We start from the raw sequence: 108,192 nt of genomic DNA, 5'->3' as shown, positions 1-108,192 counted from the left end.
TGTCGTGATCGGCAACCCCCCTTATGTGCGGCAGGAACGGGTTCCCGATGTCCTGCTGACAGAATACCGCTCGCGCTACACAACGATCTACGACCGCGCCGATCTCTACATCCCGTTTATCGAACGGTCGCTGCGGTCGCTGACGAATGGTGGCGTTCTCGGATTCATCTGTGCGGACCGCTGGATGAAGAACCGCTATGGCGGGCCGCTTAGGAACCTCGTTTCCGAGCAGTTCCATCTGAAAGTCTACGTCGATATGGTCGATACGCCGGCCTTTCATTCAGAGGTGATCGCCTATCCGGCCATCACCGTCATTGCGCGTGAGCGCGGCACAAGCACGCGGATCGCCCATCGTCCGCCCGTGGAGGCCAAGGCGTTACACGCGCTTGCGTTGGATCTGACTTCATCGCACCGCCCTGAAAAGGGTAGTGCCGTGCAGTTGATTGACGGTGTGGCGAGCGGCGCGGAGCCGTGGATTCTCGATTCATCCGATCAGATGGCCATCATCCGGCGTCTTGAGGCAACCTTTCCTCTTCTCGAGGATACGGGCTGCAAAGTCGGAATCGGCGTTGCGACCGGAGCGGATAAAGCCTTCATCGGGCTGATGGACGAACTCACTGTCGAAGAGGACCGCAAGCTGCCACTCGCGATGACGAAGGACATTGCGGACGGCACCGTGAAGTGGCGCGGCCTGGGCGTCATTAACCCGTTCGCCGATGATGGCAAGCTTGTCGATCTCGCGCGCTATCCGCTGCTCAAACGCTATCTGGAGTTGCGGAAGGAGCAGATCGCCGGGCGGCATTGCGCGCAGAAAGTGCCTGCCAACTGGTATCGCACCATCGACCGAATCACACCGTCCATTGCCGAAACGCCGAAGCTCCTGATCCCCGACATCAAGGGGCAGGCCCACATCGTTTTTGAGGAAGGCAAGCTCTACCCTCATCACAATCTCTACTACATCACGGCGAGCCAGTGGGACTTGAAGGCGTTGCAAGCCGTCCTCCTTTCGTCCGTGACCCGGCTGTTTATCGCAACATATTCAACCAAGATGCATGGCGGCTTCCTGCGCTTTCAAGCGCAGTATCTGCGCCGCCTGCGTCTGCCGCGCTGGAGCGATGTGCCGCAGGCCCTCAAGACTGCGCTTATCAACGCAGCCGACGTGCGCGACCTCGCGGCCTGCAATGCGGCAACATTTCAACTGTACGGATTGAGCCGCCAGGAAAAGGCGGCGCTCGGCGGAAACGGGGACTAAGTTATGGCGCTTGATCTAGCGGACTATGAAACGAAAGCACGGGATGCTGTTATGGCGTTCTGGGGAAATCGAGAGAAGGCGCGACAGAAGCAAGTCGAAGCTGGGGTCGTCGATCAGGGCGAGCGCGCCAGTGTCACCGGTGGCAAGAACATGGATGGATTCGTCGCGCTGATAAAGGACATCGTGCGCGCCAACGGCCTTGCTCATGCACAACTCCATTTGGAACGTCGCGTCCTCACACTGCCCGGATATTTCCGGCCGACAAAGCTCTGGGACTTACTCGTCATGAATCAAGGTCGTCTCATCGCGGCCTTCGAGTTCAAGAGTCAAGTCGGGCCGTCCTTCGGCAACAACTTCAACAATCGCACTGAAGAAGCCATCGGTACGGCGCATGATTTGTGGACGGCTTTCCGCGAAGGCGCATTCGGGGAACAGACCAAGCCCTTTATCGGCTGGCTGATGCTGCTGGAGGATTGCCCGAAATCTGCTACCCCGGTTCGGGACACGTCGCCGCACTTCCCGGTCTTCCCGGATTTCAGGGATGCGTCCTACGCGCAGCGCTACAACGTCCTTTGCCGAAAGCTAATGCAGGAGCAGCTTTACACGGTGGCGTGCATCCTGACATCACCGCGCGCCGCCGCTACGACCGGCGACTATGCGGAGCTTTCCGAAATGACGGGGCTGCGCACCTTCGTAACGGAGTTCGCCGGACACGTCGCAGCCGAAGCGTCGCGGACCTAAGAGGGATGCGCACCTTGCCTATCGTCCTAAACGCTTTCCCCCTCAAAACTCCCGAACTGGAGCTTGAAGCCCGTCAAGTTCCCTATGACAAGGAGACGCTGGACGGCTTTCGCGCGACGCACGGATCGACCCACTCGTTCCGCCGCCAGGGCGACAATATCCTCATCTTCTCGGGAGACGGCACGTTCCCTGTGTCCGGCACCCAGCAGGCCATCGCGCTCAAGGACAATTTCGGCATCTTCTTTTCGCTAGTGAAGGACGGTCTGACGCGGCACTTTGCGGGTCTAGGCCGCAATCCCTCCGGCTTCAACCCTATCGAACTGGTGAGCGCCAGGCCGGAAGACAATCTTCTGGTTCCGATTCTGGGCGATGCTTACCCCTTCAAGGTCTGCGCTAAGTACGCCATCGACACACGCACCGTTCTGGGCCAGCCGTGCCTCGTCATTGATTGCACAACGCGCCGAGTGGTCAAGGAGAATGGCCTGTTCTTCCTCAATGCCGGGTTCGATCTCACGGGCCGTTACGTGGTCACGCAGCAGGAGGACGGATACAGGAAACTCCTGGGCTCGGTGAAGGCCCGAAAGGGCGACACGCTCTTCATCACGCGGCCTGACGGCGAGGTCGTTCAGGCCGAGGCGAAAGACGTTTATCTGGAGGCCAGCCGCGAGAACTTCGATGCCTACATCCTGCATACGCACGGCACGAAGAAAGACGCCATCGTCGAGGGTATCCGGCAATCCGTCTCCATCTTTAATGGCGGTGAGAATAAGAAAGCGCGCATCGACACGCTCAAGAAGTACATCCAGTCGAAGAGCATCACGCTAATCGACGGCACGCGCATCGAGATCGAAGATTCGCCCGAAATTCAGAAGGACTGCGGGCAGATGCCAAAGCCGGTGTTCGTCTTCAACGACAACGGCGAAGCGGATTGGGCCGAAAAGGGCCTGACCCAGAGCGGCCCTTATACGAAGCGGACCTTCGATAGAAATGATCCCTCGATCTGTGTGATCTGCGCCCAGCATGACAAGGGGCGCGTCGAGCAGTTTGTCCGCAAGCTCCTCAAAGGCATCTCGAACAGCAAGTATTTCAGCAACGGCCTTGAAGGCAAGTTCACGCTCGGAACGAGCCGCGTCGAAGTGTTCGCGACGGCAACCGACAGCGTGGAGGCGTATAAGAACGCCATCGAAACCGCGATCCGGAAGAAGGCGGATGACGGCGGGCGTTGGGACTTGGCGCTCGTTCAGGTCCGGCAGTCCTTCAAGAAGCTCAAGGTCACGGAGAATCCGTACTATCTCGGCAAGAGCCTCTTCTTCCTGCATCAGGTTCCGGTACAGGACTTCACCATCGAGCTTCTATCGCAGTCCGATTACTCGCTCGGCTACTCGCTCAATAATATGGCGCTGGCCTGCTACGCCAAGATGGGCGGCGTTCCGTGGCTGCTCAAATCCTCGCCGACGCTTTCCCATGAACTCGTCATCGGCATCGGCAGCGCGAATATCGGGCAGGAGCGCGGGGCCGATAACCAGCGGATCATGGGCATCACCACAGTCTTCTCCGGCGACGGCAGCTACATCGTCTCTAACACATCGAAGGCGGTCGTGCCGGACGCCTACTGCGATGCGCTGACCTCGGTGCTCGATGAGACCATCGAGAAAATCCAGAAGCGTATGAACTGGCAGAAAGGCGACACGATCCGCCTGATTTTTCACGCGCAGGTCAAGAAGTTCAACAAAGACGAGATCGCAGCCGTGCGCGCCGTGATCGACAAGTACCGCGAATATCAAATCGAATACGCCTTCGTGAAAATCTCGGAAGATCACGGGCTGCATATGTTCGACTCCGCGACGGCGGGCGTGCAGAAGGGGCGGCTCGCTCCCCCGCGCGGAAAGACCTTCAAACTCTCCAAGCATGAGATGCTGGTCTATCTGATCGGCCAGCGAGAGTTGCGGCAGGACACGGACGGGCATCCGCGCGGCGTGATCCTTGATGTTCATAAGGACTCGACTTTCAAGGACATCAAGTATCTGAGCGCGCAGCTCTACAGCTTCGCCTCGCATTCCTGGCGCAGCTATTTCCCAAATCCCATGCCGGTGACGATCAGTTATTCCGACCTTATTGCCCGGAATCTCGGATGGCTCAACCAGCTTCCGGGCTGGAACGACTCGGTAATGATCGGGAAGATCGGGCAATCCCAATGGTTCCTGTAGAAAAAGACAATGTGTACCAGTTGCGTGAGTACCTGCACCGCAAGGTGATTGAGAGCGCGCATGCTGACCCGTTCAAAGTCTACTTTCTGCATTTCCTAGGATTGTCGAAGGACAGCCCACCATCCTTCGACTTTTCGGCGCTCTCCTTGTACCAACGCTGCGCAATTGCGGGCCTCGGTGTTCTGGACGAAACCGTCTCCAGCCCGGATGTCTCGCGCCTGCTCGGGCAGGCCGCAAAGATCGACTCCACTCCGCGCCCATGGGTCTCGGACGTATTCGGAGTCATGGCCGTGAAATGGCTGGCCGGGCGGATGAACGATGCGCGTATCGCCCGCGAGTTCGAGAATTGGATATCCGGTTTCCTTGCGCAGCAGGCGGGCGGCGACCATCTCAATCTCTTCGAGAAAGATATCGCGGCGTATGTCCACAGCGGCGAATCCTCCATCTATGGCAGTGCCTGCGTGCCGCTCTTTCTTCATTACCGGATGATACGGCGGATCGACGATCAGCAGAGCCGCATGGCCCTGATCGGCCGTTTCATGGGCGAGTTCCGGTCTCAGGCGCAAGACAGCGCCTCAACGGCGCTCTTAAGTTTGATGGTTTACGTCTTCGACCAAGTCAATCAGGACGTGGCTGCCGTGCCGCCAAAAGGCTGGAGTCTCGATGACCTCTTGGAGTTTCTGGAGCATATCCCTGTTGGCCTCAAACGATGGACGTGGGAGGATGCAGGCCGGACCAGGGGCGCGGAACCCGTTAAGTGGCTGGTAGAGAACGAATACCACGTCCAGAATCTTCTCTATTTCCTGCTCGGCCCGATCTTCAATGACATCGCAGACGAAGTGAACCTCCAGCCCGTCGGACAGAAGAATCCGCGCATTGATCTCTACCTGCCGTCGCTCCACACGATCATTGAGGTCAAATACCGGAAGGACGTGAAGAAGTCCTTCCAGGCTCTTATCGGCGAGATTGCTGAGGACGCTTCGCTTTATCGCGCCGACGCGAAATACAAGGACGCGCGGATCGTCAGTATCCTGTGGGACTGCACGCGCGCGACACAGGAACATGCCAAATTCAAAGAAGGTGTCTTAAAGATCGACGGGATTGATGGGTGTGTAGTAACTAATGCGCCCTCAACAATGAACTAGCGAAATTCAGGTTCTTGACGACACTGGGTCGCGAGCTTCGACACGTTTGCTTTGGTCTTTGTGAAACGAGTGCAGCAGAATCGCTGCTCCGCTTTTTGAAGTGCAGAAAGGCCCCAGCTTGGCGCGCCGGGGCCATGTTACGGAATCACGCGGCCAGTGCCTCGGCGGGCTCATCCGCCATTGCCTCGGCATCCTCCGGGGCGTCCTGTTCCTGCGTTTCCTGCGGCGCAGCTTCCGGGCCTTCGGCCTTGAAGATGGCGGGCATCCAGCCCGTGCCATCGGCCAGCCGTTCCGCTTCGCTGGCAATGTCGGCCTTCTTGAGCTTCGCCAGCCGGTTGACCTGCTCGGGCGCGTACTCGCCCACGGCATCCAGAATCGCGGCCTTGGAAACGTGCTTGAAGTAGCCTTCTGCGGTCGGCTTCCACCATGCGGCCATGTCGAGGCCCACGGCCTGCGCTAGTTCCTCGCCGCGCTGGTGCGTCGTGGCGCGAGGCGTCACCACGTCTACCGTCGCGGCCACGCACACCGCCAGCAGGCGCACCAGTTCGTCTTGCGACTTCACCACCAGCGCGGCGAACAGTTCGGCGCTGTCCTCCGGCAAGGCTTCACCGGCCACCTGTTGCAGTTCGCGCAGCGCCACGGCGGCGGGCGATTCCGGCCAGTCCGGGGTCATGCCTTCCAGCCGGTCTTGCGCCGTAAGGCGCACGCCCAGCGGCAGGCCATCGCCGTAGGCGTCGGGCTGCAAGACGGTCTGCACCATGCCATGCACCAGCGCGGCCAGCGCGACGTGCGGATGCCGTGCGACTTCGATTTGCAGCGCGGCGGTGCGGTGGGCGCTCAACCGCTGCGCCAGCCGGTCGGACAGGCTCGCGGCCTTGGGCGCGTCGTCGTCCTCGCGCTCGTCGTTGGCGGCTTCGCCTTCGGTGCCGCCGAAACCGCGCCGCAGCTTGTCGAGCGTGCGCAGCGCCTTGGCCTCGGCCTCGCGCAGCAGGCCGCGATGAATGGCGGCCTCGCCGTTGCGGTCGATGGTGACGATGGCACCGGCCACGTCGCGCACCTCGGGCGCATAGCCTTGCAAGGCGTCCTCCGCGTCTTGCAGTTCCCCGATCACCTGATCGCGCCGCTGTTCCAGCTTCTCGGCCTTGGCCTCGTCCTCGGCGTCGCAGGCATCTTCCAGTTCGGCGTCGATCTTTTCGAGGCGGGTTTCCAGCGACGCGATGCGGCGGGCCTCGCGGGTCGTCGGCTCGCGGCGATGGCGCGGGGCGTTCTGGAACGCCTGCCGTTCCTCGTAGGCCAGATGCGGCACGGCCTCCACCCATGCCCAGCCCTCGGCGCGCACGTCCTCGGCCAGCGTTGCAAGCTTGTCGCGCACCAGCGTCTCCAGCACTGCGGTATCGGTGAGGTAGGTTCCGGCATCGCCTTCGGCGAACAGGTCGCGGCGGATGCCGCCGCCTGCCTGCCGGTAGGCGTCCAGCCCGACGAAGCGCACCAGCGCGTGCGCGGCGTCGATTTCGCGCTCGGTCAGGCGCTCTCGCAGCTTGGACGGGCTGCGCTGCCATTCCGGCGCACCATAGAACGCGGCTTCCTGAGCGGCGTGGTCGTCGGTGATGGTCAAGGCCATCAACTGTTCCAGCGTCACGCCACCGGCCCGATAGTCGGCCATCAGGCGCGGCGAGACGTTCGCCAGCTTCAAGCGCCGCTGCACCACCAGCGGGGACACGCCGAAATCGGCGGCAATGTCTTCCACCGGGCGACCTTCCTTGACCAGCGCGGCGAAGGCCGCGAACTGGTCGGCGGGGTGCATGTTCTCGCGCTGCACGTTCTCGGCAAGGCTGACAGTGCGGGCCGAAGCATCGGGCACCAGCAGGCACGGCACTTCGTAGTCGGCGGGGATGCGCTTCTTCTTCGCCAGCAGCTTCAAGGCGGTCAGGCGGCGGTCGCCTGCCACCACCTCGTAAGCCTCGCCATCGGCGGAAAGGATGACGATCAGGTTTTGCAGCAGGCCGATGCGGGCAATGCTCGCGGCCAGTTCGGGGATGGACTGGCGCGGGGTCGTCCGCACGTTGCGCTTGGAACGGCGCGGCAGCAACTGCGAGAGGGGAACCAAGATCAGGTTCTTGGTCGGGTCGGCCACTTCCAGCGGCGCGGCGGCTTCGATGGCGATGGCTTCGGTCTTGAGTACGGCGTTCATGGTGATAACTCCTTGCGGTTGGGATGCAGCAGCGAAAGAAGCGGCAAGGGCTGCTGCCTGCCCCTGCCGCGTGGGGATTCAGGCTTTCAACTGGCGCAGGCCATCAGCCAGCAGCCACAGGGCGCGATTGAGGCGCACGCTTTGGTCGATGCCCTGCACGGGCCGGGTGGTCTGGCGGCGGCCATTCGCGGCGCGGGCGGACAGGCCGCCTTTGGTCAAGTTCTCCTGCGTGCGGTTGAACACGCTCCACAGGTCGCGGCGGTCGTCGTCATGGCGGCGCGGCATCAGGATTTGCGATTCCGTGATGGGCGCGGGCTTGTCCTCGTCGTACTTCAACGCCAGCGCAGCGCGGGCGAACACTTCGGATTCCCCGGCGTCCAGCGTGATGGCGCGCATGGCATCGCGTGATTCCTGCGCCCGGTCGAAGCCGTGCAGGACTTCGTAAGCGCCTTCGATGACGTGCCCGGCTACGTCGCCCTTGTGGGGAACGCGCACGTCGGCCACGGTGTCGCCGCAGACAAGGCCATTGCTGCAAACGAAGCGGAACATCCCGGCCAGCATCTGATAGCTACTGGTGCCGTCATGGGAGTTCAGCAGGATGATTTCGTTGGCCTCGCGGCCGTTGATCTGGCTCGCGTGACGCAGCCGGATCATGTGCTTGGTGTAGTCGCGGCGGTCATCGTGGCGCACGCGGGTTTGCGTCACCATGAAAGGCTCGAAGCCTTCCCCGCGCAGTTCTTGCAGCACGGTGGCGGTGGGGATGTAGCTGTACCGCTCGGAGCGGCTTTCGTGCGGTGCCTCGGCGAAGATGGACGGGGCCACGGTCCGGATTTGGTCATCGGACAAGGGACGTTCCGAACGCAGCACCGGGGAACGGGAAGCGAAGCGGGATGCGAGTTGCATGGCATTTCTCCTGACAAAGAAAAAAGGTTTGCTGTTCACACCGCACACCGGATTCCTAGATTCGGAAGCCCAGCCTTTCGGCTGTTCGGTGCGGTCGGCACGAGGAACCCGGTTGGCCCTGTTGCCACCGTCTTTCCTGAGTTCATCGCCCGCGATGGTCAGGAGCGCGCGAACGGGTGCCGTCAAGGAGGCAAGCGCAGGGTTGGTGCGGCCCGCAGCGCAGCGAGGACACGGCCCTGCGCGCCTTGACGGCACACGGGCGCGGGCTACAGTCGCGGTGAAGGTGATGAAGTCAGGGGAGACGGCTGGACAAGGCAACGGCCATCCCACACGCCGACCGCACGGCAAGCGAAGCGCGCAGGCCCGGATCTAGGAATCCGGGCCGGAGGCGTCAGCCGAGCGGAGCGAGGGAACGATGGAAGCCCGTCAGGGGCGAGACGCCGCAGGCGGCTCGATGCGCTACGCGCACGACAGCGCGACCGGCCATGTTTCTTGGCCGGGGACGCACAGCCTTCAATGCTCGATGCACAAGCTCATGCACCAGTCATCGGGAAGCAGGTTCGACAGCGACTGCTGCGGTCTGGCCGATCCGGCACAGCCGGTTCGGCGGTCTTTGAGGGGCGCCAAGCATCGCGCGGCGGGGATAGCCCGCAGGGCTTTCCCCTGGAGTGCAAGCGCCAGCGCGCAGCGCCGTAGGCGCGGAGATACCGGCATCGGGCGCAGCAAAAAGAAAGGTGCGCCGCTCCCAAAGGAACGACGCACCGAAAGCAGCGCGGCGCGATCAGCTCGCCGCCGGCGCCGTCATCGACTGCAACTGCTCGATCACACCAGGCTCAACGAACACGCAAGCCTGCTCGTCCGCGATCGGCACGTTGAACACCTGCGCGAACACCGTGCGCCGCAGATGGGCCAGCCGGCCCGTCCGGTATGCCTGTTCTGGCTTCATGCGCCCGCTGGCCTGCGAGCCGCTGCGCTGCGGATCGCATTCGACCAGCGCGACAAAGCCATCGTCGGACAGCTTCTGATGCTCGGGGCACAGGCCCCAGCCGGTCGCCGTGTGGCGCTCCATGCTTGCGCGCAGGCGCTTGTCCAGCAGGATGGCGCCGGTATCGAACGCCGTGCCGCAAACGAGGCAAACATGCTGTTCGAGGGAAACGTGTGATTTGTCGTTCATGACGATCTCCGGTTGCACGGGCGGAATTGCCCGGAACCGTCGCCAGCACGGCGCAGCGCAGCAGTCAGGGGTCGCAGACGGCCACGGGCCGCAAGCGTGCTGGCACGCGCCGCCCTTGACGGCGAGAACGCCGTGATACGGTGAAGGGACACAGCAAGACCGCCCCCAACCCGACACCACCACACGTGTTTTGGGCAAGTGCGCAGCACGCGCAGGCCCGCGAGGGCTGGAGTTGCGCCGCCGGGCGCAGCAAAAAAGGGGGCCAAAGCCCCCAAAGGTCAAAGCAGGCCGCGTTCGGCGAATGACGTGGTACGGCTCCCGGCGACGATGATGTGATCCAGCGTGCGAACGTCCACCAGCGCCAGCGCCTGCCGAAGCTGCGCGGTCATCACCTTGTCGGCCGCGCTCGGCTCGGGGTTCCCGCTCGGATGGTTGTGCGAAACGATGACCGCCGCCGCATTGAGCCGCAGCGCCAGCTTGACCACCTCGCGCGGATGCACCTCGGCGGCGTCGATCGTGCCGTGGAACATCTCCACGTAGTCGATCAGCCGATGGCGCGTGTCGAGGAACAACACCGCGAAGACTTCGTGCTCGAAGCCGGCCAGCTTGGCGCGCAGGTAGTCCTTGACCACCACCGGCGAAGTGAACTCGGCACCACGCTGCATCTTCTGTTCGATGACCTGGCGCGCGGCTTCCAGAATCTGGTCGGCGTCTGCCAGCCGATAGCGCCCACGGCCATCGCGCACCATCAGCGGGGTATCGAGAGAGAGGGTCAGTTGCGACATGATCGTGCTCCGGTTGCTCGGGCGGAATTGCCCGGAACCGGCGCCAGCACGGCGCAGCGCAAGCAGTCAGGGGTCACAGACGGCCGCCAGGACGCAAGCGCGCATGGCGCGCGCCGCCCTTGACGGCGAGAACGCCGTGATACGGTGAAGGGAACAGCAAGACCGCCCACACCCGCCCACTGCACAGAGTCGGCTTTTGGGGCAAGCGGTGCGCGCAGGCCCGAGAGGGCCGGAGGCGTCAGGGGGCAAAGCCGAATGGCCGCGATTCGGCACGAAGCGCGGGGCGCAGCCCGCGAACCCGACGGCGGCACGCCGGGACGCCATGAGGTTCTGTTTGCTGGCTCCTTGCACAATGATTCAATAAATGTTGTATTATCGAACCATGAACGAAGATCAAGCTGTTTCCGCCCTTGGCGCCTTGGCCCACACCCAGCGGCTGCGCGTGTTCCGCGCCCTGGTCGTCGCCGGCCCCGAAGGGCTGACGCCCAGCGTCCTCGCCGACCAGCTCGACGTGGCCCGCAACTCCTTGTCCTTCCACTTGAAGGAGCTGGCCCATGCCGGCCTTGTCACCATCGAGCAACAGGGCCGCAACCTGATCTACCGCGCCGACTTCGCGCAGATGAACAGCCTGCTCGGCTATATGACCGAGCACTGCTGCCAGGGCAGCGCCTGCGAAGTCACCGAGTCCTCCTCCGCCTGCAAGTCCTGCTGAAAGGAAATCCCCATGAAACGCTTTCACGTCCACCTCCACGTCGATGACCTGAACCGCAGCATCGGCTTCTACTCCCAACTGTTCGCTGCACAACCCACGCGCATCGAAGGCGACTACGCGAAGTGGATGCTTGAAGACCCGCCGGTCAACTTCGCTGTCTCCACGCGCGGCAGCAAGCCGGGTATCGACCACCTAGGCATCCAGACCGACGATGCCGAGGAACTGGCTGCACTGAAGGCCCGTGCGCAGGCCGCCGACATGACGCTGCTGGACGAAGGCACTACGACCTGCTGCTACGCGCGCAGCGAGAAGCACTGGATCACCGACCCGCAGGGCGTGGCTTGGGAACACTTCCACACGCTGGGCAACATCCCCGTCTTCAACGAAGCACCCCAGCCCGTACCCGGTGCCGCTGCGGCGTGCTGCGCGCCACGCGCTGCGAAATCGACTACTTCCTGCTGCTGACGCGAGGCGCATATGACGACAGAACCTACCTACAACGCCTTGTTCCTCTGCACGGGCAATTCGGCCCGGTCGATCCTCGCCGAAGGCATCCTCAACGCCTTGGGCCAAGGGCGCTTCCGCGCCTATTCGGCGGGCAGTCATCCGAAAGGCGAAGTGCATCCCTTGGCGCTCGCCACGCTGGAGCGCCTGCACCTGCCGGCGACCGGCTACCGCAGCAAGAGCTGGGACGAGTTCGTGGCGCCGGGTGCGCCGGTGTTCGACTTCATCTTCACCGTCTGCGACAACGCCGCTGGCGAGGCTTGCCCGCTGTGGCCGGGTAAGCCGGTATCGGCCCATTGGGGCGTGCCCGGCCCGGCGGCCGTCGAAGGCACGGAGGAACAGCAGCGCAAGGCGTTCACGGACGCCGCGATCACCCTGCGCCGGCGCATCGAGCTGTTCCTGTCGCTGCCCCTGAAAAGCCTTGATGCCATGTCCTTGCAGCGCGAGCTGCGCGACATTGGCCACCAGTGAGGCCCGCGCGATGACCGCAGGAACCGATACCGCCGGCCGCGCGCCGGTGGCGCCCGCCATGAGCGTCTTCGAGCGTTACCTGACCGTGTGGGTGCTGCTGTGCATCGTCGCCGGCATCGCCCTGGGCCAGCTTGCGCCCGGTGTGTTCCAGGCCATCGGCCGCATGGAAGTGGCCCAGGTCAATCTGCCGGTGGGCCTGCTGATCTGGATCATGGTGATTCCGATGCTGCTCAAGGTGGACTTCGGCGCGCTGGGCCAGGTCAGGCAGCATTGGCGCGGCATCGGCGTCACGCTGTTCGTCAATTGGGCGGTCAAGCCGTTCTCGATGGCGCTGCTGGCGTGGATATTCATCCGTCAGGTCTTCGCCGAATGGCTGCCGGCCGACCAGCTCGACAGCTACGTGGCCGGCCTGATCCTGCTGGCCGCCGCGCCCTGCACGGCGATGGTGTTCGTCTGGAGCCGGCTGACTGGCGGCGATCCGGTGTTCACGCTGTCGCAAGTGGCCTTGAACGACACCATCATGGTTTTCGCCTTCGCGCCCATCGTCGGCCTGCTGCTGGGCCTGTCGGCCATCACGGTGCCGTGGGACACGCTGCTGGTGTCGGTGGTGCTCTACATCGTCATCCCGGTCATCATCGCGCAGCTCTGGCGCCGCGCGCTTCTGCGCCGGGGCCAGGCCGCGTTCGATCGGGCCTTGGAGCGCATCGGCCCGCTGTCCATTGCGGCCCTGCTGCTGACGCTGGTGTTGCTGTTCGCCTTCCAGGGCCAGGCCATCCTGCAACAGCCGCTGGTCATCGCCATGTTGGCGGTGCCCATTCTGATCCAGGTGTTCTTTAACTCCGGCTTGGCCTACTGGCTCAACCGCAAGGTGGGCGAGAAGCACAACATCGCCTGTCCTTCTGCGTTGATCGGCGCGAGCAACTTCTTCGAGCTGGCTGTGGCCGCCGCCATCAGCCTATTCGGCTTCCATTCCGGTGCGGCGCTGGCCGCCGTGGTTGGAGTGCTGATCGAGGTGCCGGTGATGCTGCTGGTCGTGCGCGTGGTCAACCGATCGCGCGGCTGGTATGAACGCGAGCAGTCCGCGACGCGATGAAAGCGGCAATGAACCTCGCCGAACAGCTCAATCTTTCCTGTGCATGTCGCACGCTCGATGCAACGCGGCTGCACCAAAGCCTGCCCACGTCGCTGGCCGACAGCCATCCCCACTTGTTTTCGGAAACGGCGGTGTTCATCGACATGCCAACCCGCAACGCCATCGCCCAGGCCGTGGCGACGCTGGAACGTGTCACCTGCCTGCCGGGCTATCGGCAGGCGGTGGTGGAACGCGCGCACGGCACGGACACGCTGGCGCCGGACTTCGGCCCATCTGGCGTGTTCATGGGGTACGACTTCCATTTGGGAGCGGACGGCCCACGTCTCATCGAGATCAACACCAATGCGGGCGGCGCGCTGCTTAGTGCCGCGCTGGCCGGGGCGCAGAACACCTGCTGCGCGGCGATGGAACAGTGGCTGGGCCGCGCCGACCTCGCGCAAGCCTTCATCGACATGTTCCGCGCCGAATGGCGGGCACAGCGGGGTGTGCAGTCCTGGCGCACGGCGGTCGTGGTCGATGACGATCCGCAGCAGCAGTACCTCGCCCCCGAGTTCGAGCTTGTCCGGCGGCTGTTCGAGCATCATGGCGTCCGGGCTATCGTGGCCGACCCGCGCGAACTCCAATGGCGCGACGGTGCCTTGTGGCACCCGGCGCTTCCCGCCGATTTGCCAATCGACATGGTTTACAACCGGCTCACCGACTTCGACTTGTCGGAGTCTTCGCATGCGGCGCTGCGCAGCGCCTATCAGGTGGGCGCGGTGGTGCTGACGCCGCACCCACGAGCGCACGCTATGCACGCAGACAAGCGCAATCTGATCTGGCTGGGGGATGACGTACAGATGGCCCGCTGGGGTGCCGGCGAGGCCGACCGTGCCGTGCTGCGCGCGGTGGTTCCCGCCGCCCAAGCTGTCCTGCCGGCCAATGCGGAAGTCCTCTGGCGCGAGCGGCGTCAATGGTTCTTCAAGCCGATGGCGGGCTACGGGGGCAAGGCCGCCTATCGGGGCGACAAGCTGACGCGCAAGACATGGGAGCACATCACTGCCGGCGGCTTCGTCGCCCAGGCGCTGGTGCCGCCCAGCGAGCGCATGGTCACAGTCGATGATGTGCCGATGCGGCTCAAAGTGGACATGCGGGCCTATGCCTATCGGGGACGTGTCCTGCTGCTGGCGGCACGCACCTATGCCGGCCAGACCACCAACTTGCGGACGCCCGGCGGCGGGTTCGCGCCCGTGCTGGTTTTGCCATTTGGTGATGCGGCGCAAGCGAACGATTCTTCCATCACGGTTCAGAAGATGCTGGCATGAGTGACATCACGATCTACCACAACCCGGATTGCGGCACGTCGCGCAATACGCTGGCGCTGATCCGCGCCAGCGGCATCGCGCCCACGGTCATCGAGTATCTGAAGACGCCGCCCGACCGCGAAACCCTAAAGGCGCTGATCGCACGGATGGGCATGCACGTGCGGGACGTGCTGCGCGTCAAGGGCACGCCTTACAAGGAACTCGGGCTGGATGCCGTCCATTGGAGCGACGACGAATTGATCGACCAGATGCTGGCGCACCCGATCCTCATCAATCGACCCATCGTGGTTTCGCCCCTGGGCGTGCGCCTGTGCCGCCCCTCGGACATGGTGATCGAACTGCTGCCACAGCGGCCGGCGGGCGAGATTCGCAAGGAAGACGGTACGCCGCTGCTGGTGGATACGCCGATCGCGGGCAGTGACACGGGCCTCATCACGGCTTTGCAGGAGGCCGGACTGCCCTCGGACGATCTGACCGAGCCGGGGCGCAGCTTCTTCGCCTATTCCACGGTGACAGGCGAGCGCGTGGGCTATGGCGGCTTCGAGCGCATGGGCCGGGATGTGCTGGTGCGCTCCTTGGTCGTGCTACCGAACGCACGCCAGCGCGGCATTGGAGGCGGCATCGTCGCGCTGCTGCTACGCCGTGCCTTCGACGAAGGCGGGCGCGACGCCTGGCTGCTGACCACGACGGCAGCGCCGTTCTTCGAGCGCGCGGGCTTCAAGCCGGTGGAGCGCACAAGCGCACCTGCTTCGGTGCTGGCGACGCGGCAGGCTGCGAGCTTGTGTCCTGCCAGCGCAGCGTTGCTTAGGCGGCCGATTTATCTGTAGCGCAGGCTGGCGCAGCCCGCGAACCCGACGCCGGCACGCCGGGACGCCTGCTATTGCGGGAGCTTCCTGGGCTGCTTCGCCGCGCGCGACTCCAGCAGGCGCCGTGTGGTTTCCAGCTCCTTCTGCAACAGCTCGGCATCCGGCAGGACGGTGCGGTAGTTCGCCGCCATCACCTTCGTCGGCAAGCCCTCCAAGGCATACCGCGCCAGGGCATGGCCCTTGTCGGCGCACAAGATCAAGCCTACGGGCGGGTTTTCATCGGGATAGGCCCAATGCTCCTTGGCATAGTTGCAATACATATGCATCTGGCCCACGTCCGCATGGGTCAGGCTACCCAGCTTCAAGTCGATGATGACCAGGCAGCGCAGCCGCCGGTGGAAGAACAGCAGATCCACCCGATACCACGTCTGGTCGATGCGCAAGCGCCGCTGCCGCCCGACGAAGGTGAACCCTTCGCCCAGCTCCAGCAGAAAATCCTCCAGCCGCTGGATCAGGGCCGCTTCGAGGTCGGATTCCGAATACTCATCCTTGAGGTTCAGGAACTCCAGCACATACGGGTCTTTGATCGCATCGTCCGGCCTGACGGCATCCTCCGGCCTGGGCGCAGCGCCCTTGACCAGCATCGCCGCCTTGTCCTTCGACAAGGCGGTGCGCTCGTAGAACTGGCTGCCGATCTGCCGGTCAAGCTGACGCACGCTCCAGCCGCCGCGCAGCGCCTCCGCCTCGTAGAACCGGCGGGCGTTCTCGTCCTTGACCGACAGCAGCCGCACGTAGGCCGACCACGGCAGCGTGAACACCTGCGCCAGCTCGCCCAAGGCCAGTTTCCGAGACACTGTCTCGGATTTCTCGGCAGGCAGTCCGTCCCCCGATTTCCGAGACAGTGCCTCGGAAATCACCGGCCGGGGATAGGCGGCGAAGAACCGCCGCATGTTCTCCAGGTTGTCCGGGCTGAACCCGCGCCCGAAGCGCGCAGTCAGGTCGGCGGACAGCCGGGCAATCAACTGTTCGCCGTACCCTGCGCGCCGCTTGCCCTGTTGCTCGGCCTCCACGATGCGGCGGCCAATCTCCCAATAGCTGGCCGTCATCAGCGCATTGACGCTGCGCGCCGCCGCTTGGCGGGCGGCATCGAGCAGTTCCACGATGCCGCCGTGGATGCCGGCGTAGCCGGCAGGCACGGCAGCGCCTTTTACTGCTTTGGGCGTCCGGGCGCTCATGCCGTGGCCTCCTGGGGCTGGCGTTGCCGCGCCTTCGTGATGGTCTGGCGCCGGGTCGCCACCAGCTCGGCCGCCTGGCGCACAGGATCGTCCTCGGTGTGGACATAGCGCATGAACATCGCCACGGTCTTGTGCGCTGTCAGCGCCATGCCGACCTTGAGCGGTACGCCCGAATTGGCAATGTCCGTCGCCGAGCGGTGGCGGATGCCGTGGGTGCCGACCTTCGGCACACCGGCACGGTCAAGGATGCGCCGCCACGCCTGATAGTAGGAGTGGGGGCTTAGCGGCTTCTTGTGATCGAGGATCGCGGGGCAAACGTAGGGCGAATCGCCATAGTGGGGGGCACTCTCCAACAGGCGGCGAGCCTCGGCGCTTAGGGGCTTGGACATATCGCCGGTCTTGCTGTCCGGCCAGACCACCCGGCCGTTGGGCAGGTCGAGCCAATCCCATTGCAACAGCAGGATTTCCGACATGCGCGCCGCGAACTCGAATTGCAGCCGGACGGCCAGCAGGTGGATGGGATGTTCCAAGCCCTCGGCCTCGGCCTTCTCCAGATAGGCGAACAGCTTGGTCATCTGGTCGTCGGTAATGAGCCGGGTCGAACCCTTCTCCGGGTACTTGGGAACGTGGCGGCAGGGATTGGAGCCATCGGGCCGGTAGCCCCACAGCTCGGCCAGGTTGAACATCTTGCGGACGAGCGACAGCACGCGGTTGGCCTGGGTGGGCGACTTCTCCATGCGCTTCATCAGCGCGGTGATGTCGTTGCGCGTGACCTCATGAACCTTCTTGCTGCCGAAGGCCGGGATGACGAAGCTGTCAATCTGGTACTGGTAGCCGGCCTGCGTGCTGGGCTTGTTGTGCGGCTTGGAGTGGTCGTCCATGAACCGGCCGCACAGCTCCTTGACCGTCGGCGCCTTGCGGGCTTCGGCCTTGTCGAGTCCGGGATCGCCTCCGCGCCGGACTTCGGCCAGCCAGTCTTGTGCCAGCGATCGGGCCTGTTCGACCGTCAGCTCGCCGAACTGGCCGATTGCCGGCTTGCGCCGCACGCCGGAGTTCGTGCGGTACTGAACCATGAATACCTTGCGGCCGGTTGGTGTAACCTTGCACAAGAAGCCCGGAACGAGCGTATCCCGGAGTTCCACGTCGCAGGTCTGCGCCTGCGCCGTGTCAACGACGGACTTGGTGAGTTTGATCTTTGCCATGAGGTGCTCCTGAAAGGCCCCGATTCCAGGGGCCGGCTAGGAGCCAGGCGGAGGAGAACCGGGGCGGTTTGCATCGCGCACCGGGATATGATCGAAGGCATTGGTCTGGCGGAAAACCTGCTACAGCAAGCCACATCCAAGTCCAGCGTTAGCCCGGTGCGGATGCCATGCTCTGGCTTAAAATCCGCCGGGGGCAACCCCATGCCGGTTCGATTCCGGCTCCGGGCACCAATGGCTTTGACGACTTGTCCCCAGGCCGATTCTGCTCCGCATTTTTCCACGCGCTCCGCGAGGACCTGCTGCAGCAAGTGGCCTGACCCAGAACGGGAGCCAGGTCAATTCGGCAGCGTCTGCCCCGTGGCACATCCCGGCATCCGCCAGCACGATCGACGCACCGCCGGTCCAGCGCGCGGCGGCTGGAACACGGGACCGCGTGGGCAGGTGGATCTTCTACCGGGCAACCGGTGCCCATGGCAGAATCGTCGCGACGCCTCCTGGCCCCGGCAACAGATGAGGAGATCAAGGATGAAACCGACCCTTCCGACCCGGCTGATGCTGGCCGCAGTACTCGGACTTGCCTGCACCTCCGCGCTCGCACAGTCCTCCTCCACGCGCCACAGGGCGGTTGATGGCAGCATCAACGCGCGCTACAGCGACGGAACCTCCAGCAACAGCCGCCGCGACGTCACCGGTGCCACGCAGACGCGGTTCAGCGATGGCCGCCGGTCCACCTCGCGCGTCGATGTCACGGGCACCACCCGCACCTCCTACAGCGACGGCAGTTCTTCGTCTTCGCGCAAGGATGTCACCGGCCAGATCCGCACCACTTACAGCGATGGCAGCTACTCGACCACGCGCACGGATGTCACCGGCCAGACCCGCACCACGTTCAGCGACGGCAGCTATTCGACGTCGCGCACCGACGTGACCGGCCGCATCCACACCACCAACAGCGGCGGGATGGCCGCCCGCCACCCCGAGCGCGGCGTCGGCAAGCGCTGAGCCCTGTGCTCAGATCGCCCGCGAGTAGCGTGGCTGCTCGTGGGCGACACGCAGATAGGGGTCGAAGCACATCGCCAGCAGGCGAAGCAGCGGCCGCCCCGGTTCGCTGGTGCGTACCACGCCATCGCGGTACTCGGCCAGGCCATCCTGCTGCAGACGCTGCACGGCCCGCAGGTCCTCGGCGAAATAGCTCTCGAAGTCGACGCCATGGCGCCGCGCCAGTGATGCCCCGTCCACCTCGCCCTGGCACATCAGCTGCTGGATCAGTTCAGCGCGCAGCTCGTCGTCGGCGCTGAGCGCCACGCCGCGCCACACCGGCAGCTGTCCCTGGTCCACCGCAGCTTCCCACGACGGCAGATCGCGTGGGTTCTGGCTGTAGGTGGCGCCGATATGACTGATCGCACTCACGCCCAGCCCGAGCAGATCGGTGTCGGCATGGGTGGTGTAGCCCATGAAGTTGCGGTGCAGGTGCCCGGCCCGCTGGGCGCGCGACAGGTCCTCTTCGGGCAGGGCGAAATGGTCCATGCCGATGTACTGGTAGCCGGCCCCGGACAGCCGTTCCACCGCCAGGCCCAGCAGCGCCAGCTTGGCGTCCGGCGACGGCAGCCGGCGCTCGTCGATCTGCCGCTGCGCGCGGAACAGGTGTGGCAGGTGGGCATAGCCGTACACCGCCAGCCGGTCCGGGCGCAGTGCCAGCACCAGCTCCAGGGTGCGGCCGAACCCTTCCAGGCTCTGTCCGGGCAGGCCGTAGATCAGGTCGACGTTGACCGAACGCATGCCGCTGTCGCGGCACGCGCGCAGGATGTCCAGCGTCTGCCGGACGCCCTGCACGCGGTTGATCGATTCCTGCACCTGCGGGTCGAAGTCCTGCACGCCCAGGCTGGCGCGGTTGAAGCCGAGCCTGGCCAGCATCGCCACGTCGCCGGTATCGATGAAGCGCGGGTCCAGCTCGATCGAGAAATCACGCTGCGTGCAGTCACTGAAATCGAAGCGGCGGCGCAGCCCTTCGACCAGCGTGGTCATCGCCTCGGCATCCAGGAAGTTCGGCGTGCCGCCGCCCAGGTGCAGCTGGATCACTTCGCGGCCATCGGCGAACTGCGGTGCCAGCAGGTCGGCCTCGGCCAGCACGCGCGACACGTAGCTGTGGCCACGCCCGCGGTCGCGGGTGATCACCCGGTTGCAGCCACAGTAGAAGCACGGGCTGGAACAGAATGGCACGTGCACGTACAGCGACAGCGCGCGCGCCTGCCGGTTGCTGTCGGCGATCGCCTGGCGCAATGCCGGGGCGCCGAAGCCATCGTGGAAATGCGGCGCGGTGGGATACGAGGTATAGCGCGGCCCGGGCCGGTCATGCCGACGCAGAAGATCCGGATCGAAGGTCCAGGCCAGGCCGCCGGCAGCGGGAGAGAACGTGTCCATGGCGCCAGCATCGCCGCGGGCGCGGCGCACCGCCTTGACCCAGATCAATCGCGGCCGGGAACACCCAGCATCGGCAGGGTCACCTGCGGCCAGCGCAGCATCTGGTAGCGGCGCCAGAAGGTCCCGGCGATCCGCGCGGCCACGTCATCGGCCAGCGCCTGCATCGGCGGATTGTTGCACTCGGCGGTGGTGATCCGGAACAGCACCAGCCAGCGGTCGAACAGATCCTGGTCCAGCTCGATCGCCATGTGCTTGGACATCGGCGACCCCTTGAAACGGCGGGTGCCGCGCAGCATCGCCGACCAGAAGTCGACCAGCTGGTCCAGGTGTTCCGGCCAATGCTGCACGTGGCCCTCGAACACCGGGCCCAGCCGCTCCTCTTCACGCACGCGCGCATAGAAATCGTGAACCAGCCGGGTCACCTCCTCTTCGCTGCACAGCGCTGGCGAGGCGACGGGAAGTTCAGGCGACGGCGTTGCGTTCATCGGGGTACCAGGGACGGGGCTGCAGTGTGCCGCATGCCGCAGGCACGGCTGTTGATCCAGATCAATGTCGGCGCCGGCAGGCGCACCTAGGCTGGCACGCTCGCAGGAAGCATGCCCGGCGGGAAGCTTCGCCAACCCGGGCGAAGTATACGCGCCGCCCTCTACTTCGATCCGGTACTGCATGAACACATCGACTTCCGGCCGCCGCCAGCGGCTGATCCAGCACTGGGGCGCAATCCTGTGGCCCAGCTTCATCGCCGCAGGCCTGGCCAGCGTGGTGTTCTTCGCCTTCATCGACCCGCTGCGCCTGCAGGCCATCAGTTTCCCGGGCACCGGGATCAGCCGCGAGCTGGGATACACCGCCGGCTTCTTCATGTTCTGGGCGGTCACCGCCCTGTCCAGCGCGGTGACCGGCTACCTGCTGCGGCCACTGGGCGGCGAAGACGGTGACGAGTTGCCACTGGGATGAGCACGGCGGCCCGTACCCGAGCGCGCCGCTGGCGCTGGCGCAGCCTCCTCACCGCCGCACTGCTGGTGATCTTCCATGCGTTGCCGTGGCTGCAGTGGGATGGCCGGCAGGCGTTGCTGCTGGACATCAGTGCGCGTCGCTTCGATCTGTTCGGCTGGACCCTGTGGCCCGACGACATCGGCGTCCTGCTCGGCCTGCTGGCGGTGCTGGCGGTGTCGCTGGCGCTGCTGACCCATCTGGCCGGGCGCGTCTGGTGCGGCCATGCCTGCCCGCAGACCCTGTGGAGCCGTGCCTTCGACGCGATCGACCGGACCCTGGCGCGGTGGCTGCCAAGGGCCCTCGCACGCCCGGCCACCCAGGCGGCATGGCTGCTGCTCTCGCTGTGGACCGGGATCACCTTCGTCGGGCTGTTCAGTCCGATCCGTGAACTGCTGTCCGGCGCGGCCAGCGGCAGCTGGAGCGGTTGGGAAACCTTCTGGGTGCTGTTCTACGCCGGTGCCACCTGGGGCAATGCCGGGTTCCTGCGCGAACAGGTCTGCCGTTCACTGTGCCCGTTCGCACGCATGCAGCCCTTGCTGACCGACCCGCACACCCCGCGCATGCTGTATGACGCGCGGCGGGGCGAACCGCGCGGCGCGCGCGCCCACGGGCTGGGGGGCGTGCGCGACCGCGGTCGCGGCCTGCTGGACCCGACCACCGCGCAGGACTACGTTTTCCGGGCCGCGCATCCGCTGCTGGCCGGGCCGATGCCGCGCTTCAGCGCGGACCGGCTGGGCGACTGCACCGACTGCAGCGCCTGTGTGCGCGCCTGCCCGCTGCAGCTGGACATCCGCCACGGCCCGCAGGCCGAGTGCCTGGCGTGCGGGGCGTGCCTGGAAGCCTGCCAGGCCCAGCAGCAGCAGGCCGGGTTCGGTGCCGGCCTGGTGCGCTACTGCAGCCCGCAGGCGATGGCCGGACAGCCACGCCAAGGGTGGCGGGCACGCACCACCGCCCTGGCCTCGGCACTGCTGGTGCTGCTGGCCTGGGGCGCCTGGCGCCTGCTGTGATTCAGCCCGGCCCGCCCGGGCGCGGCGGCACCAGCTGGGCGCGACGGACGATGCCCAGCTGCTCGATGATCAGTGCCATCTCGTTGGTGACCTCGGTACGCTCGGTCCCCTGCGGAACCAGGCGGTCAAGCACCTGCTGGTAGGTATCCCAGAACGCCGGACCGCATCCGTGTTTGTGATAACTGGCTTCCAGTTCGCGGCGTACCCGTTCAGCCAAGCCATGCATGCCGTATTCCATACGACCTCCGTTGGACTTGTCCTGCGATCATTGACGGTCGACCGACTCACTTGCGGGCTACTGAAAGACTCCCGGCCTTCACAACCGATTGATGCCAATTAGTCACAGATTTCACGACAGGTCAATTACAGCACGCGACTTTTGCCATTGAAATTATTAATCGTTCATGAAGGAACAGTGCGACTGCATTCACGCGCCGCGGGGTTGATGCCGACACGCCTACGTCCAGGTAGCCACCGCCTCGCGTGAGATTGCCCCGATCACTCCACCTGCTTCAATCGAATCTGCCTATCGTGTAAAGCAATCTTAACGATCTGACGGGTTCGGTTTACATCCGACATCTGGTGTCGCAAGCAGGGCGCTTTCACCCGGCGAGGCCGTCTCTGAGGGAAACAGCCCGGGGTAACGCTGCTGCAGGATGTAGCGCCGCAATGGCGGTATCGGAAAGTCCCTCGGCCATTGCGACACAGCAGATCTGCTGATTCCGAAGAAGCGCGCGAGCTCGGCGTCGGTGCGGAATCCAAGCCGGATACGCACCTGCCGCTTGCTCCAGAATTCGTCCATTTTCGACCCCTTGCATCATCAGACTTATTCTTGCGCCAAGGCCTCTTTCCATTCCACGCGTTAAGCTGGCTTGCATAGATGAATACTCTTGGACAACGACTCGCGGTCGCCATGAAGGACGCCGGGCATGCACGCCCGGCCGATCTGGCGCGTGCCGCCGACACCACCACGGCCACCGTCAGCAACTGGCTCAACGACCACGTCAAGGCTGACCACGTGAAAGCCGAACAGCTGTTCCGGATCGCCGACGCCGTGAAGCTGGATCCGCGCGAACTGCTGTTCGGGCCGCTGGGCCGTGGCGTCGGCGAGCGCGGCACGGTCTACATGCACCTGCCCAGCGAAGCGCAGCTGGATGTCTGGCAATCGGCCTACGAACTGGTCGCACACATCCTCGACGAACGTGGCCTGGATCTCGGCCACCGGCGGGCGGCCACGCTGGCCCTGATGGCCCATGACCTGATGATGGAAGGGGTCAGCCGCGGCAAGGTCGCGCGCGTGGTGATGACAGCCCTGCCCTGAGCTGCGGGGGCTGGTAGCATGGACGGTGATGGGGATGGGGCTCCCCCGATAACCGCCTGAGATGGCTGATGGCTCCTGCCGAGACGAACCCGGCGTTCGTCGATCGCAGGCCGTGCCCGCCATCGCGCATGCCGTCGATCCTGCGAACACGCACGCGAGGCAAACGATGCAAGCGCTGAACAACTATCTGCTGGTCTTCCTCGGTGGCGGCGTCGGTGCCTGCCTCCGCCACGCCTGCAACCTGCTCGGCGCCCGCGTCGCGGTCGGCAGCGCATGGCCATGGTCGACGTTCCTGGTCAACATCAGCGGCGCGCTGCTGATGGGCGTGGTGGTGGAAGCCTTCGCACTGCGCCAGGGGGCGTCGCCGCAGCTGCGCCTGCTGCTGGCCACCGGCATCCTCGGCGGCTACACCACCTTCTCCACGTTCTCGCTGGAAACCGGTCTGCTGCTGCAACGGGGCCAGCACGGGCTGGCCGCGCTCTATGCCGGCGGCTCGGTGGCACTGGGCCTGGCCGGCCTGTTCGCCGGCATGAAGCTGACCCGCCTCGCGCTGGGGTGACGCTCAGGCAGCCGTGGCGCGCGCCTGGCCACGCCATTGTCGCGGTGACTGCCCGGTATGCGCCTTGAACGCACGCGACAACGCGGCCTCGCTGCCATAGCCGACCTCATCGGCAATGCGCTTCAACGGCCGCCCCTGGCGAAGGGCCTGCTGCGCCAGGCCGACCCGCCAGCCCTGCAGGTAGTGCCCGGGGGTGGTGCCCATCGCTTCGCGGAAGCTGGCAGCAAACACACTGCGTGACATCCCGGCAACGTCGGCCAGGTCTTCCAGGGTCCAGGCCTGCGCGGGCGCCTCGTGCATCGCCACCAGTGCCAGCCGCAACCGCGGGTGGCCGAGCCCGGCGAACAGTCCACCGCGCATCTCACCGCCCTCCATCAGCTGTCGCAGCACCTGGATCATCACCACTTCGAACAGGCGGTTGATCATCGCCGCGCGACCGCAGCGCTGCTCGAAGGCTTCCTCGAACAGCAGTTCCAGCGCGGCATTGCCGCCGTAAAGATCGGCCAGTGGCAGGCAGATGAAATCCGGCAATGCAGCACTGATCGGATTCAACCTGCCGCCTTCGAAATGCAGGTTGGCACAGGCCATGTCGGCGCCCAGCTGCGGATCGGTGTGGAAACGGTGTGGCATCGGGCGCGGATACAACAGCAGGCTGGGCACATCGACCTGCACCGTCTGCCCCGCGTGGATGACCTGCAACGGCCCCCTGCGCACCAGGTGCAGCTGACCTGCGTCGCCCTCCCCCTCCAGGCTGTTGATGCCACACAGGGCCCCGGCATGGAACACCGAGGCCGAGACCGCAAAACGTTCGAGCAGGATGGCAAGACGGTCGACCATGGAGGGACTCCGGATCAAACAGGACGGGGCGATGCTACAGATCGTATCGGATTCCCCCGGACAACAGAGGGCACTGGCCGCCGGTCCGGCGCAGCGCTATACAGGCCGCTGATCCCGCGCACGGAGGCACCGATGTCGATCCGCATTGTCCTGGCCCTGCCGCTACTGCTGGCCGCCGCCCCTGCATGCGCCGCCGCGCCGGCGAAGATCGAACAACTCGCCTGGCTGGCCGGTTGCTGGCAGCTCGATGGGCAGCCGGCCGGCGCCGGCGAGCAATGGTCCACCCTTGCCGGCGGCACCCTGCTCGGCAGCAGCCGCAGCCTGCGTGGCGGGCACACGGTTGGCTTCGAGTTCATGCACCTTCGCCAGCACGATGATGGCCGCCTGGTGCTGACCGCCCTGCCCTCCGGCCAGAACGCCACCGCGTTCAATGCCACCCACGTCGATGGCGATGACGCCCTGTTCGAGAACCCGGCCAACGACTTCCCGCAACGCATCCGCTACCGGCGTGTGGATGCGCAGCGTGCGCACGCACGCATCGAGGGTGCGCAGGACGATCCCGCACGCGCAGTCGATTTTCCGATGCACCGCGTCGCCTGTACGGGCGCGGCAGCGGCGCCGTGATGCGCAGGGTACCGGGCGCAATGTCTGCTGCGTCCTGCACGGCCGCCCTGAAAAGGCGCGCTCCGCGCCTTCTGCTGCGACATGCATGGGCCGTCGCGCTTCTGCTGCCGTCCGCGGGGCCATGGGCGGCGCCCCCCGCCGCGCCGCGCACGCTCGAAGGCGAACTGCAGGGAGCACCGTGGCGGCTGGATGTACCGGCGCACTGGAAGGGTGACCTGGTCATGCTCGCCCATGGCTACGAACCGGTCGGCGCGCCACGCGAAAGGCCGATGCGCGCCGGCGACAGCACCGCCGCCCTGCTGGAGGCGGGCTACGCCGTCGCCCAGAGCGCCTATTCCAGCCAGGGCTGGGCGGTGGCCGACGCGGTCACCGACATGGAGCGCCTGCGCCAACATGCTATGTCCGAGCTGGACGGCGTGCGCAACACCTGGATGCTCGGCTTCTCGATGGGGGGAGCGGTCACCGTGGCGACGCTTGAACAGCTGCCGCAGCACTACGCGGGCGGTGTTTCACTGTGCGGTGCCAACCTGCCAGGCGAGCGGCTGGCAGAGGACCTGCTGACCACGCTGGTGGTCTTCGATTTCTTCTTCCCCGGCGCTGCGGGGTTGCCGGACAAGGGCCTGTTGTCGGCCGAGGCCGCCACCCTGCCGCAGTCGGCGCTCTATGCGGGCATCGCCGCGGCACTGCAGAGCAGGCCACAGATCGCCAGCCAGCTGGCAACCCGGCTGCAGGTGTCCGGCGACGCACTGGCCGGGGCCATCAGCCTGCACGCGATGATCCTGCACGAGTTGAGCCAGCGCGCCGGCGGCATGCCGGTGGGCAACGCGGGGGTGATCTACCGCGGATTCGGCGACGACGACGCGCTCAATGCCGGGGTACAGCGGATCAGCGCAGTACCGGCGGCACAGCGTTACCTGCGCGAGCGACTCGGCTTGAGTGGCCTGCTGAAACGACCGCTGGTGATCCAGTTCAACAAGGACGATCCCAGCATCGTGCCGCGCATGCAGTCGGTGTACCCGCAGCTGGCGGCGCGCGCGGGTGCACAGCCGCAGCCGCGTGTGCTGCCGGCGGTGGGCGAAGGCCACTGTGCGTTTTCCGGGGCGCAGGTGATCGCCGCGTTGAGGGCGGCGGCCGAGCCTGGCTGAGCGTGCAGCCGGGCACTGGACGGCCGGCTCAGGCGCCCAGCGTCCCCATGGTGAAGGTGTAGCCGGAGCGCATCAGGAAGTCGCGCATGCGCAGTTCGGCGCGACGCGGCGATGGAAGATCGGCCGGACCATACAGGGCGTAGACCATGCCCGCACCTTCCACGCGTTCGCGGCGAACGCCGCAGTGCCGGGTCTCGGATGCGATGACCCAGCCATCCTTCAACTGATCCGGTCCGATCGACTGCCCGTTCTTCAACCGGAACGTCAGCCAGCGCACATCCGCGGTGGATCGGCTCATCGCTGGCCTGCCACATCGTGCATGCGGCTGTTCATGTCCTTGCCTGCCATTGCTGCTCCCGAAGACCAGGACTCCGACCATACCCCCTTGCGATGTCGTGCCCGGTTGAGACTGGCCGGCGACCCAGCCGTGGATCAGTCGCGCAGGCCGAACACCCTGCGGAATGCCTGCTGCCCAGCCGGGGTCACCCGCAGCTCGCGCCGCCCCTCGATCCGACGCAGCCAATCCTGCTGCAGGAAACTCTGAAGCATCGCCTCGCCCACCAGGCCGGCGAGGTGCGGGCGCCGCTCGGTGCAGTCCAGGCAGCCTCGACAATAGCGCTCAGGGCGGGCCCGTGCGGGCCGCTCGATGACCTCGGCCAGCGGCGGGCCCAGCATCCGCAGCCGCTCGGCACCTGCGGCCGTCACCTGCCACGAACCATCGCCCGCATCGATGGCGCCGCTGGCCAGCAGATGGTCGGCGATGGCCACGGCATAGCGGCCCGCGAGGTGGCGATAGCAGGTCCGGGCCCGGAGAAAGCCGGCATCGACGGCGACCGTCCGCGGCCATGACGGCGGCGCTGGGTCACTGAACCGGAGGATGCCTTCCAGCATCGCGGCCACGTCGCTGGAAGCGAGCTGGTGGTAACGGTGCCGGCCCTGCGCGACCACCGACAGAATGCCGCCGTCGATCAACCGGCGCAGATGGGTACTGGCGGTCTGCGGTGACACGCCGGCCACTGCGGCCAGTTCGGACGCCGTCTGCGCGCGGCCGTCCATCAGCCTCATCAGCATCGCGGCGCGCGCCTGATCACCGACCAGCGATCCAACGTGGATGAGCGTGCGTGAGGTCTGGACCATGCCGCCATTCTGGCACGCCGGCGGCCCTGCACCCTTCGATCCGGATCGAAGCCTGCGCCGCACCGGCCGCGCCACAGTGGCTGCCCGCAACCAGGAGATGCCCGTGACCACCGCTGAAGGAATGCAACGCCGCCGTATCAGACCATCGGTGCTCTATCCCGGCACGCCCGTCGTCCTGATGACCACGTTGAACGAGGATGGCAGTGCCAACATCAGTCCGCTTTCCTCCTTCTGGGCATTGGGCGATCGTGTCGTGCTGGGCATCGGTGCGCAGGGGCAGGGGTGCCACAACCTGCTCGCACGTGGCGAGTGCGTGCTCAATTTCGCCGGCGCCGGGCAGGCCGCACAGGTGGAGGCGCTGGCCCGGGCCACCGGCCGCATGCCGGTACCTGCCAGCAAGCGCGACCTGGGGTACGCGCACGTCCGCGACAAGTTCGCGCTGGGCGGCTTCAGCCGGGTCGAATCCCTGCAGGTGGCCCCACCAGCCATTGCCGAATGCCCGCTGCAGGTGGAAGTCGCGCTGCTGGCGACGCACCGTCCGAGCGGCGCGGACGCGCCGGAATTCGTGATTGCTGAAGGACGGATCTGCTGCGTGCACGCACACGCCTCGATCACCCATGCGGGTACCGAGCACATTGATGTCCAGCGCTGGGCGCCGCTGATCTACCTGTTCCGGCATTACGTGGGCACGGGCGCGCCAATGGCGCGCAACTTCCGTGCGGACGATCCGCCGTCGACGCCGGCCTGAGCCGGTCAGTGCGCAGGTGCGGACGTACCCGGGTACTTGTCGCGCACCGCGTTCTCGCGCTCGCGGCGCGCCGTCGAGCATCGATCGCGTGCCGCCGTCATCTGGCTGTCGGCCGATATCCGTTCCGAACTCAACGCCTGCTGCAGGCTGGAAATCTGCGCGCGGATGCCGGATTCGGCGGTCGCGCCGGCCAGAGTGCTGTTGGCACCCGCCAGCTGGCGGTTCAGATCTGCCACCTGGCGATTGACTGCCTGGCTGCGTGACTCCAGCGGGCCGTAGATGCGCGACTGCTCGCGCTGCAGGCAGTTGCGCTCGGCGAAGCCGGCGTCGTTCAACTCTGCGGTCCGGTACACCGCACTGCGGTTGGCGGCTTCGCCGGCGGTCTCGGATGCGGCACGGTTGGAGCGCAGCTTCACCGGCACCGCCTCGCTGCCGCACGGATTCTGCGAATACGTCGTTTCGCCGGACGCACCCTTGCACTTGTAGACCTGCGCCGACGCCAGCGGTGTGGCCAGCAGCAATGCCAGTGCGATAGCCGATGTGCTGTTCATGCAGACCTCCTGTCCGGGGCAGCGCGGCCCACCTGGCGCTACCCTAGGACGGATCGCATGGCCAGGCAAATGCCGCCCTTGCCGCTGCTCCGGTCGCTTCAGCCAACCGACGGCTGCGTGCCGGCGCGGGCCTGCAGGTTGCGGGCGTGCAACTGGTCGGCAAGGGCCTCGATGTCCGCATGCAGCGCCAGCTGCTGCCGCCAGTGGGCGGGAATGCCGCTGGCGCCGTGGAAGGCGCCCGCCAGCTGGCCGACCACGGCCGCGGTGGTATCGGCGTCGTCGCCCAGGTTTGCGGCCTCGAGCACGGCATCGGCGAAACCCGGGTGGCGATGGAAGCACCAGAAGGCCGCTTCCAGGCTGTCGACCACGTAGCCACTACCCCGGATCAGATCGCGCGGGGCGTGCTGGTAGGCACCGGCGGCAATGGACTGCAGCCGCTCCCCCTGCACGGGCACATCGCGCAGGTCCAGCACCTGCTGCTTCGACTGCCCGGCCAGTGCACGCTCTAGCGCCGCGGCCAGCAGACGGCAGGCGTCCAGGCACTCGCGCGCGGCGTGGGTGGTGCGCGAACTCTGCTCGGCCATCCCGGGCAGCTCCGGCAACGCCGCATAGCGCAGCACGACCGGCGCCAGCCGCATGATCGACCCGTTGCCGGCACTGCCCGGATCTTCACTGCCGGCCAGCGGCGCGCCGCTCAGCAGGAACTGCTCGATCGCACTGCGCGTGGCCACGCCGATGTCGAAACAGGTGCCGGTCGCACTCCAGTAGCCATGCTGATACCAGTTGGCGTAGCGGGTCATCTGGTCACGCACATCGAACGATTCGCAACGGACCAGGCTTTCGGCCAGGCACATCGCCATCGACGTATCGTCGGTCCACTGCCCGAGCAGCAGCTTGAAGGGACCGCCGCCGACCATGTCGGTGAGCGGCGCGAAGCTGCCACGCGGCTGGAATTCAACGGTGGTGCCAACGGCATCACCGCAGGCCAGGCCGAGCAGTGCGCCGCGGAAATGATCGATGCGTGTCATGCCCCGATTGTAGCGAGCACCGCCGACCGCGGATCAGCGATGCGGGCCGCGCCGTTCCAGTGCCGCATCAAGGCCGCAGGCGCTGGACAAAAAAAAAGCCCTGGCCGGAGCCAGGGCTTTCAATGTGGAGGCCTCAAGCGGAATCGAACCGCTGTAAACGGATTTGCAATCCGGTGCATAGCCACTCTGCCATGAGGCCAACGTACTGCGCGCCAGGAACGAAGCCCCTGACATGACAAAACCCCGCGATGGGGCCTGTCGGAACATGGAGCGGGAAACGAGACTCGAACTCGCGACCTCAACCTTGGCAAGGTTGCGCTCTACCAACTGAGCTATTCCCGCATACGCTGTCATGGTACCGGAAGCCCGGAGTTCACACCAGCGGTTTGACTACGATTTTCACTTTTCTGACTGCGCCAGAAGCCTTGCGGCTCAAGGGCCCCACCCTGCCACGGCGGGAGAAAAACAAGGCCCCTGTCGGGGCCCTGTAGAATCTGGAGCGGGAAACGAGACGTTTACTAAGACCGTAAGCCGTTGTTTCCCAATCACTTTCTTCGCTGGCTTGACTAGCGAAGACCTTAATTGTAGCCTCATTTTTCACCCTCGGCAACAAGTTCGTCCAGAAACTTCCAGTAAGGTCCAAGGACACCTCCTCAGCGCATCGTCCCCACACCTCGTTCATCGCCGGCTACGGTGGTCTCGAACTCACCAATGATCACCTTTCCATATGCTTGGCTAGCTGCGTCGAAAGGCATTCGAGCACGTCACGCAAGTCCGCATAGAGGTCATGCCCGTTGGGCCGAGCCGAGCGCACCAGGCTCATCACCGAAACAGCGCGCTGACCGGCACGCAAGCTACCGACGAACAACTGGTTCGCCCTTTGAAGTGCCACTGGACGAATTTGCCTCTCGACGCGGTTGTTGTCTGGCGGCAGACGCCTGTCGTCGTTAGCGCCTCCCGGCGACCAAGGTTGGACTGCATGGCTCTCGCCGTGCCTGAGCTGTTCGGCACACCGGCTCGCTGCAGAAGCGACCACCCATACCCGTCTGCGCAAGTTGCGCGGGAAGAACCCATACGCTTGTCACTGGGACTGGATGCGCGATTCTTTATCGGTATATCAGGATACCTGGGAACGCATGACAGGCTCGGGATCAGTACGCCTGCCTTGGCATCTAGAAGCCACTGCGCGCCTATTGCGCCCTGTGAAACCGCAGGGGTATCACACCATGACAAATTGCTCTTGATGAGATTGCGGTAACGCATGACGCTGCCAGTGTGAGCGCCATTCTTCGTGTTGATCAGCGACAGGACCGATCAACCTACCACTCACGGATTCTTACACATTGAGCACATGGCGGCTACCACTGACTTGAGCTACTGAAAAGTGCTCAGGGCTCATGAAGAAGCGAGACTCGGGACTCGCTTCATCCACAGACAACTGCCCGGCCATGAGGTTGGCGCCAAAGGAGTCGGCCATGTAGTTCTCCTGGAAGGAGATGGGAGCATGAACCACAATGCACCAGCATCGAAGGTGTTCTATCGTCCGATCGAAGCCTCCCTCCGGTGGGCTGGGCTTCTGCGGTTTGAGCATGTCATCCTCACTTCGGTCTCGTCGTCAAGGAACCTGCCACAGTCGTTGGATTGCCCACGTTGGGGTGAGCTGAGGCTGTATACCGAACGCATCTACGATGGCATCCTCAATGCGGAACTTCCTTTCGGGAGGAACGGCATCACGACGCACGACACCGCGCTGATCGACTCCCCTGATCTCACTGTCCGTCACGTCGATCTGAAGCGTTGGATGCGCCAGCACTACCCCGAACAGCGCCCCGGCTTTCTCTTCTCGCGCAGCGAGCGCATCGCCCATCCCTCCATCTCTCTGGAAACCGGGCAGGCCATGCTGGTCGAGCGCTTGGCCCTCAAATCTGCCCTGGAGCAGTCCAAGCGCCAACTCCGCGAGCTGCAAGACAAGCACGACGCACTGCTCAAACAGTCCAAAATCATCCCGGCCTGCGCGCAGTACCCAATCAGTGATCGGGCCGAAGCCACCTACCTGAACATCATCGGCGGCATATTGGAGCTGATGCTCGGCCAATCGCCCTCGGGCACACCGTACTCCAGCTTCAAAACGCAAGAGGCTGTCGTAAGCGCATTGGTCGCCCATCACCACGGCGTCATGGGGATCGCCGAGCGGACGTTGAACGGCAAGTTCGCCACGGCCAGACGCCGGCTGCATAGCGCCACCCTCTGAGGATTGCCAGCTTGTATGTGCAGTCGCGGAGATTGCATTTGCAATGTCTTTCCGTAGCCATGTCTATTGAATAGAGGTCACGCCAACAAACGCCACTGAGCGTTCAGGAGTGACCACCATGTCGCAAACACCTGTTCTGCCGCCCAACGAGCGCCGCATCCTGCGCTTGGAAGAAGTCGAATCGAAGTCCGGCTTCAAGCGCGCCCACCTCTACAACCTGATGCGCGCGGGCAAGTTCCCCAAGGCGCTGCGCCTGGGTGTGCGCGCCGTCGGCTGGGATTCCATCGAAATCGATCAGTGGATCGCCGAGCGCGTCAACAACCGGGCCTGACCCATTCTCCCGCGGACCTTCCATCCTCACACGGAGAACGCCATGCAGGTTGTATCCATCATTTCAACGAAAGGTGGCGTCGGCAAGACCACCACTGCCGCGAACCTGGGCGGGCTCGTCGCCGACGCGGGGCTGCGCGTGCTGCTGCTCGATCTCGACGTGCAGCCCACCTTGTCGTCCTACTACGAACTGGGACACCGTGCGCCTGGTGGCATCTATGAGCTGCTGGCCTTCAACGAGCGCGACCTCGGCCAGCTCGTGTCCCGCACGATCATTACGGGTCTGGACCTGGTGCTGTCCAACGACCACCGGGGCGAGCTGAGCACCTTGTTGCTGCACGCGCCGGATGGGCGCCTGCGGCTGCGGCACCTGCTGCCCATGCTGGCTCCTCTCTACGACCTGGTGCTGATCGACACCCAGGGCGCGCGTTCGGTGACGCTGGAGATGGCGGTGCTCGCTTCCGATCTCGCGCTGTCACCCGTGACCCCGGAAATCCTCGCCGCCCGCGAACTGCGGCGCGGCACCATGCAGTTGCTGGAGGACATCGCTCCGTACCGGCACCTGGGCATTGAGCCGCCGCCGCTGCATCTGCTCATCAACAGGGTCCACCCGGTGTCGGCGAACGCCCGGCTGATCCAACAGGCCTTGCGCGACCTGTTCCAGGACCACGCCGGCATCCGCGTGCTGACCACCGACGTGCCGGCCATCGAAGCCTATCCGCGCGCCGCGACGCGCGGCCTGCCAGTGCATCGGGTCGAATACCGCCAGCCACCGGGCAGAGTCGCCCCCGCCGCGCTCGACACCATCCGCGGCCTCGCCGGCGAACTGTTCCCGCAATGGCAGCACCGATTTGCCACGGTGTCCGGCCGCCCGCCATTTCCTCTGGATACCGGGAGGCCCCATGGCGAGCGCACATGAACTGGCCCGAGGCCATAAGCGGCTGCGCGCCCTGATCGAATTCGCCGTCGGCGAGGGCTGGCACGTCAAGCGCACGCCGGGCGGCCACCTCAAATTCACCAAGGCCGGCTGCGCCGCGATCTACACCAGTTCGACGGCCAGTGACCACCGGGCCGCCCTCAACGCCCGCGCGCAGATCCGCCGCGCCGAGCGCGAGGCCCGGTCCCCAGTGCAGGGAGGCCGCCATGGCTGAAATGACCTCCCAGCAGATGGCCGGCAAGCTGCTCGCGGCCGGGTTCGAGCGCAGCGGCCCGTCCACCTCGGCCTTGAGCGACCCGATCGCCGACACGCCCATGGTCGTGACCCTGGACCAGTTGCGCCCCTACGACCACGATCCCAGGAAGAAGCGCAACCCGGCCTACGAGGACATCAAGGCGTCCATCCGCGAGCGCGGCCTGGACGCAGCCCCGGCGATCACCCGGCGCCCGGGCGAGGACCACTACATCATTCGCAACGGCGGCAACACGCGCCTGGCGATCCTGCGCGAACTGTGGTCGGAGACCAAGGACGAGCGGTTCTTTCGCATATCGTGCCTGTTCCGGCCGTGGCCCAGCCGCGGCGAAGTCGTCATGCTGACCGGCCACCTGGCCGAGAACGAATTGCGTGGAGGCCTGACGTTCATCGAGCGCGCCCTCGGCGTCGAGAAGGCGCGCGAGTTCTACGAGCAGGAAAGCGGCGCCGCCCTGAGCCAGTCCGAACTGGCACGCCGCCTCGCCGCCGATGGTTTCCCGGTCCAGCAGTCGCACATCAGCCGGATGAACGACGCGGTGCGCTACCTCCTGCCGGCGATCCCGACCGTGCTCTATGGCGGGCTCGGCCGCCACCAGGTCGAACGCCTGTCGGTCATGCGCAAGGCCTGCATGCTCGCGTGGGAGCGCTACGCCAAAGGCCGCACACTACTGGTACAGGACTTCGATGACTTCTTTCAGGAGGTGCTGTCGCAGTTCGACACGCAGGCCGACGAGTTCGCCCCCCAGCGCGTGCAGGACGAGCTGATCGGCCAAATGTCCGAACTGCTCGGCATCGACTACGACGTACTGGCGCTCGACCTCACCGAATCCGAAAGCCGCCATCGCGCCCTGGTCAGCGATCCGACCCCACCAACGGCACCCCCCACGCTGCCTGAGCCTGACACCATGGCACGCCCGCCCGCGGCGCCGGCCCCATCGGCCCCGACGCCGGCAACCACACCTGGGTCGCGCGAGCGCGAGGGCGGCTCAGGGTCGGACGGCTCACCCGCAGGAAGCCCCATGGCTGCTCCTGGTGATCGGCTGCAGGGGCACATCGTTTCGCCTGCACCGACGACGGAGCGGCTGCAATCCATTCAGCGGATGGTCGCCGACGAGCTGGGGGATGCGCTGCCCGATTTCTCGGCCAACGTCTTGCAGTCCATTCCCGTCCAAGCAGGCGGTCTCTACCCGATTTCCGACGTCTGGCACATCGACGCGAGCCTGGACACGCCCGAGCGCCTGCGCATCCACGTCGCGCAGTTCGCCCGCGAGATCGCGGGCGAGGCTCGCCTGGACGAGTGCATCGATGACCGTCCAGACGGCATCGGTTTCGCCTGCCGTGCCCACGCCCAAGACCTGGAGCCGCTGGGCCGTGCCGTCCTGGCGCTGCTGGCATGCATGGCCGGTCAGCAGCCCGCCGACGTCGGCTTGGATAACAGGCAATTCGTCATCGACCTGTCGGCGTTGCTGCACGGACAAGGCGACGCAACCCGGCGACTGAGCGACACCGCACTGGTCAAGCTGTTCCGGCTGCTGCGGCTGGCCCGCCGTCTGCTCGACCTGGACGCCGGCGCTGCGGACCCTGGAACGTGACCGAGGGAGACCAGCATGTCCGCACCACACCCACTCAACCAGGCCGTCATCGCCCAGGCCCTCTATGACCTGCGCAATGGGCAACTGCGCCGCTGCAAGCTGATGGGGTTTGGCGAGGAAGAGCTGGACGCCCTCAAGCATCCCGCGCTGATCAGCGTGCTGGCCAACGCCAACGTCTCGTGGTGCTCGGTGACGGTCAACCGCGAAGTGCTCCGGCGTCTGCTCAGGCAGGCGCAGGATGTGGAGAAGGAGATCGCCACGGTCGATCGCATGCTGCGCCTCGGCGCGAGCACCGAAATGGTCAGCCGCTTCTACGGCCTGACCCACCAGGAAGTGGCGCTTCGCCGCGAAATCCTCGGCCTGCCCAAGCGCAAGGGTCGCCATCCCGTGCTGGACGAGAAGCAGGACACGGAGCTGTGGCGGCAATGGAAGGCCGTGACCAGCAGCAGGAACGTCGATCTCGAAGACGAAACCTCCATCCTCGATGCCGCCATGGACCTCGCCGAAGGCATGTCGCTGCCTCTGTCGGTGGTCTGGGCTTCGATCAAGAGCTGGGTCGATCAAGGATTGGGTTAACCATGGCCGTGGACGACACCGCACCACGTCGTGGCCCCATCGCACTCGCAGACCTGTTCGACGCTGCGCTGAAAGACCTTGTGCCCAAGCCCAACGCCGACGCGCCCCCGCCCACACCTACACCTGTCGCGATGCCCACTGGTCCGGCGTCTGGCGATGCCTTCCTGTTCAGCGGCAACCGGCACGAGACCGTACCGCGACGGCTGTTCCTCGACCGCCGCCTGACGCCGCTGGAGCGCAATGCCTGGCAGGTCTTCCGGCTGATGCTCAACGACGATGGCGTGACGGCGTTCCCGACGTATGAACAGCTTCGGCCCTGGCTGGCGTCGATGCCCTGCGCCGGGCAAGCCTCGCACGAAACCGTGGCGCGAGCACTGACGCTGCTGCGGCTGACTCGATGGCTGAGCCTGGTGCGGCGACGGCGCGACGCCAAGACCGGCCGCATCCTCGGCAACCTCTATGTCCTGCACGACGAGCCGCTGACCCCCTTTGAAGCGATGCAGCTCGACCCGGACTACCTGCAACTCGTCAGCCAAGCGCTCGGCCATTCGGCCAAAGCCGTGCAGATCGTAGGCCTGCACACCCTCAAGGAAATCGGCGAAGACCCGATGCTGGCCGGGCGCACCCTGCCATCGAGGCTGCAAGTCCTGGCCGAACGCCTCGCCAGCCAGGGCGTCGGGGCGCACGAAAGTTATCCACAGGAGGACGCCACGCACGAATCCGAAGAAGGGGCGACGAGCCTTCTTCGGAATCCTGACGATCCCACTTCGGAATCCGAAGCAGGGTCGAAACCCGCGCCAGACGCCTCTCTTCGGAATCCGAAGCAGGCCCGTACAGTACGTAGTAGTCGTATTAATGAAGTACGTACTACCGCGCAGGCACAAGCGCATGCGCGCGCGCTGGGCGACCTGCAATGGCCCAAACGCTTCGCGGAACTGAAGGCAGAGCAGCAGACAGGTGCGAGGGTGGCACTACAGCAGGTCGATGCTGCGCTGAGGCAGGCCGTGCTGGACGAATGGGCTGCACGATGCAGCAACCATGGCATCCGCAATCCTGCAGGGTATCTGTTCGGCATCATCCAGCGGGCCATCCATGGCGAGTTCAACGCCTGGGCCAAGAAGGACGCGCCATCGGCGCCCGTTGCGCCGAACGAGCGGCCGCCACCACCAGCACCGCCACCATCCCAGCCGCAGGGCAAGCCTGTGCCGCCAGAAGTCGCCAGGCAGCACATCGAGCGGCTGCGCAACCTGCTCGCCAGCAAGTGAGCGGGCCTGCAAGGTGGTGAAGTGGATGCCGGTGGCTTCCAGTAGAGCTATCCCCTGGGGATAGTTCCACTGACGGCTACACGTCGAACCGCTGCACGCCAGGCCTCGATCGCCTGCAGCGGGATCGGCCTTGTTCGCGCTGATCCGGGTGTGCAGCGTTCCTTGGCGCTCCATGGCGCTATCCCCAGGGGATAGATCGCGACGCATGCACCCACCGCGCCGTGAACCGGGGACGGGCGGGTTTCGGTTTGTTGACTGACTGCCTTCCGCTACCTGCCGAAGCTGTCCGCTCTTTTCCAACAACGAGCGGACACCATGGCAACCACCAACGAACCCCTGCAACTGAATCTCGGCTCCTTGCGCAGCGCGATGTCGCTGACGCTGCACACGCACCACGCCTCGCGCATCTGGCACGGCCGCGCCGCCGCCGAAGGGCGACCGGGCATCGTCGGCCTGAACGGCTACATCGCCCAGATGAACAAGATGCGGCGCGGCTCGGAGCAGGACGACCCGTACAGCGACTTCTGGATGCTCCGCATCGAGGACAAGCTCGACCAGACCAAGGCCACGCTGCAATCGCTGCGCGAACAGGTGGACCAGGCCCTGGCGAGCGTGCCGCCGGCACTCACCCTGGGCGAAAACCTCAACGTCCAGCCGGTCAAGCTGCCGCTGTTCGTCAATGCGCAGCTCGGCTTTGCCGCCGTGTACCTGCTCGCCGACTACGACGATATCGCCCGCAAGCTGATCCTCGCGCACCACACCGCGCTGATCGATCGCTCGACGCTCGAACGCTGGCTCAACGAAGGCGCGCATGCACTGCGCAGCCTGTTCTCGCTGGCCCAGCAGTACCGCTACTCGGGCTGCACCCGCGACGACTTCGCCGCCAAGAATGCCGCAGCGCGGGCGGCGTTGGAAAAGTTCGGCGAGATGCCGCCGGACGTGCTGGAGGGCACGCGCCGCTCGAAGTTCGCGCCGCCCATCATGCGCCGTGGCCTGCAGCAGCGCGGTGACGGTCCTGCCGCAGCCGCATCGCCCAGCGACGAGGCCGCCGCCCCCGAAGCGACGGCCGGCGAGGACGCGCAGGCATGAGCGACCCAAACCGCGACACCCGCTACTTCCGCCCTCTGCAACAGACAGCCTTCATGCAGTTGGAACACGCAGCCTCTCAAAAAGGCCTTTTAAAGCCCTTTAAGGGTAAAGGGGACTTGGAGGCCTGGGCCAGCCAGTGCTTCGCCATGCGCGACGAGTTGATTGGCTTGGCGCAGCGACAGGTGCTGCAACAAGCCCTCGGGCATCCCTTCCACCTGCTCCCCATCGAACTGGCCCAGCAGACAACTGGCGCAGGCACGGCGTTTCTTCGCTGGCGCAAGCACGACCGCTCGGCCATGGGCGTGGCACTGTGGCAGGAGCTGATGGCGAGTACCAGCACGCCGGTCAACCTGCTGGCCGACTTGCACGCCATCGAGCTGCAGCGCATCACGCTGAACATGCAGATCAGCCTGTTGCACACCTTGGGCAGGCTGGCCCAGGAGTGTGCCAGCAAGGCCACCGAGGCGGAAGACGCTTACCTGCGTCGGCTCAAGTCCATCCCACCCGCACTGCGCGATCAGTGATCGCGCCGGGCAACCCAGCACGCGCTCGTCACCGACCAGGTGCGGGTATTTCAACCACCACGGAGATTGCAACATGAGTACGCATTTTTCTGGCGAGGGCAACATCGGCTCGCCCCCCGAGTACCGGGAGTTCCCCAACGGCAACGACGAGCCCAGCCGCCTTCTGCGCCTGAACGTCTATTTCGACAACCCCATTCCCAAGAAGGATGGCACCTTCGAGGATCGCGGCGGCTTCTGGGCGCCGGTGGAAATCTGGCACCGCGACGCCGCGCACTGGAAGGACCTCTACCAGAAGGGCATGCGCGTGCTGGTCGTCGGCCGGATGGAGCGCGAACCTTGGACGGACAACGAGGATCAGCCGCGCGAGACCTGGCAGATCAACGCGCGCAGCGTCGGCATCCTGCCGTTCCGCATCGAGTCCGTAGCCCTCAGCCCCAGGCAGCAAGAGGCCGCGCAGGATGCGCAGCCGAAACCCCCGGCCGCCCAGGAACCGACCGCGCCGAAGGAGCCGAAGCGCAGGAAGTGATCCGGCATGGGGCGGTGGCAGTCGTCCGTCGCCCCCATGCCCTCGCGAGCTATCCCCAGGGGATAGCTCCATCAACGTCCACCGGCGTCCGTGCGCTCCAAAAAATCGCGGCTCCCGGCCCGCACATCCCCGGCCGAACGCCACTCCCGTCCCCGCCATCCCATCCCGTAAAAGTGGTCGCCACCGCATGCGGCTTGTTTGCTGCTGCCCTTGGTGGTGTTCGGCATCCTCGATTCCCGCAACTCAATGAACCATGGAAATCGGATGGACTGACATGCGGCTGTTCTTGTGCGAGAAGCCCTCCCAGGGCAAAGACATTGGCCGGATTCTCGGCGCGACGCAGCGCGGTGAAGGCTGTCTCAGCGGCTCCGGCGTCACCGTCACCTGGTGCATTGGCCATCTCGTAGAAGCAGCAGCTCCCGAGGTCTATGACGCGGCGCTCAAGCGCTGGTCGCTGGAGCAGTTGCCCATCGTTCCCCAGCAGTGGCGGGTCGAGGTCAAACCGAAGACCGCCACGCAATTCAAGGTCGTCAAAGCGCTTCTGGCGAAGGCGACCCATTTGGTCATCGCCACCGATGCCGACCGCGAGGGAGAGCTGATCGCCCGCGAGATCATCGACCTGTGCGGTTACCGCGGCCCCATCGAACGGCTGTGGTTGTCGGCGCTCAACGATGCGTCGATCCGCACCGCGCTCGGCAAGTTGCGGCCCTCATCCGACACGCTGCCGATGTACTACTCGGCGCTTGCGCGCTCACGCGCCGACTGGCTCGTGGGCATGAACCTCAGCCGGTTGTTCACGGTGCTCGGGCGTCAGGCCGGCTACGACGGCGTGCTGTCCGTCGGGCGCGTGCAGACGCCGACCCTGAAGCTCGTCGTGGACCGCGACCGCGAGATCGCGGCCTTCAAGTCGGTGCCGTTCTGGGCCATCGACGTGTCCCTGTCTGCGGGTGGACAGGCTTTCAGCGCGCAGTGGGTTCCGCCCGATGGCTGCACCGACGACGCTGGCCGCTGCCTGCAACAGCCGGTTGCCCAGCAAGCCGCGCAACAGATCCGCGCTGCGGGTAGCGCTCAGGTGGTGTTTGTCGAGACCGAACACATGCGTGAAGGCCCGCCGCTGCTGTTCGACCTGGGCACCTTGCAGGAGGTCTGTTCCAAACAGCTTGGGCTGGATGTTCAAGAAACCCTGGAGATCGCCCAGTCCCTGTACGAGACCCACAAGGCCACTACGTACCCGCGTTCCGATTCAGGCTACCTGCCCGAAAGCATGTTTGCCGAGGTGCCCACTGTTCTGGACAGCCTGCTCAAGACCGATCCCTCGCTGCGCCCGATCATGGGCCAGCTCGACCGCTCCCAGCGCTCGCGCGCCTGGAACGACGGCAAAGTGACGGCGCACCATGGCATCATTCCCACCTTGGAACCCGCGAACCTCTCGGCCATGAGCGAGAAGGAACTGGCGGTGTACCGGCTGATCCGCGCGCACTACCTGGCGCAGTTCCTCCCTCACCACGAGTTCGACCGCACTGTCGCCAAGCTGTCCTGCGACCAGCAGAAGCTGGTGGCCACCGGAAAACAGGTGATCGTCAAGGGCTGGCGCCTGGTGCTGGCCGAGCCGCAAGCGGACGAGGACGGTGAAGCCACGGCACGCAGCCAGGTACTCCCCGTGCTGCGCGAAGGCATGGCGTGTCAGGTGACCGAGGCCGAGATCAAGGCGCTCAAGACGATGCCGCCCAAGCCTTACACGCAGGGCGAGCTGGTCAAATCCATGAAGGGGGTCGCCAAGCTGGTGACGGACCCGCGCCTGAAGCAGAAGCTCAAGGATACGGTCGGCATCGGCACAGAGGCCACGCGGGCCAACATCATCAGCGGGTTGATCGCCCGCAGCTACCTTGTGAAGAAAGGACGCTCCATTCGCGCATCGGATGCAGCGTTCACCCTGATCGACGCCGTACCCGCGGCGATTGCAGACCCCGGCACGACGGCAGTGTGGGAACAGGCGCTCGACATGATCGAGGCTGGTCAGCTCACCCTGGATGTGTTTATCGGCAAGCAGGCCGCATGGATTTCGCAACTGATCGCGCAGTACGGCAGCACCTCGCTGTCCATCAAGGTTCCCCAGGGACCCGCTTGCCCGCAGTGCGGCGCACCCACGCGCCAGCGCACCGGCAAGACCGGCCCCTTCTGGTCGTGCAGTCGCTACCCCGACTGCAAAGGTACGCTGCCGGTCGAATCCGGCGCGTCCAAACGCGGAGCCTCGCGATCTCTACGCCTTTATGGCAGTAGCGGCCGCAAAGGCTCTTGACCGACCCCGTTCCCCGAGAGCCGTGTCCGCCATCGGCGGCGTGGCCCATGTCCCGCACGCCCTGCGGGACGCCCAGCGCGCAACGCCTTCTCTTGTCCGTGTGCGCGTCCCGCCCGGCCGTCCCCGGCCGCGGGACCTGAAGGTAGCTTCTCCACGAACCATGTCCGGGGTTTCCCGGCGCGTTCTACTGATCTGCATTTTTCCGCTTCTGCGAAGGGTCCCCCGATGGCTTGCCCGCCTGCGAGCCACCCGGAGACCCTTCGTGGTCAGCGGTATTCGATGCCGTGCCCAACGGCGAAAAACTGGGCTCCTTTTGTGCGCGGATGTGCGCCAGAAGATGCCGGCGCCAACCACGACATGCGCCGGGTGCGATTGCTTGATGAGCAGCCGGTTCTAGCGACAACCGGGCCTGCAACAGCCCACGGGTGGTTCTGTCATCCCGAGCCGGAGGCCACTGGGCCTTCGGCGCCTTTCTCCTGCCGATCAACGTCCCGGCCCGGCCACACAGTCCAAGGCCACACAAACAGGAGACCCGACATGAACCCGCAACCTCGCCCCCCACGCGGTGTGCCCCAAACCGCGCCACTGCTGTACGGCAGCGTGTGCAGCGGCATTGAGGCCGTGAGCCTCGCCTGGCAACCTCTCGGCCTCGAAGCCGCATGGTTCGCCGAGATCGAGCCGTTCCCGAGCGCCGTGCTCGCCCACCGTTACCCCGCGTGCCCAATCTGGGCGACATGACCGCGATCGCCCGCCAGGTGCGTGCCGGCACTGTGCCAGCGCCCGACATCCTGGTCGGCGGCACGCCGTGCCAGTCGTTCAGCGTTGCAGGTAGCCGTCGCGGGCTGGATGACCCGCGCGGTGCCCTTTCCCTTGCCTATGTGGAGCTTGCCAATGCCATCGACCAAACCCGCCAACAAGACAGCCGCCCGGCGGCCACGCTCGTCTGGGAAAACGTCCCAGGCGTACTCAACGACCGCAGCAATGCCTTCGGGCATTTCCTGGGCGCACTGGCCGGAGAAAGCCGTGCGCTCCAGCCGCCAGGGGAAAAATGGGCGTACGCTGGTTGTGTGTCTGGACCCCGCCGCCGCATCGCCTGGCGCGTGCTCGATGCTCAATATTTCGGTGTCGCCCAACGCCGCAAGCGTGTGTTTCTTGTGGCAAGTGGTGGAGATGACCTCGATCCCGCAGAAGTACTTTTTGAGCGCGCAGGCCTGCTCGGGGATTCTTGTGCGGGCAGCGCGCCGTGGCAAGAAGCTGCCTGCACTGCTGAACCTAGTGTTGACCCAGCAGACGGATATGCAGGACTGAAGCAGCCCTGCGGCAAGGTCACGACGACGTTTGGGTTCAGCAATGGGCGTGGCCCGACCGATCTTGCAGCCAGTTTGATGGCTGGCGGCCCGAAGCACGACATCTGCACCGAGACCTACTTGGTGCAATCCGTCGCAGGCAACATCAGCCACACCCTCGACACCGCCAACAACGGCAAGGGCAGCAGCGAGGACGGCACCGGCAAGGGTGTTCCGATCATCGCCTTCATCGCGCAGGGCAGCGGCGCCGATGCCACGCTCGACCTGACACCGACGTTGCGCGCTGGCGGCCATTGCAACAGCCATGCGAACGCCGGGGTCGTGCCCGCCATCGCGTTCGCGCAGAACAACCGCGGTGAAGTGCGCTTCGAGTCGGGCCATGGCCAGGTCGCTTGCACCGTGCTGTCCAACGGCAAGCCGGGCTACGGCGTACCTATGGTGGCCTGCGTGTCTCTGCACGGCCGCGAGCAGGGTCTTGCCGCCGAGCTGGGCGGCAGCGTAGCGGGCGCACTGCGCACCAGCGGCGGCGGCGCGGACAAGCCCTATGTCCTGGCTCCCGACTTCGAGGCGCATTTCCGCTACGACTGGAACGACCCTGGCCCCGGCGACTGGTCGCATTGGCGGGTGCGGCGGCTGATGCCCGTGGAGTGCGAGCGGCTGCAAGGCATGCCCGACGACTACACGCTGATCCCGTACCGCGGCAAGCCCGCTGCAGATGCTCCGCGCTACAAGGCGATCGGCAACTCCATGGCCGTCCCGTGCATGGCGTGGCTGGGCCAGCGCCTGGTGCAGTACCTGCACAAGACGGGCTCGACCGCTTCGGATTGATCGGCGACGCAGCCTGCGGGCCACTCCATTCTCCCTCTTGCATTGCCGATGGTTCGGCAACAGCCCGTAGCCAGGGTGTCAAGGCTGCCGCGGGTTTCACCCACGCCACCCGCCAGTTCGCCTCGGCATCTCACCGGCGAACGCTGCCCACTGGGCATCGATGCCTCATTTCTCCAACCCACGGGATGGCCGCCACGTCCCGTCAGGAGCATGTCGCCGCCCGGTCGATCTCAGGACTTCCCCATGGACAACATCACCAAGCAAGACCGCATTACGCTGAAGAACCTCAAGGTGGCCGACTTCGCCAGCGAGGAAACACTGTGCTTCAACGCAACCGTCGTGTTCGACGGTACTCCCATCGCCGAGGCCCGCAACGACGGCCACGGTGGCTCGACGTTCCTCCACGCGCTCAACGGCAAGGCGGGGCTACTGGCGCAGGCCGAAGCCTTCGCCAAGGGCCTGCCGCCTGCGCCGCTTGACCTCGGCCACGAGAGTGAAGACCCTCACTACATCGACATGACGCTCGACTTCCTGGTCGATGAGCTGGCCGACGCCATGCACGCGGAACGCAAGGTGCGAGCCGCATTCAACCGCGACATCGGCAACAAGGTGCTGTTCATCAAGGAAGGCAAACTGCTGTTTATCAAGGGCATCAAGCTCAAGGCCATCGCCGACCGGAAGGCGTACTTCGCTTCGCTGCGCGCCCGGCAGGCCCAGCCCATCGTCATCCTGGCCGAGCTTCCACCCGAGCAGGCATTCGATTTGTGGAAGCAGTATGTCCTGGGCGACAAGCCCGACTGACCCAGCGTCACCGCACCCTCCTGACAGCCCCGCACTCGATGCGGGGCTTCTTTCTTTCGGTCCCCATCAATCGGGTCTGGGCTGGATGCCATTTTCCAACTGACGCAGCGCGGTCCGCGCACGAAGCTGCCCGCATGTTCGCTGATTCGTCAGCACATGCCAGCAGCCAGGGTTTTAGGCTGTCGCGGGTCTCTCCCGCGTTACCCACCAGTCCGCATCGCATCAAGTCTGCGGACGCGCGTCCTCGTGACGTCGATGCCTTTTATCAACCGCGTGCGGGAGCCGCCATCCCGTGAGGGACGAGGCCCCGCTTTTCCAAGGAGCCTATCCATGTCCCAGCAAGCCTCTTTCGGCCAAACCTTCGGGCAATTGGCCTCGACCTACTGCGGCAAGTTCCTGCCGCTCGAAGTCCTGCAAAGCGCCGCCGGCCACTACATCGGCACGCGCGATACCGAAGGCCCCGTTTCGCGGGAATCCCGCGAGTACTTCCGCAGCTATGCCGCGGCTCAACGTGCCCTCGAAAGAGGCGGCTGGTCCCAGCTCGCCGTTCCTTGATCCAAACTGGAGGAATCACGTCATGAACCAGCTACTGCCGCGGGAAGTCGTCGATCAGATCATGCGGGAAGAACAGCATTTCGCCGCCGCGCCTCAAGCCTTTTTCGAGGCATGGAAGCGTGGCGTCGAGATTGCTGGCCCCGAGTGGTTCGGCGACGGCACCCGTGAAGGTCTGAACCAGGCCAAGAGCAAGTGGGATCTGCGTCCCAACATGCTGCGGCTCAACGACGCCCTCGGCGTCCTGAGCAGCGGCGAACGCATGTTCCTGTCTGCCATGGTCAGCTTCTACAACGCGCGTGAGGGCGGTGCCATGCTCAAGCGCTGCCACTTCCACGGGCTGTCGGACTTCGACGGTCTCGACCTGCAACGCCGCAAGGTCATCGCCGACCTGCTCGTGAACTACAACGGTTGGTGAGCCGGTCTCCGGCACACCACTGTCTTTCGTTCCCCCCGAGAGGGACATGCGCCCAAAAGGCCATGTCCCTCAATTTCTTCTCCATCACCCTGCGGATGCCATCGTCCGCATGGGCTGGCTCCGCTTTCTCGAAAGGAGCCACCATGGCGAACAACTACTACGAAGGCACGGGCGTTCTCGTGCTGGAGCGTGTCACCCCCGTCATCAAGGCGCTGTTCGGCGCCTTCGCGCTGAACGAAGGCCATCCCGGCAACGGGCAGGCCTACATCGCCCAGATCGCCGAGACCAATGATCCGCGCTGGACGGATGTGCTGGACGGCCTGGAAGACCTGGCCGCACAACTCGGCATCCCCATGCCCGACGACGAAGAGTTGTCGATTCCACCTCTGCTCGAACGGCTGGCCGCGCACTTCGGTGCCGAGCAGGACGCGGAGCTGGAGAACCTGATCGAGCACCACAAGTTCGAGGACAGCGCCGACCTGGAAGCCTTGCTTCTGATCGCTTCCTGCTTCGATGACGGCCATCGCCTGACCGCCATCCAGTTCGAAGGCTGCTGGCATTGCAGCAGGCCGAGGCTGTTCGAGTTCGGCGGCAACGGCTGCTACCTGAGCCGCGAGGTCCAGGTCTTCAGAACGTCCTCGCAGGCGCTCCAACTCGGCGACCAACTGCGCAAGACGATCCTGTCCGCCGACATCGAAGAGGCCTCGGCATTGATCGCGCTGGAGGCCGCCAACCTGCTCGCAGGCATCAACGACGAGCAGTTCCGCCTGAATGTGCGCCGTCGCGTCGCCGACCGACTGGCCCAGATGCCAACGATCAGCGCCGCCTGACGCATTTTCCATTTTCAACCCACCGGGTCCAATTCCCGGTGGCGGGAATTGGCTCCATTATTCAATCTGGAGAGTTCCCAATGTCCCAGAAACCCAATCCCTTTCACCGTGGCTACTGGAATCTGAAAATCGTCCGCACGCTGTGCATCAGCTACGAGGACGGAAGCCCGCATGTCTGGCGCAACATCCACGCGAGCCAGCAACACCTCTCCGACGAGGAACTGGTTTCATCGTCCTGCATCGTCGCCAACGATTTCGCCGTGGTCAGCGATGGCCGCGAAGCCGTGAACGCCGAGGTACTGGCCGAATGCGATGCCGGTGAAGGCGTCAGCGGCGAAGGTGTGATCGGTGCCGTGGTCTATGCCATCCATGGCGAGGACTTCGACGGCCGCCCAGTCCACGTCGGTGACGCCTATTCGGCCGAGGCCGCGCGGGAAGCGATGCAGCGCCTGAGTTTCGAGACCGGCTACTACAGCCGGTGCTGGGAAATCAGCCGTGAGCACATCACGGTCGATAGCTGGCACTACCTCGCCGGCCTGGCGGACATCGCCACGCCGGAGGCCATGTTGTTCATCGCCTTCCGTGTGCCGTACAGCCCGGCGATCGGCGTCAAGCTGATTTCCACGCCCTGGACGGACCAGAACCTGGAGCACGCCGAGGGCATCACCGCCGAGCAGCTTCGACAGGAGCACCGGAACAAGGGCATGCCGGACGACCTGGCGAACATCCTTGAACTGGCTGGCCAGGCCGATGTGCGCATCCTCATCCTCGATGCAGACGCACCCGCGTTGCTGGGCCTGCCGCTGGCCGAGGGCTAGCAGCCGCGCGACACGCGGGTCTTCCTCTTTGTCCCCTCATGCCAGCCCGTCTCCCCCAAGAGTCGGGCTGGTCCATTTTCATAGGAGCAACCTCATGTTCCCCAACCTCATTTCGCGCGCACCGGACTTCGAGCACCAGCTCGGAGCCTGCGTCAACGCCATGAGCCAGGACGACGCCATCGGCCAGATCCTGGTATTCGAGCGCACGCACGGCACGCTGCACATGCGCCATATCGCCGGCGCCGACTTGGTGGACACCGACATTGACGACTACGAGATGGTCGTCTTCGACGGTGGCAACACCGGCGGCGACACGTGGAAGCATGTGTTCTTCCCGCGTCAGCGCGAACACTACTTCGTGTACCAAGCCTGATCCAACCAGCCCCTTTCGAGGGGCCTTTTTCTTGTCCCCAGCGCGGGAAACCGGGTGCGGCGCAGTGCCGTTTCATGCGGGCGGGTAGCCCGGCCCAGGGCCATCCTTGCCCCCATGTTCGTCGGCGTTGCCGACACATGCCCAGGCAGCCGAGACCTTCGAGGCTGCAAGCACGGGAAACCGCGCTGGTTGTTTCTTCCTACGGACGCACCGCGTCCATCCACCCACAAGGGACCTCTCCCTTGCGGGCGGGGAATCCCTTGTTCTTCCTCAAGGAGATTCCCATGGACCGTTCCCTCATCAAATCCATGATGCCTTCGCTTGTCGCAGGCCATGTGCCCCGCAACGTGCGGTCGTTCAAGTATCGCGTGTTCGATGATCAGCCGCAGTCCTCGACGCTGGGCTTCGCCATCGACCCCCAGCCCTTCGACGGCAAGGTGGTCGCGGCCAGCGACGACGCCATCGTCGTCAAGCTCAAGCCCAGCGAGTTCGCGGTGCTCGACCCCCACCTGGTGACCACCCTTCCCAGCGAAGGCGCCAAGGTGCATGTCCAACCGTATGCCCGCCGCCGCTTCGACGGCCTGCGCGCGGACACCCCGGAAGTAATCACCGAGAAGACCGCGGACGGTGTTCCCTACACCATCACCAGGCACATCCTCGGCTCCGCGCCTGCCAAGCTGCCCATCCCCGAGCCGCAGTGCATGGAACTGGGACAGCTCATCCAGCAGTTGGAGGAAATGCCGGCTCCCGATGGGTTCCGGCGCATCACCCACATGCTGGTCGATGCGGGTGCCCGCGACTTCACCTGGGTCGATCCGAAGCCGTCCAAGATCATCGAGACACCCCCGGCGATCAGCTTCTCGGTTTCGACCTCGAAGTTCGAGGGCCAGGTGACGATCCTCTACGACCGCGGCGGCGACACCTACGCGGTGGAACTGAGCCGCGACGGCGAACTGGTCGATCGGCACGACGAGGTGTATTTCGACATGCTCGGTGAAGTGCTGGAGCGGCTTATCGACGACGGGCACTGGCGTCTGATCGACGTGAGCGTCATCGACGCCAAGGCAACCAAGCGGCGCTACGGCTGACCGCAGCCTACCGGCGACTTGCCCCCATAGGCCTTCCATCCATTCGGGTGGAGGGCCTTTTTCTTCAGGAGATCAACCATGTCACTGCGATTCAAAGGTTCCGACCTGCGCCCCGTGCTGGCCGAGGCCGTTGCCAACCAATGCCGCGTCGTCCTCGCCAAGGACCAGGGCGTGTACTTCCTCGCCGAGCAGGGAGAGCGCCGTCCCGATGGCCGCGTGAAGCTGCTGGCCTATGCCGTCGGCTGCAACCCGGATACCGACCCGTTTGACGGCTGGTGGGAACTGGCGCGTGCCGAGCTGGGTGGCGACGACTTCGGCGAGTTCTTCGATCCGAAGGAAGGCGTCTTCGCCCGCATCCTGCGCGGCATGGACGATCTGATGCTATCCGCCACCACGACGCACCTGTCGCTGGAGGTGGTGCCATCGATGTAGTGCGAATACCACTGTCCCCTCACGGCCCCCTTCATGGGGGCTTCTTTTTTTGCGGCGCTGGCGGCATGGACAAAGGGAAGCGTCCGGATGCCGATTGATTACTGCCGCGCGCGCGAAGCCCGTCCATGCTGCCCCCATGCCTGCTGACGTTGTCAGCGACATGCCAGGCAACCATCGGTCTTCGAGGTTGCCGCGCAGTTTCCACTGCGTGACCGAGCCAGCTCGCACCGCATCCATCCGCGAGCGGCCACCAGTCCTGGTGGCGGATGCTTTCGCCTTATCAACCCACCGCGGGGTTACGCACCTTTCCCCGCATGCGTGGGGCCGGTGTGTCTCCGCTTCATCCCAATGGAGATTCACCATGAGCACCACGTCCAACGAGAAATCGTATTTCGACCTCCACACCTCGGGCATCGGCTACATCCAGCGTGTCCGCGAGGTTCCCGTCCGGGGCGGCCGCCGTGCGCAGCCCTTCCTGGCATGCACCATCGCCGCGCTGGTCGGCTCCGCCAAGGACCCCAGCTACCGCTACTTCGACGTCAAGGTCTCGGGTGCCGAGGCCAAGAAACTGGTCGAGCGCTACATCGGCGTTGACGATCCCAAGCAGCGGCCGCTGGTGCGCTTCCGCCTCGGCGACCTCTGGGGCGATGCGTACATCCGCGACAAGGGTGAGCACAAGGGCCAGGCCGCCGCGTCTCTGAAGGCGCGACTGCTGAAGGCCGAGCCGCTTGACCGGGCCGAACTGGCTTCGATCAAGCTGCACGAGCTGATCACCCGCGGCATCGGCTACCTCAGCCGCCCGAAGGACGTCTCCCCCAAGGATGGCGATCCGTTCCTGTCGTGCTGCGTCGCGGCGCTGGCCGGACCTGTCGGTGAACCGGAATATCGGTACTTCGACACCATCGTCGCCACCCCTGAAGCCGAGCACCTGGTTCGCCGGTGCGTGCAGGCCATCGAAGGGGACCGCAAGGTGCTGATCGCCTTCCGTCTGAACGACATGAAGATCGATCCGTACATCCGCACCAAGGGCGAGCGCGCCGGGGAACCGGGAGCGAGCCTGGAATCGACGCTGGTCCACATCGGTCTCATCAAGATCGACGGCACCCAGGTCTATCCGACGAGCCAGGCGCAAGCCGAGGCGCCGCAAGCCGAGGACGCACCCGCGCCCGAAGCCGAGGTTGCCGCCGACACCGCTGCCGACCAGCCTGTCGAGCCCGCCGTGCGCGAGCCCGCAGGTGAAGTCGAGGAGCAGGAGCCGGCATTGGCTGCTTCGTTCTGATCCGGCATGGCCCCTCACGGGGCCTTGCCTTTTTCCTATTCCCCAAGGAGAACCATCATGGCAGTCACATCGGCGCCCGACCAATCGGGTTCGCCCATCACCGTCCCAGGCCAACTCACGCTGCGCACGATCCGCGGAAGAAACGGCCCTTTCAACGTCGGCCGACTTGTCACCCCCATCGGCAAGTTCGCGGTGAAGGATGCGGAGCTGGAGCAGTACCCCGAAGGCAAGTACGACGGGGAGTTCGTCATCCGCTACATCTTCCCGAAGTCCTATCCCGTCGGCGACGGCATGCGGTTCGAGATCCGTGCCAACCTGGACGGGATGACGCTCAACGGCATCGACAAACTGAGCCGTGACGAGGCACGCAGCTTCACCACCCAGGAAGTCGATCCGCTCGATGAAGAACTGGGCGCGCAGCCTGCGTCAACGCCGGCCAAGCCCGCCAAGGCATCCAGACCCGCCAAGCCCGCATCCGTGCAGGCGTCCGCGGACCCGCTGATCGATACCACGCCTTTTGGTGTGGATGCCCCGCCGCCCGCTGCGGCTGCTGCCCCCGGCAGCACCGAAGATGGCGACGCCGCGCTGTTCGGGCTGCTCTGGCCGCTGGGAGAGTCCGTGAAACTGGATTCGACCATCGACCGCCGCACCCTGCGCGCGCAGATCGCCCGCCTGGGTGAACTGGGCTACGCGCTGGACTTCAAGACGCAGGAGTGGAGCCGCCAGGCCGAACTGCAACCTGCGTGATCGCAGACGCCGCATCCGCGGTGTTCTTGATCCATCCGCCGGGGTTCCTTCCCCATGCGGGGGAGGCTCCGACTTTCTTCTGGAGGTCTCCATCATGTCCACCATCGCTTGCGATGCACCTCATTGCACGCTGGACGAACCCGCGTGGCGCGCTGTCTGCAAGACGGCCGCCGAGCACGCCCAGCGTGGTTGCGGCCTGTCCTGGGATCACTGGGTCACGCTTTTCAGTTCGGAGATCGACGCGCAAGCCAGTCGGTTGCCGGAAACCCAGCGGGCTCAGGCCCTGGAAATCGCGACCCAGGAATGGGACTACGCAACCCCTGCCGAACGGCAGGAAACGCAGGAGTGGAACGCTGCGAACGGCTACTGCTCCCATGGCATCGAACTGGGCTACTGCCCAGCCGGTTGCGGCTCCTAGTCCGCACCGGACTCCATCGCCGCACGCGCGGCATTCCATCACCCGCTGGGGGCTCTCCCCCACGGGGAGGCCTCCGGCTCGATTCTTCAGGAGGCCTTTCATGGGCTGGTATTTCTCCCCCCAATCGCGGTCTGAACTGATCGCGGAACTGATCGCACCGCAAGAGACCGAGCGCGCCAGCGTCAAGGTCATCGCCCACGCGCTGCGCGGCAACGTCCTGTGGTCCGTCACGGAAGTGACGGCCAAGGTCGAAGGCGTGCATCGTCATCTGGCGCCAGGCCAATCCCTGCGCTACATCCGCTGCGATCTTCTCGAACGCAGCGGCGACCAGTGGGGCTACAAGCCACTGGACGAGTCCATGCACCCGTACTACTACACGTGCCCGCTGTCCTATCTGGACCTCGCACCAGAGCAGTCCGCCGACTGGCGTGCAGGCGTTCGCGCCTACCACGCGCGGCGGCGCACACCCACGGCACCTGCGGCACCCACCGCAGCGCTGATGGCCTGAGCCAGGAGGAACCGACATGGACCCGATCCTGGCTGCGCTTCCGCCCTCGCTGTTGAAGCTCGTTGAAGGGAGTTTGTCCAACGACGAAGTTTCTTCCGACGAGGAAATGCTGGAGTACTTCATCAGCAACGGCCTCACCGAGGCACAGGCACGGCAGGCACTGACCCACCGCGACCAGTACCTCAACAACATCTACCTGGAGGGCTTCACGCCAATCACTTCGGTAGATGAGGCGCTTCACTTCAACCCGCACACCCGGCAGTTCGAGCCGGACTGAGCGGCTTTCTTCCACCCCCTGGGGCAGTACTTGCCCCAGCGGGCGGTGCTGTTCCCGTTCATCCGAGGACACCACCATGCCCGAAAACACTTCTTCCACCACGCTGTATCGCATCGACGAATGCTCCGACGTGATGGCCGATGCTTGCGTCGGCGATGACCAGGGCAATCTGATCTTCCTGTCGATCTGGGCGCGCGACACCGCCGTCCAGCAGTTCCTCGCTCGTCTGACCCTCGGGCGCGACGAACAGGGCCTGGACCAGTTCCACGTCATCACCGACCAGGGCGGCAGCGTCCCGGTGTTCGTCAGCAACGTCGATCGTCTGGAAAAGCGCATGACCCGCGCCTACCGGCGAACGCTGTTCGGTTCGCTGTCCAACGTGTGGCTGTTCGACCGCCGCTGCGTCAAGCCCGACAAGGCCAACGCCAGCGCACTGGCATTGCTGCCCAAGGGCAGCGCCCACCGGCTTGACCGCCTGTGGATGCTGGTGCGGGACACCTGCCCACTGCCGCTGCTCGACCACTGGCGCGAAACCGTGCTGGAGCTGCTACAGACCCGCGAGATGCTGGCCCGTCTTCCGTTCGCCCTCGGGTCGCTGGAAGGCCATCGGCTCGCCATCGACGTGCCGGCGCTGACCCTGGCGCTGGGCTCCCTGATCCGCAGTGACGTGCTCACCGCCTATCCGTATCCGGCCAAGATTTGGACGCCGGAAGCGGTAGCGGCTTGACCCGCCCGCGAGAGCACGCCAAGGCGTGCTTTCGCACTTCATCCCCGCCAACCAGGAGACTTCCATGGCCCTCATGTTCCCGCGGCTCGCCCGCAATTTCTCCAAGAACGGGTACTACCCGACCGACGAACCCACGCTCGAAAGAGCCCTCAACGCACTGATGCCCAGCGATGGCCCGATGTGCATCCTCGATCCCTGCGCCGGCGAAGGCGTGGCGATCGCCGAAGCCGCTCATGCTCTCGGGCGCGAGCAAGCCAAGGCGTTCGCCGTCGAGTTCGACGCGGAGCGGGCACGCCATGCCCGCGGCCTGGTCGATCATTGCCTGCACGCGGACCTGATGGACACGATGATCTCAAAGCAGTCGTTCGGGCTGCTCTGGCTCAACCCACCGTATGGCGATCTGTCCAAGGACGTCAACGGCAACATCGGCTATCAGGGCCAGGGCCGTGCCCGCTTCGAGAAGCTCTTCTATCAGCGCAGCCTCTCGCTATTGCAGTATGGCGGCGTGCTGGTCTTCATCGTCCCTGGCTACGTGCTCGACGCCGAGCTGGTCGGCTGGCTGACACGCCACTACACGGACCTACGCATCTACCGAGCGGTGGAAACGCAGTTCAAGCAGGTGGTGATCTTCGGCCGCAGGGTGCGCCAGCGCGAGCTGGCACCCGATGGTCTCAAGGCCGTGCGCAATCTGCTGCTGCAGATCGGGCTTGGTGAAGTCGAAGCCGAGGAACTGCCGAGCGAATGGCCGTTCCTGCCGTACATCGTCCCCGCCAGTCCGGCCGAGCCGGAGCATTTCTTCCGCGTGACGATGGAGCCAGAGCAGTTCGCCGATGAAGTCGGCCGGCTGCAAGGCCTCTGGCCGTCGCAGGACACGCACCTGGGGGCCGCGCAGCAGTCGCTGCGTCCACCGGCGCGTGCCTTGTCCCACTGGCATCTCGCCCTGGCTCTGGCCGCGGGCGCGATCTCGGGGGTTGTGCGCTCCAAGACCGGGCGCGTGCTCGTCGTCAAAGGTGACACCCACAAGGACAAGACGCTCCAGCGGGAATTCACCGAACGCGAAGACGGCTCCATCGCCGAGACCCGCATCCTCACCGACAAGTTCGTGCCCGTCATCCGCGCGTGGGACATGACGCCCGGCTCCGCCACGCGGGGCGAGGTGTTGACCATCCGCTGATCGCTTCTCTACCGCTGACGGTCACCGTCGGCTTCCTCCACCCACCGGGGTCCAGTCGCCCCGAGGGGGCGCCGTGGCCCCTTCATCTTCAAGGAGCCTTTCCATGGCAGCCCAAGCACTTCCCATCGGCCAAGCATCGAGCCGGCGCTTCTTCCCTGGCGAGACCGTCGTGACCTGTGGCGTTGACGCCCTGGTCCAGCAGGGCCGGCTCAACCCGGTGCCGTATCTGCACCGCCACCTCAATGGCGACTGGGGCGACCTCGACGACTACGACAAGCGGCAGAACGATGCCGCGCTGGAGTCCGGCGAGGACCGCCTTTTCTCTTCCTACCAGGTCGCACCCGGCCTGCAGCTTTGGATTATCACCGAATGGGATCGCAGCGTGACCACGCTGCTACTGCCCAGCGAGTACTGATCTCTCCCAGACGACGGCCGCCTGCCGTCTCTTCATCCCACCACGGGGCATGCCATCGCCCCGCGGGGGTGGTGCATGCCCCATTTTCTTTGGAGCATCACCATGTCCCTCGATCTCGAAACCACTGCCGCTGAAGCCGCGCCCGTACAGGGCGAACTGCTCGATGCGGAATCTTCCCCTCTGACCCTGAGCCTTCAGGATTTCGTCGGCGAGTTCGGCGACGAACTGCTCGACGCCCTCAACAGCGCGAACCCGCCGGTCTATAACGGCCAGCCGCAGGCGCACCGGCAACTCGTCGTCGCCAGCCTCAAGCGCAAGCTGTTTCCGGCCCAGGCCGAAGTCGTCCACGCCGCCGCCGAGCTGCTGATCGACCGTGGCGAACGCGCCGCGATCGTCAATGGCGAAATGGGCTGCGGCAAGACGACCGTCGGCATCGCCACGGCCGCCGTGCTCAACGCCGAAGGCTATCGCCGCACCCTGGTTCTTTCGCCGCCGCACCTTGTTTACAAGTGGCGGCGCGAGATCCAGGAGACGGTGGCAGGCGCCAAGGTGTGGGTGCTCAACGGGCCGGACACGCTCATCAAGCTCATCAAGCTGCGCGAGCAGTTGAATGTCCAGCCCACGGGCCAGGAGTTCTTCGTCTTGGGCCGGGTCAGGATGCGGATGGGGTTCCACTGGAAGCCCGTCTTCACCCAGCGGCGCACCCGTCACGGCAACGTGGCGGCGTGCCCGGACTGCGGCACGGTCATCACCGACCTCGACGGCGAGCCGGTCAATCCGGTCGCGCTCCAAGCCGAGGAATACCGCAGGAAGTGCAGCCATTGCGCCGCCCCCCTGTGGACGCTGATCCGCCCGCGCAGCCTGTCCGGCAGCGACCAGTCCTCGGCCGTGCTGAAAGCCCTCAAGCGCATCCCGACGATCGGGGAAGTCACCGCGCAGAAGCTGATGCAGAAGTTCGGCGAAGGCTTCCTCGCGTCGATGCTGGGCGACAACATCCATGAGTTCATCAACCTCATGGACGGCAACGGCGAACTGGTCTTCTCTGACCGCCAGGCGCATCGCATGGAAAGAGCGATGGCGAACATGGAGTTCGGCTTCGGCGAAGGCGGCTACCAGCCGTCCGAGTTCATCAAGCGCTACCTGCCTCAAGGCACGTTCGACCTGTGCATCGCGGACGAGGCCCACGAGTACAAGAACGGTGGCAGTGCCCAGGGCCAGGCCATGGGCGTGCTGGCGGCGAAGGCTCGCAAGACCTTGCTGCTGACAGGCACGCTGATGGGCGGCTACGGGGACGACCTGTTCTACCTGCTGTTCCGAGCCCTGCCTGGGCGGATGATCGAAGACGGCTACCGCCCGACCACGAGCGGCAGCATGACCTCGGCGGCCATGGCGTTCATGAGGGACCACGGGGTCCTCAAGGACATCTACTCCGAAAGCACCGGCACGGCGCACAAGACGGCCAGGGGCACCAAGGTATCGGTGCGCACGGTCAAGGCTCCCGGCTTCGGGCCGAAAGGGGTCTTGCGGTGCATCCTGCCGTTCACGATCTTCCTCAAGCTCAAGGACATCGGCGGCAACGTCCTGCCGCCGTATGACGAGGAGTTCCGTGAAGTCGCAATGGACACGGCGCAAGCCGCGGCCTACCGCGACCTGGCGGGTCGGCTGACCGCGGAGCTGAAACAGGCTCTGGCGCGACGCGATACGACGCTGCTGGGTGTGGTGCTCAACGTGCTGCTGGCCTGGCCGGACTGCTGCTTCCGGTCGGAAACCGTGGTGCATCCGCGCACGCGCAACACCTTGGCGTTCGTCCCGGCTCAGTTCAACGAGTTTGAGGTGACGCCGAAAGAGCGCGAGCTGATCGACATCTGCAAAGAAGAGAAGGCGCAGGGCCGCAAGGTCCTGGCCTACACGGTCTATACCGGCACGCGCGACACCACGTCGCGCTTGAAGGTGCTGCTGGAGCAGGAAGGTTTTCGGGTGGCGGTGCTGCGCGCAAGCGTGGACGCCAGCCGCCGCGAGGACTGGATCGCCGAGCAACTGGACCGTGGCATCGACGTGCTCATCACCAACCCCGAGCTGGTCAAGACGGGCTTGGACCTGTTGGACTTCCCGACGATCGTTTTCATGCAGTCGGGCTACAACGTGTACTCGCTCCAGCAGGCGGCACGCCGCTCCTGGCGCATCGGACAGAAACAGCCGGTGCGCGTGATCTACCTCGGCTACGCCGGTTCCTCGCAGATGACCTGCCTGGAGCTGATGGCCAAGAAGATCATGGTCTCGCAGTCCACCTCGGGCGACGTGCCCGAATCGGGCCTGGATGTGCTCAACCAGGACGGTGATTCCGTCGAGGTCGCGCTGGCCCGGCAACTGGTCGCCGCCTGATCCCCACGCCAACGCCGGCCTCGCGCCGCCGGCTTTCCATTGTTCCCACCTTGCAGCCACGCCCACGGTCTCCGTGGACGTGGCTGCGCATTTTTCATTCCAAGGAGATTTCCATGAACACCCATACCCAATCCACGCCCGAAAACGTGAAGGCCCGCCTGACGCTGGACGTGACCTGTTTGCTCAACGGCGAGGCCGCGTCGGAAATACTGGCACGGCTGCAACGCATGTGGGTCCGCGCCATCGGCGAGAGGTTGCTATTGATTCGGCCCTTGTGCACTTGAATTTATCTGCACCGCCCCCAACTCGGATTCATGCAAGCAACTGACATGAGATCGTTGAGCCGCGAAGCGCGGCATGAGCGCCGGGTTCAGGTCATCCGGCTACGCAAGGCCGGCAACACCTACGACAAGATCGCCGCGCTCACCGGCCTGAGTCGCACAGGCGTCTTCAACATCTGCAAACGCCATGAGGCGCTCGGTGCCAAGGCGCTGCACGACGCCATTGGCGGGCGCAAGCTCGGCGAAAACCGCTTGCTCGACCCCGCCCAGGAGGCCCTGGTGCGCAAGCTCATCGCCGACAAGACGCCCGATCAGCTCAAGATGCCCTACGCGCTGTGGACCCGCGCCGCTGTGGCCCAACTCATCGAACAGCGCTTTGGGCTGCGACTGCAAGTGCGCACCATGGGCAAGTACCTGGCGCGCTGGGGCTTCACGCCGCAAAAGCCGATGAAGAAGGCCTACGAGCAGTCACCGGCGGCGGTCAAGAAGTGGCTCGACGAGGACTACCCCGCCATTGCCGCGCGGGCCAAGGCCGAGGGAGCCGAAATTCACTGGGGCGACGAGAGTGGACTGCGCAGCGACGATGTACGCGGCCGTGGTTTTGCGCCCAAGGGCCAGACGCCGGTGGTGCGGGTCAACAACAAGCGCCACAACCTGTCGGTCATCTCCACCGTGACCAACAAAGGGCAGATGCGCTGGCGCATCTTTGACGGGGCGCTCAACACCACAATCCTGATCGACTTCCTGCGCCGGCTGATCAAGGGACAGACCAAGAAGGTGTTCCTGATCCTGGACAACCTGCGGGTGCATCATGCCAAACCGGTCAAGGCCTGGCTGGCCGAGCATGCCGATGCCATCGAGGTGTTCTACCTACCGAGCTATAGCCCGGAGTTGAACCCGGATGAGATGGCCAATGCGGATATCAAGCAGGCGGTCACGAAGCTGGCACCGGCGCGAACGAAGCTGCAACTGGCCAAAGCCACAGCCAAGCACCTTCGCAGCGTGCAACGCCAGCCCGAGCGCATCCGCAAGTACTTCGAGCACGCCACGGTACGCTATGCGGCTTGAGTCAAGTTCATTGAGGCCGGATCAATAATCGATGAGACCGCCGCGAAGGTGGATGTTTGGTCGATCGAGGTGACCGAGTTGCCCTCGGCGACTAACAGCGATGCGCTCGAAGCCGAGATCGCCGCCTTCATGCAGCAACGCATCGGGGACGGCAACCTCTGTGCAGAGGACATTCCCTTGCGCCTGGCGAGCTATGGCCTGATGGCCCCCGAGGATTTCATCGACGAAATGCGCGAGCGCATGGGCATGGAAGACGACGCCCCCACGGGCCGAGCCGTCATCCCCTCGACCGAACCTGCCGACGGCGGTGAGATCGAGATGCAAGTCGCGGTCGTCTGCATCGGTGCCTCCGGTAGCCCCAACGTGCCGGTCTTCAAGGTCAGGATCACCCAGGAGGAATACGACCTGGGTATCCACTACGACAAGGCCAGGGACCTGGCCGAAGAGGCCCGGTACGAAGGGCCGTTCATCTGCTTCGACGCCGCCGAATATGGCCCCATCCTGTCGGCCGCCCGCGAACTTGGCCTCGTTCCGCAGGTCGTCGTGGTCGATATGACCGACGGCCAGATCCACTCCATCCGCTGCGACAGCGGCGAGATCAAGGTCATCTGCTACGACACCAGCGACACTGACGAGTATTCGGCGGCGGTGGCGAACCGGCCGCTCGGCGAGAACGGGCAGTTCGTGCGCTGCTGGTCGCACACCCAACTGGCACGGGTCGATCCCGGCCTGAAGCTGGCTCGGGATTGATCGGGCGAAGCCCGATGCGTTTTCACAGGCCCCTTCGGGGGCCTTTTCCTTTGGAGGGAGGCTGCCGGGAAATCGGGCGCTGCCTGGTTCGCATTGTTTGCTGCCGCTCGTGGCCCGAGCGGCGATGGTGAGGGCTCGATGTTTCAGGACGACGCGCCATGTGCCCCTCTCCACCTTGGTTTCACCATCCCGAACGCCGTCTGCTGGCGGGTTTTCTCGGCCTGCTTTGGTCGGTGCTGGCTGGCGGCTGCGCGACGACGAGCGCGCCGGTCGCGCCCGACACCATCGAGGAAGTCTCGGCCGCACCCGTACCCGAGGCGCCCGAATACATCCCCGTTGTGCGCTACGGCCGCTACACCCTCGTGGAACTGGCACCGACAGCAGCGCAGCGCGACCTGCTGTTGCAGACCATCGACGTGTCGATGCCCGAGGATGCACGCGCTACGGTCGGCGACGGGCTACGGCATGTGCTCAAGCGCAGCGGTTACGGCTTGTGCCAGACGACGCACGCGGTGATCGAGCTGTACGCACTGCCGCTGCCGGCGGCCCACCTGCACCTCGGCCCCATGACCCTGCGGGATGCGCTGCTCACCCTGGCTGGTTCGGCCTGGGAACTGCACGCGGATGACCGCGCGCGGCAAATCTGCTTCGAGCGGCCCGGCGACAGCATGACCGCCGACAACGTACCCGCGCCGCCTGCCACCGAGGCGGTGCAGACGTTCCCGCTGGCGCCCGCGGCATCGGGAGGCCAGCCATGAACGCCCCGCAGCCCGCCCATCGTTCAACGGCCGCCGTGGTGGTGCAGAGCCTGATGTGGCTCTGGCTGATCGGCCTCAGTGTCCTCGTTGCCCTCGGCTACCAGACGATGAACGACCAGGCCGACCAGGAGCGCCTCGATTCCCGCCTGCAACGCCTCGAAGCGCAGGCAACAGGCCTGGCCGAGACCGTCGAGGCCATCCAGCAGCGTCCAGCCGTCGCCACGGCGGCAGACCTCAAAGACACCCGCCAAATCCTGGAAGCACGCGCGGCCCAGGTCGAGAAATCGCTGAGCGCCTATGCCTCCGCCGACGACCTTCAGGCACTGCGCGCCGAAGTCGAGCAAATCAAGGCGCGGCAGACCGCTGCGCGCGCCGCTGCACCCGCCCAGCCGCGCACCAGGAACAAGCCCACCGCCAAGCCCGAACCGACGCCGCTCCCGTTCCGCATCGTCGGTGCCGAACTGCGTGCCGGCGAGCGCAGCGTGTCCGTCGCGCCGAGCAATGGCGACTTCACGCCCGACCAGCTTCAGGTGCTGCTACCCGGCGATGCGGTCGGCCCGTGGCGCTTGCAGGCCGTCGAGGGCAGCACTGCGGTGTTCCAGGCCGGCGACCAGACCCGCCACGTGGCGATCCCCTGAACGGAGCACACCACATGAAGCCGTCGATCATCCTTTCCGCGCTTCTGCTGGCGTCCACCCAGTTGCCCGCGTGGGCGCAGCAATCCGCCACGGCTCCCGCCCGCAATGCGCAGAGTCAGGAACGCCCGCTGGTCGCCCGCATTCTGGACGACCGGGTGGCGAGCGACTGGGGCCTTCAACCTCAGGAGTGGGCGCGCTATCGCGAACTGATGGACGGTCCACTGGGCATCTATTCGCCCAACCTGGACCCGCTGTCGGCCCTGGGCATCGAGGCGCGTACCGAAGAGGAACGGCGACGCTACGCCGAGCTGCAGGTGCAGGTCGAAGCGCGCCGCGTGGAGAAACTGCTCGCTTATCAGCGGGCCTATGACGAGGCCTGGCAGCGCCTGAACCCCGGGATGCAGCGGGTGAACCTGCCGGACGACAAGCCGGTCGCCGGGGCCACGCGCGGCTCCGGCCGCACGGCAGTGTTCGTGAAAGATAACTGCGTGGCCTGCGGCCAGCTCGTGCAGCGCCTGCAATCCTCGGGCGCCGAATTCGACCTGTACATGGTCGGCAGCCGCCAGGACGACGCGCGCATCCGCGATTGGGCCAAGCGCGCGAACGTCGATCCGGCGCGCGTGCGCAGCGGCAGCATCACGCTCAACCACGACGGCGGCCGCTGGTTGACCTTGGGGGTACCCGGCGACCTGCCGGCGGTCGTGCGCGAGGTGAACGGCCAATGGCAGCGCCAGCCATAGCCGCCCCCCTGCGCACACTGGTGCTCGCCGCTGGCCTATGCGCCTGCGTCGCCCAAGCCCAGGAGGTTCCGCCACCGGCCTACCAGCTCGCCGCGCAGCGCGCAGGCATCCCCTCGACGGTGCTCTACGCCGTGGCCTTGCAGGAGAGTGGCATCCGCCGTAACGGACGCATCGTCCCGTGGCCGTGGTCCCTCAACGTCGCCGGCCAATCACGCCGCTATGCGACCCGCGCCGATGCCTGCGCGGGTTTGCAGCAGGCGATGCGCTCCACGCCGCACACGCGCATCGACGCGGGCCTGGGCCAGATCAACCTCGGCTACCACCAGCAGCGCTACGCCAGCGCCTGCGACCTGCTCGACCCGTACCGGAATCTCGCCATCGCTGCCGAGATCCTGCGCGAGCAACACGCCCCCGGCGAGGACTGGTTGCTGGCGATGGGCCGCTACCACCGCCCCGCGGGTGGCGAGCCCGCCGCCCGCTACCGGCGCAGCGTGTCGCGCCACCTCGCCCGGGTGCAGGGCGCACGCCCAACCGCCGCGGTTCTCGCCGCACGCAAGGAGACATCCCCATGACGACATCCCATCTGGCCTTGCGTGGCCTGCTCGTACTGCTGGCGGGTCTGCCGCTGGCCTCGCTTGCCGGCGAGCCGCTGATCGTGGTCGAAGACCGCGGCGGCGCGTCGGCGCTGCCGTACTACGAAGCCCTGAACCTCCAGCCGCGCACCAACGCACCGGCCCGGCCGCCGATCCCGACGCCCCAGGTTCCCGCCACGCCGGCGGACGAGGCCGCGATGCTGCCGGTGCGCAGCGCCAAGCTCACCCCCGGCACCGTCCCGCGGCGTGTCATCGAGGCTCCGGGTCTGCGGCCTTTCGTTGTCGTCGGCGACGACGAGGCATCTCGGGCCTGGCTGCGCAGCCAGGCAGCCGCGCTGCGCGAGCGCGGCGCGGTCGGTCTGGTGGTCAACGTCGAGACCGTGCAGGGCCTGGCGCGGCTGCGCACCCTGGTGCCCGGCGTACCCCTCGCGCCCATGTCCGGCGACGACCTGGCCGAGCGCCTGGGCCTGCGGCACTACCCGGTGCTGATCACAGCCACCGGCATCGAGCAATGAAGCCATGTCGGGGAAACAGCCGGTCGAGGTACTGCTTCGCCCAGCGGTGGAGCTATACACCGTTGCCGCATGCGCGGGCGCCGCGTTTCTGTCCCTGGTGGCCCCATGGTCGCTCGCGCTGAGCCCGTCCATGGGCGTCGGCAGCGCGCTGGCGTTCGGCGCCTACGGTGCCATCCGCTACCGCGATGCCCGCGTCATCCTGCGCTACCGGCGCAACATCCGCCGCCTGCCGCGCTACGTGATGACCAGCAAGGACGTGCCGGTCAGCCAGCAGCGGCTGTTCGTGGGGCGCGGGTTCCTGTGGGAGCAGAAGCACACCCATAGGCTCATGCAAACGTACCGGCCGGAGTTCCGCCGCTACGTCGAGCCCACACCAGCCTACCGGCTGGCGCGACGGCTGGAAGAACGGCTGGAGTACGCGCCGTTCCCGCTGTCCCGGCTGTCGAAACTCACCGGCTGGGACGTACCTTTCAACCCGGTGCGGCCGTTGCCGCCTGTGGGCGGCCTGCCGCGCCTGCACGGCATCGAACCCGAGGAGATGGACGTCAGCCTGCCGCTGGGCGAGCGCGTCGGCCACTCGCTGGTGCTGGGCACGACGCGCGTCGGCAAGACCCGGCTGGCCGAACTATTCGTGACCCAGGACATCCGGCGCGTGAACGCCGCGGGCGAGCACGAGGTGGTGATCGTCATTGACCCCAAGGGCGATGCCGATCTCCTGAAGCGGATGTACGTCGAGGCTAAGCGCGCCGGCCGCGAAGGCGAGTTCTACGTCTTCCACCTGGGATGGCCGGACATCTCCGCGCGCTACAACGCCGTGGGGCGATTCGGGCGTATATCGGAAGTCGCCACCCGCGTTGCGGGGCAGCTTTCCGGTGAAGGCAACTCGGCCGCCTTCCGAGAGTTTGCGTGGCGGTTCGTCAACATCATTGCCCGCGCCCTGGTGGAGCTGGGACAGCGGCCCGACTACATGCTGATCCAACGGCACGTCATCAACATCGACGCGCTGTTCATCGAGTACGCCCAGCATTACTTCGCCAAGACCGAGCCCAGGGCCTGGGAGGTGATCGTCCAGATCGAGGCCAAGCTCAACGAGAAGAACATCCCGCGCAACATGATCGGGCGCGAGAAGCGCGTGGTGGCGCTGGAGCAGTACCTCTCGCAGGCGCGCAACTACGACCCGGTGCTGGATGGCCTGCGCTCGGCGGTTCGCTACGACAAGACGTACTTCGACAAGATCGTCGCATCGCTGCTGCCGCTGCTGGAGAAGCTCACTAGCGGCAAGATCGCGCAGCTCCTGGCCCCGAACTACTCCGACCTGGCCGACCCGCGCCCGATCTTCGACTGGATGCAGATCATCCGTAAGAGGGCCATCGTCTATGTGGGCCTGGATGCGCTCTCCGACGCCGAGGTCGCCACCGCGGTCGGCAACTCGATGTTCAGCGATCTCGTGTCGGTCGCCGGGCATATCTACAAGCATGGGATCGACGATGGCCTGCCGGGCGCATCGGCCGGTGCGCGCGTGCCGATCAACGTCCATGCCGACGAGTTCAACGAATTGATGGGCGACGAGTTCATCCCGCTGATCAACAAGGGCGGCGGTGCCGGCCTGCAAGTCACTGCGTACACGCAGACCCTGTCGGACATCGAGGCCCGCATCGGCAACCGCGCGAAGGCAGGCCAGGTGATCGGGAATTTCAACAACCTGTTCATGCTGCGCGTGCGCGAGACCGCGACCGCCGAACTGCTGACCCGGCAATTGCCGAAGGTCGAGGTCTATACGACCACCATCGTCAGCGGCGCGACCGACAGCTCGGACATTCGCGGGGCGACGGATTTCACGTCGAACACTCAGGACCGCATCAGCATGTCCAGCGTGCCGATGATCGAGCCGTCGCACGTCGTCGGCCTGCCGAAAGGCCAGTGCTTCGCGTTGCTGCAGGGCGGCCAGCTTTGGAAAGTGCGCATGCCGCTGCCGGCGCCGGACCCGGACGAAGTGATGCCGGCAGACTTGCAGCAACTGGCCGGGTACATGCGCCAGAGCTACAGCGAAGCGACGCAGTGGTGGGAGTTCACCAGTTCCCCCGCCTTGCAGGACACGGGCCTGCCCGACGACCTGCTGGATGACGCCGCTGCGGCCGAACCTCCCGCGGTGGCCATTGCCACCGACGAGGACACCGGCAACAAGGCCTCGCCATGAAGGACGCCGCCTCGACTGCACAACGGGAGCAGAACCAGCGCCAGGGCCTGATCGTCGGCACCATCACCTTGCCGTTCCGGCTGCTCGGGGTGCTGATCGGCTCGCTGCTGTTCTCGATCGTCGTGGAGTGCGTCGGCATGCACCTGTTCTGGAAGGACCAGGGCTGGCGGCACTCGCAGCAGATGTTGCAGTACGAACTGGGGCACCTGTCCAGCCACTTCACGCGCAGCGTCGTCGTGCAGGAGCCGGGGCGCACCGCGCACGAACTGGTGGATACCGGCTACGAATGGGTATTCGTTCGCTCCGGGCTGCTGGAGCGCATGAGCCAGACCGCCGAGCGCGCCCGCGCGCCGAGCCACGGGAGGATCCAGGACGGGGGGCGCAACTTTCGCTACTACATCAGCCAGGTCTATGTCTGGACCGAGAACTACCTGATTGCCGCGGCCTTCACCACCCTCACGTTTCTGGTGCGCCTGCTGGTTCTGGTGCTCACGTTGCCGCTGATCTGCACCGCGGCGTTCGTCGGCCTGATCGACGGTCTTGTGCGGCGGGACGTGCGCCGGTTCGGCGCAGGCCGGGAATCCGGCTTCATCTACCACCGCGCGAAGGCGAGCCTGATGCCGCTGGCCGTGCTGCCGTGGGTCACGTACCTGGCCTTGCCGATCTCTGTGCATCCACTGCTGATCCTGCTGCCCAGCGCAGCCTTGCTGGGACTGGCCGTGAGCCTGACTGCGGGCAGCTTCAAAAAATACTTGTGATGACAGAGAAACCAGATCATTAGGCAACTCATTCAGTATTTCTTATTTATTGAATTTGCTGACCAAGGATTTTCTCGCGATACATATTGGCCAAATGGCGCGCCCTCATGCTCCACTGCTCTGTAATCTTTGGGAAATCTGTTGCGCCGCGCCCATCCATTCCTTGCAATGTAACGTAGCCCTGCCCATCCTGTCCGCGTACAAAAGCTATGTAGTTATATATTGAATCTCGAAATTCAGTGAGAGCATAAAAGAAGGCATCGCCAGCCGGAAGCGCACGAGATAAGTCAATGCGACCTTGGGCATATAAAAAATCATTGACACCCTTCATTCCCCATCCTACCCGATCCAACTCAATGTAAAGATTGTCCACGGCGTCATAATGCACAGATGGAATGTAACCACATGAAAAGTCCCATGTTTCGAGCCAGTCGAGAAAGTCAGACCTGAAATATGAAGGAACAATATTTTGAAGTGTGGCTATGGAATCCGCCATCTGCTGAGGCGTTAATGCGCTCCTGGCAACTTGAAATGCTGATGGGAAAATTCTCTTACAGACATCTTGTGGGATAAAACTAATATCAGAAATTTCACCCCAATAGACCACGTGAACCGGAAAAATCGATCCATCCAGCCTTTTGTGTTGAGTGCCATGGAACTGATGATGATTTATGCTGGTATGGCGATTTGCCGTTGTGAAAATCACATAACAACCAATCGGCTCAGGGAAGGAATCGGTCTTACTCAACTCAGCCGTAACGTCTGTAGAGTTTAGTTGATTAACAAATTTTGCCTGCCCAAACACTGAGTAGCCGCCAACGGCAGGAAAAATGTCAATGCCATGCTGCCTTTGCCCATTTCCGCCGTATCTTCTGAATTGCACGTCATACCTCATATTCCGCGCGACCCAGTCCCTCATGAGGTAGCAGCAAATTTCCTCAAAATCTTGATCAGTTCTAAAGGTCAGTCCTTGCATTTTTATCCTGGATCTTTGTAAGAGCGTTGATATTTTGCCACGCGGCCGGTGGAAATTCCCTTCTTGAATTCTGGCCTGACGACCACTCCCTGAGCGAACTGGACGCACGCTGCCAATCAAACCGATCAGCGCAGTTTCCTATTGTTTGCTGCCTGCAGTCACCCTGAACTCCACCATCGCACTATTCTGATCACACAGGAATGGCGCGATGTTGGCTCCGATCTGGCAGCGCGCCGCGCATCGCGGCGTGCCCATTTTTCTCGTGACGGCCCTGCTGCTGGGTCAGTCCCCGATGGCGTTGGCCGAGTCCCCCGCACAGCGCCAGGAGCTGGTCGCCGCGCTGCGCCAACTCGACGCGCTGGAGCGCACCGTCGCCGACAGCGCCGCGCGTGCCCCCATCCAGCCGGGCGAGCGCTACCACTTCGATTACCCGCGGTTGCTGGCTGACTTGGCGCGCGTGCGCGCCGGCATCCAGGCCCATCTCACACCGTCGCGTGCCCAGCCGCGCGACCCCTCCGAACTGGCCAGCGACTACCGCACCGAGCGGTCCGCTTCGCCATCGCCGACGACTACGGAAGCCAAGCCATGAACGGCGCCCAGGTCTCGGCATTTCAAGCCAACAGCGGCATCGCGCCTTCGGCGATGGCGACCGTCCTGGTCGGCGCCGTGTTCGCGGTGCTCCTCGTCTGGGGCGTCTGGGCCATCCGAACGGCCTACGTGGGGTGGTCCGAGAGCCGCCTCAACCAGCGCCAGTTCCTCGGCGTCTGCATCCGCTTCGTCGCGATGTACCTCGTCCTGAGCTTCTTCCTCCTCTCCTGACCTGAAAGGCACGACCATGCAAAACCGCATCCTCCATTCCCGCCTTGCCCAGCGCGCCGCTGTGGCACTGGGCTCCGCCGCGCTGCCCGCGCTGTCGTTCGCGCAAGGCTTGCCGCAGTTGGAAAACCCGACCCGCGGCACCGGCAACGGCATCATGGAAACGATCAGGAACTACGGCTACGACATCATCATGCTCGTAGCCCTCCTGGTCGTGGCGTCGATGTTCATCGGCGTCTGCTACCACGCCTACGGCACCTACGCGGAAATCCACACCGGCCGCAAGACCTGGGGCCAGTTTGGCCTCACCGTCGCGATCGGTGCCGTGCTGCTCGTGATCGGCATCTGGCTGCTCACCGAAGCCACCGGCATCCTGTAAGGCGAGGCCGGTATGTCCGAGCAGCAGCACGTCCGTGCGGACGGGACGGTCACGTTCCTTCCGCATCGGCTCAACCGCCACCCTGTTGTCGTGCGCGGCCTCACCGCCGACGAACTGTGGATCTGCTGCGGCCTGTCCGGCGCCGCCGGCCTGCTGGTCGGCGCGCCGCTGTCCTGGGTGTTCCGCACGATCGCCATCGCGCCGACGTTCGTCGTCCTGGGCGTGGCCCTGGGCGTCTTCATCGGCGGCGGCATCCTGCGCCGGCTCAAGCGCGGGCGCCCCGACACCTGGCTGTACCGGCAACTGCAATGGCGCATCGCCACGCGCCATCCACTGATGGCGGGATGGGTAGGCGGCCACGTGCTGATCTCGCGCTCCGGCTTCTGGTCCACCCGAAGGTCCGTTGCAAGGGGGGCACGATGAGCCGCTTCAAGAACGAGATCACCCACCTGCAGGCGCACATCAAGACGCTTCGCCTGGGTGCTGGTGCGCTGGTCATCGTCGCCCTGGTCATGGGCGGTGGCTGGTGGAGCGCGCCGCGCGACCTGACCATCCACGTCCCGCCCGACCTGCGCTCGGGCAGTACCCGCAAGTGGTGGGAAGTGCCGCCCGAATCGGTCTATGCGTTCACGTTCTACGTGTTCCAGACCCTCAACCGCTGGCCGACGAACGGCGAAGAGGACTATCCGCGCAACCTCCACACGCTCTCGCCGTACCTTACCCCGTCCTGCCAGGCCTTCCTGCGCGCGGACTACGACTACCGCCGTTCCACGGGCGAGCTGCGCCAGCGCGTGCGCGGGATTTATGAGATCCCCGGCCGCGGCTACGGCGACGACCCCACGGCGCGCGTGCGCGTGGTCTCCGACCGCGACTGGGTGGTGACGCTCGACATCACCGCCGACGAGTACTACGGCGCCGAGCAGGTCAAGCGCGCGCTCGTGCGCTACCCGGTGAAGGTCACGCGGGTGGACGTCGATCCCGCCCGCAACCCCTTCGGCCTGGCGCTGGACTGCTACGACGGCGCGCCCCAGCGCATCAGCGCACCGGAGCCGACTCGCCCGGCACCTGGCGGCCTGTCTCCGCAAGCGCCCCAAGGAGGAAACACCCCATGAAGCATCCTGTACTCGTGCTGCTGGGGCTGCTGGCCGTGGCCGCGGCACCCGTCTCCCATGCTGTGGAGATTCTGCGGTGGGAACGCATGCCGCTGGCGGTGCCGCTGAAGGTCGGCCAGGAGCGCATCGTGTTCATCGACCGGAACGTCCGCGTGGGCGTGCCCGCAGGCGTGGGCGAACGCCTGCGCGTGCAGAGCGCAGGTGGCGCGGTGTACCTGCGCGCCAGCGAGCCGATCGAGCCCACGCGGCTGCAATTGCAGGACGCCGACACGGGCGCGCTGATCCTGCTCGACATTGCGGCCGAGCCGCCCAAAGACGGCGAAGCCGAGCTGGAGCCGGTGCGCATCGTCGAGGGCAGCAGCACCCCTGCGCGCTACGGCGATCAGCCAGGCGGTGCCGATGAGGCCCCGGCACGCGCCCAGGACCAAGCAGGTACGCGGGCGACCCGGCGCGAAACCCCGGTTCCGGTCGTCCTGACGCGCTTCGCCGCGCAGAACCTCTACGCGCCGCTGCGCACTGTGGAGTCGCTGCCTGGCGTCATGCGGGTGAACCTGCGCCGTGACCTCGACCTCGGCACGCTGATGCCGACGCTGCCGGTGCGCGCGGTCGCGCTCGCGTCGTGGCGTCTGGAAGACCAGTGGGTCACGGCCGTGCGCCTGACCAACAGCAGCAGCGGCTGGGTCACGCTCGACCCGCGCGTGCTGCAAGGCGATTTCCTCACCGCCACCTTCCAGCACGAAGCGCTCGGACCGCGCGGGACGCCCGAGGACACGACCGTCCTGTACCTGGTGACGCGCGGGCACGGCCTCGCGCAATCGCTGCTGCCGGCGATCCACCGCTTCGACCCGGCCGTGCATCTGCCGCAGCGGGAAGCTGAAGCCGACGATGGCAAGGAGGCCCGCCATGCGCAGTAACGGCTTGCTCAAGTGGCTGATGATCCCGGTCGCCTTGCTGGTGCTGTTCGTTGCCATCCGGCTGTTCTCCGGTGGAAGCACGTCGGCACCGCCCGCCGCGGATGCTGGCTCCAAGCTCACGCCCGAGGAAATGAAGGCGTTGGGCATCGAAGGCGATACCCCGCGCGATACCGTGGCAACGCTCGTCGCCCAGGTGAAACAGTTGCGCACCGAGCTTCAGACCGCGCTGACCGACAACAAGTCGCAGCGCGAGGAAAACCAGCGGCTGCGCCAGCGGGAGAACTCCATTGATCAGCGCATCAATTCGGCCCTCGAATCCGAGCGCTCCAACCTGCGCCGCGACCAGGAACAGGCGGCCAGCGCGCGCCAGCAGACCGAGGGGCTGCTCGCCGACCTGCAGCGGCGCCTGGACAGCATTGGCGGGCGCGGCGGCGGTCACGCTGATCTGCCGGTGGGCCTGGGGCTGCGCGGCGGCGACGAGGCCGGCATGGAAGGCGGCATGCGCTGGGTCGAACCGGACGACGCGAAGAAGGCCGAGGGCCGCAATGGCAGTCGTGGCGCAGGCAGCGGCATGAGCTTCCCGACGAGCTTCGGCCCGGCACAAAGCACACTGGAAACCACCGCGGAAACCGTGGCGAACGCCGGCGCAGGTGCGGCAGGCGTCAAGAGCGCCAAGCCGGTCTATACCGTGCCGACCAACTCGACACTGATGGGCTCCGTGGCGATGACGGCGCTGATTGGGCGCGTGCCGATCGACGGGACGGTGAACGATCCGTACCCCTTCAAGGTGCTGGTCGGGCCGGACAATCTGACTGCCAACGGCATCGACATTCCCGACGTGGCCGGCGCGGTGTTCTCCGGAACCGCATCGGGCGACTGGACGCTCTCGTGCGTGCGCGGCCAGGTTCGCAGCATCACCTTCGTCTTCAACGACGGCACGATCCGCACGATTCCCGAAGACCGCGAAGGCAACCAGCAGAACAACCAGCAGCGCGACGGCCTGGGCTGGATCAGCGACCCGCACGGCATCCCGTGCGTCAGCGGCGAACGGCGCAGCAACGCCCAGCAGTACCTCGGGTCGCAAGCTCTGATCACCGCGGCCGGAGCCGGCGTGGCCTCGCTCATCGAGAGCGACAGCGGCCGCATGTCCTACGTCGGCTCGGACGGCGCCATCGGCACCGTGGGCATCAGCGGCAAGGAAGCAGTCGGCCAGATCCTCGCGGGCGGCGTCCGGGACATGTCGACCTGGGTCAACAAGCTCTACGGACAGGCTTTCGCCGCCGTCTATGTGCAGCCAGGCGCCAAGGTCGCCGTCCACCTCGAAAAGCCGCTGGCCATCGATCACGACCCCGAAGGCCGGCGCGTCGATCACCGTGCAGGAGAAAGCCATGCGCTCGAACTCGATTAAGGGCCTCGCGCTGGCCGCGGCCGTCGCCGTGCTCAGCGGTTGCGCCACCAGCAAGGAAGAACTGCTGACCCATAGCGACCGCACCATGATGGACATCTGGCAGCAGGAAACGGGTGGCGGCGGCAGTGGCACCGGCCAGGTCGCGCGCCGGCAGTTGCTCGACGCGCGCCAGAGCCTGCGCCGGCCGCTGACCGACGCCGATGTGCAGGCTGCGCCCGTCGAGCAGATGCGCTACACGCGCACGGCGCGCAACGAGGTTTATCGCCAGTTCCAGCGCCTGCCCAACCCCGATCTCGTCATGTATGTGTACCCGCACCTGGCGGGCACGGACCCCGTGCCGGTTCCGGGCTACACGACGGTCTTCCCCCTGTACCAGCGCGTGCAGTACGCCATGCCCGGTGAACGGCTGGAGGACTATTGATGCGCTGGGAACTTCCCTGGCCGAAGCTGGCCGCATCCGGCACCGGCGACGAAGAGAAGCCGGACGGCTGGCAGCGCCACGTCGAGGCCTTGCGCCAGGCCGGCGTCCCTGAACCCGGCGCAGCGGTCCAGGGCCGCAGGCCGGCGACGGTAGCCGACGAGCAGGCGCTGTACGACGTCGCGCCGTCGTTCGCGGAACTGCTGCCTTGGGTGGAGTTCTTGCCGCAGTCGAAGTCCATGCTGCTGGAGGATGGGCAGTCGGTCGCTGCCTTCTACGAGCTGGTGCCGCTGGGCACCGAGGGGCGGGAGCCCGGCTGGCTCGCGCATGCCCGCGATGCCTTGGAGAACGCGCTCCAGGACTCGTTCGATGAGCTGGACGAAAACCCCTGGGTACTCCAGCTCTATGCCCAGGACGAGCCCAGCTTCGACCAGTACATGCAGACCCTGCGCGACTACGTGCAGCCGCGTGCCCGCGGCACCGCTTTCACCGAGTTCTACTTGCGCTTCTTCGGCCACCACCTGCGCGCGGTCGCCAAGCCGGGCGGCCTGTTCGAGGACACGGTGGTCACGCGGCTGCGCTGGCGCGGCCAGACGCGGCGGGTGCGCATGGTGATCTATCGCCGTGCAACTGGGCAGGCAAGCCGCCGCGGCCAGACGCCCGAGCAGATGCTGAACATCGTCTGCGACCGCCTGTGCGGCGGCCTGGCGAACGCCGGCATCCAGGCACGGCGCATGGTCGCAGCCGACGTCCACGACTGGCTGCTGCGGTGGTTCAATCCGCGCCCGGCGATGCTTGGACCGAGTGCAGAGGACCGGGAGCGCTTCTACGCGCTGGCGCGCTACCCCGACAGCACCGAAGAAAGCGAGGCCGGCGAAATCGAGCTGGCGAGCGGGCGGGATTTCAGCCAGCGGCTGTTCTTCGGCCAGCCACGCTCCGACGTGGAGCACGGCACCTGGTATTTCGACGGCATGCCGCACCGCGTGCTGATCACCGACCGGCTGCGCATGCCGCCCGGCACCGGACACCTGACCGGCGAGACCCGCAAAGGGGATGCCATCAACACGCTGTTCGACCAGATGCCGGAAGACACCTTGCTGTGTCTCACGATGGTCGCCACGCCGCAGGATGTCCTGGAAGCGGATCTCAACCACCTGGCGAAGAAGGCCGTGGGCGAGACGCTGGCGTCGGAGCAGACGTTGAAGGACGTGCAGGAAGCCCGCTCCCTCATCGGCAGCGCACACAAGCTCTACCGGGGGACGCTGGCATTCTACCTGCGCGGACGCGACGAAGCGGAACTGGACCGGCGCGGCCTGGACCTGGCGAACGTGATGCTCAATGCTGGCTTGCAGCCGGTGCGCGAGGACGACGAGGTGGCGCCGCTCAACAGCTACTTGCGGTGGCTGCCATGCTGCTACAACCCCGGCCAGGATCGGCGCAAGTGGTACACCCAACTGATGTTCGCTCAGCACGCGGCGAACCTGTCGCCGGTGTGGGGCCGCGCTCAAGGTACGGGGCACCCGGGCATCACGATGTTCAACCGCGGTGGCGGGCCGATCACCTTCGACCCGCTCAGCCGCCTGGATCGGCAGATGAACGCCCATCTGTTCCTGTTCGGCCCCACCGGCTCCGGCAAGAGCGCCACGCTCAACAACCTCTTGAATCAGGTCACGGCCATCTACCGACCGCGGCTGTTCATCGTGGAGGCTGGCAACAGCTTCGGCCTGTTCAGCGACTTCGCACGCATGCTCGGGCTGACGGTAAACCGGGTCAAGCTGGCCCCAGGTTCGGGCATCAGCCTCGCGCCATTCGCAGACGCGCGTCGGCTGATCGAGACGCCCAGCGACGTGCAGACGCTCGACGCCGACGCGCTGGATGAAGACCCGCCACCAGATGCCTCGGCCATGGAGGCGGACGAGCAGCGCGACGTGCTCGGCGAACTGGAGATCACGGCGCGGCTGATGATCACGGGCGGAGAGGACAAGGAGGAAGCCCGGATGACGCGGGCTGACCGCTCGCTGATCCGTCAGTGCATCCTCGACGCCGCCGAGCACTGCGTGGCCGACAAACGCACGGTGCTTACGCGCGACGTGCGCAACGCGTTGCGCGCCCGCGGCCAGGACCCGACGCTGCCCGAAATGCGCCGCGTGCGGCTGCTGGAGATGGCGGATGCGATGGACATGTTCTGTCAAGGCACGGACGGCGAAATGTTCGACCGCGACGGCACGCCGTGGCCCGAAGCCGACATCACCTTGGTTGACCTCGCGACATACGCCCGCGAGGGCTACAACGCGCAGCTCTCCATCGCTTACATCAGCCTGATCAGCACGGTGAACAACATCGCCGAGCGCGACCAATACCTGGGACGCCCGATCATCAACGTCACCGACGAAGGCCACATCATCACGAAGAACCCGCTGCTCGCGCCCTACGTCGTGAAAATTACAAAGATGTGGAGGAAATTGGGGGCCTGGTTCTGGCTCGCGACGCAGAACATCGACGACCTGCCGCGCGCCGCGGAGCCCATGCTCAACATGATCGAGTGGTGGATCTGTCTCAGCATGCCGCCCGATGAAGTTGAGAAGATCGCGCGGTTCCGCGAACTCTCGCCCGCGCAGAAGGCGCTGATGCTTTCGGCGCGCAAGGAAGCGGGGAAATTCACCGAAGGCGTCATCCTCTCCAAGAGCATGGAAGTGCTGTTCCGCGCCGTGCCGCCGTCCCTGTACCTCGCCCTCGCGCAGACAGAACCCGAGGAGAAGGCCGAACGCTACCAGCTCATGCAGCAGTACGGCTGCACCGAACTGGAAGCGGCTTTCAAGGTGGCCGAGAAGATCGACCAGGCCCGCGGCATCGAGTCGCCGGCCCTGGAACTGTCGTAAACCGGAGAACGCCATGGAACAGAAACGTCCTTCCATTCCGATGCAGGTCCAGGCGTTCCGCCGTCGCCGCTGGCGGCCTCGCTGGCCCTGGGTATTGGCTGCTGCGCTGGTCGCGCTGCTGCTGATCTGGCTGGTGTCCCGGACGCCCGGCGAATCCTCAGCGCCGTCGCGCGCGCCGGTCAGCACGGCGCAGGTCGCTGGGCCACCCTGGCAGATGGGCAACCCGGAAGGCCGTTTCACGCTGACGCTCTATGCCGACCTGGAATGCCCGTTCTGCCGGGAGTATTTCCCGCAGCTCAAGCGCTGGGTCGGCAACAACACCGACGTGGCGCTGCAATGGCATCACCAGCCGCTGGCCGCGCACGAGCCTGCCGCGTCGGCCGAGGCACGTCTGGCCGAGTGCGCCGCCGAAGCGGGCGGGCATGCGGCGTTCTGGCAGGCGGTCGAATGGGTCTATGCCCACACGCGCAGCGACGGCCAGGGCTTGCCCGATGGCTTGCGTTACCCCGAAACAACGTCAGCCATCGAACAGTGCATGGCTAGCGAGCGCCCCAACGTGGCCATCCGCGCGCAGGCCGCGGAAGCCACCAAGAGCGGCGTGACCGCCACGCCGTCGCTGCGACTGCTCGATCGCCAGACGGGCCAGGCCATCCTGTTGCAGGGGCCGATCGAGGGCGATGCCTTGCTCTCGGCCATGGACCTGCTGGCGGCCGGGGAAATGGCCAGCGACGCGCCGGGTTCGCCCGCCACCCCCACATCCGAAATGCCTGCCGACGTTGTCGGCGACATGCCCAGGTAGCCCTCGGTCTTGAAGGCTACGGCGCGGCTCGCCGCGCTGACCGCTACCCGTTCGCTTTCGCATCCTGGCCGCGAACAATCACCGCCGCGCGGTGATGGATGCACCTTGTTCCGCTGTTTCCATCCCCAGGAGGGCTTGCCCTCCCAGGGTGGCGCCCTCCGCTCACTTTCTGGAGGTCCGCCATGTCTCTCGTCGCCAACGACTCCTGCGTGGAGCCACGTTTTGCCCCCATGTCCCAATCCGATGACTGGATCATCCGGCAAGCCATCGCGCTGCTGGAGCAGCGGGTCTTCAAGAAGGGGCCATCCCTGGAGAGGCCTGCCGCCGTCAAGGACTACCTGCGCCTGAAACTGGCCGCCGAGCCCAATGAAGTCTTCGCCATCGTGTTCCTCAACAGCATGCACGAGGTGCTGGCCTACGAGCCGATGTTCAGAGGCACGATCCATTCGACCTCGGTGCATGCGCGTCCGATCGTGCAGCGTGCCTTGGAACTGAATGCGGCAGCGGTCATTTTTTCTCACCAACACCCTTCGGGCTGCACGGAGCCGTCGAGCGCGGACCGTGCGTTGACCCAAACGCTGAGGGCCGCGTTGTCGCTGATCGACGTGAGGGTGCTGGATCACCTCATCGTCGGCCAGGGCACGCCGTACTCGTTCGCGGAATCCGGCCTGCTGTAGCGACGGCATCGGCTCCCTGATCCACGCGGAGGCTTCGGCCTCCGCTTTTTCATGGGCGCGAGACAAGCAGGTATGCGGGCAGTGCGCGATGCGCATTGTTTGTTGGGGCCGCGTCGGCTTCGCGTTTGACTACTGCTCTGATCAACTTCAAGGGCACGCGACATGACAGCATCCCTTTCCAGGTTCGCGCCGGGCTGGCGAACCCTCGGCCGGGCCGTGGCGCTGCCGGCAGCCCTGGCCGTTTTCAGCCCGGCCACCTTCGCCGCCGACGTGGTGGTCGTCACCGACAGCCGCCACCCGGTCAAGACCATGGGCGGCGAGCGGCTGATCGAGCTGGACGAAGCCCACAGGATTGAAGCGGAGCTTTCCGCGGGACTGCCCACCGACCCCGAACAGGCGACGGCCATCGTCAAGCGCCGGCTGAATGGCGGCGGTGCCGATCTGCAGCGACGCATCGCTTCCGCATACCAAGGCGTTACCGACGCATGGAGCCTCGGCATCACCAGCCTCCCGGCCGTGGTGGTGGACAGGCGCTATGTGGTCTATGGCGAGCCGGATGTGGCTCGCGCTGTCGCGCGCATCGAGCAGCACCGGAGGACCCAGCCGTGACCCGACCATTCGACCTGATGCGCCGCCTGCGCGCTGGCGTGGCTTCGTTGCTGCTGCTCAGCGCCACGGGCAGCTACGCCCTCAATACAGCGACCATCATCGGCTCGGTGGCATCGCCCGATTGCCTCGAATACCGCGTCGTCGGCATCTGCTACTGGCTCTACTGCACATGGACGGGCTGCACCGTGCGCACGTCGATCAAGGTGCGCCACTACATCCCCGATGCAGTGGTGTCGTCGTACTCGAATACCGGAGAAAACCCCTGGGTCGAAGTCCAGGCAATGAGCACGCCCAACCCGTCCGCCCAAGCTGGCGGCGACGGAACGACGAACGAGGATCACGAAAACAGCCTCGCCAAATTCAAGAACGCGGATGTCATCGGTCACCCCGGCGCAGAGGTGTTCAACCAGTTCGTCTCTTCGTCAGGCTACTTCTGTGAGGGCGCGGGCACGGCGTTTATGCCGTACTTGCTCAGCACCCTGGATACGCTGGCCTGGCGCTACAACGTGCCCGAGATGGCCTACCCGGAAGCGCTGATTCCGGGCCGGCGCGAAGTCGGTGCCCGTACCACGATGAATCTCTGGGGCAACGTGTATCCCCGTGGCGGCTTCCTGCACCAGACCGACGACTTCAAGGCCGGCGCAGTGGTGGCCCAGCGTGCGGGCGATGTGGTCACGCGCCGCGGGCAGATCCACGTCTATCAGCCGTTGCTTGCCAACTCCCGTGACGGCTACTGGCCGGCCGGCGCGCTGATGGAGGGCGATGCCTCGACCGGCAAGTGGCAAGAACTCACGCCCGTCCTGTCCTCGTCCTGCACGGTCTTCCCGCGCAGCGGCTTCCTTACCCAGGCCCAGCAAGGCGACTACGCATGGGCGCTGTGGCGGCCGTATGCCTGCTGCGAGCGCCGGGGCCAGGTGTTCCTGGGCAGCGTCGATTTCCTCTGAGGGGGTGCCATGAAGTTCCGTCCTGCATTCAATCCGTTCTCCCGCCGGGTACGTCGCACGGAGATCGTCCTGGCACTGGCCGGCGCGCTCGCGCTGGGCAGCGGCGTGGCCTGGGGTCAACTGGGATACCAGACCAGCGGCAGCGTCATCGGCGATGACGTCATGTACTCGATCGGTGGCGGCAACGCCGTGTCGATGGGACGTGCAGCCGGCATGCGCTCCATCGGTGTCGGCGTGGGTTGGAACAGCAACTTGATCTGCGGCGACATGAGCATCCAGACCACGTTGAAGAACCAACTTAACGGCATTACCAACGGCTTCCAGCAAATCATGTCGTCGGTGATCCAGAGTGCCACCAGTGCGGTGGCATCGTTGCCCGCACTGATCATCCAGCGGGCCGATCCCGGTCTGTACAACCTGCTCACCAATGGCGTGCTGCAGGCGCGGCTGGATTTCGACCGCAGCAAGCTGACGTGCCGTGCCATGGCCGAGAAGATGGCCGAAACGGCGGGCGGCCAACTCGGCTGGAGCCAGATGGCCGAAGGGCTGGCGCTGCGCGATGCCGTGTCGAGCACGGATGCGGTCTCGGCCATCGAGCAGGCCGAGACGCGCCGCGGCAATGACGGCGTGCCGTGGGTCGGGGGCAGCAACGCGGGCGGCTCCGGCCAGCCCGCGATCAAGGTCGTCGGCGATGTCACCCGCGCTGGCTACAACCTGGTCAACGGCCGCGGCGTGACCGACACCTCGTCCATTGCGCCGGCCAGTTGCAGCAGTCTCTCGTGCCAGACCTGGACCTCGCCGCAGGCTGCCGTCGAGTGGGCCACGCGCGTGCTCGGCGAGAAGGAGCAGCGCACGTGCGATGCCTGCACCAAGACCGAGACGACGCCGGGCGTCGGGCTCACGCCGCTGATCCAGGAGGAGTACGACGCCAAGCTGCAGGCGCTCCAGGACCTGGTAACCAAGGCCAAGAACACGACGCCGGAGAACCTGCGCGAAGCTGGCAGTGCGTCGCTGCCGATCATGCGCGGCGTGATCGAGGCGCTGCGCGACGAGCCCGACCAGCACCTGCTGTCGCAGCGCCTCGCGTCCGAGGTCGCGCTGGCATCCGTGCTGGAGAAAGCGCTGCTGCTGCAGCGCACGCTGCTCACGGGCAAGAAGGAGCCCAACGTCGCGGCGAACGAACTTGCCGTGGAGGCGGTGAACCACGAGAGCGACACGCTCGACCGTGAGATTCGCAACCTCAAGACCGAACTGGAGCTGCGGCGCGAACTGGCGAACAACTCGCCCATGGCGATCATCCAGCGCCACGGCGCGCGCGCGGCCGGTTCGCGCGGCATCTACGAGGGCGATCCTGTGCCGGACCGTCTCGACCAGCTCCAGAAGGGCAATCCGGGGAGTCGGCCATGAGCCCGGCGCGCATGGCCTGGCGGCCGCTGCGCTGGTTGTTCAGCCGGCGCGCGGCGAAGACGCTGCTGTGGCTGGTGCTTATCGTTGCCGCCGCAGTGGGGGCGAACGTCGCGGGCATCAACCTGGTCGGCAGCGTTGCAGGCTGGGAACGGTGGCTGGCGGCCTCCGCAGGGTATTTCTTCATCTGGCGGCTGTGCGTGTACGCGGCAACGGCCTATGGATGGTTCTGGATGCGCCGCCGGGTGCTGGCCCGCGAAGACCAAAGCGGGACAGATGGGCAGGCGCGGCGCCGGCTGATCCGTACCGAGGTCGCCGGCGTCGTCGCCATCGTCGCGCTGGAAGCCAGCCTGTTGATGCAGGCCGCTTGAGGGGAGATCGGGGCCATGACGCTCTTCACGACCGACTATCTGGAGTACTACCTCACCCTCGTGTCCTGGATCGTCAACAACGGTATCTGGGCCGTGCTGGTGTCCAGCGGGGTGTTCGCGCTGCCTTTCGTCGCCATCGTCGTGCAGGAGTGGCTGAAGGCCCGCGCGGAAGGCGCTGACGAGGGCAACAAAGGCGTTCTGAGTGCCGCCCGTATCGAGAACCGGGTGTTCGTCGCGATCGTGGTGGTGATGTTCGCGGGCATTCCGTTCATCGACGTGGACCTCAGCACCATCCAGTACGACAGCTCGCGCTCGGCGCAGTGCCAGGTCAGCGTGCCGCAGCCCACGGAAACCGGCTGGTCGCAGTCCTTCAGCACCATCAACAACCAGTCGGCGAAGGTGCCGGTCTGGTGGGCTTTCATGCACGCGCTCTCGCGCGCCGTCACGAGCGCCTCGGTAGCGGCGATCCCGTGCGGTACGGACCTGCGGCAGATGAGGATGGAGATCGACGCGACCCGCATTGACGACCCGGTACTGGCTCAGGAGGTCGCGGACTTCTCGCGGGATTGCTATGGGCCTGCGCGGGCCAAATTGTTCATGCAGCGCCCGGATCTCGATGAGCAGCAGATGCACGACGTAACCTGGATCGGCTCGCGCTTTTTCACGGACACGGGTGGCTACTACGACAGCTACCGCTCCAGCACGGCGCGCGAGGCATGGCCCTATGACGACACCCGCGATGCAGGCCTCGCGCAGGTTGCCAATGGTGGCGGCTACCCGACCTGCAGGCAGTGGTGGTCAGACGGCAGCAACGGCCTGCGCGCGCGGCTGCTGGGGCAAGTGGACCCGACCCTGCTGAATCGCCTGGCGGGCTGGGCCGGGTTCCTCAGCCGGGCCGAGGTGGACGATTCGGTGATCCGCGCCATCGCGTCACCGCGGCAGCAGAAACTGAACCAGGGCAGCGTCTATACGGACTACGGCGGCCAGATCGACAAGACCCTGCCGAACATCGTGACGCGCGCCACGGGCGACGTGGGGATGGCAGTCGGCGCGATTGCCGCGTTTCCTGCCATGGATGTCGTGCGCCAATCCCTGCCCATGATCCTCGCCTTACTGAAGATGGCGCTGGTCATCTGCATCCCGCTCGTGCTGGTTGTGGGCACCTACGACCTGAAGACGGTCGTCACCGTCAGCGTCGTGCAGTTCGCGCTGTTCTTCACGGACTTCTGGTTCCAGCTCGCACGCTGGATCGATTCAACGATTCTGGACGCGCTTTATGGCTGGGGCTTTGGCTGGAACCGGCCGCACACCAACTTTGACCCGCTGGTAGGGTTGAACAACGCCTTCGGCGACATGCTCCTGATGTTCGTCATGGGCACGATGTTCCTGGTTCTGCCGGGATTCTGGCTGGCGAGCCTTACCTGGGTTGGGATTCGGGCCGGGCACGTCATCCAGGGACTTTCCGATGGCAGCAAGAGCGCCGGCCAAGCTGGCGGCAAGGGTGCCGGGGCGCTCACCGGAGGAAAACTGAAATAGCGCGAGGCCGGTCAGTCGTCGGTGTACAACTCGTGCGACGTGTCGTTGTACAGGTTGGGATCGTAGCCCGGCGTCTTGCGCAGCTCGGTGAGGTCGGTGAAAGGCCACTCGTCCTCATCCGAAGTATTTGCAGCAGCAGCCCATCCCGCCGCCGCAACGCCCAGCATCACGAGTGCAAACCAAAACGCAACGTAGAGCAGCACCCCCAGTACAGCCAGCTTGGCTACCCACACGAGCGCGGTAGCGCCAGCTCGCGGCATGCCCTTGGACACCAACCAGTTCGACGCCCGCCGTTCGCGTCGCGCATAGGCACGCCATCCGCGGCCAAAGGCGCGGCCGAGGCGTTCTGCGGTGCTGGTGCGGGTCGTCGTGTTCATGGTCGTCTCCTGCTGTTGAGGAATGCCTATTCCAGTTTGCTCCACTTCATTCGGTTTGCGGCTTCAATGTGTTTTCTTGCTGCTTCAGGACGCTTCGTCATCCGGCCCCACCGGGCCGGGGTCGGGTTCAACGCCGATGCGGTAGGTAACAACGAAACGCGGCCAGTCCACATGGTCCACCAGGTCGATGTCCTCGATGACGCCAACCTTCGCTCCCGCACGCTCGAACAGGGCGATGCTCTTGGCGGGATAGTTGTTGCGCGACGGATAGAGCACCCCGTCGAACAGCGCCTGGCCATCATCTCCGAGCATCGCATGCACCTGGGCGGACACCCGCTGCGTGTGCGTGTAGTCGCGGCTGGCCAACTGCTCCAGGTTCAGGCCGAAGTAGCCCGCCATGACGCCCTGCGCCGTGAGATCGGCCAGAAACACGTCGTCCATCACGCCTACTGCGCGCACCATCCGGGCTTGGACTTCTTTCAGCGCGATCGAGCGTTGCGTGTCCGCAAGCCACTGGTGCTTGTGAAACACCGACTCCATCAGCGCCGTGGGCAGGTCGCGCCCCAGGTAGAGCACGCCGTAGGCCCCCGCTGGGTCATCGTAGCGATTCGTGCTGCTGCGGCCATAGTACAGCGGGCTGCCCCGATAGACGACGCGGCTCACATGCTGGAGCAGTTCACCGGCATCGATCAGGAACGAAGGCAGCTCGTGGCTCATGGCGGTCTCGCTTCAATGCACCTGGACGCCCAGCACGTTGAACACGGCCTCGGCCACGTCATCGATCGTGCCATGCGTCACCGCATCCACGGGCGAGCGACCACCCAGGCCTTCGAGGGGTTCGGACAGCGCGCGGTAGATCGTCCAGTGGTCGATGCCCTCGACCTCCTGGAGCACGGTTTGGGTCAACTGCTGCTTCACCGGGTCGAGCTGCCAGTCGGGCAGCTTCTGGCCGCGCGGCCCCACGTTCAGCGCCAGCAGCCGACGGGCGAGGATGTCCTTGTAGATTTGCTGGCGCGACTTGTCCGCCAGCTTGGCGAACTCGGCAGGCGGCAGGTTGTCCGGCTGGTTGAAGGCTTCCAGCAGCAAGGCGCGGCCTCGCTGGACATCGGTTTCAGCCGGTGTCCAGCGCGTGTCGGAGCGCAACGCGGCCGCCTTGCGCTGCAAGGCCTGCGCCACCGTTTCACCTTCCAGGTTGGCGGGCAGCGTCACCGCCTCCACGCGCTCGTGGATGAACGCCTGCAACTCAGCCGCGAACGCCGGTGCATCCCGGATTTCGACGGTATCGGCGAAGCGTCGCACATCCTCCACCGTGACTCGCGGCAGCCGGTCGGCAATGAATTCGATCGCAGTGGGCATGGTCAGCTCCCAGGTAGGTTTGAGACAGGATTCACTCTAGTCTCCTTTGTCGCATTTGTCAACTTAGTCGCCCGGGTGGGAGCCTACCTGGCGGTGTAGCGCCCCGGCAGCATAGGCCGGGGCCCAGCGCCAGGTCGCCGTCTAATCCATTCGTGCGGGTTCCGCATTGACGCTGGAGCCGCAGCCCAGGCCCCGCTATACCGAAACGGTTAAAGGCCAAAGGGTCGAAACGGCAAGGGAATGGGGTGCAAGGGGAAAGGCCCTACCTTGAAAAGGCCAAAAGGCCTCCCGCCCGGCCCGCCATCAGGACACCGACATGCTCTCCCTGTTCCAGCGAAAACGGCCCCCGGTCGCTGCCGCGCCGTCGCCAGCACCCGCCACCGACCTCCCGAAAGGGTTGATGCGGCCGGAGTCGGCCGCATCGTTGCTCGCCACCCCGCGCCGGCAGAAGCTGCTGGAACACATCTGGCAGCGCACCTCGCTTTCGCGCAAGCAGTTCGCCTCCCTGTACCGCGCGCCGCTGGAGCGCTACGCCGAGCTGGTCCAGGCCTTCCCGGCTTCCGAAGCGCATCACCATGCCTACCCGGGCGGCATGCTCGACCATGGCCTCGAAATCGTCGCCTACAGCCTAAAGCTGCGGCAGTCCCATCTGCTGCCCATCGGGGCCAGCCCCGAAGACCAGGCGGCGCAGGCCGAAGCCTGGACTGCGGCCGTCGCCTATGCCGCACTGCTCCATGACATCGGCAAGGTGGCCGTCGATCTGCACGTCGAGCTGGCCGACGGCAGCACCTGGCACCCATGGCACGGCCCGCTGCGCCAACCGTACCGCTTCCGCTACCGCGACGACCGCGAGTACCGGCTTCATAGCGCCGCGACAGGCTTGCTGTACCAGCAATTGCTCAATCGCGATCTGCTGGACTGGCTCAGTGGCTATCCATCCTTGTGGGCGCCGCTGCTCTACGTCTTGGCTGGGCAGTACGAGCACGCCGGGGTTCTGGGCGAGCTTGTCGTGCAGGCCGACCGCGCCTCCGTCGCCCAGGAGCTGGGCGGCGATCCCGCGCGCGCCATGGCCGCGCCCAAGCACTCGCTCCAACGCAAGCTGGTCAACGGGCTGCGCTACCTGCTCAAGGAAGAGCTGAAACTGAACCAGCCGGAGGCCTCCGATGGCTGGCTCACCGAGGACGCGCTGTGGCTGGTGAGCAAGACAGTCTCGGACAAGCTGCGCGAGCACCTGCTGTCCCAGGGGGTCGATGGCATCCCCGCGAACAACACGGCCGTGTTCAACGTGCTACAGGATCATGCCATGTTGCAGCCCACCGCCTCCGGCAAGGCCATCTGGCGCGCAACTATTACCAGTGAGAGTGGCTGGTCCCATGCCTTCACGCTCCTGCGCCTGGCCCCGGCGCTGATCTGGGAGCCCTCGGAGCGACCCAGCCCATTTGCGGGAACCGTGACCGTGGACAACGCCGGCGAGGCCGAGGACGGGCCGCGCCCGTCCGCACCCGACGCTGCATTGCTACCTGGAGCAGCGGTGGCAACGGAGAAGGAGCCCGCAGCAAGCAGCCGTCCAGATCAGTCGGGCGGAAGTCACGCCATACCTCCCAGCACGCAGCGCAATCCGGCCGACCCACTGGAAAGCATGCTGGCGATGTTCGAGACAACGCCTGAGCCGGAGCAGTCCGTCGAAGCCCCGCCAGAGGGTGCCGACGATGCAGCGGTGCCGCTCGACCCTCCCGCATCGGCCCCAGGTCCTTCGGCGCCGACCGCCGCGCCTGCGCCGCACGATTTCGCCTCATTTACCGGGCGGCCATCGGGCGAGCATTTCATGGCCTGGCTGAAACAGGCCGTCCAGACCCGCAAGCTCATCATCAATGACGCCAAGGCCCTGGTACATACCGTGTCCGACACGGTTTACCTGATCAGCCCTGGTGTTTTCCAGCGCTACGCACAAGAGCATCCAACCATTGGGCCGCTTGCGAAGGACGCGGCCCTGCAGGACTGGCAGTGGGTGCAGAAGCGCTTTGAAAAACTCGGACTCCACAGGAAACAGCCATCGGGTCTGAACATCAGGACGTGCGAGGTCATGGGACCGCGCAAAACGCGCCAGGTGCATGGCTATTTGCTCGAAGACCCATCGCACATATTCGATGCCGTTCCACCGAACAATCCTTATCTGTCGCTCAAATAGCCGACTAAGAGGGGAAGTGCCACACGTTCTGTTTGAACGGGTGGCAAGCTTCAGTCGATCCGAAGAGGCTCGAACGACTTGACGAGTTGGTCCACCGCCTTGACCTGCCGCAGCAGCGGTTCGAGCGTGTCCAGTGGCAGAGCGCTGGGTCCGTCACAACGTGCATGCGCCGGGTCGGCGTGTGCTTCGAGGAACAAACCGCCAATGCCGACCGCCATGCCGGCCCGCGCGAGTTCGGGCAACTGTTGGCGACGCCCACCCGAAGCCAACGCATCCGCTTCTCGCCGCTGCAGGCTATGGGTTACGTCGAACACCAGTGGCAGGCCACTGCTGGCAACGCTCATTTCGCGGAAGCCCAACATGTCCACGACGAGATTGTCGTAGCCGAACTGCGTGCCACGCTCGCACAGCAGGACGCGCGGGTTGCCAGCCTCGTGCAGTTTGTGGACGACATGCCTGATCTGGCCCGGGCTGAGGAACTGCGGCTTCTTGACATTCACTACCCGACCGGTGCGGGCAATGGCGGCCACCAGATCGGTCTGCCGGGCCAGGAAGGCCGGAACTTGCAGTACGTCGGCAACGGCAGCGACCTGCATGGCCTGCTCAACCTCATGCACGTCGGTCAAGACTGGGCATCCGAACCGCGACTTGACCGCATCGAGGACCCGCAGCCCTTCCTCCAGGCCGACACCTCGGAAAGAATGGATCGACGAGCGATTGGCCTTGTCGAACGACGCCTTGAAAACGAAGGGTATCCCCAGCTTGCGCGTCACCTCCGCGAAGTGCTCAGCCGCAGCCAGGGTCGTATCGAGATCCTCGATGACGTTGATGCCGCCGAACAGCACGAACGGCAGGTCGTTGGCGACTGTGATGCCCTCGGAAATGGCGACGTGCAGGGAGGTGGCTGATGATGTCGATCGCATAAAAATTCCTCTCGTGATGTCAACGACCGCAGGCGAAAGCGCCGAGCGTCGTCGGCGAAGAATGCCTCACGGTCTTGAGCTTTGCGTGCAGACGCGTCCACAACAGCGCTTACAGGGTCCGACCGGGGTCCGCACCGGCGACTCCGCCCGTGACCACGGTCTTCCTTCAGCGGCTCACTGAAGACCGAGCGCCTTCATCAGCCTCGGCTTCTGGCTCGCGAAGGTGCCATAGAAGACCTCGTCGCCGACGATCGTGATCGGGGCCACGCGCACGCCGGTTCGTGACTTGGCCTCCGCGGAAATCTTCGGGTCGGTCAGGTCGCGCTCTTCAAACGCGATGCCCTGCTGGGACAACCACTCCTTTAGTGCCCGGCAGTCCGGGCAAGTTGGAGTGCTATAGATGAGGATGCGCGGGGTGTTGGCTTGGTTCATGGTCGTGCCTTCACTTGCCCCGAGCGACAAGCCAACTCTTCATCATGGCGATCTCGCCTTCCTGCGCGGAGATGACCTCCTGAGCCAACTTGCGGACCTCCGGGTTCTTGCCGTACTGCAGCGCCACCTTGGCCATGTCGATCGCACCCTGGTGGTGCGGGATCATGCCGCGCATGAAGTCCACATCGGCGTCGCCGCTGAAGTCGATCATCATGTCCGCATGCATGCGGTCGTTGCCGGCACGGTAGGCGGCCGTCGAGGCATCGCCCGAGCTGCCGGCCGCCGCCTGCTGGCCGTTGTCGCCCAGCCACTTGTTCATCATGGCGATCTCGCCTTCCTGCACGGTGATGACCTCCTGGGCCAGCTTGTGAACCTCCGGGTCCTTGCCGTACTGCAGCGCCACCTTGGCCATGTCGATCGCGCCCTGGTGGTGCGGGATCATGCCACGCATGAAATCGACGTCGGCGTTGCCAGTGAACTGCGCTCCCATCCCGGCGTGCATCTGGTCGTTCACGGCGCGATACGCGGTCGTGGAAGGACTGTCATTGGCCGAGGCGCTGGAGGGCATCGCGTGCCCTTGGTGACCTCCGCCCGCACTGGCCTGCATCGCTTCACCCGACGGGACGACCACCTTCTTCTGGACGGCCATCAGGCCGGCGGCGACCACGACGGCGCCCGCAATGAACAAGAGGCTGAACTTGTTGACCTTCATGAAAAAACTCCTTGAATGAGGTTGATGGGTTCACTGTAGGGCCTCCCATTGTTGGAAGGTCAAGCCCTTATTTCGCCCGTCACTTGGCGCTGCACGGCGGTGTGCCCATGCCCATTTCAGTTGCAAGTAATTCTCAACAAAGGTAGGATGTTAGGACGTTAATAGCGAGAGTCCAGGATCATGTCCCAGCAACCGAAAGTTCACGACACCAGCGATTTCCCCATCGTCCGCTTCGACGGCGCAAGCATCTACAACGGATACAGCAGCGCCTGGTGCGCGGAAATGGATGAACTCGTCGCCTGCGGAAAGCCCTTCGTGCTTATCTACGTCGCGGGAGGGCCAGAAGAGACTCTCGACGATCGCGCTCAGCGCGGCGTCTGGCTGAAGACTCACAAGGAGACGCTTGGCGGCACATTGCTCGCGCTCATCCACGTCGAACCGGATTCGGATAAGCGAGCCCAGTTGGAGGCCATGCTGCCAAAGCTCGTCCAGGCTTTCGGTACACCGCAGTCCACCCGGGCCACCCACGCCGATGCCGAGGCGCTGGCCCGGTATGTCCTGGCGGGTGGTCGCGTCGAAGATTCGATATGAACAGCACCGTCCGGTCGCTGTAGCGCACCAAGGGCCTATCCATGAGGACCGGCTACCGCGTGCTCTCCGGGAAACAACCCGCGTTCCGATCAACGGGGCCGGCGACCGGCTGCTCGATGGAAAGCGGCATTGCCAGCGCGGGAGTCGCGCTCGGATCAACCCGATTTCTCAAGTGCCGCAATCAGCGGAGCGACCACGTTCCGCACAGCCGCCGCAGCTGCTTCTCCATCCTGGCGCTCGATAGCATCCACGATCGCCTCATGGGTCGCGAGACCCGGCTCGGGCAGTTCCTTGTCCTTCAGCGCAGTCAGCGTGTTCATGCGGACCGAGTTCGCGAAGTAGCGGTACAGCTCAGCCAGCGCGCCGTTGCCGCACATCCCGGCGATCGCGCAGTGGAAAGCCGTATCGGCCTCGGCAAAGGCCGCGCTCGATGCGTGTTGCTCCTGCTCGCCGCGGGCCTTCAACAGTCGGCGCAGCAGCCCAACGTCCGCCTTGGACCGATGCACCGCGGCCAACCTGGCCGCCTCGGTTTCCAGCATGCAGCGCAACGCGAAGTGCTCTCGCAAGCCGGAACGCCCGACACGGCGCATGACCTCGGCCGGATCGATATTGGTTCGCACGTAGGTGCCATCACCCTGGCGGACTTCCAGGACCTGGCCGTGCGAGAGCACGCGAATGGCTTCCCGCACCGTGTTGCGGCCAACCTCCAGCATCTCGGCCAGTTCCTGCTCCCTGGGGATGCGCTCGCCGACCTTCCAGGCGCCTCCCTCGATCTGGCCGCGGATCAGCTCAATCGTCGAATCGACGAGCGAACGCCGCGGCGCCTGTGGGAGTGTGAAGCGGTTATTCATCGCGGTTCTCAAATGACGTAGAGACGGGAGCCCATCGGACCTCGATTGTAGCAACTCAGGCCTTATACATAGGATGATTCTATGTATTTGACAAAAGAGCAATTGCCGACGGCCTGTGCTTCGTTGCGCGCGACATGCGATTTTCCACCACGCCCGTGCGAGCGGGATTTTTTTCAACACCTTTTGGAGTATTTCGACCATGAACAACATGCAGCACGCCCTGTCATTCAGGCCCCTTCGTTCTTCAGACGGCTTGCGCTGCCGTCCGGTGCAGGCTTTGGGAGCGATATTCCTCGGGCTGGCTTCACTCGCCTATAGCGTCACGTCGCAGGCGGCAGATGAGCCAGAGAACGTGAAGGTGGTCCGGCAATACCTTGACGCCTGGAATGGCGGGCGAACCGACGCGATGGAAAAAGTGCTCGATTCCAACGTCGTCTATTTCAATACCAGCAATGAAGCGTCCCGCACTGGGCCTCAAGCCATTACCGAAGTCTCGCAGTTTCTGATGAAAATCCTGCCCGACCGAAAAATGAAAATCCGTTCGCAGCCGGTTGCCTCCGGCGATGGTGTGGCGATCGAGTGGGAATTCACCGCCACCAAGAACAGCAATGGCGGGACGTCGCCCTCCAGTTCGACCATCAGTTATTTCGGCGCGAGCTTCTTCCGTGTTTCGAACGGAAAGATTGTCTATGCCAGCGACTACTACAACCACAACACCATGCAGAAGCAGCTTCAGCAGTAACGTAAATCCGCAAACAGGAAATCACCGACATGTCCCGCTTCATCATGCACAAGCCCTCGGCGCCGCCAGCGCAGCGGTGAGGCAAGCGCTTTTCCTCAATCCAAGGTAATTGCGCTGGTGACTTGATGAATATCTGACACGCCGGTTATCGAGCCTTGTCTCGATGAAATAGAAATCCCGAATGAAACTACCAACCACGAAGCAGGAACTCCTTGACAAGGTTCGCGCCAGCCACCGAAAGCTCGGGGTAGAAGCTGCCACCATTCCCGCCAGCCACTACCGGCACACGGCCATGATCTGGCAGGAGCCGCGCCTGCATACCAACGCTGCGATGGTCCTGGTGGACGTCATCGTCTGGAACACGATGATCCTGCAGTTCGCGCATGATCGGACGCCTGGACCTTCGGCGTCCTTTTACTCGCCGAGTGCGATGGCGCAGCGGGCCGAGCGTCTTTCTGCCGGCTTCCAGCGCCGTTTCGCGGGCAGAGACCTTCGCGAGCTGGAAGCCATGCTCACGGAGGGACAGGACCGGGTGCTCGACTGCGTGGCGCACCATTCGAACGCCTCGCTTTTCGATCCCGCGTTGAGCCCGATGAAGACCCTCGGGCGCAAGATCCAGTTCTTCACCTCCACCGCCTACGACGACGCGCTGTCGAGGCTGCGCCAGTGGAAGCAGGTGCTGTAGCGGCCGAGGCGACCCACTGCGCGGAGCGCCTCTTGCACCGCTCCGATCAGACCGGAGCTGGCAGCGCCGGCTTTCGCGCGGCCTGCCACAGCAGCGGCACCAGGATCAGCGCCAGGGCCGGGAAGATCATCCAGTTGACCGCCTGCCAGCCCGAGCTGTGCAGGATCGATCCCGCGAGGAACGACACGGCCGCCGTGGCGGCGAAGACGAAGAAATCGTTCATGCCCTGCGCCTTGCTGCGCTCGGCCGGGGTGTGGCAATCGGTGACCATCGCCGTCGCGCCGATGAAGCTGAAGTTCCAGCCGATGCCCAGCAGCGCCAGCGAGCCCCAGAAGTGGGACAGGCCGAGCCCGCCCAGGGCCACCACCCCGGAGGCGGCGAGCAGCACCATGCCGACGGCGGTCACGCGCTCCTTGCCGTAGCGCACCATCAGTCGTCCTGTGAAAAAGCTCGGCCCGAACATCGCCAGCAGGTGCCACTGTATTCCTAGGGCGGCGTTGTCCACCGAATGCCCGTGGTTGACCATCGCCACCGGCGCGGCCGTCATCACGAACGCCATCACCCCATAGGACACCACGCCCGCAGCCACGGCCAGCAGATAGCGCGGCATCGCCAAGAGCTGCAGCACCGTCCGACCGCTATCGGCGACTGCTTCGGCCTGGGTCTGGCTCGGCGTGCGCAGCATCAGCAGGATCGGCAAGGCGATCAGCGGCAGCAGCGCCTGGCTGAGGAAGCTGCCAACGTAGGGCGTGCCCGCTACCGCATCGCGCGTGAAGATCACCAACTGCGGCCCGATGATGGCGCCCGCGAGACCGCCCACCATGACCCAGGAAATGGCCTTGGCCTTAAGCGCGTCCTCGGCGGTGACGGCGGCTGCGAAGCAGTAGCCCACAGCAGGAAATCGAACTATGAAACGAATAACCCCTTTCCTTCTGGTCGCAGTACTCGGGGGCACTGAAGCAGGCCAGCGTGTCTACTCATCGCGCATGAATTGCCTGACAACCTTTCAAATTTAGAGAAGATAAATTGAAGTTCTGACGGGAATTTCTCAGTAAAAGAATCCTATCTTTCTCGTCAACAGACTGAACGGCACCCCCTGAGTTTTTATGCATATATTCAAGATCGGCAAATTCTTTAATGATTCACCACAAAAAAGGCGGGAAGCCCATTGAGCGATCCCGCCATAGCAAAAAACTCAAACATGCTCACATCAGGAAACTTTACCCTGAAACGATCCCTTGAAATTTAAGCGCATAGTAATAATAAGATTTAGCCATTAGCCGAATCTTCCAAAGTTGGCGCACTGCTTGCTACGTTTTTAAGCGACTCCGCCATAGTGAAGTACGGAGACCACTGTTTTGCAAGTTGGTCAACCGTAAGTCCTGCGGAGATAATATAGGTTGCAGCTGCAATAACCTCTCCAGCAGATTCGCCTACCATATGAATACCCAGAATCCTTCCTGTCTCACGCTCGGATATCATCTTGATTATCCCTTTGTCGTGACGACTTACAATAGCACGTAGAACAAAGGAAACCGGAATTTCACGAACATCATAGGCAATTTGGGCCGCCTCAGCCTGCATAGGAGTCATGCCGACAGCAGCCATCTCGGGCGACGTGAAAATGACGCGGGGCAAGGCGGTGTAGTCTAGGGACCGAGGCTCGTTGCCCAGAGCATTGCTCGCGGCCACGGTCCCCTGCGCACTAGCGACATACACTAATTGAGCCATACCAGTGACATCGCCCGCTGCCCAGATGCGAGGATTTGAGGTTCGCAGATGTTCGTCCACAATTATTTCGCCTCGATCGCCCCTGGACACATTGACAGCATCCAAGTTGAGTCCTTCAGTTGCCGGACGGCGCCCCGTCGCTATGAGAATCTTATGGGCGAAAATTTGCTGAGTACGTCCTTCGGCGACGACAGTTGCAAGCACCCCGCTCTCGTGTGGTACGACGTTTGTCAGATTGGCGCCAGTATGGAACATGATGCCCTCCGCTGACAGCGCCTGCTCCAGTGCCGCAGAAATCGCGGGATCCTCGAACGGTGCAATTCGAGGAGCTATCTCGACCACTTCAACCTTGCTGCCCAGTCGAGCGAACAATTGACCTTGCTCCAGACCGATCGCATTGCCGCCGACGACCAGCATGGACTCAGGCACCTGCTCAAGGGACATGGCCGAGCCGGAAGTGAGAAAGTCCACCTCACTGAGGCCAGGAATGGAAGGAATGAATGGCGCTGCCCCACTGGCGATCAGTACCTGCTTGGCGTACACCAGGTTTGTGTTTCCGTCTGAGTCCGCGACGACGAGCGCTACGATATCTGGCTCATCTGACGCTACAAAGGTCGCCTTGCCGCGAAATACCGCAATACCTGCATCCTTGGGTGCTTGTACATGGAAAGACTGCCGGAAGTGCCCGATCATTTGATCTTTATCTCTGACAAGCAAAGACAAGTCGACAGGCCCGGCCGAGGTCGCTATACCTGGGAACTTCCCATGCGCAGCAGACATGCGAGCAGAAGCCGCCGCAAGCAACGTCTTTGAAGGAACGCATCCTACATTGAGACAGGTCCCTCCTGCCAACCCCTGTTCGATCATGGCGACTGTTTTGTCGAGCCTACGTGCTTCGTTCGCTGCGGCTCTAGCCGCCGAACCGGAACCTATCGTGACTAGATCATAGATGACGGAGGGCTGTTGTGCGGAAGCCGCTGTTGTCGTGTTCATAAAAGAAGCCTCAAGGAAATTGCAAAGAAAGAGACAGATCGGTCTCCTTGAGGGATTGTAGACAACCCTGTCTCCTTGTGTCAACATGTCGCGTATGAATCCTCACAACGATGAATAACATCATGGACAAAAAAGAACAGTTAGTCGCAACTGCCTTTAACCTTTTTTATAAGTACGGCATTCATGCTGTTGGCATCAATCGGGTACTTGAAGAGTCCGGCATTGCCAAGAAAACGCTATATAACCATTTCTCCAGCAAGGAAGATCTAATTGCTGCGACCGTCGAATATTGTGATCAGCAGTATTTCTCTTGGCTCGATTTGCGTTTGCACGAAGCGACGCCAGGTAGGGACGCCTTGTATGCCATGCTTGATGCTTTTGACGATCTGTTTCAGGGTCTCGATCAATCCAAGCCACTTTTCTTGGGTTGTTATTTCATTAATGTCAGCGCCGAATTCAGCAATCCGGATCATGATATACATAAGCTTTGCGCCCGAAACAAAGAGGCTATGCTGCGATGGATCACACACCACACTTCACTTGTCATAACGTCCAGAGAATCGATAGTTCAAATCTCTGAAACAATTGCTATGTTGCTTGAAGGGGCGATTATTCAGGCTCACGTTCTTGGAGATCTGCACGCTGCTCGCAAAGCCAAAGCCGTGGTTAAACTGCTTCTTGATAAATCTAACTAACTAACTAACTAACTAAATTCATCTGTCCATACAACTCTTTGACCATCAATAAAGGTGGAACGGCAAAGTAGCTTTCCGAAGTTTCAGCAGTGGAGACAAGTCGTGTAGTGCCGGAACGGGCCACTTATCGGCTTCCAGTCCTCGATCAATGCCCCAAGTCAAGTCAGTTGCAACCGTACCGCCCCTGCCACAGCAGCGGCACCAAGATCAGCGCCAAGGCCGGGAAGATCATCCAGTTGACCGCTTGCCAGCCCGAGCTGTGCAGGATCGACCCCGCGAGGAACGACACGGCCGCCGTGGCGGCGAAGACGAAGAAGTCGTTCATGCCCTGCGCCTTGCCCCGCTCGGCCGGGGTGTGGCAGTCGGTGACCATCGCCGTGGCGCCGATGAAACTCAAATTCCAGCCGATGCCCAACAGCGCCAGCGAGCCCCAGAAGTGGGACAGGCCGAGCCCGCCCAGGGCCACCACCCCGGAGGCGGCGAGCAGCACCATGCCGACGGCGGTCACGCGCTCCTTGCCGTAGCGCACCATCAGTCGCCCGGTGAAGAAGCTCGGCCCGAACATCGCCAGCAGGTGCCACTGTATTCCTAGGGCGGCGTTGTCCACCGAATGCCCGTGGTTGACCATCGCCACCGGCGCGGCCGTCATCACGAACGCCATCACCCCATAGGACACCACGCCCGCAGCCACGGCCAGCAGATAGCGCGGCATCGCCAAGAGCTGCAGCACCGTCCGACCGCTATCGGCGACTGCTTCGGCCTGGGTCTGGCTCGGCGTGCGCAGCATCAGCAGGATCGGCAAGGCGATCAGCGGCAGCAGCGCCTGGCTGAGGAAGCTGCCAACGTAGGGCGTGCCCGCTACCGCATCGCGCGTGAAGATCACCAACTGCGGCCCGATGATGGCGCCCGCGAGACCGCCCACCATGACCCAGGAAATGGCCTTGGCCTTAAGCGCGTCCTCGGCGGTGTCGGCGGCTGCGAAGCGGTAGCTCTGCACATACGCGCCGTAGAAGCCCGCCAGGAAGGTGCCGGCGCAGAAGATCCAGAACGAGGCCAGCATGATGCCCAACGCGGCGATCAGGCCCGAGGCCACGCCGAAGCCGACCCCCACCACGTATCCGTTGCGGCGGCCATGGTGCCGCATGATGAAGGCGGCAGGCAAGGTGCCGATGGCAAGACCCAGGCCGAACAGACTCACGGGCAAGGTGATCCAGGCCGAATTCTTGGCAAGCTGCTGGCCGACCAGCCCACCCAGCGACATCACGATGGGCGCGCTGGCGCCGCCGAGCGCCTGCGCGGCGGTGAGAACGCCGATGTTTCGGCGCGTGATGCTCTGGTCGGTCATGGGCGTCTTTCTTATTCGTTTGTCTGGCCGGAAATATTACACGCATGAATATATATTCAGTTATATGGACATGCGATGCTCACGAACCATCGCGAGCCGGTCCATCCTCGGAAGCCCCGGCGGAAGCAGCACCGTGCAGGGCCAATGCGAGCAGGTGCTCTTTCACCTGGATCAGTTGCTCCATGCGTTCCTCAACACAGGCGAGATGGCCTTGGACAGCCTGCCTTAGCAGCTCAGGTTCCAGGAACCCCTCATGTGCCCAACCCAGTAGGCGGCGCACGTCATCCAGGCCGATTCCCGAGGCACGGTAGTTGCGAATCAGGTGAAGCCGTTCGACATGGGCCGGGCCATAGCGCCGATAGTTGTTGCGTGACCGCTCCGGGGCTTGCAACAGGCCCTCCCGCTCGTAGAACCGAATGTTCTCCGGGGGGGTGCCCGTCAAGCGCGCAAGTTCACCGATCCTCATCCGGTTCTCCGTGCGCAACGATGGGGAACGCCGCCGTTGCGCATAGCCCTTATCCCGGCGACCGGGCGGATGGTTGCCCGGTGGCGCCCGATTGCACCGTGTGCTCAGTCCAGCCGCCACCCAGCGCCTTGTAGAGGTGGATGAGGTTGTTCAGCCGCGTCAGGCGCGTGCGCACCAGGGTCTGCTGCGCACCGTACTGTGTGCGTTGCGCATCGAGCAAGGTGAGGTTGTCGTCCACGCCTTCCTGGAAGCGTTGCTCGGCTAGTTGGTAGGCTTTCTGGCTAGCCGCTACCAGGAGCTGCTCCGAGCGGATCTGCTCATCAAGCGTGCGCTTGCCCGCCAAGCCGTCAGCCACCTCAGCAAAGGCCGCCTGGATAGACTTCTCGTAGTTGGCGATTTCGATCCTCTTTTGTACCTGTGCCACGTCCAGATTGGCTCGCAACGCGCCGCCGCGGAAGATGGGCAGCGTGATCTGCGGCAGGAAGCTCCAGGCCCGCGAGCCCGAATCGAACAGGCCGTCCAGCGAAGCGCTGGCCGTGCCCGCCGAGCCCGTGAGGCTAATCGTCGGGAAGAACGCGGCCCGCGCCGCGCCGATGTTGGCGTTGGCGCCGATCAGCATCTGCTCGGCGGCGCGGATGTCCGGCCGACGCGCGAGCAGTTCGGACGGCAGGCCGCTCGGCAGGTCGGTCGGCACGATGTCGTCCGGCAGCGCCACGGCCTCGTCAAGCTGCCGGGACAGCTCCGGCGTCAGCGGCTGGCCCAGCAGCAGCACCAGCGCGTTGCGGTCCTTGGCCGCCTGCCGCGTGTAGGCGGCGCGGTTGGCCTCGGCGGTGCGCAGCGCGATCTCCGCGCGGCGCAGGTCGAGCTGCGTGGAATTTCCCGCTTCCACCAGTTGGGTGGTCAGGTCATAGGAGCGCTTCTGTGTGGCGAGGGTGTCGCTCGTCAGGCGCAGCAGTTCCTGGTCGGCGCGCAGCGTGAGGTAGGCGCTGGCCACCTCGGACACCAGGCTCATCTGCGTGGCGATGCGGGTCTCGTCGAGGGCCAGGTAGGACGCCAGCGCCCGGTCGTTGAGGCTGCGGATGCGGCCCCACAGGTCCAGCTCCCAGGCGGCCGTCACCCCGGCCACGTCGTAGCGCCGGAGCACGTCGCTTTGCCCCGTGGTACTGAGGTCGGCCGGTACGCGCTCTGACGCGCCGCGGGCGGAAACGCCCAGGTTCGGCAGCATCTCGGCACGCTGGATACGGTACAGCGCCTGAGCCGCCTCCACGTTGAGCGCGGCTTTGTGCATGTCGCGGTTGTTCTCCAGCGAAATGCCGATCAACTGCTGCAGCAGCGGGTCGCGGAAGAAGTCCCGCCAACCGATCTCGGCCGTGATCGCGTCGTCGGGCGTCGCGGCCGCCAGTTCCACATAGGCCGCGCCCGAGGGATAGGCCGTGTCGATCGGCGCTGCGGGCCGGTCATACTTCGGTGCCATGGAGCAGCCAGCCAGCGCCGCCGCGAGGGCGAGCGGCGCCAGCGTCCTGGCGGGTCGTGTGAATGCGAAAGATGTTTTCATGTCGTATGTCCTCCTGGCCGTCATGCGTGCTGGTCGGTCATGCCGCCACGGGCATGGCGCGCTTCGCGGCGCAGCGCCAGCTTGCGCACCACAACGTAGAACACCGGCGTCAGCACCAGGCCGAATACCGTCACGCCCAGCATGCCGGCGAACACCGCGATGCCCATGGCGTGGCGCATCTCGGCGCCCGCACCGCTGGCCAGCACCAGCGGCACCACGCCAGCGATGAAGGCGAACGACGTCATCAAGATCGGGCGCAGCCGCAAGCGCGCGGCTTCGAGCACGGCTGCCAGCGGATCGGCCCCTTCGCTTTCCTTCGCGCGGGCGAACTCCACGATCAGGATCGCGTTCTTGGCAGCCAGGCCGACCAGCACCACGAAACCGATCTGCGTGAAGATGTTGTTGTCGCCCCCAGAGAGCCAGACGCCGGCGATCGCCGAGAGCAGCGCCATGGGTGCAATCAGCAGCACAGCGAACGGCAGCGACCAACTGTTGTACTGGGCCGCCAGGAACAGGAAGGCGAGCAGCACCGCCAGCGCGAAGATGTAGATCGCCGTGTTGCCAACCCGTTTTTCCTGGAAAGTCAGGTCCGTCCATTCGTAGGTCATACCGTCCGGCAGCGATTCGCTCACGATCTTCTCAATCGCGGCGGTGGCCTGGCCGGACGAGTAGCCCGGCGCTGGCCCGCCGCTGATGTCGGCCGAGGGAAAGCCGTTGTAATGCATCACCCGGTCGGGGCCGGAACTGCGCTCGATGGTCGCGATCGCGCTCAGCGGGATCATGTCGCCCGCTGCATTGCGCACCTTGAGCATGCCTATGTCCTCAGCCTGCATGCGGAACTGCGCATCGGCCTGGGCCATGACCCGGTAGGTGCGACCGAAGCGGTTGAAGTCGTTGACGTAGAGCGAGCCAAGGTTGACCTGCAGGGTGTCGAACACCTCGGTCAGCGATACGCCCTGCGACTTGGCCTTCACCCGGTCGATGTCCACCTGCAACTGCGGCGCATTGGTCTGGAAGCTGGCGAGCATGTTCGCCAGCTCGGGCGCCTGCATGGCCTTGCCCATGATCTGGCCCTGTGCCTGCGCAAGCGCCTCGGGACCCAGGCCCGCCCGGTCCTCGATCTGCAGCTTGAAGCCGCCCATCGAACCCAGGCCCGGCACCGGCGGCGGCGGGAAGATGCCAACGAAGCCGTCCGGGATCTGGCTGAACTTGCCCATGAGCTTGCCCTGGATGGCGAAGGCCGACAGCGACGGGTCCTTGCGCTCATCGAAGGGCTTGAGCATGGCGAACATCAGCGCGGTGTTCGGCTGGTTCACCGGTCCATTGACCGACAGGCCCGGGAAGGCCACCACGCTCTCGACGCCCGGCTCAGCCAGTGCGATCTTGGTCATCTCCTTGACGACCGCCTCGGTGCGATCCAGCGAGGCGCCGGTCGGAAGCTGGGCGATGCCCACGAGATAGTACTTGTCCTGGGCCGGCACGAAGCCCGCAGGCACCTTGTGGAAGCCCAGCCAGGTCAGGCCCAGGAAGCCGACGTAGAGCAGCAGCACGATGGCGCTGCCGCGCACCGCGCGGCGCACGCCCCCGACGTAGGAATTCGAGGCGCGATCGAAGAAGCGGTTGAAGCGGCGGAAGAAGCCGCCGAACACGCCGTCGATGATGCGCGTGAGACGATCGGGCTTGGCCGCGCCGTGGTGCGGCTTGAGCAGGATGGCGGCCAGCGCTGGCGACAGCGTAAGCGAGTTGATCGCCGACAGGATGGTCGAGAACGCGATGGTCAGCGCGAACTGGCGATAGAACTCGCCCTGCAGCCCCGACAGGAACGCCGAGGGGATGAAGACCGCTGCCAGCACCGAGGTGATGGCCAGGATCGGGCCAGTCACTTCATCCATCGCCTTGCGCGCCGCATCCTTGGGCGATTCGCCCAGCGCCATGTGGCGCTCCACGTTCTCCACCACCACGATGGCGTCATCCACCACGATGCCGATGGAGAGCACGAGGCCAAACAGCGACAGCGTGTTCAGCGAGAAGCCGAACATGTGCATCACCGCGAACGTGCCGACCAGCGAGACCGGCACGGCGATCAGTGGAATGATCGACGCGCGCCAAGATTGCAGGAACAGCACCACCACGATCACCACCAGGAGGATGGCCTCCAGCAGCGTGACGGCGACGGACTGGAGCGAGGCGCGCACGAAGACTGTGGGGTCGTAGGCGATCTTGTACTCGATGCCTTCGGGGAACTTGGCCTGCAGCCGCTCCATCGTCGCGCGCACCGCGCTGGACGTGTCCAGGGCATTGGAGCCGGGCGTCATCAGGATTTGCAGGCCGACCGCGTTCTCGCCGTCGAGCTGGCCGCGCATGGTGTAGTTGTCCGAGCCCAGTTCCAGGCGTGCGACGTCGCGCAGGCGGGTCACCTGGCCGTTGGCGCCGGCCTTGATCACGATGTCGCCGAACTGCTCTTCGGTGGTCAGGCGCCCCAGCGCATTGACGCTGACCTGGAAGGCGGCCGACGCATTCGGCTGCTGGCCGATCGAGCCGGCTGCGACCTGCACGTTCTGCTCGCGGATGGCGGCGACCACATCGCTGGCGGTCATGCCCCGCGATGCGACCTTCTCGGGGTCGAGCCAGACGCGCATTGCGTACTCGCCTTCACCGCCGATGATCACGTTGGCGATGCCCGGCAGGCGCGCCAGTTCGTCGCGCACGTTGAGCATCGCGTAGTTGGACACGTACAGCGGGTCGTAGCGGTCCCCCGGCGAGAGCATATGCACCACCATGAGAATATCGGGCGCGGTCTTGTCGGTGACCACGCCGATGCGCTGGACCTCGGGCGGCAACCGGGGCAGCGCGCGTGAGACGCGGTTCTGCACCTGGATCTGCGCGACGTCGGGGTCGATGTGCTGCTCGAACGAGATGGTCAGCACCATCCGCCCGTCCGTGGACATCTGGGACTGCATGTACATCATGCCTTCCACGCCGTTGACCGCCTGCTCCAGCGGCGATGCCACGGTGTCGGCGATCACCTGCGGGTTGGCGCCGGGATAGCTGGCGGTGACCTGCACCGTCGGCGGCGTGACCTGGGGGTACTCGCTCAGGGGGAGCTGGAAATAGCTGATCGCGCCCGCGATCAGCATCAGCACCGACAGGACGATGGCGAAGATCGGCCGGTTGATGAAGAAGCGGGGGAAATTCATTTGCGGGCCTCCGCCGAGCCGGCCGCGCCGTCAGCCTTGGCGGGGTCCGCGCCACCGGCCTTGGCAGGCGCCGCAGCGGGAGCCGGAGCGTTTGCCGCAGCCTTGGTCGCGCCGGTCGCGCCGGCGGCCGGTGCCGCGGGCGCCTGCATGGGCACCATGCGCGGCGTGACCGCCATGCCGGGGCGCACGAGGCCCTTGATGATGATCTTCTCACCGGCCTGCAGGCCGCCGTTGATGACGCGCAGCCCGTCCACCACCGGCCCCAGTTCGATGGGCCGGTACTGGGCCTGGTTGTTCTCGCCCACGACCAGCACGTAGTTGCGCCCTTGGTCGGTGCCCACGGCCTGATCGTCGATCAGGACGGCCTCGCGCGCCGCGCCGGTGGACAGCTTGGCCCGGGCGAACATGCCGGGTGCCATGCGCCCATCCGGGTTGGGCACAACGGCGCGCGCGCGGATCGTGCCGGTGCTTCGGTCAATGGTGTTGCCCACGAAGTCGAGCGCGCCCCTGTGCGGGAAACCCTTGTCCGTGGTCAGCCCGACCTGCACGGGCAGCGAAGCCTTGCTACCGGCGCCCGCAGCGGGCCGCGAGCGGCTGACGACGTTGAGATAGGTGGCCTCATCAATGTCGAAGTACACGTGCAACGGGTCGATGGATACGATCGTGGTCAGCAGCGTGGCCGCGCCGGCGCCGCCACCGCTGACCAAGTTGCCCTCGGTCACGAGCACGCGGTCGACGCGCCCGGCGATGGGCGCAGTGACGCGGGCGTAGGACAGGTCCAGCTGAGCCGCAGCAACGGCGGCCTTAGCCGCCTGCACCTGAGCCTGGCGCGCGTTGCGTGCGGAGGCGGCATCGTCATAGGTCTTGCGCGCGACGGCGCCGGTCGCCACCAGGCGCTCGGCGCGGTCAAAGTCGGCCTGGGCCTGGCTGGCCAGCACCTCGGCCTGACGCAGTTGCGCCACGGCCGTGTCGAGCGCAACCTGGAACGGCCTCGGGTCGATCTGGAACAGCAGTTGGCCCTTGCGCACGAGGCTACCTTCGGGAACGCTCACCGCATCGACGGCGCCGCCGACCCGCGAGCGCAGCTCGACGGTCTTGGGCGCGGCCAGGAAGCCGGTGTACTCGGCCGATGGCGCGACCGTGCGGGTAATGACCTCGGCCACGGGCACCTGCGGCGCCATCGGCGCGCCCGCCGGGGGCGCCGCGGCCTTGCCCTCGTCCTTGGCGTCGCGGGCAGCGATCGCTATCCCCCCGACGGCTGCGATGACGCCTGCCACCACAATGATTCTGATTTTTTTACGCATGGAAGTGACCCTTTCTTGGATGCAGGACTCCGGCCCTTCCGAAGCGCTCTGCAGACATTTGTGTGGAGGCTAGGCGTTACAACGACGGCAAGGTCAAGCCCTCTTGTTGCCTCAGCGGGCAGACGGCACGGACAAGGTGGTGGGACGCCCGGCGTCGTCGCCGTGGTTGGCCTCCGGCGCGCCCTTGAAGCGCAGCAGGCGCAGTGCGTTCAGCGTGACCAGGGCCGTGGCGCCGGTGTCGGCCAGCACGGCAACCCACAAGCCGGTGATACCCAACACGGTGGTGACCAGGAACAAGCCCTTGAGGCCAATGGCGAATACGACGTTTTGGTGAATGTTGGCCATCGTCGCCCGCGACAGGGCCACCAGGTGGGCCACGTCCGTGACGCGGCTCTTGAGCAGCGCGGCATCGGCGGTTTCCAGCGCCACGTCCGTGCCGCCGCCCATGGCGATACCCACGTCGGCGGTCGCCAGGGCCGGCGCGTCGTTGATGCCGTCGCCGACCATCGCCACCTTGGCATCACGCTTCATCTCGTTGACCAAGCGCAGCTTGTCCTGCGGCAGCAGCTCGGCCTCCCACTCGATGCCCAGCTTGCCGGCGATCGCCTGCGCGGTGCGGCGGTTGTCGCCGGTCAGCATGACCGAGCGCACGCCCATGGCGTTGAGCTGGGCCACGCCTTCGCGCGCGTCGCGGCGGGGCTCGTCGCGCAGGGCCAGCAGGCCCAGAACGTTCTTGCTGGCTTCGTCGAACAGGACCACCACGGTCTTGCCGCCATCCTCCAGCTTGTCGATTTCCCTGCGGTGCGCGGCTGTCAGCGTGGCCGTCTGTTCCGCATGGGCGGGCGATCCGACAGCGAGCGCACTGCCGTTCACGGTGGCGCGCACCGCCTTGCCGGCAATGGCCGATGCGCCCGTGGCCTGGGGAATCGCCACGTCCAGGCTCTTGGCATGGGCGACAATGGCCTTCGCCAAGGGATGGTTTGAGCCGGACTCGACAGCGGCGGCAAGCGCAAGGACCTGTTGATGCTTGAACAGCCCGAAGGGCAGGACCTCGGTGATGCGCGGCTTGCCCTCGGTCAGCGTGCCAGTCTTGTCGAAGGCAATGGCGCGCACGCGGCCGATGGTTTCCAACGCGTTGCCACCCTTGATCAGCAGGCCCCGTCGCGTGGCCACCGCAAGGCCCGAGGCGATGGCCGCCGGTGTGGAGAGCACCAGCGCACATGGGCAGGCAATCAACAGCAGTGCGAGGCCGCGGTACAGCCAGGTACCCCAGTCGCCACCCATGGCAAGTGGCGGAACCACCACGATCAACGCCGCGATGGCCATGACGGCAGGGGTGTAGTAGCGGCTGAACTTTTCGATGAAGCGAGCCGTGGGCGCCTTGGAGGACTGCGCCTGCTCCACCAGTTGGATGATGCGAGAAATGGTGTTGTCCGATGCCGTCTTCTCGACTTGTACTTCGAGCACGCCATCGACGTTGATGGAGCCGGCGAACACGTCGGCACCGATAGCCTTTTGACGCGGTACGGACTCGCCGGTGATAGGCGACTCGTCCAGGCTGCTTTCACCGCGGAGGATCTTGCCGTCCGCAGGCACCCGGTCACCAGGGCGCACCAGCACGCGGTCGCTCACGCGCAGGGAAGCGGCGGGCACTTCGCGCTGCCCGCCCGCGGCATCGAGCAGTACCGCCGTCTTAGGCACCAGGGAGGCCAGCGCCTTGATGCCGGCGCGCGCGCGGCCGGCGGCCACGCTTTCCAGCAGCTCGCCGATCGCGAACAGGAACACCACGGCAGCAGCTTCCTCGGCCTCGCCTATCACGAGCGCGCCCAGCGAGGCGACGACCATCAGCGTTTCGATAGAGAACGGCGAGCCTGACACAGCCAGCGCGAAGGCTTTGCGAGCGAACGGCAGCACGCCCGCGATCACCGCAGCGGCGAAGATCCATTCAGCGTAGCCAGGAACGAACTGCGCGATCGCGTAGGCCGAGCCCATCAGGCCGCCCAGGCCCAGCACGTGCTTGCCTTTCTTCGTCTGCCACCAGCGCTGATGGCGCGCCGTCGATGCTGCTGCTGGGGCCGCGGGTGCTGAGCCATCATGGCGGCGCACGTCGGAGACGCCGAAGCCCAGGCTCTTGATGGTCTTCTCGATGTGGCCGAGCTGCGTGGGGCCGCCAGACGCGAGCGTCAATTCCAGCGTTTCTGCGGTGAAGTTTATGCGGGCATCGGACACGCCATCCATGCGAGCGAGCGCCGTTTCGATCTTGCCGACGCAACTGGCGCAGTCCATGCCCTCGACGCGCATGGACACGTTGGGGGGCGTGCTGGGTGCTCCACGGGAGGCAGAGGCCGGCGCATGGTCATGCCCGCTGCAGGCCCCGTGATCGTGACCGTGGTCATGGGCATGGGCATGGCCGTGAGCATGGCCATGCCCATGGTCATCACCGCACGCTTTGCCGTGCGAATGATCGTGCCCGTGGTCGTGGGCATGCCCATGGTCATGGTGGCCGCCGCAGCCGGCGTGGTCATGCGCGTGGGCCGCATGGCACGGTGCAGGTGCTGCGGACATTTCGGACGCGGGCAGTGCCTGCACGTCGAAGCCCAGGGACCGGATTTTCTTGGCAATGTCGCGTGCAGTATTTCGGCTACTTGTGCTGCGCGTCAACGTCAGCGTCTCATTTGTAAAATTAACCTGTACATTTGATACGCCATCAATTCGACCAAGCGCTGTTTCAATCTTGCCGACGCAACTGGCGCAATCCATACCTTCGACCCGAAAGCCCAGTTGTTCGTCCTGCGCTCCTGTGCCGTCCAATGTTTCCAAAGACATATCAATCTCCTGGTTCTCTGAGTAATCGCCGTGGCAGGACGCACAAATCAGCGATCGGAATGTTATGCAAACAAATGAACACTTGTTTGTATGTTTATTCAAAAAAAAGAAAGAATCTCTTTCTGGCTGAACCATCCGACCGCTGCTTTATGCAGCTGCCATTAAGTCATTTTTTGTTGCGCAGCATCTGGTAGGTTTCAAATGCGGTGCGGTAGGCATCACTATAGGTATCAGGCGTCTGCTCACCAGCCCAGAATCCAGCCATTCCCGCAACCTGCCAATCTGCCAAATCACTCTTTACTTGAGCACGAGTCAATGCCACCGGAGCCTTGTAAGCCGCACCCAGCTTGAGCTGGAGATAGCTCTCGTAGGCTTGTTGGTAGGCTTGGGTGTGCGAAGCGGTGGTGATTCCGCGCGAGGTGAACGCGTGCATGCCGGAGATTTTCCACAGTTCCAAATCAGCCATCACTTCAGCACGAGTCTTTCCTGCTGAGGGCGCCTGATACATATCACCTTGGGTCAATTGCAAGTAGCGCTGAAAGGCAGCCTGGTATTGAGGGCTGAACGTATCCGGGCCGCTTTCGCCGCGAGACAACGCTTCCAACCCAGATTGCCTCCAAGCAGCCAGATCCTCCTGGACCTGTTGCCGTGTCATATCTGCGGCGAACGGTTGAGCGTTTACTCCAGCAGCAAAAAGTGCGGAAAGCAGAACAGCAAAGCGAATTTTCTTGGACATGGTCAATACTCCTTGACGTTAAAAATAATGGCGTGGTCCTTACGCCTTTCGGATACCCCGTAGACAAATAATAACACACATGAAGATATGTTCAAGTGTTTATTTTTAGAGTGCTTTTTGCTTGGGGTCTTCTAGGCATTCAGCAAGGCGCGCCGGTGTCTCTCTAGATTAATAGCCAAAAAAAGCCTACCCCTTGAAGGCGTAGGCCGGCGCGCACTCACATGTTCAGTCAATCGTCGTGTCTGTCCTCCGAAATGTGAACCGCCATGTCCTGGAGTACCTGGCTGACGTGCTGGTCGGCAATGCCGTAGAAGATGTGCTTGGCTTGGCGCTCGCCGCGCACGAGGCGCGCGCCGCGCAACAGGCGCAGGTGATGGCTGACCAAGGACTGCGACAGGTCTAGCGAGCCAGCAATGTCGCCCACTGCGACCGATCCGCGCATGCACTGCAACAGGATTTTCAATCGCGATTGGTCGCCCAGCAGGCGGAAGGTCTCTGCCAGAACAGCGACGTCACTTTGCGATAGTGCGAGGACATCAGTGGTCGTGCCGTGGTTAGAGGTCGAACATTGCACAATAGCGGCGCTGGTGGTTTTGCGGGATGTCATGGATTCAAACCCTCAAGTGAACTGCGAACCGTCTAGCACGGCCTCAATGCTTGTGACCGGGAGCGGAGTGGTCATGGTCATGATTGTGCTCACTGTGGTCGTGGCCGCTGTGGTCCTGACGGCCTGTCGTGGGTTGCAGGCTGCAGATGTTCTCGTCAGCCTCCGAGTTCCAGTCGATTCCGACTGTGGCGTGTTCGATGCTGAACTGCTCTCGCAGCACCGCCTCGACGCGCTTGACCACAGCTCGCGCCTCCTCGTCCACGTTGGGTCGAACGTGTAGCGTGGCCATCGTGCGACCGGAAGTGAGTTGCCACACGTGAACATGGCTGACAGCCGCCAGGCCGGGCACAGTGCTCATCAGGCCTTGTTCCACCTTTTCCGGCGAAGCGTCCTCTGGCGCACCCTCCAACAGGATATGGATCGACTTGGCCAGGAGCTTCCAGGCGCTGCGCAGAATCAACGCCGCTACTAGAACCGACAGGATGGGGTCGATCGGAGTCCAGCCGGTGAAGTAGATGACGATCGCTGCAACGATGGCGCCGACAGAGCCGAGCAGGTCACCCATCACGTGGAGGATGGCACCTTTCACATTGACGTGATCGGTTTCGCCGCGGGTCATGATCCACAGCACGAGGACGTTGATCAGTAAGCCGAGCACGGCGACGATCATCATCGGGCCGGCGAGGATGACGGGCGGCGCCTGCAGCCGCTCCCACGCCTCGTAGGCGATCCATGCGACGATCGCGAACAGGGTCACGGCGTTCAGGAAGCCGGCGATGACCTCGAAGCGCAGGTAACCGAATGTGCGTTTGCTGTCGGCTGCGCGGCGACCGAATCGGAAGGCAGCGTAAGCCAGGGCAAGTGCCACGGCGTCGGTCAGCATGTGGCCAGCATCGGCAAGTAGGGCTAGCGAGCCCGACAGCACGCCGCCGACAGCTTCCACGAGCATGAAGCCGAAGATCAGGAAGAAGGAAACCAGAACCTTGCGCTCGTTGGCGCTCGTCACTGTGGGGGTGTGGTCGTGATCATGGTCGTGACCATGGTCATGTGCATTGGATTGGGACATGGGCGCCTCTGCTGGTTGAGTGTTTGACTATGGCGAAATATAACACATGAATATGTGTTCATGTGATATATTTTCGCTCACCCTTCTCAGCCTCCGAAGCCATGCGTTGTGATGCCGCAACGAGAAAATGTGCCTATCCTTTCGGCCAGATACGGTGCAGGTCATCCAGAATCAGCTGGTGATGGTGCCTGCCTTGGTCTGCGTGTGTGCGTAAATGAGGGTGATCCGGCGGCAAGCTGGGGTGGTCATGCGCCACGTCAGAAGGGTCGCTGGCCGGCCACAGCCAGAGCGTCAGCGCCACGCCGGCCAAGCCGACCAGGGACATGACAATGAAGGTCGATGGCAAGCCCATGACCGCGCCGAAGCGGCCGGCAAGTGGGTAGCAGATGAGCCAACAGGCGTGCGACAGCGCGAAGTGTGCCGCGAAGATCGCAGGACGGTCCTCGGCATGGGCCGAGCGGCGCAGAAGACGGCCGGATGGCGTTTGCGCCACGCTGTAGCCAAAGCCGATGATCAACCACAGCGGCAGCAACAATGCATAGCTCGGCAGCAGTGCGCCGATCCCCGTGCCCACGACCAGTACGGTAGCGCCGGTGAGCATCGCGGTTCGGTCGGCCACCTTTTCCAGTAAGGATGGCAGAACGAAGGCTGCCACCATCGAACCGCCTCCGAATGCCGCCAGTGCCGACGCCACTTCGACCTCGCCTAGGCCAAAGCGCGCCTTCACGAGAACCACCGTGTTCACGATCACCATGGCGCCCGCCGCCGAGACGGCCAAGCTGATCGCCAGCAGGCCCCGCAGGCGTGGCGTAGCGAGATAGATGCGTGTGCCGCGGGTCGTGCGATCCCAAATGCCGCGGCGCGGTCCGGGAATAGTTGTGGGCAACCGCACGCTGACCACGAGCGCGGCTGAAACGAGGAAACCGAGCACTGTTCCCGCGAACAGGTTGTGAAAGCTGATGACGGTCAGCAGCGCAGCAGCCAGCATCGGGGAAATCAGGCTTTCCAGGTCATAGGCCAGCCGGGACAGCGACAGCGCCTTCGTGTAGTCCTCTTCATCGGGAAGGATGTCCGGGATAGTGGCTTGGAAAGTCGGCGTGAAGCCGGCGGATGCCGCTTGCAGGACAAAGATCAGCAGATAGATCTGCCAGACCTCGGTGACAAAGGGCAAACAGATCGCGACAACCGCTCGTACCAGGTCCAGCGCTACGAGCAATGACCGTCGCGGGAACTGGTCGGCGAAGGCCTGTGCGACTGGAGCGACTCCCACATAGGCCAGCATCTTGATAGCCAGCGCCGACCCGAGCACCGCACCTGCATCGGCCCCGGCCAGCTCGTAGGCAAGTAGGCCGAGCGCTACCGTCATCAGGCCTGTGCCGACGAGTGCGATCACCTGCGCGGTGAACAGGTGGCGGTAGGTGCGGTTCTTTAGGACGGAGAGCATCGAGAGACCTCAGAGCAGTCTGGTTAGCGCCTTCATTTCGGCTAGAACGGAGTCCTCATCATGAGATAGGCAGTGGTCGATGTGGTCATGGATCAGGACGCGCTTGGCCGCTGTGACGGCGCTCTCCACCGCAGCGAGCTGGCGAGCGATGTCCAGGCAGGTTTCTTCTCCTTCGATCATCCCGATGACGTGTCGCAGATGACCCTCGGCGCGCTTGAGCCGTTTCACGAGATCTGGGTGGCTGGTGTGCTTGTGCATCTCTTTCATGCAGCAATCATATCCCCCCCCGGGGGATATGCTCAAGGAGTCTGCATAGCTGTTTGCGCAGTGGATTAGCCCCACCTCGCCTCTCGATGTCTTGCGCCCGACGCCCTCTCTAAGGCGATTGGTGCTCAAAGGATGTAAGGTTTTCTTTCCCATTCATATGAATAGATATACAATTGTTCATATCTAAGCCAGTGAACAGTGGCTTTTCAACGACAAGCACTTGCTCGGAAAGAGAACACCCAGCCGGGGGTAAGTACTGATGCAACACCGATGGAGAATTGAATGCTTCGCAAAGACATACGCAAGGGATGGATATGGGCGGTATCCACGCTTTGGGCCGGCACCGTGCTAGCCCAGCCAGTAGCCGCCCCTCACGTCCCATCCAGACCAGACAGCCACATGGTCGCCCAATTGTGGGAGTCAGCTTGGCAGCGGCAGCCAGAAGCCGCTGG

The 108,192-nt window shown here is 64.7% G+C and carries 118 protein-coding genes, 2 tRNA genes, 3 pseudogenes and 1 riboswitch (2 of these 124 only partly in view); of the genes and pseudogenes, 82 read left to right on the top strand and 41 right to left on the bottom strand.

Translation table 11 applies throughout. The features are described from left to right. The 4 genes in view from Q5Z10_RS08190 to Q5Z10_RS08175 are tightly spaced (at most 51 nt apart) and all read left to right on the top strand, a layout consistent with a single transcriptional unit that may run on beyond the window. Positions 1–1,252, top strand: partial view of an Eco57I restriction-modification methylase domain-containing protein gene (locus tag Q5Z10_RS08190; protein ID WP_235597492.1) — the 3' portion only. The gene continues 497 nt to the left of window position 1, outside the view; only the last 1,252 of its 1,749 coding nucleotides appear in the window; the start codon falls outside the window, past its left edge; it ends in the stop codon at positions 1,250–1,252. Positions 1,253–1,303: 51 nt separating this feature from the next. Further along, a complete protein-coding gene (locus Q5Z10_RS08185) occupies positions 1,304–1,993 on the top strand; it encodes a PaeR7I family type II restriction endonuclease (protein WP_303638636.1) in 690 nt (229 codons plus the stop codon). A gap of 5 nt (positions 1,994–1,998) precedes the next feature. Continuing rightward, positions 1,999–4,200, top strand: a complete 2,202-nt coding sequence (locus tag Q5Z10_RS08180) for an argonaute/piwi family protein (RefSeq protein WP_201027070.1) — start codon at positions 1,999–2,001, stop codon at positions 4,198–4,200. After that, positions 4,125–5,345, top strand: coding sequence for a PD-(D/E)XK nuclease domain-containing protein (locus Q5Z10_RS08175; protein ID WP_235599609.1), 1,221 nt, complete (start codon positions 4,125–4,127; stop codon positions 5,343–5,345). Before Q5Z10_RS08180 ends, Q5Z10_RS08175 begins: the two co-directional genes overlap by 76 nt. 145 nt (positions 5,346–5,490) lie before the next feature. On the opposite strand, the gene Q5Z10_RS08170 is transcribed toward Q5Z10_RS08175, so the two are convergent. From Q5Z10_RS08170 to radC, 4 genes are all read right to left on the bottom strand, one after another. Then, positions 5,491–7,536, bottom strand: a complete 2,046-nt coding sequence (locus Q5Z10_RS08170) for a ParB/RepB/Spo0J family partition protein (protein WP_061198807.1) — start codon at positions 7,534–7,536, stop codon at positions 5,491–5,493. A gap of 78 nt (positions 7,537–7,614) precedes the next feature. Then, complete coding sequence (locus tag Q5Z10_RS08165) at positions 7,615–8,439, bottom strand: DUF932 domain-containing protein (RefSeq protein ID WP_061198806.1); 825 nt, start codon at positions 8,437–8,439, stop codon at positions 7,615–7,617. Between the two features lie 781 nt (positions 8,440–9,220). Beyond that, on the bottom strand, positions 9,221–9,613 hold the full coding sequence (locus Q5Z10_RS08160; protein WP_061194610.1) for a hypothetical protein: 393 nt from the start codon (positions 9,611–9,613) through the stop codon (positions 9,221–9,223). Positions 9,614–9,891: 278 nt separating this feature from the next. Further along, the gene (gene radC, locus Q5Z10_RS08155; protein ID WP_061194609.1) at positions 9,892–10,398 is read right to left on the bottom strand and encodes a RadC family protein; all 507 of its coding nucleotides are present in this window, start codon (positions 10,396–10,398) and stop codon (positions 9,892–9,894) included. Positions 10,399–10,780: 382 nt separating this feature from the next. On the opposite strand from radC, the gene Q5Z10_RS08150 reads away from it, so the two are divergent. The 7 genes and pseudogenes from Q5Z10_RS08150 (at position 10,781) to arsN2 (ending at position 15,309) form a co-directional block, all read left to right on the top strand. Continuing rightward, the gene (locus Q5Z10_RS08150; protein WP_057380616.1) at positions 10,781–11,110 is read left to right on the top strand and encodes an ArsR/SmtB family transcription factor; all 330 of its coding nucleotides are present in this window, start codon (positions 10,781–10,783) and stop codon (positions 11,108–11,110) included. A gap of 12 nt (positions 11,111–11,122) precedes the next feature. Further along, positions 11,123–11,575 carry an ArsI/CadI family heavy metal resistance metalloenzyme gene (locus Q5Z10_RS08145; protein ID WP_061194608.1) on the top strand — a complete coding sequence of 151 codons (453 nt, stop codon included), beginning with the start codon at positions 11,123–11,125 and terminating at the stop codon, positions 11,573–11,575. A 12-nt stretch (positions 11,576–11,587) separates the two neighbouring features. After that, on the top strand, positions 11,588–12,085 hold the full coding sequence (locus tag Q5Z10_RS08140) for an arsenate reductase ArsC (RefSeq protein WP_061194607.1): 498 nt from the start codon (positions 11,588–11,590) through the stop codon (positions 12,083–12,085). A gap of 58 nt (positions 12,086–12,143) precedes the next feature. Further along, positions 12,144–13,178, top strand: a complete 1,035-nt coding sequence (gene arsB, locus Q5Z10_RS08135; RefSeq protein WP_442758956.1) for an ACR3 family arsenite efflux transporter — start codon at positions 12,144–12,146, stop codon at positions 13,176–13,178. 8 nt (positions 13,179–13,186) lie between these two features. Then, the gene (locus Q5Z10_RS08130) at positions 13,187–14,482 is read left to right on the top strand and encodes a hypothetical protein (RefSeq protein WP_061194605.1); all 1,296 of its coding nucleotides are present in this window, start codon (positions 13,187–13,189) and stop codon (positions 14,480–14,482) included. Beyond that, a pseudogene (gene arsC / locus Q5Z10_RS08125) lies at positions 14,479–14,877 on the top strand (arsenate reductase (glutaredoxin)); the annotation flags it as partial. The gene Q5Z10_RS08130 and the pseudogene arsC, both read left to right, overlap by 4 nt. Next, entirely contained in the window at positions 14,878–15,309 is a 432-nt protein-coding gene (arsN2, locus tag Q5Z10_RS08120; protein ID WP_235594419.1) for an arsenic resistance N-acetyltransferase ArsN2, read from the top strand. A gap of 50 nt (positions 15,310–15,359) precedes the next feature. Here arsN2 and Q5Z10_RS08115 read toward each other — a convergent pair whose 3' ends face one another. Beyond that, positions 15,360–16,523, bottom strand: a complete 1,164-nt coding sequence (locus Q5Z10_RS08115; RefSeq protein WP_057380149.1) for a PDDEXK nuclease domain-containing protein — start codon at positions 16,521–16,523, stop codon at positions 15,360–15,362. After that, complete coding sequence (locus tag Q5Z10_RS08110; protein WP_057380150.1) at positions 16,520–17,725, bottom strand: tyrosine-type recombinase/integrase; 1,206 nt, start codon at positions 17,723–17,725, stop codon at positions 16,520–16,522. Before Q5Z10_RS08110 ends, Q5Z10_RS08115 begins: the two co-directional genes overlap by 4 nt. 525 nt (positions 17,726–18,250) lie before the next feature. On the opposite strand from Q5Z10_RS08110, the gene Q5Z10_RS08105 reads away from it, so the two are divergent. Next, positions 18,251–18,727, top strand: a complete 477-nt coding sequence (locus Q5Z10_RS08105) for a hypothetical protein (RefSeq protein WP_303638635.1) — start codon at positions 18,251–18,253, stop codon at positions 18,725–18,727. A gap of 9 nt (positions 18,728–18,736) precedes the next feature. Here Q5Z10_RS08105 and hemN read toward each other — a convergent pair whose 3' ends face one another. Continuing rightward, a complete protein-coding gene (gene hemN / locus Q5Z10_RS08100; RefSeq protein ID WP_303638634.1) occupies positions 18,737–20,146 on the bottom strand; it encodes an oxygen-independent coproporphyrinogen III oxidase in 1,410 nt (469 codons plus the stop codon). A 44-nt stretch (positions 20,147–20,190) separates the two neighbouring features. Beyond that, positions 20,191–20,631 (bottom strand): group III truncated hemoglobin, encoded by a 441-nt coding sequence (locus Q5Z10_RS08095; protein WP_303638633.1) that lies wholly within the window; start codon positions 20,629–20,631, stop codon positions 20,191–20,193. Between the two features lie 181 nt (positions 20,632–20,812). On the opposite strand from Q5Z10_RS08095, the gene Q5Z10_RS08090 reads away from it, so the two are divergent. Together Q5Z10_RS08090 and Q5Z10_RS08085 are read left to right on the top strand one after the other, a co-directional pair. Beyond that, positions 20,813–21,100: a hypothetical protein gene (locus Q5Z10_RS08090; protein WP_303638632.1), complete on the top strand. Its 288-nt coding sequence runs from the start codon at positions 20,813–20,815 to the stop codon at positions 21,098–21,100. Then, complete coding sequence (locus tag Q5Z10_RS08085) at positions 21,097–22,146, top strand: 4Fe-4S dicluster domain-containing protein (RefSeq protein WP_303638631.1); 1,050 nt, start codon at positions 21,097–21,099, stop codon at positions 22,144–22,146. The genes Q5Z10_RS08090 and Q5Z10_RS08085 overlap by 4 nt, the downstream gene beginning before the upstream one ends. A gap of 1 nt (position 22,147) precedes the next feature. On the opposite strand, the gene Q5Z10_RS08080 is transcribed toward Q5Z10_RS08085, so the two are convergent. After that, entirely contained in the window at positions 22,148–22,384 is a 237-nt protein-coding gene (locus Q5Z10_RS08080; protein ID WP_303638630.1) for a hypothetical protein, read from the bottom strand. A 360-nt stretch (positions 22,385–22,744) separates the two neighbouring features. After that, positions 22,745–22,948: pseudogene (locus Q5Z10_RS08075) on the bottom strand (helix-turn-helix domain-containing protein); the annotation flags it as partial. Between the two features lie 78 nt (positions 22,949–23,026). On the opposite strand from Q5Z10_RS08075, the gene Q5Z10_RS08070 reads away from it, so the two are divergent. Both Q5Z10_RS08070 and crcB read left to right on the top strand, forming a co-directional pair. Continuing rightward, positions 23,027–23,467, top strand: coding sequence for a helix-turn-helix domain-containing protein (locus Q5Z10_RS08070; RefSeq protein ID WP_303638628.1), 441 nt, complete (start codon positions 23,027–23,029; stop codon positions 23,465–23,467). 21 nt (positions 23,468–23,488) lie between these two features. Continuing rightward, positions 23,489–23,552, top strand: a riboswitch (Fluoride riboswitch). A gap of 81 nt (positions 23,553–23,633) precedes the next feature. Further along, the gene (crcB, locus tag Q5Z10_RS08065; protein ID WP_303638627.1) at positions 23,634–24,026 is read left to right on the top strand and encodes a fluoride efflux transporter CrcB; all 393 of its coding nucleotides are present in this window, start codon (positions 23,634–23,636) and stop codon (positions 24,024–24,026) included. Between the two features lie 3 nt (positions 24,027–24,029). Here crcB and Q5Z10_RS08060 read toward each other — a convergent pair whose 3' ends face one another. After that, positions 24,030–24,863, bottom strand: coding sequence for an AraC family transcriptional regulator (locus Q5Z10_RS08060; protein WP_303638626.1), 834 nt, complete (start codon positions 24,861–24,863; stop codon positions 24,030–24,032). A 132-nt stretch (positions 24,864–24,995) separates the two neighbouring features. Here Q5Z10_RS08060 and Q5Z10_RS08055 point away from each other — a divergent pair, with 132 nt between their 5' ends. Both Q5Z10_RS08055 and Q5Z10_RS08050 read left to right on the top strand, forming a co-directional pair. Then, the gene (locus tag Q5Z10_RS08055) at positions 24,996–25,487 is read left to right on the top strand and encodes a DUF6265 family protein (protein WP_303638625.1); all 492 of its coding nucleotides are present in this window, start codon (positions 24,996–24,998) and stop codon (positions 25,485–25,487) included. 20 nt (positions 25,488–25,507) lie between these two features. Continuing rightward, complete coding sequence (locus tag Q5Z10_RS08050) at positions 25,508–26,632, top strand: alpha/beta hydrolase family protein (RefSeq protein ID WP_303638624.1); 1,125 nt, start codon at positions 25,508–25,510, stop codon at positions 26,630–26,632. A gap of 28 nt (positions 26,633–26,660) precedes the next feature. Here the strand turns inward: Q5Z10_RS08050 and Q5Z10_RS08045 are convergent, their stop codons facing one another. Further along, positions 26,661–26,930, bottom strand: a complete 270-nt coding sequence (locus tag Q5Z10_RS08045; protein WP_303638623.1) for a hypothetical protein — start codon at positions 26,928–26,930, stop codon at positions 26,661–26,663. 134 nt (positions 26,931–27,064) lie between these two features. Next, a complete protein-coding gene (locus tag Q5Z10_RS08040; RefSeq protein WP_303638622.1) occupies positions 27,065–27,769 on the bottom strand; it encodes an ArsR/SmtB family transcription factor in 705 nt (234 codons plus the stop codon). A 121-nt stretch (positions 27,770–27,890) separates the two neighbouring features. Here Q5Z10_RS08040 and Q5Z10_RS08035 point away from each other — a divergent pair, with 121 nt between their 5' ends. Next, the gene (locus tag Q5Z10_RS08035) at positions 27,891–28,517 is read left to right on the top strand and encodes a flavin reductase family protein (RefSeq protein WP_303639154.1); all 627 of its coding nucleotides are present in this window, start codon (positions 27,891–27,893) and stop codon (positions 28,515–28,517) included. Positions 28,518–28,522: 5 nt separating this feature from the next. Here the strand turns inward: Q5Z10_RS08035 and Q5Z10_RS08030 are convergent, their stop codons facing one another. From Q5Z10_RS08030 to Q5Z10_RS08005, 6 genes are all read right to left on the bottom strand, one after another. Beyond that, complete coding sequence (locus tag Q5Z10_RS08030) at positions 28,523–29,068, bottom strand: DUF4124 domain-containing protein (RefSeq protein ID WP_303638621.1); 546 nt, start codon at positions 29,066–29,068, stop codon at positions 28,523–28,525. Positions 29,069–29,166: 98 nt separating this feature from the next. Continuing rightward, on the bottom strand, positions 29,167–30,096 hold the full coding sequence (locus Q5Z10_RS08025) for an ADP-ribosylglycohydrolase family protein (protein ID WP_303638620.1): 930 nt from the start codon (positions 30,094–30,096) through the stop codon (positions 29,167–29,169). Positions 30,097–30,221: 125 nt separating this feature from the next. After that, positions 30,222–30,295 (bottom strand) — tRNA-Cys (locus Q5Z10_RS08020). Between the two features lie 67 nt (positions 30,296–30,362). Beyond that, positions 30,363–30,438 (bottom strand) — tRNA-Gly (locus tag Q5Z10_RS08015). 373 nt (positions 30,439–30,811) lie between these two features. Continuing rightward, positions 30,812–31,132, bottom strand: a complete 321-nt coding sequence (locus Q5Z10_RS08010) for an IS66 family transposase (RefSeq protein WP_074167576.1) — start codon at positions 31,130–31,132, stop codon at positions 30,812–30,814. Positions 31,133–31,432: 300 nt separating this feature from the next. After that, on the bottom strand, positions 31,433–31,573 hold the full coding sequence (locus Q5Z10_RS08005) for a hypothetical protein (protein WP_153573857.1): 141 nt from the start codon (positions 31,571–31,573) through the stop codon (positions 31,433–31,435). Positions 31,574–31,600: 27 nt separating this feature from the next. Here Q5Z10_RS08005 and Q5Z10_RS08000 point away from each other — a divergent pair, with 27 nt between their 5' ends. The 40 genes from Q5Z10_RS08000 (at position 31,601) to Q5Z10_RS07810 (ending at position 65,409) form a co-directional block, all read left to right on the top strand. Next, a complete protein-coding gene (locus Q5Z10_RS08000; protein ID WP_003821040.1) occupies positions 31,601–32,347 on the top strand; it encodes a hypothetical protein in 747 nt (248 codons plus the stop codon). 118 nt (positions 32,348–32,465) lie between these two features. Then, entirely contained in the window at positions 32,466–32,678 is a 213-nt protein-coding gene (locus Q5Z10_RS07995; protein ID WP_003821041.1) for an AlpA family transcriptional regulator, read from the top strand. Between the two features lie 42 nt (positions 32,679–32,720). Then, the gene (locus Q5Z10_RS07990) at positions 32,721–33,596 is read left to right on the top strand and encodes a ParA family protein (RefSeq protein ID WP_003821043.1); all 876 of its coding nucleotides are present in this window, start codon (positions 32,721–32,723) and stop codon (positions 33,594–33,596) included. After that, positions 33,580–33,828: a hypothetical protein gene (locus Q5Z10_RS07985; protein ID WP_003821044.1), complete on the top strand. Its 249-nt coding sequence runs from the start codon at positions 33,580–33,582 to the stop codon at positions 33,826–33,828. The genes Q5Z10_RS07990 and Q5Z10_RS07985 overlap by 17 nt, the downstream gene beginning before the upstream one ends. After that, entirely contained in the window at positions 33,821–35,458 is a 1,638-nt protein-coding gene (locus Q5Z10_RS07980) for a ParB family protein (protein WP_033470938.1), read from the top strand. The genes Q5Z10_RS07985 and Q5Z10_RS07980 overlap by 8 nt, the downstream gene beginning before the upstream one ends. A gap of 15 nt (positions 35,459–35,473) precedes the next feature. Further along, the gene (locus tag Q5Z10_RS07975) at positions 35,474–36,034 is read left to right on the top strand and encodes a DUF2857 domain-containing protein (RefSeq protein ID WP_003821054.1); all 561 of its coding nucleotides are present in this window, start codon (positions 35,474–35,476) and stop codon (positions 36,032–36,034) included. A 2-nt stretch (positions 36,035–36,036) separates the two neighbouring features. Further along, positions 36,037–37,299 (top strand): STY4528 family pathogenicity island replication protein, encoded by a 1,263-nt coding sequence (locus tag Q5Z10_RS07970; protein WP_003821055.1) that lies wholly within the window; start codon positions 36,037–36,039, stop codon positions 37,297–37,299. A 315-nt stretch (positions 37,300–37,614) separates the two neighbouring features. After that, positions 37,615–38,388, top strand: a complete 774-nt coding sequence (locus tag Q5Z10_RS07965) for a PFL_4669 family integrating conjugative element protein (protein WP_003821056.1) — start codon at positions 37,615–37,617, stop codon at positions 38,386–38,388. Then, positions 38,385–38,912 carry a DUF3158 family protein gene (locus tag Q5Z10_RS07960; protein ID WP_003821057.1) on the top strand — a complete coding sequence of 176 codons (528 nt, stop codon included), beginning with the start codon at positions 38,385–38,387 and terminating at the stop codon, positions 38,910–38,912. The genes Q5Z10_RS07965 and Q5Z10_RS07960 overlap by 4 nt, the downstream gene beginning before the upstream one ends. A 73-nt stretch (positions 38,913–38,985) precedes the next feature. After that, on the top strand, positions 38,986–39,438 hold the full coding sequence (locus tag Q5Z10_RS07955; protein WP_003821059.1) for a single-stranded DNA-binding protein: 453 nt from the start codon (positions 38,986–38,988) through the stop codon (positions 39,436–39,438). 274 nt (positions 39,439–39,712) lie between these two features. Next, entirely contained in the window at positions 39,713–41,737 is a 2,025-nt protein-coding gene (locus Q5Z10_RS07950) for a DNA topoisomerase III (protein WP_003821061.1), read from the top strand. Between the two features lie 537 nt (positions 41,738–42,274). Then, the gene (locus Q5Z10_RS21410; RefSeq protein ID WP_442758945.1) at positions 42,275–42,475 is read left to right on the top strand and encodes a hypothetical protein; all 201 of its coding nucleotides are present in this window, start codon (positions 42,275–42,277) and stop codon (positions 42,473–42,475) included. Then, entirely contained in the window at positions 42,472–43,872 is a 1,401-nt protein-coding gene (locus Q5Z10_RS07945) for a DNA cytosine methyltransferase (RefSeq protein ID WP_442758944.1), read from the top strand. Before Q5Z10_RS21410 ends, Q5Z10_RS07945 begins: the two co-directional genes overlap by 4 nt. 243 nt (positions 43,873–44,115) lie before the next feature. Beyond that, positions 44,116–44,673 (top strand): hypothetical protein, encoded by a 558-nt coding sequence (locus Q5Z10_RS07940; RefSeq protein WP_033470935.1) that lies wholly within the window; start codon positions 44,116–44,118, stop codon positions 44,671–44,673. A gap of 330 nt (positions 44,674–45,003) precedes the next feature. Next, a complete protein-coding gene (locus Q5Z10_RS07935; protein ID WP_033470933.1) occupies positions 45,004–45,228 on the top strand; it encodes a hypothetical protein in 225 nt (74 codons plus the stop codon). A 22-nt stretch (positions 45,229–45,250) separates the two neighbouring features. After that, a complete protein-coding gene (locus tag Q5Z10_RS07930; RefSeq protein ID WP_003821065.1) occupies positions 45,251–45,643 on the top strand; it encodes a hypothetical protein in 393 nt (130 codons plus the stop codon). Positions 45,644–45,786: 143 nt separating this feature from the next. Further along, a complete protein-coding gene (locus Q5Z10_RS07925; RefSeq protein ID WP_003821066.1) occupies positions 45,787–46,473 on the top strand; it encodes a hypothetical protein in 687 nt (228 codons plus the stop codon). Between the two features lie 80 nt (positions 46,474–46,553). Beyond that, on the top strand, positions 46,554–47,291 hold the full coding sequence (locus Q5Z10_RS07920) for a DUF5983 family protein (protein ID WP_003821067.1): 738 nt from the start codon (positions 46,554–46,556) through the stop codon (positions 47,289–47,291). A gap of 94 nt (positions 47,292–47,385) precedes the next feature. Further along, entirely contained in the window at positions 47,386–47,664 is a 279-nt protein-coding gene (locus Q5Z10_RS07915) for a hypothetical protein (RefSeq protein WP_003821068.1), read from the top strand. A 284-nt stretch (positions 47,665–47,948) separates the two neighbouring features. After that, positions 47,949–48,752 carry a hypothetical protein gene (locus Q5Z10_RS07910; protein WP_003821069.1) on the top strand — a complete coding sequence of 268 codons (804 nt, stop codon included), beginning with the start codon at positions 47,949–47,951 and terminating at the stop codon, positions 48,750–48,752. 78 nt (positions 48,753–48,830) lie between these two features. Then, positions 48,831–49,184 carry a DUF3085 domain-containing protein gene (locus tag Q5Z10_RS07905; RefSeq protein WP_003821070.1) on the top strand — a complete coding sequence of 118 codons (354 nt, stop codon included), beginning with the start codon at positions 48,831–48,833 and terminating at the stop codon, positions 49,182–49,184. A gap of 361 nt (positions 49,185–49,545) precedes the next feature. Continuing rightward, positions 49,546–50,463, top strand: coding sequence for a DUF3577 domain-containing protein (locus tag Q5Z10_RS07900; protein WP_031692692.1), 918 nt, complete (start codon positions 49,546–49,548; stop codon positions 50,461–50,463). Between the two features lie 57 nt (positions 50,464–50,520). Beyond that, complete coding sequence (locus Q5Z10_RS07895) at positions 50,521–51,210, top strand: DUF3275 family protein (protein ID WP_003821074.1); 690 nt, start codon at positions 50,521–50,523, stop codon at positions 51,208–51,210. A gap of 94 nt (positions 51,211–51,304) precedes the next feature. Further along, the gene (locus Q5Z10_RS07890) at positions 51,305–51,628 is read left to right on the top strand and encodes a hypothetical protein (RefSeq protein WP_003821078.1); all 324 of its coding nucleotides are present in this window, start codon (positions 51,305–51,307) and stop codon (positions 51,626–51,628) included. 100 nt (positions 51,629–51,728) lie between these two features. Next, positions 51,729–52,136, top strand: coding sequence for a hypothetical protein (locus Q5Z10_RS07885; RefSeq protein ID WP_003821084.1), 408 nt, complete (start codon positions 51,729–51,731; stop codon positions 52,134–52,136). 16 nt (positions 52,137–52,152) lie between these two features. After that, positions 52,153–52,413 (top strand): hypothetical protein, encoded by a 261-nt coding sequence (locus tag Q5Z10_RS07880; protein ID WP_003821086.1) that lies wholly within the window; start codon positions 52,153–52,155, stop codon positions 52,411–52,413. Positions 52,414–52,489: 76 nt separating this feature from the next. Then, complete coding sequence (locus Q5Z10_RS07875) at positions 52,490–53,140, top strand: hypothetical protein (protein ID WP_003821087.1); 651 nt, start codon at positions 52,490–52,492, stop codon at positions 53,138–53,140. A 64-nt stretch (positions 53,141–53,204) separates the two neighbouring features. Then, positions 53,205–54,314, top strand: coding sequence for a DUF6094 domain-containing protein (locus tag Q5Z10_RS07870; RefSeq protein WP_003821088.1), 1,110 nt, complete (start codon positions 53,205–53,207; stop codon positions 54,312–54,314). 103 nt (positions 54,315–54,417) lie between these two features. Further along, on the top strand, positions 54,418–54,729 hold the full coding sequence (locus tag Q5Z10_RS07865; RefSeq protein WP_003821089.1) for a hypothetical protein: 312 nt from the start codon (positions 54,418–54,420) through the stop codon (positions 54,727–54,729). 102 nt (positions 54,730–54,831) lie between these two features. Continuing rightward, positions 54,832–57,111: a helicase-related protein gene (locus tag Q5Z10_RS07860; RefSeq protein ID WP_021205692.1), complete on the top strand. Its 2,280-nt coding sequence runs from the start codon at positions 54,832–54,834 to the stop codon at positions 57,109–57,111. A 113-nt stretch (positions 57,112–57,224) separates the two neighbouring features. Beyond that, on the top strand, positions 57,225–57,395 hold the full coding sequence (locus Q5Z10_RS07855) for a hypothetical protein (protein ID WP_303638619.1): 171 nt from the start codon (positions 57,225–57,227) through the stop codon (positions 57,393–57,395). Between the two features lie 30 nt (positions 57,396–57,425). Further along, the gene (locus tag Q5Z10_RS07850; RefSeq protein WP_073673098.1) at positions 57,426–58,460 is read left to right on the top strand and encodes an IS630 family transposase; all 1,035 of its coding nucleotides are present in this window, start codon (positions 57,426–57,428) and stop codon (positions 58,458–58,460) included. Between the two features lie 69 nt (positions 58,461–58,529). Then, positions 58,530–59,210 carry a hypothetical protein gene (locus Q5Z10_RS07845; RefSeq protein ID WP_303638618.1) on the top strand — a complete coding sequence of 227 codons (681 nt, stop codon included), beginning with the start codon at positions 58,530–58,532 and terminating at the stop codon, positions 59,208–59,210. 158 nt (positions 59,211–59,368) lie between these two features. Continuing rightward, entirely contained in the window at positions 59,369–59,968 is a 600-nt protein-coding gene (gene pilL2, locus Q5Z10_RS07840; RefSeq protein ID WP_003821093.1) for a PFGI-1 class ICE element type IV pilus protein PilL2, read from the top strand. Continuing rightward, positions 59,965–60,606 carry a PilN family protein gene (locus tag Q5Z10_RS07835; protein ID WP_003821094.1) on the top strand — a complete coding sequence of 214 codons (642 nt, stop codon included), beginning with the start codon at positions 59,965–59,967 and terminating at the stop codon, positions 60,604–60,606. Before pilL2 ends, Q5Z10_RS07835 begins: the two co-directional genes overlap by 4 nt. Positions 60,607–60,620: 14 nt before the next feature. Beyond that, the gene (locus Q5Z10_RS07830; protein WP_003821095.1) at positions 60,621–61,346 is read left to right on the top strand and encodes a TIGR03759 family integrating conjugative element protein; all 726 of its coding nucleotides are present in this window, start codon (positions 60,621–60,623) and stop codon (positions 61,344–61,346) included. After that, complete coding sequence (locus tag Q5Z10_RS07825) at positions 61,328–61,918, top strand: transglycosylase SLT domain-containing protein (protein WP_003821096.1); 591 nt, start codon at positions 61,328–61,330, stop codon at positions 61,916–61,918. Before Q5Z10_RS07830 ends, Q5Z10_RS07825 begins: the two co-directional genes overlap by 19 nt. Next, a complete protein-coding gene (locus tag Q5Z10_RS07820; RefSeq protein ID WP_003821097.1) occupies positions 61,915–62,454 on the top strand; it encodes an integrating conjugative element protein in 540 nt (179 codons plus the stop codon). Before Q5Z10_RS07825 ends, Q5Z10_RS07820 begins: the two co-directional genes overlap by 4 nt. Before the next feature lie 4 nt (positions 62,455–62,458). Continuing rightward, positions 62,459–64,651: a type IV conjugative transfer system coupling protein TraD gene (traD, locus tag Q5Z10_RS07815; protein WP_003821101.1), complete on the top strand. Its 2,193-nt coding sequence runs from the start codon at positions 62,459–62,461 to the stop codon at positions 64,649–64,651. Further along, entirely contained in the window at positions 64,648–65,409 is a 762-nt protein-coding gene (locus tag Q5Z10_RS07810; protein ID WP_003821103.1) for a TIGR03747 family integrating conjugative element membrane protein, read from the top strand. The genes traD and Q5Z10_RS07810 overlap by 4 nt, the downstream gene beginning before the upstream one ends. 46 nt (positions 65,410–65,455) lie before the next feature. On the opposite strand, the gene Q5Z10_RS07805 is transcribed toward Q5Z10_RS07810, so the two are convergent. Continuing rightward, on the bottom strand, positions 65,456–66,385 hold the full coding sequence (locus tag Q5Z10_RS07805) for a hypothetical protein (protein WP_003821104.1): 930 nt from the start codon (positions 66,383–66,385) through the stop codon (positions 65,456–65,458). 208 nt (positions 66,386–66,593) lie between these two features. Here Q5Z10_RS07805 and Q5Z10_RS07800 point away from each other — a divergent pair, with 208 nt between their 5' ends. From Q5Z10_RS07800 to Q5Z10_RS07725, 16 genes are all read left to right on the top strand, one after another. Continuing rightward, entirely contained in the window at positions 66,594–66,974 is a 381-nt protein-coding gene (locus Q5Z10_RS07800) for an integrative conjugative element protein, RAQPRD family (protein ID WP_003821105.1), read from the top strand. Further along, positions 66,971–67,204, top strand: a complete 234-nt coding sequence (locus Q5Z10_RS07795) for a TIGR03758 family integrating conjugative element protein (RefSeq protein WP_003821106.1) — start codon at positions 66,971–66,973, stop codon at positions 67,202–67,204. The genes Q5Z10_RS07800 and Q5Z10_RS07795 overlap by 4 nt, the downstream gene beginning before the upstream one ends. Before the next feature lie 61 nt (positions 67,205–67,265). After that, positions 67,266–67,580 carry a TIGR03745 family integrating conjugative element membrane protein gene (locus tag Q5Z10_RS07790; protein ID WP_425279593.1) on the top strand — a complete coding sequence of 105 codons (315 nt, stop codon included), beginning with the start codon at positions 67,266–67,268 and terminating at the stop codon, positions 67,578–67,580. A gap of 12 nt (positions 67,581–67,592) precedes the next feature. Then, on the top strand, positions 67,593–68,003 hold the full coding sequence (locus tag Q5Z10_RS07785; RefSeq protein ID WP_003821108.1) for a TIGR03750 family conjugal transfer protein: 411 nt from the start codon (positions 67,593–67,595) through the stop codon (positions 68,001–68,003). Further along, the gene (locus Q5Z10_RS07780) at positions 68,000–68,692 is read left to right on the top strand and encodes a PFL_4703 family integrating conjugative element protein (RefSeq protein WP_003821110.1); all 693 of its coding nucleotides are present in this window, start codon (positions 68,000–68,002) and stop codon (positions 68,690–68,692) included. Before Q5Z10_RS07785 ends, Q5Z10_RS07780 begins: the two co-directional genes overlap by 4 nt. Next, positions 68,689–69,606, top strand: coding sequence for a TIGR03749 family integrating conjugative element protein (locus Q5Z10_RS07775; RefSeq protein WP_003821112.1), 918 nt, complete (start codon positions 68,689–68,691; stop codon positions 69,604–69,606). The genes Q5Z10_RS07780 and Q5Z10_RS07775 overlap by 4 nt, the downstream gene beginning before the upstream one ends. Beyond that, the gene (locus tag Q5Z10_RS07770) at positions 69,596–71,014 is read left to right on the top strand and encodes a TIGR03752 family integrating conjugative element protein (RefSeq protein WP_003821113.1); all 1,419 of its coding nucleotides are present in this window, start codon (positions 69,596–69,598) and stop codon (positions 71,012–71,014) included. The genes Q5Z10_RS07775 and Q5Z10_RS07770 overlap by 11 nt, the downstream gene beginning before the upstream one ends. Then, complete coding sequence (locus Q5Z10_RS07765) at positions 70,995–71,435, top strand: TIGR03751 family conjugal transfer lipoprotein (RefSeq protein WP_003821115.1); 441 nt, start codon at positions 70,995–70,997, stop codon at positions 71,433–71,435. Before Q5Z10_RS07770 ends, Q5Z10_RS07765 begins: the two co-directional genes overlap by 20 nt. Beyond that, complete coding sequence (locus tag Q5Z10_RS07760) at positions 71,435–74,311, top strand: conjugative transfer ATPase (RefSeq protein WP_003821116.1); 2,877 nt, start codon at positions 71,435–71,437, stop codon at positions 74,309–74,311. Before Q5Z10_RS07765 ends, Q5Z10_RS07760 begins: the two co-directional genes overlap by 1 nt. 94 nt (positions 74,312–74,405) lie before the next feature. Beyond that, a complete protein-coding gene (locus Q5Z10_RS07755; protein ID WP_495573906.1) occupies positions 74,406–75,110 on the top strand; it encodes a thioredoxin domain-containing protein in 705 nt (234 codons plus the stop codon). A gap of 182 nt (positions 75,111–75,292) precedes the next feature. After that, the gene (locus Q5Z10_RS07750; protein ID WP_003821118.1) at positions 75,293–75,787 is read left to right on the top strand and encodes a JAB domain-containing protein; all 495 of its coding nucleotides are present in this window, start codon (positions 75,293–75,295) and stop codon (positions 75,785–75,787) included. Positions 75,788–75,949: 162 nt separating this feature from the next. Continuing rightward, a complete protein-coding gene (locus tag Q5Z10_RS07745; protein WP_003821119.1) occupies positions 75,950–76,396 on the top strand; it encodes a TIGR03757 family integrating conjugative element protein in 447 nt (148 codons plus the stop codon). Between the two features lie 17 nt (positions 76,397–76,413). Beyond that, positions 76,414–77,340 (top strand): TIGR03756 family integrating conjugative element protein, encoded by a 927-nt coding sequence (locus Q5Z10_RS07740; RefSeq protein ID WP_205301664.1) that lies wholly within the window; start codon positions 76,414–76,416, stop codon positions 77,338–77,340. A gap of 9 nt (positions 77,341–77,349) precedes the next feature. Continuing rightward, positions 77,350–78,747 carry an integrating conjugative element protein gene (locus Q5Z10_RS07735; protein WP_303638617.1) on the top strand — a complete coding sequence of 466 codons (1,398 nt, stop codon included), beginning with the start codon at positions 77,350–77,352 and terminating at the stop codon, positions 78,745–78,747. Next, complete coding sequence (locus Q5Z10_RS07730; protein ID WP_003821125.1) at positions 78,744–79,115, top strand: hypothetical protein; 372 nt, start codon at positions 78,744–78,746, stop codon at positions 79,113–79,115. The genes Q5Z10_RS07735 and Q5Z10_RS07730 overlap by 4 nt, the downstream gene beginning before the upstream one ends. Before the next feature lie 15 nt (positions 79,116–79,130). After that, positions 79,131–80,651, top strand: a complete 1,521-nt coding sequence (locus Q5Z10_RS07725) for a conjugal transfer protein TraG N-terminal domain-containing protein (RefSeq protein WP_003821126.1) — start codon at positions 79,131–79,133, stop codon at positions 80,649–80,651. A gap of 11 nt (positions 80,652–80,662) precedes the next feature. Here Q5Z10_RS07725 and Q5Z10_RS07720 read toward each other — a convergent pair whose 3' ends face one another. The 3 genes from Q5Z10_RS07720 to Q5Z10_RS07710 all read right to left on the bottom strand — a co-directional run bounded on the left by Q5Z10_RS07720 (position 80,663) and on the right by Q5Z10_RS07710 (position 82,384). Next, positions 80,663–81,028, bottom strand: a complete 366-nt coding sequence (locus Q5Z10_RS07720; RefSeq protein ID WP_003821127.1) for a DUF3742 family protein — start codon at positions 81,026–81,028, stop codon at positions 80,663–80,665. An 84-nt stretch (positions 81,029–81,112) separates the two neighbouring features. After that, a complete protein-coding gene (locus Q5Z10_RS07715; protein WP_012614066.1) occupies positions 81,113–81,745 on the bottom strand; it encodes an RES family NAD+ phosphorylase in 633 nt (210 codons plus the stop codon). 12 nt (positions 81,746–81,757) lie between these two features. Continuing rightward, positions 81,758–82,384, bottom strand: a complete 627-nt coding sequence (locus Q5Z10_RS07710; RefSeq protein WP_003821129.1) for an integrase — start codon at positions 82,382–82,384, stop codon at positions 81,758–81,760. Positions 82,385–82,700: 316 nt separating this feature from the next. On the opposite strand from Q5Z10_RS07710, the gene mobH reads away from it, so the two are divergent. Beyond that, positions 82,701–84,572: a MobH family relaxase gene (mobH, locus tag Q5Z10_RS07705; RefSeq protein WP_303638616.1), complete on the top strand. Its 1,872-nt coding sequence runs from the start codon at positions 82,701–82,703 to the stop codon at positions 84,570–84,572. 50 nt (positions 84,573–84,622) lie between these two features. Here mobH and kdsA read toward each other — a convergent pair whose 3' ends face one another. From kdsA to copM, 3 genes are all read right to left on the bottom strand, one after another. Continuing rightward, positions 84,623–85,495: a 3-deoxy-8-phosphooctulonate synthase gene (gene kdsA, locus Q5Z10_RS07700; protein ID WP_003821131.1), complete on the bottom strand. Its 873-nt coding sequence runs from the start codon at positions 85,493–85,495 to the stop codon at positions 84,623–84,625. 174 nt (positions 85,496–85,669) lie between these two features. Next, complete coding sequence (locus tag Q5Z10_RS07695) at positions 85,670–85,927, bottom strand: glutaredoxin family protein (protein WP_003821132.1); 258 nt, start codon at positions 85,925–85,927, stop codon at positions 85,670–85,672. 10 nt (positions 85,928–85,937) lie between these two features. After that, the gene (gene copM / locus Q5Z10_RS07690; protein WP_003821133.1) at positions 85,938–86,639 is read right to left on the bottom strand and encodes a CopM family metallochaperone; all 702 of its coding nucleotides are present in this window, start codon (positions 86,637–86,639) and stop codon (positions 85,938–85,940) included. A gap of 180 nt (positions 86,640–86,819) precedes the next feature. Here copM and Q5Z10_RS07685 point away from each other — a divergent pair, with 180 nt between their 5' ends. Then, positions 86,820–87,230 (top strand): hypothetical protein, encoded by a 411-nt coding sequence (locus tag Q5Z10_RS07685; RefSeq protein WP_012614065.1) that lies wholly within the window; start codon positions 86,820–86,822, stop codon positions 87,228–87,230. 155 nt (positions 87,231–87,385) lie between these two features. Here Q5Z10_RS07685 and Q5Z10_RS07680 read toward each other — a convergent pair whose 3' ends face one another. Beyond that, entirely contained in the window at positions 87,386–88,081 is a 696-nt protein-coding gene (locus Q5Z10_RS07680) for a FadR/GntR family transcriptional regulator (RefSeq protein WP_003821135.1), read from the bottom strand. A 199-nt stretch (positions 88,082–88,280) separates the two neighbouring features. On the opposite strand from Q5Z10_RS07680, the gene Q5Z10_RS07675 reads away from it, so the two are divergent. After that, positions 88,281–88,823, top strand: coding sequence for a nuclear transport factor 2 family protein (locus tag Q5Z10_RS07675; RefSeq protein ID WP_015912832.1), 543 nt, complete (start codon positions 88,281–88,283; stop codon positions 88,821–88,823). A gap of 181 nt (positions 88,824–89,004) precedes the next feature. After that, positions 89,005–89,508, top strand: a complete 504-nt coding sequence (locus tag Q5Z10_RS07670; RefSeq protein ID WP_003821138.1) for a ClbS/DfsB family four-helix bundle protein — start codon at positions 89,005–89,007, stop codon at positions 89,506–89,508. Positions 89,509–89,554: 46 nt separating this feature from the next. On the opposite strand, the gene Q5Z10_RS07665 is transcribed toward Q5Z10_RS07670, so the two are convergent. Together Q5Z10_RS07665 and merA are read right to left on the bottom strand one after the other, a co-directional pair. Then, positions 89,555–90,400, bottom strand: coding sequence for an MFS transporter (locus tag Q5Z10_RS07665; protein ID WP_024082530.1), 846 nt, complete (start codon positions 90,398–90,400; stop codon positions 89,555–89,557). Between the two features lie 377 nt (positions 90,401–90,777). Further along, positions 90,778–92,232 carry a mercury(II) reductase gene (merA, locus tag Q5Z10_RS07660; RefSeq protein ID WP_003821139.1) on the bottom strand — a complete coding sequence of 485 codons (1,455 nt, stop codon included), beginning with the start codon at positions 92,230–92,232 and terminating at the stop codon, positions 90,778–90,780. A gap of 110 nt (positions 92,233–92,342) precedes the next feature. Here merA and Q5Z10_RS07655 point away from each other — a divergent pair, with 110 nt between their 5' ends. Beyond that, on the top strand, positions 92,343–92,927 hold the full coding sequence (locus Q5Z10_RS07655) for a TetR/AcrR family transcriptional regulator (RefSeq protein ID WP_015912831.1): 585 nt from the start codon (positions 92,343–92,345) through the stop codon (positions 92,925–92,927). Between the two features lie 163 nt (positions 92,928–93,090). Here the strand turns inward: Q5Z10_RS07655 and Q5Z10_RS07650 are convergent, their stop codons facing one another. From Q5Z10_RS07650 to Q5Z10_RS07625, 6 genes are all read right to left on the bottom strand, one after another. After that, positions 93,091–94,272, bottom strand: a complete 1,182-nt coding sequence (locus Q5Z10_RS07650; protein WP_012614063.1) for an MFS transporter — start codon at positions 94,270–94,272, stop codon at positions 93,091–93,093. A 79-nt stretch (positions 94,273–94,351) separates the two neighbouring features. Further along, on the bottom strand, positions 94,352–94,738 hold the full coding sequence (locus Q5Z10_RS07645; RefSeq protein ID WP_015912830.1) for a MerR family transcriptional regulator: 387 nt from the start codon (positions 94,736–94,738) through the stop codon (positions 94,352–94,354). 49 nt (positions 94,739–94,787) lie between these two features. Next, a complete protein-coding gene (locus Q5Z10_RS07640) occupies positions 94,788–96,293 on the bottom strand; it encodes an efflux transporter outer membrane subunit (RefSeq protein WP_003821143.1) in 1,506 nt (501 codons plus the stop codon). Between the two features lie 20 nt (positions 96,294–96,313). Further along, complete coding sequence (locus Q5Z10_RS07635; protein WP_012614062.1) at positions 96,314–99,490, bottom strand: efflux RND transporter permease subunit; 3,177 nt, start codon at positions 99,488–99,490, stop codon at positions 96,314–96,316. Continuing rightward, positions 99,487–100,794, bottom strand: a complete 1,308-nt coding sequence (locus tag Q5Z10_RS07630) for an efflux RND transporter periplasmic adaptor subunit (RefSeq protein WP_003821145.1) — start codon at positions 100,792–100,794, stop codon at positions 99,487–99,489. The genes Q5Z10_RS07635 and Q5Z10_RS07630 overlap by 4 nt, the downstream gene beginning before the upstream one ends. Before the next feature lie 111 nt (positions 100,795–100,905). Next, positions 100,906–103,095 carry a heavy metal translocating P-type ATPase gene (locus Q5Z10_RS07625; RefSeq protein WP_017513344.1) on the bottom strand — a complete coding sequence of 730 codons (2,190 nt, stop codon included), beginning with the start codon at positions 103,093–103,095 and terminating at the stop codon, positions 100,906–100,908. Between the two features lie 75 nt (positions 103,096–103,170). Between Q5Z10_RS07625 and Q5Z10_RS21405 the strand changes: the two genes are divergently transcribed. Beyond that, on the top strand, positions 103,171–103,494 hold the full coding sequence (locus tag Q5Z10_RS21405) for a hypothetical protein (protein ID WP_442758966.1): 324 nt from the start codon (positions 103,171–103,173) through the stop codon (positions 103,492–103,494). On the opposite strand, the pseudogene Q5Z10_RS21400 reads toward Q5Z10_RS21405, so the two are convergent. From Q5Z10_RS21400 to Q5Z10_RS07600, 6 genes and pseudogenes are all read right to left on the bottom strand, one after another. Further along, a pseudogene (locus Q5Z10_RS21400) lies at positions 103,441–103,554 on the bottom strand (cation transporter); the annotation flags it as partial. The gene Q5Z10_RS21405 and the pseudogene Q5Z10_RS21400 sit on opposite strands and share 54 nt — an antisense overlap. A gap of 232 nt (positions 103,555–103,786) precedes the next feature. Continuing rightward, a complete protein-coding gene (locus Q5Z10_RS07620; RefSeq protein WP_003821150.1) occupies positions 103,787–104,356 on the bottom strand; it encodes a DUF4148 domain-containing protein in 570 nt (189 codons plus the stop codon). 229 nt (positions 104,357–104,585) lie between these two features. After that, positions 104,586–104,963, bottom strand: coding sequence for an ArsR/SmtB family transcription factor (locus Q5Z10_RS07615; protein WP_003821152.1), 378 nt, complete (start codon positions 104,961–104,963; stop codon positions 104,586–104,588). 43 nt (positions 104,964–105,006) lie between these two features. Continuing rightward, positions 105,007–106,029, bottom strand: coding sequence for a cation diffusion facilitator family transporter (locus tag Q5Z10_RS07610; RefSeq protein ID WP_003821153.1), 1,023 nt, complete (start codon positions 106,027–106,029; stop codon positions 105,007–105,009). 133 nt (positions 106,030–106,162) lie between these two features. Then, positions 106,163–107,473, bottom strand: a complete 1,311-nt coding sequence (locus Q5Z10_RS07605; protein WP_003821155.1) for an MFS transporter — start codon at positions 107,471–107,473, stop codon at positions 106,163–106,165. A gap of 9 nt (positions 107,474–107,482) precedes the next feature. After that, positions 107,483–107,740 (bottom strand): metal-sensing transcriptional repressor, encoded by a 258-nt coding sequence (locus tag Q5Z10_RS07600; RefSeq protein WP_003821156.1) that lies wholly within the window; start codon positions 107,738–107,740, stop codon positions 107,483–107,485. A 399-nt stretch (positions 107,741–108,139) separates the two neighbouring features. Here Q5Z10_RS07600 and Q5Z10_RS07595 point away from each other — a divergent pair, with 399 nt between their 5' ends. Continuing rightward, positions 108,140–108,192: the start of a TolC family protein gene (locus Q5Z10_RS07595; RefSeq protein ID WP_223656232.1), read on the top strand. 1,159 nt of this gene lie beyond the right edge of the window; 53 of the gene's 1,212 nt are visible here — the first part of the coding sequence; its start codon is at positions 108,140–108,142; the stop codon falls past the right edge of the window.

The organism is Stenotrophomonas sp. 704A1, assembly GCF_030549525.1.
GTDB lineage: Bacteria > Pseudomonadota > Gammaproteobacteria > Xanthomonadales > Xanthomonadaceae > Stenotrophomonas > Stenotrophomonas tuberculopleuritidis.
Note: the sequence above shows the minus strand (reverse complement) of the source record. Positions and strands in the feature narration are given on the sequence as shown.

Coding starts and splice junctions, on each gene's coding strand:
- Q5Z10_RS07760 (WP_003821116.1), top strand. CDS start 71,435: ATGCGCTGGGAACTTCCCTGGCCGAAGCTGGCCGCATCCGGCACCGGC.
- Q5Z10_RS08130 (WP_061194605.1), top strand. CDS start 13,187: ATGAACCTCGCCGAACAGCTCAATCTTTCCTGTGCATGTCGCACGCTC.
- Q5Z10_RS07650 (WP_012614063.1), bottom strand. CDS start 94,272: ATGACCGACCAGAGCATCACGCGCCGAAACATCGGCGTTCTCACCGCC.
- Q5Z10_RS07640 (WP_003821143.1), bottom strand. CDS start 96,293: ATGAAAACATCTTTCGCATTCACACGACCCGCCAGGACGCTGGCGCCG.
- Q5Z10_RS08040 (WP_303638622.1), bottom strand. CDS start 27,769: ATGGTCCAGACCTCACGCACGCTCATCCACGTTGGATCGCTGGTCGGT.
- Q5Z10_RS07730 (WP_003821125.1), top strand. CDS start 78,744: ATGAGCCCGGCGCGCATGGCCTGGCGGCCGCTGCGCTGGTTGTTCAGC.
- Q5Z10_RS07965 (WP_003821056.1), top strand. CDS start 37,615: ATGGCAACCACCAACGAACCCCTGCAACTGAATCTCGGCTCCTTGCGC.
- Q5Z10_RS07645 (WP_015912830.1), bottom strand. CDS start 94,738: ATGAGGATCGGTGAACTTGCGCGCTTGACGGGCACCCCCCCGGAGAAC.
- Q5Z10_RS07835 (WP_003821094.1), top strand. CDS start 59,965: ATGAACGCCCCGCAGCCCGCCCATCGTTCAACGGCCGCCGTGGTGGTG.
- Q5Z10_RS08170 (WP_061198807.1), bottom strand. CDS start 7,536: ATGAACGCCGTACTCAAGACCGAAGCCATCGCCATCGAAGCCGCCGCG.
- Q5Z10_RS08025 (WP_303638620.1), bottom strand. CDS start 30,096: ATGACACGCATCGATCATTTCCGCGGCGCACTGCTCGGCCTGGCCTGC.
- Q5Z10_RS07935 (WP_033470933.1), top strand. CDS start 45,004: ATGTCCCAGCAAGCCTCTTTCGGCCAAACCTTCGGGCAATTGGCCTCG.
- Q5Z10_RS07720 (WP_003821127.1), bottom strand. CDS start 81,028: ATGAACACGACGACCCGCACCAGCACCGCAGAACGCCTCGGCCGCGCC.
- Q5Z10_RS07715 (WP_012614066.1), bottom strand. CDS start 81,745: ATGAGCCACGAGCTGCCTTCGTTCCTGATCGATGCCGGTGAACTGCTC.
- Q5Z10_RS07625 (WP_017513344.1), bottom strand. CDS start 103,095: ATGCGCGTCGAGGGCATGGACTGCGCCAGTTGCGTCGGCAAGATCGAA.
- Q5Z10_RS07620 (WP_003821150.1), bottom strand. CDS start 104,356: ATGTCCAAGAAAATTCGCTTTGCTGTTCTGCTTTCCGCACTTTTTGCT.
- Q5Z10_RS07615 (WP_003821152.1), bottom strand. CDS start 104,963: ATGACATCCCGCAAAACCACCAGCGCCGCTATTGTGCAATGTTCGACC.
- traD (WP_003821101.1), top strand. CDS start 62,459: ATGTCGGGGAAACAGCCGGTCGAGGTACTGCTTCGCCCAGCGGTGGAG.
- radC (WP_061194609.1), bottom strand. CDS start 10,398: ATGTCGCAACTGACCCTCTCTCTCGATACCCCGCTGATGGTGCGCGAT.
- Q5Z10_RS07890 (WP_003821078.1), top strand. CDS start 51,305: ATGTCCACCATCGCTTGCGATGCACCTCATTGCACGCTGGACGAACCC.
- Q5Z10_RS07980 (WP_033470938.1), top strand. CDS start 33,821: ATGGCTGAAATGACCTCCCAGCAGATGGCCGGCAAGCTGCTCGCGGCC.
- Q5Z10_RS08000 (WP_003821040.1), top strand. CDS start 31,601: ATGAACCACAATGCACCAGCATCGAAGGTGTTCTATCGTCCGATCGAA.
- mobH (WP_303638616.1), top strand. CDS start 82,701: ATGCTCTCCCTGTTCCAGCGAAAACGGCCCCCGGTCGCTGCCGCGCCG.
- Q5Z10_RS07675 (WP_015912832.1), top strand. CDS start 88,281: ATGAACAACATGCAGCACGCCCTGTCATTCAGGCCCCTTCGTTCTTCA.
- Q5Z10_RS07925 (WP_003821066.1), top strand. CDS start 45,787: ATGGCGAACAACTACTACGAAGGCACGGGCGTTCTCGTGCTGGAGCGT.
- Q5Z10_RS07710 (WP_003821129.1), bottom strand. CDS start 82,384: ATGCCCACTGCGATCGAATTCATTGCCGACCGGCTGCCGCGAGTCACG.
- kdsA (WP_003821131.1), bottom strand. CDS start 85,495: ATGCGATCGACATCATCAGCCACCTCCCTGCACGTCGCCATTTCCGAG.
- Q5Z10_RS07745 (WP_003821119.1), top strand. CDS start 75,950: ATGACAGCATCCCTTTCCAGGTTCGCGCCGGGCTGGCGAACCCTCGGC.
- Q5Z10_RS08070 (WP_303638628.1), top strand. CDS start 23,027: ATGAATACTCTTGGACAACGACTCGCGGTCGCCATGAAGGACGCCGGG.
- merA (WP_003821139.1), bottom strand. CDS start 92,232: ATGAACACGACAACAGCGGCTTCCGCACAACAGCCCTCCGTCATCTAT.
- Q5Z10_RS07635 (WP_012614062.1), bottom strand. CDS start 99,490: ATGAATTTCCCCCGCTTCTTCATCAACCGGCCGATCTTCGCCATCGTC.
- Q5Z10_RS07800 (WP_003821105.1), top strand. CDS start 66,594: ATGTTGGCTCCGATCTGGCAGCGCGCCGCGCATCGCGGCGTGCCCATT.
- Q5Z10_RS07670 (WP_003821138.1), top strand. CDS start 89,005: ATGAAACTACCAACCACGAAGCAGGAACTCCTTGACAAGGTTCGCGCC.
- Q5Z10_RS08055 (WP_303638625.1), top strand. CDS start 24,996: ATGTCGATCCGCATTGTCCTGGCCCTGCCGCTACTGCTGGCCGCCGCC.
- Q5Z10_RS08090 (WP_303638632.1), top strand. CDS start 20,813: ATGAACACATCGACTTCCGGCCGCCGCCAGCGGCTGATCCAGCACTGG.
- Q5Z10_RS08185 (WP_303638636.1), top strand. CDS start 1,304: ATGGCGTTCTGGGGAAATCGAGAGAAGGCGCGACAGAAGCAAGTCGAA.
- copM (WP_003821133.1), bottom strand. CDS start 86,639: ATGAAGGTCAACAAGTTCAGCCTCTTGTTCATTGCGGGCGCCGTCGTG.
- Q5Z10_RS08005 (WP_153573857.1), bottom strand. CDS start 31,573: ATGGCCGACTCCTTTGGCGCCAACCTCATGGCCGGGCAGTTGTCTGTG.
- Q5Z10_RS08045 (WP_303638623.1), bottom strand. CDS start 26,930: ATGAGCCGATCCACCGCGGATGTGCGCTGGCTGACGTTCCGGTTGAAG.
- Q5Z10_RS08080 (WP_303638630.1), bottom strand. CDS start 22,384: ATGGAATACGGCATGCATGGCTTGGCTGAACGGGTACGCCGCGAACTG.
- Q5Z10_RS07895 (WP_003821074.1), top strand. CDS start 50,521: ATGGCAGTCACATCGGCGCCCGACCAATCGGGTTCGCCCATCACCGTC.
- Q5Z10_RS07775 (WP_003821112.1), top strand. CDS start 68,689: ATGAAGCATCCTGTACTCGTGCTGCTGGGGCTGCTGGCCGTGGCCGCG.
- Q5Z10_RS07750 (WP_003821118.1), top strand. CDS start 75,293: ATGTCTCTCGTCGCCAACGACTCCTGCGTGGAGCCACGTTTTGCCCCC.
- Q5Z10_RS07955 (WP_003821059.1), top strand. CDS start 38,986: ATGAGTACGCATTTTTCTGGCGAGGGCAACATCGGCTCGCCCCCCGAG.
- Q5Z10_RS08115 (WP_057380149.1), bottom strand. CDS start 16,523: ATGAGCGCCCGGACGCCCAAAGCAGTAAAAGGCGCTGCCGTGCCTGCC.
- Q5Z10_RS08060 (WP_303638626.1), bottom strand. CDS start 24,863: ATGGTCGACCGTCTTGCCATCCTGCTCGAACGTTTTGCGGTCTCGGCC.
- Q5Z10_RS07930 (WP_003821065.1), top strand. CDS start 45,251: ATGAACCAGCTACTGCCGCGGGAAGTCGTCGATCAGATCATGCGGGAA.
- Q5Z10_RS08140 (WP_061194607.1), top strand. CDS start 11,588: ATGACGACAGAACCTACCTACAACGCCTTGTTCCTCTGCACGGGCAAT.
- Q5Z10_RS07610 (WP_003821153.1), bottom strand. CDS start 106,029: ATGTCCCAATCCAATGCACATGACCATGGTCACGACCATGATCACGAC.
- crcB (WP_303638627.1), top strand. CDS start 23,634: ATGCAAGCGCTGAACAACTATCTGCTGGTCTTCCTCGGTGGCGGCGTC.
- Q5Z10_RS08165 (WP_061198806.1), bottom strand. CDS start 8,439: ATGCAACTCGCATCCCGCTTCGCTTCCCGTTCCCCGGTGCTGCGTTCG.
- Q5Z10_RS07885 (WP_003821084.1), top strand. CDS start 51,729: ATGGGCTGGTATTTCTCCCCCCAATCGCGGTCTGAACTGATCGCGGAA.
- Q5Z10_RS08050 (WP_303638624.1), top strand. CDS start 25,508: ATGTCTGCTGCGTCCTGCACGGCCGCCCTGAAAAGGCGCGCTCCGCGC.
- Q5Z10_RS07600 (WP_003821156.1), bottom strand. CDS start 107,740: ATGAAAGAGATGCACAAGCACACCAGCCACCCAGATCTCGTGAAACGG.
- Q5Z10_RS07920 (WP_003821067.1), top strand. CDS start 46,554: ATGTCCCAGAAACCCAATCCCTTTCACCGTGGCTACTGGAATCTGAAA.
- Q5Z10_RS07830 (WP_003821095.1), top strand. CDS start 60,621: ATGAAGCCGTCGATCATCCTTTCCGCGCTTCTGCTGGCGTCCACCCAG.
- Q5Z10_RS07780 (WP_003821110.1), top strand. CDS start 68,000: ATGAGCCGCTTCAAGAACGAGATCACCCACCTGCAGGCGCACATCAAG.
- Q5Z10_RS07785 (WP_003821108.1), top strand. CDS start 67,593: ATGTCCGAGCAGCAGCACGTCCGTGCGGACGGGACGGTCACGTTCCTT.
- Q5Z10_RS08030 (WP_303638621.1), bottom strand. CDS start 29,068: ATGAACAGCACATCGGCTATCGCACTGGCATTGCTGCTGGCCACACCG.
- Q5Z10_RS08110 (WP_057380150.1), bottom strand. CDS start 17,725: ATGGCAAAGATCAAACTCACCAAGTCCGTCGTTGACACGGCGCAGGCG.
- Q5Z10_RS07865 (WP_003821089.1), top strand. CDS start 54,418: ATGGCAGCCCAAGCACTTCCCATCGGCCAAGCATCGAGCCGGCGCTTC.
- Q5Z10_RS07915 (WP_003821068.1), top strand. CDS start 47,386: ATGTTCCCCAACCTCATTTCGCGCGCACCGGACTTCGAGCACCAGCTC.
- Q5Z10_RS07825 (WP_003821096.1), top strand. CDS start 61,328: ATGGCAGCGCCAGCCATAGCCGCCCCCCTGCGCACACTGGTGCTCGCC.
- Q5Z10_RS07900 (WP_031692692.1), top strand. CDS start 49,546: ATGAGCACCACGTCCAACGAGAAATCGTATTTCGACCTCCACACCTCG.
- Q5Z10_RS07870 (WP_003821088.1), top strand. CDS start 53,205: ATGGCCCTCATGTTCCCGCGGCTCGCCCGCAATTTCTCCAAGAACGGG.
- Q5Z10_RS07945 (WP_442758944.1), top strand. CDS start 42,472: ATGACCGCGATCGCCCGCCAGGTGCGTGCCGGCACTGTGCCAGCGCCC.
- Q5Z10_RS07680 (WP_003821135.1), bottom strand. CDS start 88,081: ATGAATAACCGCTTCACACTCCCACAGGCGCCGCGGCGTTCGCTCGTC.
- Q5Z10_RS07950 (WP_003821061.1), top strand. CDS start 39,713: ATGCGGCTGTTCTTGTGCGAGAAGCCCTCCCAGGGCAAAGACATTGGC.
- Q5Z10_RS07960 (WP_003821057.1), top strand. CDS start 38,385: ATGAGCGACCCAAACCGCGACACCCGCTACTTCCGCCCTCTGCAACAG.
- Q5Z10_RS08035 (WP_303639154.1), top strand. CDS start 27,891: ATGCAACGCCGCCGTATCAGACCATCGGTGCTCTATCCCGGCACGCCC.
- Q5Z10_RS07725 (WP_003821126.1), top strand. CDS start 79,131: ATGACGCTCTTCACGACCGACTATCTGGAGTACTACCTCACCCTCGTG.
- Q5Z10_RS07655 (WP_015912831.1), top strand. CDS start 92,343: ATGAATAACATCATGGACAAAAAAGAACAGTTAGTCGCAACTGCCTTT.
- Q5Z10_RS07795 (WP_003821106.1), top strand. CDS start 66,971: ATGAACGGCGCCCAGGTCTCGGCATTTCAAGCCAACAGCGGCATCGCG.
- hemN (WP_303638634.1), bottom strand. CDS start 20,146: ATGGACACGTTCTCTCCCGCTGCCGGCGGCCTGGCCTGGACCTTCGAT.
- Q5Z10_RS08095 (WP_303638633.1), bottom strand. CDS start 20,631: ATGAACGCAACGCCGTCGCCTGAACTTCCCGTCGCCTCGCCAGCGCTG.
- Q5Z10_RS07880 (WP_003821086.1), top strand. CDS start 52,153: ATGGACCCGATCCTGGCTGCGCTTCCGCCCTCGCTGTTGAAGCTCGTT.
- Q5Z10_RS08180 (WP_201027070.1), top strand. CDS start 1,999: ATGCGCACCTTGCCTATCGTCCTAAACGCTTTCCCCCTCAAAACTCCC.
- Q5Z10_RS08160 (WP_061194610.1), bottom strand. CDS start 9,613: ATGAACGACAAATCACACGTTTCCCTCGAACAGCATGTTTGCCTCGTT.
- Q5Z10_RS07875 (WP_003821087.1), top strand. CDS start 52,490: ATGCCCGAAAACACTTCTTCCACCACGCTGTATCGCATCGACGAATGC.
- Q5Z10_RS07985 (WP_003821044.1), top strand. CDS start 33,580: ATGGCGAGCGCACATGAACTGGCCCGAGGCCATAAGCGGCTGCGCGCC.
- Q5Z10_RS07770 (WP_003821113.1), top strand. CDS start 69,596: ATGCGCAGTAACGGCTTGCTCAAGTGGCTGATGATCCCGGTCGCCTTG.
- Q5Z10_RS07695 (WP_003821132.1), bottom strand. CDS start 85,927: ATGAACCAAGCCAACACCCCGCGCATCCTCATCTATAGCACTCCAACT.
- Q5Z10_RS07735 (WP_303638617.1), top strand. CDS start 77,350: ATGAAGTTCCGTCCTGCATTCAATCCGTTCTCCCGCCGGGTACGTCGC.
- Q5Z10_RS07995 (WP_003821041.1), top strand. CDS start 32,466: ATGTCGCAAACACCTGTTCTGCCGCCCAACGAGCGCCGCATCCTGCGC.
- Q5Z10_RS08175 (WP_235599609.1), top strand. CDS start 4,125: ATGGCTCAACCAGCTTCCGGGCTGGAACGACTCGGTAATGATCGGGAA.
- Q5Z10_RS07820 (WP_003821097.1), top strand. CDS start 61,915: ATGACGACATCCCATCTGGCCTTGCGTGGCCTGCTCGTACTGCTGGCG.
- Q5Z10_RS07975 (WP_003821054.1), top strand. CDS start 35,474: ATGTCCGCACCACACCCACTCAACCAGGCCGTCATCGCCCAGGCCCTC.
- Q5Z10_RS07990 (WP_003821043.1), top strand. CDS start 32,721: ATGCAGGTTGTATCCATCATTTCAACGAAAGGTGGCGTCGGCAAGACC.
- Q5Z10_RS08085 (WP_303638631.1), top strand. CDS start 21,097: ATGAGCACGGCGGCCCGTACCCGAGCGCGCCGCTGGCGCTGGCGCAGC.
- Q5Z10_RS07860 (WP_021205692.1), top strand. CDS start 54,832: ATGTCCCTCGATCTCGAAACCACTGCCGCTGAAGCCGCGCCCGTACAG.
- Q5Z10_RS07905 (WP_003821070.1), top strand. CDS start 48,831: ATGTCACTGCGATTCAAAGGTTCCGACCTGCGCCCCGTGCTGGCCGAG.
- Q5Z10_RS07850 (WP_073673098.1), top strand. CDS start 57,426: ATGCAAGCAACTGACATGAGATCGTTGAGCCGCGAAGCGCGGCATGAG.
- Q5Z10_RS07685 (WP_012614065.1), top strand. CDS start 86,820: ATGTCCCAGCAACCGAAAGTTCACGACACCAGCGATTTCCCCATCGTC.
- Q5Z10_RS07970 (WP_003821055.1), top strand. CDS start 36,037: ATGGCCGTGGACGACACCGCACCACGTCGTGGCCCCATCGCACTCGCA.
- arsB (WP_442758956.1), top strand. CDS start 12,144: ATGAGCGTCTTCGAGCGTTACCTGACCGTGTGGGTGCTGCTGTGCATC.
- Q5Z10_RS07630 (WP_003821145.1), bottom strand. CDS start 100,794: ATGCGTAAAAAAATCAGAATCATTGTGGTGGCAGGCGTCATCGCAGCC.
- pilL2 (WP_003821093.1), top strand. CDS start 59,369: ATGTGCCCCTCTCCACCTTGGTTTCACCATCCCGAACGCCGTCTGCTG.
- Q5Z10_RS08105 (WP_303638635.1), top strand. CDS start 18,251: ATGAAACCGACCCTTCCGACCCGGCTGATGCTGGCCGCAGTACTCGGA.
- Q5Z10_RS08150 (WP_057380616.1), top strand. CDS start 10,781: ATGAACGAAGATCAAGCTGTTTCCGCCCTTGGCGCCTTGGCCCACACC.
- Q5Z10_RS07855 (WP_303638619.1), top strand. CDS start 57,225: ATGAACACCCATACCCAATCCACGCCCGAAAACGTGAAGGCCCGCCTG.
- Q5Z10_RS07765 (WP_003821115.1), top strand. CDS start 70,995: ATGCGCTCGAACTCGATTAAGGGCCTCGCGCTGGCCGCGGCCGTCGCC.
- Q5Z10_RS07740 (WP_205301664.1), top strand. CDS start 76,414: ATGCGCCGCCTGCGCGCTGGCGTGGCTTCGTTGCTGCTGCTCAGCGCC.
- Q5Z10_RS21410 (WP_442758945.1), top strand. CDS start 42,275: ATGAACCCGCAACCTCGCCCCCCACGCGGTGTGCCCCAAACCGCGCCA.
- Q5Z10_RS07805 (WP_003821104.1), bottom strand. CDS start 66,385: ATGCAAGGACTGACCTTTAGAACTGATCAAGATTTTGAGGAAATTTGC.
- Q5Z10_RS07605 (WP_003821155.1), bottom strand. CDS start 107,473: ATGCTCTCCGTCCTAAAGAACCGCACCTACCGCCACCTGTTCACCGCG.
- Q5Z10_RS07910 (WP_003821069.1), top strand. CDS start 47,949: ATGGACCGTTCCCTCATCAAATCCATGATGCCTTCGCTTGTCGCAGGC.
- Q5Z10_RS07810 (WP_003821103.1), top strand. CDS start 64,648: ATGAAGGACGCCGCCTCGACTGCACAACGGGAGCAGAACCAGCGCCAG.
- Q5Z10_RS08145 (WP_061194608.1), top strand. CDS start 11,123: ATGAAACGCTTTCACGTCCACCTCCACGTCGATGACCTGAACCGCAGC.
- Q5Z10_RS07940 (WP_033470935.1), top strand. CDS start 44,116: ATGGACAACATCACCAAGCAAGACCGCATTACGCTGAAGAACCTCAAG.